102 protein-coding genes, 1 tRNA gene and 2 riboswitches (2 of these 105 running past the window's edge) are annotated in these 114,334 nt (G+C 66.2%); of the genes, 45 read left to right on the top strand and 58 right to left on the bottom strand.

All coding sequences use genetic code 11. The features are described 5' to 3' along the window. Nucleotides 1-202 carry the start of a bifunctional UDP-N-acetylglucosamine diphosphorylase/glucosamine-1-phosphate N-acetyltransferase GlmU gene (gene glmU, locus QP552_RS18120; protein WP_106550950.1) on the bottom strand. 1,166 nt of this gene lie to the left of the window's left edge, so only the first 202 of its 1,368 coding nucleotides appear in the window; the start codon lies at nt 200-202; its stop codon lies beyond the left edge, outside the window. Nucleotides 203-285: 83 nt separating this feature from the next. Between glmU and QP552_RS18125 the strand changes: the two genes are divergently transcribed. After that, the gene (locus QP552_RS18125; protein ID WP_106550951.1) at nt 286-669 is read left to right on the top strand and encodes a GtrA family protein; all 384 of its coding nucleotides are present in this window, start codon (nt 286-288) and stop codon (nt 667-669) included. 241 nt (nt 670-910) lie between these two features. Here the strand turns inward: QP552_RS18125 and QP552_RS18130 are convergent, their stop codons facing one another. The 9 genes from QP552_RS18130 to QP552_RS18170 form a co-directional block, all read right to left on the bottom strand. Continuing rightward, complete coding sequence (locus QP552_RS18130) at nt 911-1,333, bottom strand: F0F1 ATP synthase subunit epsilon (protein WP_005411127.1); 423 nt, start codon at nt 1,331-1,333, stop codon at nt 911-913. A gap of 113 nt (nt 1,334-1,446) precedes the next feature. Then, on the bottom strand, nt 1,447-2,853 hold the full coding sequence (atpD, locus tag QP552_RS18135; protein WP_106551344.1) for a F0F1 ATP synthase subunit beta: 1,407 nt from the start codon (nt 2,851-2,853) through the stop codon (nt 1,447-1,449). 38 nt (nt 2,854-2,891) lie between these two features. Beyond that, complete coding sequence (gene atpG / locus QP552_RS18140) at nt 2,892-3,755, bottom strand: F0F1 ATP synthase subunit gamma (RefSeq protein ID WP_006471334.1); 864 nt, start codon at nt 3,753-3,755, stop codon at nt 2,892-2,894. 97 nt (nt 3,756-3,852) lie between these two features. Then, a complete protein-coding gene (atpA, locus tag QP552_RS18145; RefSeq protein WP_106551345.1) occupies nt 3,853-5,400 on the bottom strand; it encodes a F0F1 ATP synthase subunit alpha in 1,548 nt (515 codons plus the stop codon). A 44-nt stretch (nt 5,401-5,444) separates the two neighbouring features. After that, nucleotides 5,445-5,972 (bottom strand): F0F1 ATP synthase subunit delta, encoded by a 528-nt coding sequence (locus QP552_RS18150; RefSeq protein ID WP_005411131.1) that lies wholly within the window; start codon nt 5,970-5,972, stop codon nt 5,445-5,447. 2 nt (nt 5,973-5,974) lie between these two features. Further along, nucleotides 5,975-6,445, bottom strand: coding sequence for a F0F1 ATP synthase subunit B (locus QP552_RS18155; protein WP_005419512.1), 471 nt, complete (start codon nt 6,443-6,445; stop codon nt 5,975-5,977). Between the two features lie 106 nt (nt 6,446-6,551). Continuing rightward, nucleotides 6,552-6,857, bottom strand: coding sequence for a F0F1 ATP synthase subunit C (gene atpE, locus QP552_RS18160; RefSeq protein ID WP_005411133.1), 306 nt, complete (start codon nt 6,855-6,857; stop codon nt 6,552-6,554). Nucleotides 6,858-6,930: 73 nt separating this feature from the next. Then, complete coding sequence (gene atpB, locus QP552_RS18165; protein ID WP_010481316.1) at nt 6,931-7,731, bottom strand: F0F1 ATP synthase subunit A; 801 nt, start codon at nt 7,729-7,731, stop codon at nt 6,931-6,933. A 31-nt stretch (nt 7,732-7,762) separates the two neighbouring features. Then, the gene (locus tag QP552_RS18170; protein WP_006394654.1) at nt 7,763-8,128 is read right to left on the bottom strand and encodes a hypothetical protein; all 366 of its coding nucleotides are present in this window, start codon (nt 8,126-8,128) and stop codon (nt 7,763-7,765) included. 459 nt (nt 8,129-8,587) lie between these two features. Here QP552_RS18170 and QP552_RS18175 point away from each other — a divergent pair, with 459 nt between their 5' ends. Further along, nucleotides 8,588-9,406: a hypothetical protein gene (locus tag QP552_RS18175; RefSeq protein WP_111113597.1), complete on the top strand. Its 819-nt coding sequence runs from the start codon at nt 8,588-8,590 to the stop codon at nt 9,404-9,406. Nucleotides 9,407-9,907: 501 nt separating this feature from the next. Here QP552_RS18175 and lpdA read toward each other — a convergent pair. The 3 genes from lpdA to QP552_RS18190 form a co-directional block, all read right to left on the bottom strand. Further along, entirely contained in the window at nt 9,908-11,716 is a 1,809-nt protein-coding gene (gene lpdA, locus QP552_RS18180; RefSeq protein ID WP_286074239.1) for a dihydrolipoyl dehydrogenase, read from the bottom strand. A gap of 107 nt (nt 11,717-11,823) precedes the next feature. Continuing rightward, nucleotides 11,824-13,524 (bottom strand): dihydrolipoyllysine-residue acetyltransferase, encoded by a 1,701-nt coding sequence (aceF, locus tag QP552_RS18185; protein ID WP_286074240.1) that lies wholly within the window; start codon nt 13,522-13,524, stop codon nt 11,824-11,826. 167 nt (nt 13,525-13,691) lie between these two features. Beyond that, a complete protein-coding gene (locus QP552_RS18190; protein WP_286074242.1) occupies nt 13,692-14,207 on the bottom strand; it encodes a DNA-deoxyinosine glycosylase in 516 nt (171 codons plus the stop codon). A gap of 186 nt (nt 14,208-14,393) precedes the next feature. Here QP552_RS18190 and QP552_RS18195 point away from each other — a divergent pair, with 186 nt between their 5' ends. The 3 genes from QP552_RS18195 to glpK all read left to right on the top strand — a co-directional run bounded on the left by QP552_RS18195 (nt 14,394) and on the right by glpK (nt 18,249). Then, complete coding sequence (locus tag QP552_RS18195; RefSeq protein WP_005411140.1) at nt 14,394-15,029, top strand: OmpW family outer membrane protein; 636 nt, start codon at nt 14,394-14,396, stop codon at nt 15,027-15,029. 130 nt (nt 15,030-15,159) lie between these two features. Next, a complete protein-coding gene (gene glpD / locus QP552_RS18200) occupies nt 15,160-16,647 on the top strand; it encodes a glycerol-3-phosphate dehydrogenase (protein WP_286074244.1) in 1,488 nt (495 codons plus the stop codon). A 102-nt stretch (nt 16,648-16,749) separates the two neighbouring features. Continuing rightward, nucleotides 16,750-18,249, top strand: a complete 1,500-nt coding sequence (gene glpK / locus QP552_RS18205; RefSeq protein ID WP_286074246.1) for a glycerol kinase GlpK — start codon at nt 16,750-16,752, stop codon at nt 18,247-18,249. A gap of 178 nt (nt 18,250-18,427) precedes the next feature. Here glpK and QP552_RS18210 read toward each other — a convergent pair whose 3' ends face one another. Next, on the bottom strand, nt 18,428-19,222 hold the full coding sequence (locus tag QP552_RS18210; RefSeq protein WP_286074248.1) for a MetQ/NlpA family ABC transporter substrate-binding protein: 795 nt from the start codon (nt 19,220-19,222) through the stop codon (nt 18,428-18,430). Between the two features lie 26 nt (nt 19,223-19,248). After that, a complete protein-coding gene (locus tag QP552_RS18215; RefSeq protein WP_005411144.1) occupies nt 19,249-20,220 on the bottom strand; it encodes a YafY family protein in 972 nt (323 codons plus the stop codon). 81 nt (nt 20,221-20,301) lie between these two features. Here QP552_RS18215 and QP552_RS18220 point away from each other — a divergent pair, with 81 nt between their 5' ends. Beyond that, on the top strand, nt 20,302-20,904 hold the full coding sequence (locus tag QP552_RS18220) for a hypothetical protein (protein ID WP_106551382.1): 603 nt from the start codon (nt 20,302-20,304) through the stop codon (nt 20,902-20,904). Between the two features lie 106 nt (nt 20,905-21,010). Further along, the gene (locus QP552_RS18225) at nt 21,011-21,787 is read left to right on the top strand and encodes a DUF481 domain-containing protein (RefSeq protein ID WP_046987542.1); all 777 of its coding nucleotides are present in this window, start codon (nt 21,011-21,013) and stop codon (nt 21,785-21,787) included. Between the two features lie 115 nt (nt 21,788-21,902). Here the strand turns inward: QP552_RS18225 and hemC are convergent, their stop codons facing one another. From hemC to mdoH, 5 genes are all read right to left on the bottom strand, one after another. Next, nucleotides 21,903-22,814 carry a hydroxymethylbilane synthase gene (hemC, locus tag QP552_RS18230; protein WP_286074251.1) on the bottom strand — a complete coding sequence of 304 codons (912 nt, stop codon included), beginning with the start codon at nt 22,812-22,814 and terminating at the stop codon, nt 21,903-21,905. A 561-nt stretch (nt 22,815-23,375) separates the two neighbouring features. Beyond that, nucleotides 23,376-24,107, bottom strand: a complete 732-nt coding sequence (locus QP552_RS18235) for a LytTR family DNA-binding domain-containing protein (protein WP_012481330.1) — start codon at nt 24,105-24,107, stop codon at nt 23,376-23,378. A gap of 10 nt (nt 24,108-24,117) precedes the next feature. Then, a complete protein-coding gene (locus tag QP552_RS18240; RefSeq protein WP_286074254.1) occupies nt 24,118-25,161 on the bottom strand; it encodes a sensor histidine kinase in 1,044 nt (347 codons plus the stop codon). Nucleotides 25,162-25,164: 3 nt separating this feature from the next. Continuing rightward, nucleotides 25,165-25,824, bottom strand: coding sequence for an alpha/beta hydrolase (locus QP552_RS18245; protein WP_286074256.1), 660 nt, complete (start codon nt 25,822-25,824; stop codon nt 25,165-25,167). 50 nt (nt 25,825-25,874) lie between these two features. Next, on the bottom strand, nt 25,875-27,800 hold the full coding sequence (mdoH, locus tag QP552_RS18250) for a glucans biosynthesis glucosyltransferase MdoH (protein ID WP_106548859.1): 1,926 nt from the start codon (nt 27,798-27,800) through the stop codon (nt 25,875-25,877). A gap of 494 nt (nt 27,801-28,294) precedes the next feature. Between mdoH and QP552_RS18255 the strand changes: the two genes are divergently transcribed. After that, complete coding sequence (locus tag QP552_RS18255) at nt 28,295-30,340, top strand: TonB-dependent receptor (protein ID WP_106548861.1); 2,046 nt, start codon at nt 28,295-28,297, stop codon at nt 30,338-30,340. A gap of 60 nt (nt 30,341-30,400) precedes the next feature. On the opposite strand, the gene QP552_RS18260 is transcribed toward QP552_RS18255, so the two are convergent. Beyond that, nucleotides 30,401-30,574: a hypothetical protein gene (locus QP552_RS18260; RefSeq protein ID WP_181358189.1), complete on the bottom strand. Its 174-nt coding sequence runs from the start codon at nt 30,572-30,574 to the stop codon at nt 30,401-30,403. Nucleotides 30,575-30,790: 216 nt separating this feature from the next. Here QP552_RS18260 and QP552_RS18265 point away from each other — a divergent pair, with 216 nt between their 5' ends. Next, nucleotides 30,791-31,177, top strand: a complete 387-nt coding sequence (locus QP552_RS18265; RefSeq protein ID WP_286074259.1) for a DUF2628 domain-containing protein — start codon at nt 30,791-30,793, stop codon at nt 31,175-31,177. A 96-nt stretch (nt 31,178-31,273) separates the two neighbouring features. Here QP552_RS18265 and QP552_RS18270 read toward each other — a convergent pair whose 3' ends face one another. From QP552_RS18270 to QP552_RS18280, 3 genes are all read right to left on the bottom strand, one after another. After that, nucleotides 31,274-33,805: a methyl-accepting chemotaxis protein gene (locus QP552_RS18270; RefSeq protein ID WP_286074260.1), complete on the bottom strand. Its 2,532-nt coding sequence runs from the start codon at nt 33,803-33,805 to the stop codon at nt 31,274-31,276. A gap of 209 nt (nt 33,806-34,014) precedes the next feature. Beyond that, on the bottom strand, nt 34,015-34,908 hold the full coding sequence (locus QP552_RS18275; protein ID WP_111113069.1) for an NAD(P)-dependent oxidoreductase: 894 nt from the start codon (nt 34,906-34,908) through the stop codon (nt 34,015-34,017). A gap of 98 nt (nt 34,909-35,006) precedes the next feature. Then, nucleotides 35,007-35,918, bottom strand: coding sequence for a S41 family peptidase (locus tag QP552_RS18280; RefSeq protein ID WP_286074262.1), 912 nt, complete (start codon nt 35,916-35,918; stop codon nt 35,007-35,009). Between the two features lie 49 nt (nt 35,919-35,967). Between QP552_RS18280 and QP552_RS18285 the strand changes: the two genes are divergently transcribed. Next, complete coding sequence (locus tag QP552_RS18285; RefSeq protein ID WP_049429458.1) at nt 35,968-36,432, top strand: MarR family transcriptional regulator; 465 nt, start codon at nt 35,968-35,970, stop codon at nt 36,430-36,432. A gap of 196 nt (nt 36,433-36,628) precedes the next feature. Next, nucleotides 36,629-36,922: a KGG domain-containing protein gene (locus QP552_RS18290; protein ID WP_106548866.1), complete on the top strand. Its 294-nt coding sequence runs from the start codon at nt 36,629-36,631 to the stop codon at nt 36,920-36,922. A gap of 11 nt (nt 36,923-36,933) precedes the next feature. Here QP552_RS18290 and QP552_RS18295 read toward each other — a convergent pair whose 3' ends face one another. Beyond that, nucleotides 36,934-38,406 carry an MFS transporter gene (locus QP552_RS18295; protein ID WP_286074264.1) on the bottom strand — a complete coding sequence of 491 codons (1,473 nt, stop codon included), beginning with the start codon at nt 38,404-38,406 and terminating at the stop codon, nt 36,934-36,936. A gap of 126 nt (nt 38,407-38,532) precedes the next feature. On the opposite strand from QP552_RS18295, the gene QP552_RS18300 reads away from it, so the two are divergent. Then, nucleotides 38,533-39,162 (top strand): TetR/AcrR family transcriptional regulator, encoded by a 630-nt coding sequence (locus QP552_RS18300; RefSeq protein ID WP_286074265.1) that lies wholly within the window; start codon nt 38,533-38,535, stop codon nt 39,160-39,162. Nucleotides 39,163-39,177: 15 nt separating this feature from the next. Here QP552_RS18300 and QP552_RS18305 read toward each other — a convergent pair whose 3' ends face one another. After that, nucleotides 39,178-39,528: a VOC family protein gene (locus tag QP552_RS18305; RefSeq protein WP_286074266.1), complete on the bottom strand. Its 351-nt coding sequence runs from the start codon at nt 39,526-39,528 to the stop codon at nt 39,178-39,180. Nucleotides 39,529-39,684: 156 nt separating this feature from the next. After that, on the bottom strand, nt 39,685-39,885 hold the full coding sequence (locus QP552_RS18310) for a hypothetical protein (protein ID WP_005411162.1): 201 nt from the start codon (nt 39,883-39,885) through the stop codon (nt 39,685-39,687). 188 nt (nt 39,886-40,073) lie between these two features. Here QP552_RS18310 and QP552_RS18315 point away from each other — a divergent pair, with 188 nt between their 5' ends. Next, nucleotides 40,074-43,430: an autotransporter domain-containing protein gene (locus QP552_RS18315; RefSeq protein WP_286074267.1), complete on the top strand. Its 3,357-nt coding sequence runs from the start codon at nt 40,074-40,076 to the stop codon at nt 43,428-43,430. 116 nt (nt 43,431-43,546) lie between these two features. Here QP552_RS18315 and QP552_RS18320 read toward each other — a convergent pair whose 3' ends face one another. The 4 genes from QP552_RS18320 to QP552_RS18335 all read right to left on the bottom strand — a co-directional run bounded on the left by QP552_RS18320 (nt 43,547) and on the right by QP552_RS18335 (nt 47,672). After that, nucleotides 43,547-43,909 carry a hypothetical protein gene (locus QP552_RS18320; RefSeq protein ID WP_286074268.1) on the bottom strand — a complete coding sequence of 121 codons (363 nt, stop codon included), beginning with the start codon at nt 43,907-43,909 and terminating at the stop codon, nt 43,547-43,549. 17 nt (nt 43,910-43,926) lie between these two features. Further along, a complete protein-coding gene (locus QP552_RS18325; RefSeq protein ID WP_286074269.1) occupies nt 43,927-44,307 on the bottom strand; it encodes a hypothetical protein in 381 nt (126 codons plus the stop codon). A 66-nt stretch (nt 44,308-44,373) separates the two neighbouring features. Further along, nucleotides 44,374-46,875 (bottom strand): RHS repeat protein, encoded by a 2,502-nt coding sequence (locus QP552_RS18330; RefSeq protein ID WP_286074270.1) that lies wholly within the window; start codon nt 46,873-46,875, stop codon nt 44,374-44,376. 344 nt (nt 46,876-47,219) lie between these two features. Then, a complete protein-coding gene (locus QP552_RS18335) occupies nt 47,220-47,672 on the bottom strand; it encodes a PA2169 family four-helix-bundle protein (RefSeq protein ID WP_005411167.1) in 453 nt (150 codons plus the stop codon). A 540-nt stretch (nt 47,673-48,212) separates the two neighbouring features. On the opposite strand from QP552_RS18335, the gene QP552_RS18340 reads away from it, so the two are divergent. Both QP552_RS18340 and QP552_RS18345 read left to right on the top strand, forming a co-directional pair. Further along, complete coding sequence (locus QP552_RS18340; protein ID WP_286074272.1) at nt 48,213-51,047, top strand: TonB-dependent receptor; 2,835 nt, start codon at nt 48,213-48,215, stop codon at nt 51,045-51,047. A gap of 260 nt (nt 51,048-51,307) precedes the next feature. Then, the gene (locus QP552_RS18345; RefSeq protein WP_286074274.1) at nt 51,308-52,336 is read left to right on the top strand and encodes a hypothetical protein; all 1,029 of its coding nucleotides are present in this window, start codon (nt 51,308-51,310) and stop codon (nt 52,334-52,336) included. Between the two features lie 27 nt (nt 52,337-52,363). Here the strand turns inward: QP552_RS18345 and QP552_RS18350 are convergent, their stop codons facing one another. Further along, nucleotides 52,364-53,257 carry a DMT family transporter gene (locus tag QP552_RS18350; RefSeq protein ID WP_286074276.1) on the bottom strand — a complete coding sequence of 298 codons (894 nt, stop codon included), beginning with the start codon at nt 53,255-53,257 and terminating at the stop codon, nt 52,364-52,366. A gap of 64 nt (nt 53,258-53,321) precedes the next feature. Between QP552_RS18350 and QP552_RS18355 the strand changes: the two genes are divergently transcribed. Then, nucleotides 53,322-54,125, top strand: a complete 804-nt coding sequence (locus tag QP552_RS18355) for a helix-turn-helix transcriptional regulator (protein WP_111113077.1) — start codon at nt 53,322-53,324, stop codon at nt 54,123-54,125. Nucleotides 54,126-54,134: 9 nt separating this feature from the next. Here the strand turns inward: QP552_RS18355 and QP552_RS18360 are convergent, their stop codons facing one another. Next, a complete protein-coding gene (locus QP552_RS18360; protein ID WP_286075947.1) occupies nt 54,135-54,392 on the bottom strand; it encodes a hypothetical protein in 258 nt (85 codons plus the stop codon). A gap of 166 nt (nt 54,393-54,558) precedes the next feature. Between QP552_RS18360 and QP552_RS18365 the strand changes: the two genes are divergently transcribed. Then, nucleotides 54,559-55,200: a glutathione S-transferase family protein gene (locus QP552_RS18365; protein WP_286074278.1), complete on the top strand. Its 642-nt coding sequence runs from the start codon at nt 54,559-54,561 to the stop codon at nt 55,198-55,200. A 23-nt stretch (nt 55,201-55,223) separates the two neighbouring features. On the opposite strand, the gene QP552_RS18370 is transcribed toward QP552_RS18365, so the two are convergent. Together QP552_RS18370 and QP552_RS18375 are read right to left on the bottom strand one after the other, a co-directional pair. Continuing rightward, nucleotides 55,224-55,631, bottom strand: coding sequence for a hypothetical protein (locus tag QP552_RS18370; protein WP_106548877.1), 408 nt, complete (start codon nt 55,629-55,631; stop codon nt 55,224-55,226). Between the two features lie 49 nt (nt 55,632-55,680). Next, entirely contained in the window at nt 55,681-56,100 is a 420-nt protein-coding gene (locus QP552_RS18375; RefSeq protein WP_111113055.1) for an H-NS histone family protein, read from the bottom strand. A gap of 118 nt (nt 56,101-56,218) precedes the next feature. On the opposite strand from QP552_RS18375, the gene QP552_RS18380 reads away from it, so the two are divergent. Then, nucleotides 56,219-56,611, top strand: a complete 393-nt coding sequence (locus QP552_RS18380) for a DoxX family protein (RefSeq protein ID WP_111113054.1) — start codon at nt 56,219-56,221, stop codon at nt 56,609-56,611. Between the two features lie 6 nt (nt 56,612-56,617). Here QP552_RS18380 and QP552_RS18385 read toward each other — a convergent pair whose 3' ends face one another. After that, complete coding sequence (locus tag QP552_RS18385; RefSeq protein WP_220084392.1) at nt 56,618-57,613, bottom strand: helix-turn-helix domain-containing protein; 996 nt, start codon at nt 57,611-57,613, stop codon at nt 56,618-56,620. A gap of 201 nt (nt 57,614-57,814) precedes the next feature. Here QP552_RS18385 and QP552_RS18390 point away from each other — a divergent pair, with 201 nt between their 5' ends. Further along, nucleotides 57,815-58,645, top strand: coding sequence for an alpha/beta hydrolase (locus QP552_RS18390; protein WP_111113052.1), 831 nt, complete (start codon nt 57,815-57,817; stop codon nt 58,643-58,645). A gap of 23 nt (nt 58,646-58,668) precedes the next feature. Here the strand turns inward: QP552_RS18390 and QP552_RS18395 are convergent, their stop codons facing one another. Continuing rightward, nucleotides 58,669-59,316 (bottom strand): hypothetical protein, encoded by a 648-nt coding sequence (locus QP552_RS18395; protein ID WP_111113051.1) that lies wholly within the window; start codon nt 59,314-59,316, stop codon nt 58,669-58,671. A gap of 284 nt (nt 59,317-59,600) precedes the next feature. Here QP552_RS18395 and QP552_RS18400 point away from each other — a divergent pair, with 284 nt between their 5' ends. The 3 genes from QP552_RS18400 to QP552_RS18410 all read left to right on the top strand — a co-directional run bounded on the left by QP552_RS18400 (nt 59,601) and on the right by QP552_RS18410 (nt 67,688). Further along, nucleotides 59,601-61,514: an FG-GAP-like repeat-containing protein gene (locus tag QP552_RS18400; RefSeq protein WP_286074282.1), complete on the top strand. Its 1,914-nt coding sequence runs from the start codon at nt 59,601-59,603 to the stop codon at nt 61,512-61,514. 494 nt (nt 61,515-62,008) lie between these two features. After that, nucleotides 62,009-66,703, top strand: a complete 4,695-nt coding sequence (locus QP552_RS18405; protein ID WP_286074284.1) for an RHS repeat protein — start codon at nt 62,009-62,011, stop codon at nt 66,701-66,703. Between the two features lies 1 nt (nt 66,704). After that, nucleotides 66,705-67,688, top strand: coding sequence for an RHS repeat-associated core domain-containing protein (locus QP552_RS18410; RefSeq protein WP_258394059.1), 984 nt, complete (start codon nt 66,705-66,707; stop codon nt 67,686-67,688). A 587-nt stretch (nt 67,689-68,275) separates the two neighbouring features. Here the strand turns inward: QP552_RS18410 and QP552_RS18415 are convergent. The 4 genes from QP552_RS18415 to dtd all read right to left on the bottom strand — a co-directional run bounded on the left by QP552_RS18415 (nt 68,276) and on the right by dtd (nt 71,353). Then, nucleotides 68,276-68,351: transfer RNA gene (locus QP552_RS18415), tRNA-Ile, on the bottom strand. A gap of 40 nt (nt 68,352-68,391) precedes the next feature. Then, nucleotides 68,392-68,703, bottom strand: coding sequence for a hypothetical protein (locus QP552_RS18420; RefSeq protein WP_111113046.1), 312 nt, complete (start codon nt 68,701-68,703; stop codon nt 68,392-68,394). Nucleotides 68,704-68,968: 265 nt separating this feature from the next. Beyond that, complete coding sequence (rpoD, locus tag QP552_RS18425; protein WP_111113045.1) at nt 68,969-70,822, bottom strand: RNA polymerase sigma factor RpoD; 1,854 nt, start codon at nt 70,820-70,822, stop codon at nt 68,969-68,971. Between the two features lie 90 nt (nt 70,823-70,912). After that, nucleotides 70,913-71,353 (bottom strand): D-aminoacyl-tRNA deacylase, encoded by a 441-nt coding sequence (gene dtd, locus QP552_RS18430; protein ID WP_111113044.1) that lies wholly within the window; start codon nt 71,351-71,353, stop codon nt 70,913-70,915. A gap of 61 nt (nt 71,354-71,414) precedes the next feature. On the opposite strand from dtd, the gene QP552_RS18435 reads away from it, so the two are divergent. The 4 genes from QP552_RS18435 (at nt 71,415) to QP552_RS18450 (ending at nt 75,669) form a co-directional block, all read left to right on the top strand. After that, nucleotides 71,415-72,335, top strand: a complete 921-nt coding sequence (locus QP552_RS18435) for a lauroyl acyltransferase (RefSeq protein WP_099554591.1) — start codon at nt 71,415-71,417, stop codon at nt 72,333-72,335. 86 nt (nt 72,336-72,421) lie between these two features. Next, nucleotides 72,422-73,558, top strand: coding sequence for a GTP cyclohydrolase II RibA (gene ribA / locus QP552_RS18440; protein WP_111113043.1), 1,137 nt, complete (start codon nt 72,422-72,424; stop codon nt 73,556-73,558). 75 nt (nt 73,559-73,633) lie between these two features. Then, nucleotides 73,634-74,134: a PH domain-containing protein gene (locus QP552_RS18445; protein ID WP_111113042.1), complete on the top strand. Its 501-nt coding sequence runs from the start codon at nt 73,634-73,636 to the stop codon at nt 74,132-74,134. Further along, nucleotides 74,131-75,669 carry a PH domain-containing protein gene (locus tag QP552_RS18450; protein ID WP_286074290.1) on the top strand — a complete coding sequence of 513 codons (1,539 nt, stop codon included), beginning with the start codon at nt 74,131-74,133 and terminating at the stop codon, nt 75,667-75,669. Before QP552_RS18445 ends, QP552_RS18450 begins: the two co-directional genes overlap by 4 nt. A 69-nt stretch (nt 75,670-75,738) precedes the next feature. Here QP552_RS18450 and QP552_RS18455 read toward each other — a convergent pair whose 3' ends face one another. Then, a complete protein-coding gene (locus QP552_RS18455; RefSeq protein WP_286074292.1) occupies nt 75,739-76,797 on the bottom strand; it encodes a CDP-glycerol glycerophosphotransferase family protein in 1,059 nt (352 codons plus the stop codon). Here QP552_RS18455 and QP552_RS18460 point away from each other — a divergent pair. Then, a complete protein-coding gene (locus QP552_RS18460; RefSeq protein WP_106548887.1) occupies nt 76,796-77,614 on the top strand; it encodes a glycosyltransferase family 2 protein in 819 nt (272 codons plus the stop codon). The two genes, QP552_RS18455 and QP552_RS18460, sit on opposite strands and share 2 nt — an antisense overlap. A gap of 43 nt (nt 77,615-77,657) precedes the next feature. Next, nucleotides 77,658-78,779, top strand: a complete 1,122-nt coding sequence (locus QP552_RS18465; RefSeq protein WP_111113039.1) for a glycosyltransferase family 4 protein — start codon at nt 77,658-77,660, stop codon at nt 78,777-78,779. Here QP552_RS18465 and QP552_RS18470 read toward each other — a convergent pair. The 5 genes from QP552_RS18470 to def form a co-directional block, all read right to left on the bottom strand. Beyond that, complete coding sequence (locus QP552_RS18470; protein ID WP_286074294.1) at nt 78,752-80,041, bottom strand: O-antigen ligase family protein; 1,290 nt, start codon at nt 80,039-80,041, stop codon at nt 78,752-78,754. The genes QP552_RS18465 and QP552_RS18470 overlap by 28 nt on opposite strands. Before the next feature lie 117 nt (nt 80,042-80,158). After that, a complete protein-coding gene (locus QP552_RS18475) occupies nt 80,159-81,880 on the bottom strand; it encodes a glycosyltransferase family 39 protein (protein WP_286074296.1) in 1,722 nt (573 codons plus the stop codon). Between the two features lie 23 nt (nt 81,881-81,903). Next, nucleotides 81,904-83,235 carry a 16S rRNA (cytosine(967)-C(5))-methyltransferase RsmB gene (gene rsmB / locus QP552_RS18480; RefSeq protein WP_286074298.1) on the bottom strand — a complete coding sequence of 444 codons (1,332 nt, stop codon included), beginning with the start codon at nt 83,233-83,235 and terminating at the stop codon, nt 81,904-81,906. A 3-nt stretch (nt 83,236-83,238) separates the two neighbouring features. Further along, nucleotides 83,239-84,162, bottom strand: coding sequence for a methionyl-tRNA formyltransferase (gene fmt / locus QP552_RS18485; RefSeq protein ID WP_286074300.1), 924 nt, complete (start codon nt 84,160-84,162; stop codon nt 83,239-83,241). A gap of 120 nt (nt 84,163-84,282) precedes the next feature. After that, nucleotides 84,283-84,795 (bottom strand): peptide deformylase, encoded by a 513-nt coding sequence (gene def, locus QP552_RS18490; RefSeq protein WP_010481177.1) that lies wholly within the window; start codon nt 84,793-84,795, stop codon nt 84,283-84,285. Nucleotides 84,796-84,921: 126 nt separating this feature from the next. On the opposite strand from def, the gene QP552_RS18495 reads away from it, so the two are divergent. The 9 genes from QP552_RS18495 (at nt 84,922) to QP552_RS18535 (ending at nt 94,539) form a co-directional block, all read left to right on the top strand. After that, a complete protein-coding gene (locus QP552_RS18495; protein WP_106548893.1) occupies nt 84,922-86,055 on the top strand; it encodes a LysM peptidoglycan-binding domain-containing protein in 1,134 nt (377 codons plus the stop codon). A 181-nt stretch (nt 86,056-86,236) separates the two neighbouring features. Continuing rightward, nucleotides 86,237-87,364 (top strand): DNA-processing protein DprA, encoded by a 1,128-nt coding sequence (gene dprA / locus QP552_RS18500; RefSeq protein WP_286074304.1) that lies wholly within the window; start codon nt 86,237-86,239, stop codon nt 87,362-87,364. Between the two features lie 43 nt (nt 87,365-87,407). Further along, nucleotides 87,408-87,881, top strand: a complete 474-nt coding sequence (locus tag QP552_RS18505) for a DUF494 family protein (RefSeq protein ID WP_005411195.1) — start codon at nt 87,408-87,410, stop codon at nt 87,879-87,881. Nucleotides 87,882-87,920: 39 nt separating this feature from the next. Continuing rightward, a complete protein-coding gene (locus QP552_RS18510) occupies nt 87,921-88,679 on the top strand; it encodes a pilin (protein ID WP_106548895.1) in 759 nt (252 codons plus the stop codon). A 49-nt stretch (nt 88,680-88,728) separates the two neighbouring features. Further along, nucleotides 88,729-89,661, top strand: coding sequence for an RDD family protein (locus tag QP552_RS18515; RefSeq protein ID WP_286074306.1), 933 nt, complete (start codon nt 88,729-88,731; stop codon nt 89,659-89,661). A 192-nt stretch (nt 89,662-89,853) separates the two neighbouring features. Continuing rightward, nucleotides 89,854-92,334: a DNA topoisomerase I gene (locus QP552_RS18520; RefSeq protein WP_111113032.1), complete on the top strand. Its 2,481-nt coding sequence runs from the start codon at nt 89,854-89,856 to the stop codon at nt 92,332-92,334. A 99-nt stretch (nt 92,335-92,433) separates the two neighbouring features. Further along, nucleotides 92,434-93,024 (top strand): Sua5/YciO/YrdC/YwlC family protein, encoded by a 591-nt coding sequence (locus QP552_RS18525; RefSeq protein WP_111113031.1) that lies wholly within the window; start codon nt 92,434-92,436, stop codon nt 93,022-93,024. Nucleotides 93,025-93,067: 43 nt separating this feature from the next. Beyond that, a complete protein-coding gene (locus tag QP552_RS18530) occupies nt 93,068-93,760 on the top strand; it encodes a DUF4124 domain-containing protein (protein WP_286074310.1) in 693 nt (230 codons plus the stop codon). 35 nt (nt 93,761-93,795) lie between these two features. Continuing rightward, nucleotides 93,796-94,539, top strand: a complete 744-nt coding sequence (locus tag QP552_RS18535) for a hypothetical protein (protein ID WP_111113029.1) — start codon at nt 93,796-93,798, stop codon at nt 94,537-94,539. Between the two features lie 95 nt (nt 94,540-94,634). Here the strand turns inward: QP552_RS18535 and QP552_RS18540 are convergent, their stop codons facing one another. Further along, complete coding sequence (locus tag QP552_RS18540; RefSeq protein WP_019660789.1) at nt 94,635-95,411, bottom strand: SDR family oxidoreductase; 777 nt, start codon at nt 95,409-95,411, stop codon at nt 94,635-94,637. Nucleotides 95,412-95,522: 111 nt separating this feature from the next. Here QP552_RS18540 and QP552_RS18545 point away from each other — a divergent pair, with 111 nt between their 5' ends. Continuing rightward, complete coding sequence (locus tag QP552_RS18545) at nt 95,523-95,735, top strand: hypothetical protein (RefSeq protein ID WP_111113028.1); 213 nt, start codon at nt 95,523-95,525, stop codon at nt 95,733-95,735. A gap of 152 nt (nt 95,736-95,887) precedes the next feature. On the opposite strand, the gene sppA is transcribed toward QP552_RS18545, so the two are convergent. The 4 genes from sppA to QP552_RS18565 form a co-directional block, all read right to left on the bottom strand. Next, on the bottom strand, nt 95,888-97,810 hold the full coding sequence (sppA, locus tag QP552_RS18550) for a signal peptide peptidase SppA (protein ID WP_049427515.1): 1,923 nt from the start codon (nt 97,808-97,810) through the stop codon (nt 95,888-95,890). A 113-nt stretch (nt 97,811-97,923) separates the two neighbouring features. Beyond that, the gene (locus QP552_RS18555; RefSeq protein WP_286074312.1) at nt 97,924-99,288 is read right to left on the bottom strand and encodes an MATE family efflux transporter; all 1,365 of its coding nucleotides are present in this window, start codon (nt 99,286-99,288) and stop codon (nt 97,924-97,926) included. A gap of 295 nt (nt 99,289-99,583) precedes the next feature. Next, a complete protein-coding gene (locus tag QP552_RS18560) occupies nt 99,584-100,159 on the bottom strand; it encodes a DUF3106 domain-containing protein (RefSeq protein ID WP_286074314.1) in 576 nt (191 codons plus the stop codon). Next, nucleotides 100,152-101,156: a hypothetical protein gene (locus tag QP552_RS18565; protein WP_111113025.1), complete on the bottom strand. Its 1,005-nt coding sequence runs from the start codon at nt 101,154-101,156 to the stop codon at nt 100,152-100,154. Before QP552_RS18565 ends, QP552_RS18560 begins: the two co-directional genes overlap by 8 nt. Before the next feature lie 413 nt (nt 101,157-101,569). Here QP552_RS18565 and QP552_RS18570 point away from each other — a divergent pair, with 413 nt between their 5' ends. Beyond that, on the top strand, nt 101,570-103,747 hold the full coding sequence (locus QP552_RS18570) for a primosomal protein N' (protein ID WP_111113076.1): 2,178 nt from the start codon (nt 101,570-101,572) through the stop codon (nt 103,745-103,747). Between the two features lie 111 nt (nt 103,748-103,858). On the opposite strand, the gene QP552_RS18575 is transcribed toward QP552_RS18570, so the two are convergent. Both QP552_RS18575 and QP552_RS18580 read right to left on the bottom strand, forming a co-directional pair. Then, on the bottom strand, nt 103,859-104,479 hold the full coding sequence (locus QP552_RS18575) for a glutathione S-transferase (RefSeq protein WP_099554526.1): 621 nt from the start codon (nt 104,477-104,479) through the stop codon (nt 103,859-103,861). A gap of 105 nt (nt 104,480-104,584) precedes the next feature. Next, the gene (locus QP552_RS18580; RefSeq protein ID WP_005411210.1) at nt 104,585-105,364 is read right to left on the bottom strand and encodes an NYN domain-containing protein; all 780 of its coding nucleotides are present in this window, start codon (nt 105,362-105,364) and stop codon (nt 104,585-104,587) included. 123 nt (nt 105,365-105,487) lie between these two features. Between QP552_RS18580 and QP552_RS18585 the strand changes: the two genes are divergently transcribed. The 3 genes from QP552_RS18585 (at nt 105,488) to QP552_RS18595 (ending at nt 109,256) form a co-directional block, all read left to right on the top strand. Further along, nucleotides 105,488-106,768 (top strand): NAD(P)/FAD-dependent oxidoreductase, encoded by a 1,281-nt coding sequence (locus QP552_RS18585; protein ID WP_106548906.1) that lies wholly within the window; start codon nt 105,488-105,490, stop codon nt 106,766-106,768. A gap of 62 nt (nt 106,769-106,830) precedes the next feature. Beyond that, nucleotides 106,831-107,619, top strand: a complete 789-nt coding sequence (locus QP552_RS18590) for a hypothetical protein (RefSeq protein ID WP_111113022.1) — start codon at nt 106,831-106,833, stop codon at nt 107,617-107,619. Next, entirely contained in the window at nt 107,616-109,256 is a 1,641-nt protein-coding gene (locus tag QP552_RS18595; protein ID WP_286074318.1) for an XVIPCD domain-containing protein, read from the top strand. Before QP552_RS18590 ends, QP552_RS18595 begins: the two co-directional genes overlap by 4 nt. Here QP552_RS18595 and QP552_RS18600 read toward each other — a convergent pair. From QP552_RS18600 to QP552_RS18615, 4 genes are all read right to left on the bottom strand, one after another. Next, the gene (locus QP552_RS18600; protein WP_111113020.1) at nt 109,248-109,685 is read right to left on the bottom strand and encodes a hypothetical protein; all 438 of its coding nucleotides are present in this window, start codon (nt 109,683-109,685) and stop codon (nt 109,248-109,250) included. The genes QP552_RS18595 and QP552_RS18600 overlap by 9 nt on opposite strands. 3 nt (nt 109,686-109,688) lie before the next feature. Then, nucleotides 109,689-110,120 carry a nuclear transport factor 2 family protein gene (locus tag QP552_RS18605; protein ID WP_106548910.1) on the bottom strand — a complete coding sequence of 144 codons (432 nt, stop codon included), beginning with the start codon at nt 110,118-110,120 and terminating at the stop codon, nt 109,689-109,691. Between the two features lie 68 nt (nt 110,121-110,188). Beyond that, a complete protein-coding gene (locus QP552_RS18610; protein WP_286074320.1) occupies nt 110,189-110,605 on the bottom strand; it encodes a hypothetical protein in 417 nt (138 codons plus the stop codon). A 144-nt stretch (nt 110,606-110,749) separates the two neighbouring features. After that, on the bottom strand, nt 110,750-111,025 hold the full coding sequence (locus QP552_RS18615; protein WP_286074322.1) for a GIY-YIG nuclease family protein: 276 nt from the start codon (nt 111,023-111,025) through the stop codon (nt 110,750-110,752). 40 nt (nt 111,026-111,065) lie between these two features. Beyond that, nucleotides 111,066-111,155: riboswitch (glycine riboswitch) on the top strand. A gap of 13 nt (nt 111,156-111,168) precedes the next feature. Then, nucleotides 111,169-111,272, top strand: a riboswitch (glycine riboswitch). Nucleotides 111,273-111,356: 84 nt separating this feature from the next. On the opposite strand from QP552_RS18615, the gene QP552_RS18620 reads away from it, so the two are divergent. The 3 genes from QP552_RS18620 to QP552_RS18630 form a co-directional block, all read left to right on the top strand. Beyond that, nucleotides 111,357-111,974 carry a trimeric intracellular cation channel family protein gene (locus tag QP552_RS18620; protein WP_099554504.1) on the top strand — a complete coding sequence of 206 codons (618 nt, stop codon included), beginning with the start codon at nt 111,357-111,359 and terminating at the stop codon, nt 111,972-111,974. A 284-nt stretch (nt 111,975-112,258) separates the two neighbouring features. Then, the gene (locus QP552_RS18625; RefSeq protein ID WP_286074325.1) at nt 112,259-113,425 is read left to right on the top strand and encodes an MdtA/MuxA family multidrug efflux RND transporter periplasmic adaptor subunit; all 1,167 of its coding nucleotides are present in this window, start codon (nt 112,259-112,261) and stop codon (nt 113,423-113,425) included. Next, nucleotides 113,422-114,334, top strand: the 5' portion of a protein-coding gene (locus tag QP552_RS18630; RefSeq protein WP_286074327.1) for a multidrug efflux RND transporter permease subunit. Its footprint extends 2,186 nt past the window's final position; 913 of the gene's 3,099 nt are visible here — the first part of the coding sequence; it begins with the start codon at nt 113,422-113,424; its stop codon lies off the right edge, out of view. Before QP552_RS18625 ends, QP552_RS18630 begins: the two co-directional genes overlap by 4 nt.

Here is a 114,334-nt window from a genome sequence, read left to right on the forward strand (position 1 = left end):
GGCCGGCGAAGTACTGGCGCACGGCTTCGCCGCCGTGGCCATGGACCACATGGATCGCCGCCGGCTGAAGCTCACGGGCCGCATCGATCACGTGCGCCAGCATCGGCTGGCCCGCGATCGGCTGCAGCACCTTCGGCAGCACCGACTTCATGCGCTTGCCAGCGCCGGCGGCGAGGATGATGACGTGCAGGGGTTGGGTCATGGGAACGGCAGTCCGTGGTTCGTTGCCGGTGATTCTAGAGCGTGCGCCGTTAACATGGGCATCCCTCCCCCTTCGCCATGCCGATGAGCCTCATCCGCCAGGGAAGCGCCTACCTCGTCATCGGGCTCGTGCAGCTGCTGCTCGACTGGCTCGTGTTCGTGGTCACCACCGCGCTGGGCATGCCAGTGGCGCCGGCCAACGTCGCCGGGCGCCTGGCCGGCATGCTGCTGGGCTTCTGGCTCAACGGCCGCTACACCTTTGCCGAGGCGGGCGCACAGAGACTGGGCTGGAAGCGCTTTGCACGCTTCTTCGGACTATGGCTGCTGCTCACCGTGGCGAGCACGTTGCTGGTGAGCCTGGTGGACCACGCGCTGGGCCTGCAGTACACCTGGCTGGCCAAGCCACTGGTGGAAGGCGGGCTGGCCTGCGTCTCGTTCCTGTTGATGCGGTATGTGGTGTATCGCTGATGCAGGGTGGGATTCGGGATGCCGGAACCGAAACGGGATCGGGATCGGGATCGGGATCGGGATCGGGATCGGGAACGGTAGAGTCGACTGTTAGTCGACTGCTCTTCCGTAAGGTCGCGAAAATCCCGCGCTGCGCGCGATAGTCGTCTAACAGTCGACTCTACCCGGTCGACTCTACACAGCCACCCAAACAAAAACGCCGGCACAGGGCCGGCGTTTTCGTGGATGCAGCGCGTGAACCTCAGTGCTTGAGGGTCTTGCGCAGGCGTTCCAGGGCCTGCAGCTGGACAACGGCTTCGGCCAGCTTCTGCTGGGCTTCGGCCACTTCCATCGCTTCGCCGCGGTTGGCCAGGATGCGCTCGGCTTCTTCCTTGGCCTTGCGGACCGAGGCTTCGTCGATGTCCTGCGCGCGGATCGCGGTGTCGGCCAGCACGGTCACCACCTGCGGCTGCACTTCCAGGATGCCGCCGGAAATGGCGAAATCCAGCTGCTCGCCGTTCGGCGTGGTCACTACCACCTTGCCCGGCTTCAGGCGGGTGATCAGCGGCGCGTGCTTGGGCGCGATGCCCAGTTCGCCCAGCTCACCGGTGGCCACGACCAGGGTCGCTTCGCCACGGAAGATTTCCTGCTCGGCGCTGACGATGTCGCAACGGATCGTGCTCATGCAAATCTCTTCGCTGTTCGCGGCGGCGCAATGCCACCGTGGGAGTCCACCGGCGCGGGCGGTTGCCCGGCGCCGGCGTCAGGTCGGGCAGGATCGCTCCCGCCCGTCCCGGATCAGGCCTTCTCGGCCATCTTCTTGGCCTTCTCGACCGCTTCTTCGATGCCGCCGACCATGTAGAACGCCTGCTCCGGCAGGTGGTCGTACTCGCCATCGACGATGGCCTTGAAGCCACGGATGGTGTCCTTCAGCGGCACGTACTTGCCCGGCGAACCGGTGAACACTTCGGCCACGTGGAACGGCTGGCTGAAGAAGCGCTCGATCTTACGGGCGCGCGACACGGCCTGCTTGTCCTCTTCGGACAGTTCGTCCATGCCCAGGATCGCGATGATGTCCTTCAGTTCCTTGTACTTCTGCAGGGTCTGCTGGACGCGCTGGGCGGTGTCGTAGTGCTCGTGGCCGATGACCAGCGGGTCCATCTGGCGGCTGGTGGAGTCCAGCGGATCGACGGCCGGGTAGATACCCAGCGAGGCGATCGAACGCGACAGGGTGACGGTCGAGTCCAGGTGGGCGAAGGTGGTCGCCGGCGACGGGTCGGTCAGGTCGTCCGCGGGAACGTAGACGGCCTGGATCGAGGTGATCGAACCGTTCTTGGTCGAGGTGATGCGCTCCTGCAGGACGCCCATTTCCTCGGCCAGGGTCGGCTGGTAACCCACGGCGGACGGCATACGGCCCAGCAGTGCCGACACTTCGGTACCGGCCAGGGTGTAGCGGTAGATGTTGTCGACGAACAGCAGGACGTCCTTACCCTTGCCGTTTTCGTCCTTCTCGTCGCGGAAGTACTCGGCCATGGTCAGGCCGGTCAGGGCGACGCGCAGACGGTTGCCCGGCGGCTCGTTCATCTGGCCGTACACCATCGCCACCTTGTCGAGGACGTTGGAGTCCTTCATTTCGTGGTAGAAGTCGTTGCCCTCACGGGTACGCTCACCCACGCCGGCGAACACGGACAGACCGCTGTGCGCCTTGGCGATGTTGTTGATCAGTTCCATCATGTTGACGGTCTTGCCGACGCCGGCGCCGCCGAACAGGCCGACCTTGCCGCCCTTGGCGAACGGGCACATCAGGTCGATGACCTTGATGCCGGTTTCCAGCAGTTCGGTGGCCGGGGACTGGTCTTCATACGACGGGGCCGCGCGGTGGATTTCCCAGCTGTCGCTGGCGGCCACCGGGCCGGCTTCGTCGATCGGACGGCCGAGCACGTCCATGATGCGGCCCAGGGTGCCAGCGCCGACCGGCACGGAGATGCCGCGGCCGGTGTTGGTGGCGACCAGGTTGCGCTTCAGGCCGTCGGTGGAACCGAGGGCGATGGTACGCACCACGCCGTCGCCCAGCTGCTGCTGGACTTCAAGGGTGATTTCGGTGTTGTCGACCTTCAGTGCGTCGTACACCTTCGGCACCGACTCACGCGGGAATTCGACGTCGACGACCGCGCCGATGATCTGAACGATCTTGCCCTGACTCATTGCTGCATCCTCTAAATGTGTGCTTTGAACGAACGCGGTCAGACTGCTGCCGCGCCGCCGACGATTTCGGAGATTTCCTGGGTGATCGCTGCCTGGCGCGCCTTGTTGTAGACGAGCTGCAGGGTGCCGATCAGCTTGTTGGCGTTGTCGCTCGCCGCCTTCATCGCAACCATGCGTGCTGCATGCTCGGAGGCGACGTTTTCCAGCAGTGCCTGGTACACCAGCGACTCGATGTAACGCGTCATCACGTGCTCGAGCACGGTCGCGGCATCGGGTTCGTACAGGTAATCCCAGTCGTGGTGAGCGACCTGCTTTTCAGCCGGCGGCAGCGGCAGCAGCTGATCGAAGCTGGCCTTCTGCGTCATGGTGTTCACGAAGCGGTTGTAGACCAGGTACACGCGGTCGACCTTGCCTTCGGTGAAGGCGTCGAGCATGACCTTGATCACACCGATCAGCGATTCCAGCTTCGGCACGTCGCCGATGTGGGTCACGCTGCCGACCATGTTGACCTTCACGCGGCGGAAGAAGGTCGATGCCTTCTGGCCGATGGTCACCAGGTCCACTTCGGCACCCTTGTCCTGCCATGCCTTGGCTTCGCCCAGCATCTTGCGGAACAGGTTGTTGTTCAGACCGCCGGCCAGGCCGCGATCGGAGGAGATCACGATGAAACCGACCCGCTTGACCTGCTCACGCTCGACCAGGAACGGATGCTGGTAGTCGGTGCTGGCCTGGGCCAGATGACCGATCACCTGCTTCATCGCCTGCGCGTACGGACGCGAGGTCTTCATCCGATCCTGCGCCTTGCGGATCTTGGAGGCCGAGACCATTTCCAGGGCGCGCGTCACCTTGCGGGTGTTCTGCACGCTCTTGATCTTGGTTTTGATTTCGCGTCCGCTTGCCATCTCTTGTTTCCCGTGGCGCGGGGCTGATGCCCCGCGTTGTTCAACCGTTTGTCATCTGGTCCAGCGGAGCCAGCGGCTCCGCTCTACAGGACCGCGATTACCAGCTGCCGGTGGTCTTGAACTCGGCGATGCCCTTCTTGAAGGCACCTTCGATGTCGTTGTCCCAACCGCCGGTGGCGTTGACCTTGCTGACCAGTTCGCCCTGGGTGTTGGCGAAGTGGGCGTGCAGGCCTTCTTCGAACGCCAGCAGCTTGTTGACCGGCACGTCGTCGAGGTAACCCTCGTTGACGGCGTAGATCGACAGCGCCTGGTTGGCGATCGACATCGGCGCGTACTGCTTCTGCTTCATCAGCTCGGTGACGCGCTGGCCACGCTCCAGCTGCTTGCGGGTCGCTTCGTCCAGGTCCGAGGCGAACTGCGCGAACGCAGCCAGCTCACGGTACTGGGCCAGCGAGATACGGATGCCGCCCGACAGCTTCTTGATGATCTTGGTCTGGGCCGAGCCACCGACGCGCGACACCGAGATACCGGCGTTCACGGCCGGGCGGATGCCGGCGTTGAACAGGTCGGTTTCCAGGAAGATCTGGCCGTCGGTGATCGAGATCACGTTGGTCGGAACGAAGGCGGACACGTCGCCGGCCTGGGTTTCGATGATCGGCAGCGCGGTCAGCGAACCGGTCTTGCCGGTGACCTTGCCTTCGGTGAACTTCTCGACGTACTCCTCGGACACGCGGGCAGCGCGCTCGAGCAGACGGGAGTGCAGGTAGAACACGTCACCCGGGTAGGCTTCACGGCCCGGCGGGCGCTTCAGCAGCAGCGAGATCTGGCGGTAGGCGACAGCCTGCTTGGACAGATCGTCGTACACGATCAGCGCGTCTTCGCCGCGGTCCATGAAGTACTCACCCATGGTGCAGCCCGAGTAGGCGCTGATGTACTGCATGGCAGCCGATTCGGAAGCGGTCGCGGCCACCACGATGGTGTGGGCCAGCGCGCCGTTCTCTTCCAGCTTGCGCACGATGTTGGCGATGGTCGAAGCCTTCTGGCCGATCGCAACGTACACGCACTTGATGCCGGTGCCCTTCTGGTTGATCACCGCATCGATCGCCATCGCGGTCTTGCCGGTCTGGCGGTCACCGATGATCAGCTCGCGCTGGCCACGGCCGATCGGGATCATCGCGTCGACCGACTTGTAACCGGTCTGCACCGGCTGGTCGACCGACTTGCGCCAGATCACGCCCGGAGCAACGCGCTCCACCGGAGCGGTCAGGTCGGTGCCCAGCGGGCCCTTGCCGTCGATCGGCTCGCCCAGCGCGTTCACGACGCGGCCCAGCAGTTCCGGACCGACCGGCACTTCCAGGATGCGGCCGGTGGTCTTGGCGACGTCGCCTTCGCGCAGGTTCTCGTAGTCACCCAGGACCACGGCGCCGACCGAGTCGCGCTCCAGGTTCAGGGCCAGGGCGAAGGTGTTGTTCGGCAGTTCGATCATTTCGCCCTGCATCACGTCGGCCAGACCGAAGATGCGCACGATGCCGTCGGACACGCTGGTCACGGTGCCTTCGTTGCGCGATTCCGCGGCCAGCTTGACCTTCTCGATGCGGTTCTTGATCAGTTCGCTGATTTCGGAGGGGTTGAGCGTGGTTGCCATCGTCAAGTCCTAGTGCCGGCAGCGGGGCCGGACGTTAAATGAATTCAGTTAGCGAGCGCGGTCTGCAGACGGGCCAGCTTGCCCTTCAGCGAACCATCGATGACCACGTCGCCGGCGTCGATCACGGCGCCGCCGATCAGCGAGGCATCGACCGCGGTGGTCACATCGACCTCGCGGTTGAAGCGCTTGCGCAGCGCGACCTTGATCGCGTCCAGCTCACCGGCCGACAGTTCGGCGGCCGAAGTGACGGTGGCCTTGACCACGTGCTCGGCTTCGGCGCGCAGGGCGTCGAACATGCCGGAGATTTCCGGCAGCAGCGGCAGACGATGCGATTCGGCCAGGATGGCCAGGAAGCGCGAGTAGGTCTCGCCGTGCGACACCGGCGCCAGCAGGGCGACGGCGTCGTCACGACCCAGCTCCGGGTTGGCGAGCAGGGCCGCCACGCGCGGGTCGGCGGCGACGTGGGCGGAGAACGCCAGGGCGTCCGACCACGGCGCGAACGCGCCTTCGTCGCGCGCGGTCGCGAACGCGGCGCGGGCGTACGGGCGGGCAAGCGTGAGGGCCTGGCTCATCCTTAGATCTCCGAGGCCAGCTCGTCGAGCAGCGCCTTGTGGGCGTTGGCGTCGATTTCGCGCTTGAGCAGCTTTTCGGCACCGGTCACGGCCAGCGCGGACACCTGCTTGCGCAGATCTTCACGGGCACGGTTGGCGGCGGCGTCGATTTCAGCCTGGGCCAGTTCCTTCTGACGGGTGGCTTCGGTGATCGCTTCGTTACGGGCAGCATCAACGATCTGGTTGGCACGTGCGTGGGCCTGATCGATGATCTCGTTGGCCTTGGTGCGTGCTTCCTTCAGCGCTTCGTTGACCTTCTCCTGCGCCTGGGCCAGATCTTTCTGGCTGCGGTCGGCAGCAGCGAGGCCTTCAGCAATCTTCTGCTGGCGCTCTTCGATCGCGTTCATCAGCGGCGGCCAGATCTTGGTCGCGATGATCCAGATCAGACCAGCGAAGGCCAGCGCCTGCGCAAGAAGGGTGAAATTGATATTCATGGTTAGCTCGATCGCTGGTTTCGGGGTGGACGCGCCGCCGTAGCGGCGCATCCGGCCTTCATCCGAAACCGGGTGCATCAGCACCCGGTCGTCTCAAACCGCTGTATCAGCCGGCCAGAGCCTTGGTGACGGCGCCAGCGAAGGCAGCCGACAGCGGGTTGGCGAAGGCCAGCAGCAGGCCGACGGCGACCGAGATGATGAACGCGGCGTCGATCAGGCCGGCGGTGATGAACATGCGGACCTGCAGGACCGGGATCAGTTCCGGCTGGCGGGCGGCCGACTCCAGGAACTTACCAGCCATGATGGCCAGACCCAGACCGGCGCCCAGCGCGGCCAGGCCGATCATGATGCCGACGGCAAGGGCGGTGGAGCTCTGAATCTGCGCGAAGTTGGTCAGGACGGCGAAGTACATGGTTATCTCCAGGAACTTAAGTTGCTAAGGGTGATGAAACGGATGAAGGTTGAAACGCGTTGAAGCTTGAAACTCAGTGAGCGTCTTCCGACAGGCTCAGGTACACGATCGACAGCATCATGAAGATGAAGGCCTGCAGCGGGATCACCAGCAGGTGGAACAGCATCCAGCCGAGGCCGAACACACCACCGGCAATGGCACCGAAGAAACCGGCACCACCCAGCACCCAGATCAGCAGGAACACGATTTCGCCGCCGAACATGTTGCCGAACAGTCGCATCGCCAGCGAGATCGGCTTGCTCAGCCACTCGACGATGTTGAGGATCAGGTTGAACGGCATCATCCACTTGCCGAACGGCGCCGTCAGGAATTCCTTGATGAAGCCGCCCAGGCCCTTCGACTTCAGTGCAAAGAACAGCATCAGGAAGAACACGCTGATGGCCATGCCCAGGGTGGCATTGACGTCAGCGGTCGGGACCGGCTTCCAGTAGTGCACGCCCACCCATTCCAGCGGCTTGGCGATGAAATCGGCCGGGATCATCTTCAGCAGATTCATCAGCAGAATCCAGAAGAAGATGGTGATGGCGATCGGCGTGACCAGCTTGCTCTTGCCGTGGTAGGTGTCCTTGGCCTGGCGGTCGACGAACTCCAGGCAGATTTCCACGAAGGCCTGCCACTTGCCCGGCACGCCGGCAGTGGCCTTGCGGGTGCCCAGCCAGAACGCGACAACGATCACCAGGCCCATCAGGACCGCGGTGAGGAAGGTATCGACGTGGATATGCCAGAACATACCCTCACCCTTGCCGACCGGCGCGGTCAGGTTGTGCAGGTGATGCTGGATGTAGCTGGTAGGGGTTAGAGCCTCGCCCGCCATGTGTCCGGAACCTTCAGTTAATTGAATTCTGTCAACGCCTGGCCATCGCCAGGACCTGGAACATCAAGCCGACGGCGATACCGGCCAACAGCGCCAACGCAGGCAGCTTGAAGACCAGGAACCCCACCAGCAGGACGCCGAAAACCACGACCCACTTGGCCACGATCGCAATGATCAGGCGAGCCATCGCCGATCCTGCGGCCAGTGCCCCGCCGCCCAGTGCCATCCGTGCCGCCACCCAGCCACCGGCCGAAATGGCCACACCGGACGCCAGCGCGCCGAGGGCGTATTTCGGACCTACCAGCAGGAAGGCCAGGGCCAGGACAGCGACCGCGGCCAGCGGGTAGACCGCGGCGCGCAGCATCAGTCGCCGACCCGCATCAACGGAGTTCAGCACAGGACGTCCCGCGTGGTTGCAAGTGGAGGACTGAGGCGGCTACAGCAGGGGGGCCTCATCGAGCCGCCAAATTATAGCAATGGGACAATTTGCGAGACAACCGCTCCCTGTTCATCCCGGGAAGCCGCAAGTTGCGGTAACGGTTACATTTTTGCGTGCCACCCGGGGGACAATGACGTCCGTATGATGCTGCGGCGCAATATTGAACTTTGGTCGCATCCGGCGGAACTTTCGCCCAACGCACCGGTCCGATCTTTCGACCTGCCTGCAGCAACCTCGTCGACGCTCCGCCCCGCAGGTCCCACGATGGCCCCGAAGCCCGGCTCCGGGGCCATCTTTTTGCATCGTGGCGACAGCGCTGAACCGTGCACATCGCGTGGACCATACGTTCACGGATGGTGGACGGCGATGTCCGGCACAGTGGCTTTCATTCTGATGAACCACTGCAAGGACTCTTCGATGCGCTCCGTTCCCACCCTGCTCGCCCTCTCCCTGCTCGCCGCCGGCGCCTCGTTCGCCAATGCCGCCCACGCCGCCGAAGGCGACGACCGCTTCGCCATCCGCCTCGGTGCGATGAACATCGACTCGGACAACACGATCCGCGGCAAGACCAATGTGGCAGGCCAGGACATCGCGCTGAATCAGGACTTCAAGCTGGGCGGCAAGGAATGGGAGCCGCGCATCGACGGCATGTTCCGCATCAGCAACCGCCAGCGCCTGCTGTTCAACTACTTCAAGTATGACAAGGACCGCCGCGAGACCCTGGACCAGGGCATTTCCTTCGGTGGTGAGAACGTGCCGGCCGGCAGCTTCGTGAAGGGCGAACTGAAGTACCAGGTGGCCAGCCTGGTCTACGACTACTCGGTCGTTGATACCGACACCTTCGACCTCGGCCTGCAGATCGGTGGCGAGTACGCCAAGGTCAGCACCAAGGGCTACGCCGATCTGGGCACCGTCTACGAAGGCCAGTTCCTCAACGAGAAGGCCGACGGCATCGCACCGGTGGTGGGTGCGCGCATGACCTTCACCCCGGGCGAGCGCTGGATGATCACGCTGCAGGGCCAGTACCTGAACACGCGTTGGGGCAGCTTCGATGACTACAAGGGCGACCTGAGCCGCGCCAATGCCATCGTCGATTACCGCTTCACCAAGAACTTCGGCGTGTTCGCTGGCTACGACTGGTTCAAGCTGGACGTGGACAAGAAGGGCAGCGACGGCACTGTCGGCCTGAAGCAGGAATTCAAGGGCCCAGTGGCCGGCGTCAGCTTCGTGTTCTGATCCCCCGCTCCTTCCACACGCTCTCTCCTGGCGCGGCCTCCGGAAAATCGGGGCCGCGTTTTTTGTTTGCGACGCGGAGCTCTGGGTAGAGTCTGCTGGGTAGAGTCGACTGTTAGTCGACTATCGCGCGCAGCGCGGGGTTTTCGCGATCTGAAGGGAGAGCAGTCGACTGACAGTCGACTCTACCCAGTCGACTATCGCGCGCAGCGCGGGGTCTTCGCGATCTGAAGGGAGAGCAGTCGACTGACAGTCGACTCTACCCCGTGGACTATCGCGCGCAGCGCGGGGTTGTCGCGACCTGATGGGAGAGCAGTCGACTGACGGTCGACTCTACCCCGTCGACTATCGCGCGCAGCGCGGGGTTTTCGCGACCTGATGGGAGAGCAGTCGACTAACAGTCGACTCTACCCAGTCGACGCTACCCAGTCGGCTCTACCCCGCCGAGGCCACGCACAAAAAACCCGGCTTTCGCCGGGTTTTTGTTTACAGCGCGCGAGCGCCTTACTTCTTCTTCGGCATGTACAGATCGGTGATCGTGCCGTCGTAGATTTCCGAGGCCATCGCCACCGATTCGCTCAGCGTCGGGTGCGCGTGGATGGTGTGGCCGATGTCTTCGGCTTCCGCACCCATCTCGATCGCCAGGCCGATCTCGGCCAGCAGGTCACCCGCGTGCACGCCAACGATGGCACCACCGATGATGCGGTGGGTCTCTTCGTCGAAGATCAGCTTGGTGAAGCCCTCGGTGCGGCCGATGCCGATCGCGCGGCCACTGGCGGCCCACGGGAACTTGGCCACGCCGACCTTCAGGCCCTTGGCCTTGGCTTCGGTCTCGGTGACGCCGACCCAAGCGATTTCCGGGTTGGTGTAGGCCACCGACGGAATCACCCGCGCCACCCACTCCTTCTTGTGGCCAGCTGCCACTTCAGCCGCCAGCTTGCCCTCGTGCGTGGCCTTGTGGGCCAGCATCGGGTTGCCGACGATGTCGCCGATGGCAAAGATGTGCGGCACGTTGGTGCGCATCTGGCGATCGACCGGGATGAAGCCACGGTCGGTGACCTGCACGCCGGCCTTCTCGGCATCGATCTTCTTGCCGTTCGGCGAGCGGCCCACGGCCACCAGCACGCGGTCGAAGGTGCCCTGGGCCAGCGCAGGCGCCTGGCCTTCCTCGGCGGCTTCGAAGGTGACGGTGATGCCCTTGGCATCGGCGGTGACGCCGGACGCCTTGGTCTTCAGGTGCACTTCAATGCCCTGCTTCTTCAGGCGGTCGGCCAGCGGCTTGACCAGGTCCTTGTCGGCGCCCGGCATCAGCTGGTCCATGAACTCGACCACGGTGACCTTGCTGCCCAGCGCGCCATACACGGTGGCCATTTCCAGGCCGATGATGCCGCCGCCGACGACCAGCAGCGAAGCCGGCACTTCGGCCAGCTCCAGCGCATCGGTGGAATCCATCACGCGCTTGTCGTCCCACGGGAAGTTCGGCAGCTTCACCGCCTGCGAACCGGCGGCGATGATGCACTTCTGGAAGCGCAGCAGCTGGGTGCTGCCGTCAGCAGCAGTGATTTCCAGCTCGTTGGCCGAAACAAACTTGCCGACACCCTGCACGTTGCGGACCTTGCGCTGCTTGGCCATGCCGGCCAGGCCCTTGGTCAGCTGGTTGACGACCTTTTCCTTGTACTGGCGCAGCTTGTCCAGGGTGATGGTCGGCTTGCCGAACTCGACGCCGAAATCACCGGCGTGGGCGACTTCGTCGATCACCGCCGCGGCATGCAGCAGCGCCTTGGACGGGATGCAGCCGACGTTGAGGCAGACGCCGCCGAGGCTGGCGTAACGCTCGACCAGCACCGTATCCAGGCCGACGTCGGCGGCGCGGAAGGCGGCCGTGTAGCCGCCCGGGCCCGAGCCCAGCACGACCATTTCGCATTCGATGTCGGCCGGCTTGCCGCTGGACAGTGCCGGCTTCGGTGCCGCCGGCTCGGCCGGGGCGCGGTGCGACGGAGTCACCGGCGGCTTGCTGGCCGGGGCGGCAGCTGCCGGGGCCGGCGCGGCGGCCTTGGCCGGGGCTTCGGCGGCGCCTTCAGCGTCCAGCAGCACGACCACGGCACCCTCGGACAGGGTGTCGCCCAGCTTGACCTTGATTTCCTTGACCACACCGGCGGCCGAGGACGGCACTTCCAGGGTGGCCTTGTCCGACTCCAGGGTCACCAGGCCCTGGTCCTTCTTCACCGTGTCGCCGACGGCGACCAACACTTCAATCACCGGCACATCGCTGTAATCGCCGATGTCGGGAACCTTGACTTCAATCGTGGCCATGGTGGGTTTTCCTCGTGCCCGGCCGGCATGGCCGGCGGGCTGTCACTGCATCTGTTCACGCGGCCGCGCCAGGGGCAGCGGCCGCACGGTGGGGGCGAAGCGGTGCCTTACAGCAGCACGCGGCGCATGTCGGCCAGTACCTGCGACAGGTACGTGGTGAAGCGTGCGGCCAGGGCGCCATCGATGACGCGGTGGTCGTAGCTCAGCGACAGCGGCAGCATCAGCTTCGGCGCGAATTCCTTGCCATTCCAGACCGGCTGGATGGAGGACTTGGACACGCCCAGGATGGCCACTTCCGGTGCATTGACGATCGGGGTGAACGCGGTGCCGCCGATGCCGCCCAGCGAGCTGATCGAGAAGCAGCCGCCGCTCATGTCGGCCGGGCCCAGCTTGCCGTCGCGGGCCTTCTTGGCCAGTTCGCCGGTTTCCTGCGCGATCTGGACCACGCCCTTCTTGTCCACGTCGCGGATGACCGGCACGACCAGGCCGTTCGGCGTATCGGCGGCAAAGCCGATGTGGAAGTACTTCTTCAGGGTCAGGTTTTCACCGCTGGCATCGAGCGAAGCGTTGAATTCCGGGAACTTCTTCAGTGCCGCGGCGCTGGCCTTGATCAGGAAGGCAAGCATGGTCAGCTTGATGCCGGCCTTCTCGTTCTCCTTGTTCAGCGCCACGCGCAGGCCTTCCAGGTCGGTGATGTCGGCCTGTTCGAACTGGGTGACGTGCGGGATCATCGCCCAGTTGCGGGCCAGGTTGGCACCCGAGATCTTCTTGATGCGCGACAGCGGCTGCACTTCGGTCTCGCCGAACTTGCTGAAGTCGACCTTCGGCCACGGCAGCAGGTTCAGGCCACCGCCAGCAGCAACGGCGCCACCGGCAGCCGCCGGCACGCCACCGCTGAGCGCGGCCTTGACGAACTTCTGCACGTCACCCTTGGTGATGCGGCCGCCCTTCTCGGTGCCGCTGATCTGCAGCAGGTCCACGCCCAGTTCGCGGGCGAACACGCGCACGGCCGGGGTGGCGTACGGCACCTTGGCCGGCAGCACGCCATCGGCGTTGAACTGCACCGGCGGGCTGGACGGAGCGCCGGCCGACGGCGCGGCAGCGACCGGAGCAGCTGCGGCAACCGGCGCGGCAGCCTGCGGAGCGGCCGGTGCAGCCGCCGGGGCCGGAGCGGCCGCCTTGGCCGGTGCCGGCGCCGGCGCTGCAGCGCCTTCGGCTTCGATGATGGCGACCACATTGCCCTGCGACAGATTGTCGCCAACCTTGACCTTGATCTCCTTGACCACGCCGGCCACCGAAGACGGCACTTCCATGGTGGCCTTGTCGCTTTCCAGCGTGACCAGACCCTGGTCCTTCTTGACCGTGTCGCCCACGGCGACCAGCACTTCGATGACCGGGATACCGGAGTAATCGCCGATATCCGGCACCAGCGCTTCCACCGCACCGCCGCTGGCGGCCGGGGCAGCCGGAGCGGCCGGGGCAGCGGCGGCCGGGGCCGGTGCGCTCTGGGTGGCGGCAGCCGGGGCAGCGGCCTTGGCCGGTGCGGGAGCGGCAGCGGCCTCGCCTTCGGCCACTTCGATCAGCGCCACGACCTTGCCCTCGGACAGGCTGTCGCCAACCTTGACCTTCAGTTCCTTGACCACACCGGCAACCGAGGACGGCACTTCCATCGTGGCCTTGTCGCTTTCCAGCGTCACCAGGCCCTGGTCCTTCTTGACCGTGTCGCCGACGGCGACAAGCACCTCGATTACCGGGATATCGCTGTAGTCACCGATATCGGGGACAAGTGCTTCCTTGATTTCGGCCATGGGGATAACTCCGGCAATCTGGTGTAGGGAAACGTCTATTGTGCGGCCAGCGGGGGCCAGCGCCAACCGTTACAGGTGTTTTCAGTACGCACGCAGCCGGGACAGGCTGTTGCCCATGGGGTGCGGCCACGACCAGTCGGTAGCGTATTGTCCGGACGATGTCCGCTTCATGTCGCCAGTGCGTCGGCCACCGGCTGCCAGACCACACGCAGGCGCGGCAACGACCAGGCCGCATTGGCCGGGCTGGTGGAAGGCAGCGCCAGCACCCGGGGTGGGGCCTCCAGCCGTGGCAGCACCCAGCGCTGGAACGCCAGCATCGATGCACCGCCGTTGCAACCGATCAGCTCCAGCTCAGGAAGGGAGGCGATCAATGCCGGCAGCGCATTGGGCACTTCCGTGCCGCGCACGATGTGCGCATCCAGGCTGCCGCGACGTTCGCATTGGCCGATGACATCCCACAGGCCGACACCTGCCGCCTGCACTGCCTGCAACCGCTGTGCATACGGCAGGCCCGCATCAAACCCGCAGATATCAGCCATCAGCGACCAGAAACGATTGCGTGGATGGGCGTAGTAGCGCTGCTCCTGCAATGACGCCGCGCCCGGCATCGAGCCCAGCAACAGCACCCGGCACTCCACGTTCACCTGCGCTTGCAGGCCGATGCACAACGTTGCTTCGCTCACATCCTCTCCAACTGCATGAATGTCGGCGCGCGCGGAAAACCCCATGGAAACAGGCTTTTCGCACTGATCGCTGAACAAGGAAAACTATTTTTTAACGCGCGTCGGATTCGATTCATGTTGAGGCGACTACGGTGTGCTCGCCCCGCAACCGGGGGCCCAAAACAAGAAACACTAGGAGATACCCCCATGCGCTCCATCCGTATCCTGAGTCTCGCCCTGCTGACCTCCGCCGCGTTCGCGCCGGCCGCTTTCGCCCAGGACAGCAGCTCCACCGATACCGCTTCGGGCAAGCATTTTGCCGTGGTTGGCGGCGTCGCGCTGCTGCAGCCGAAGAATGATCCGATCGACGGCATCAAGAAGGTCGATGGCGGCCCGGCGCCGACCGTCAGCTTCAGCTACTACATCAACGACAACTGGGCCGTTGAACTGTGGGGCGCCGCCGACAAGTTCGACCACAAGGTGAAGGGCCCGAACAATGCCCGCCTGGGCAACGTCGAGCAGCAGCCGGTCGCGCTGAGCGGCCAGTATCACTTCGGCCAGGCTGACAACGTGTTCCGTCCGTTCGTGGGCGTGGGCTACTACCAGTCCAGCTTCAGCAATGAAACGCTGGCTGACGGCAGCAGCTCCGACATCCGCCTCAAGGATGCCAAGGGCGTGATCGGCACCGTCGGCGTGGACATGAACATCAACTCCACCTGGTTCGCCCGTGCCGATGCCCGCTACATGCGTTCGCGTCCGGACGTGAAGGTCGGCGGCGAGAAGATCGGCGAAGCGAAGATGGATCCGTGGACCGTCGGCTTCGGCATCGGCGCCCGCTTCTGATCCAGGCAGTACCTGCTTCATTGATGTAACGCGACGGGCCCTTCGGGGCCCATCGTCGTTTCCGTCACCTGCTGTCTGTAGAGTCGACTGCCAGTCGACTCTACGCACACACACAGGACACGGAGGCACGATGCACGAAGTCGACCTGCTGGTGATCGGTGGCGGCATCAACGGCGCCGGCATCGCACGTGATGCGGCCGGCCGCGGCCTGCGGGTGCTGTTGTGCGAGCAGGATGACCTGGCCGCGCACACCTCCAGCGCCAGCAGCAAGCTGATCCACGGCGGTCTGCGCTACCTGGAACAGGGCGAGTTCGGACTGGTGCGCAAGGCACTGGGTGAACGCGAAGTGGTACGCCGGCAGGCACCCCATCTGGTCCGTCCGTTGCGCTTCGTACTGCCATGGGAACCCCACCTGCGACCGCGCTGGATGCTGCGCGCAGGCCTGTGGCTGTACGACCATCTCGGCCGGCGCAGCCCGACGTTTCCCGCCTCGCGCGCACTGGACCTGCAACGCGACCCACTCGGCCCCTGGCTCTCCCCGGATCTGCGGCAGGCCTTCAGCTACGCCGATGCGCAGGTCGATGACGCGCGGCTGGTGCTGCTCAATGCGTTGGACGCCGCCCAGCGTGGCGCACGGGTGCATGTGCGCAGCCGCTGCATCGAACTGCGCCCTGTGCAGGGCCGTTGGCAGGCCACGCTGGAAGCCACCGACGGCCGGCAGCAAACGGTGATCGCCCACGCCGTTGCCAATGCGGCCGGCCCCTGGGCAGGAGGCGTGCTGGAACAGATGCAGGCGCGCGATGGCGGCCCCGCCCTGCGCCTGGTACAGGGCAGCCACATCGTGCTGCGCCGGCCCTGGCCCGACGACAGTGCCTGCCTGCTTCAGCAGCCCGATGGCCGTGTGGTGTTCCTGCTGCCCTTCGCCCACGACCACCTGCTGGTCGGCACCACCGACACCGACTACCGCGACGACCCGGCCCGGTGCAGCGTGCTGCCTGCCGAAGTGCGCTACCTGTGCGACGCAGCCAATCGCTACCTGCGCGAAGCCATCACCCCGGAAGACGTGGTCTGGCAGTTCGCGGGGGTTCGCCCGTTGCTGGCCGATCCGGACCCGCGTGCAGCCAAGCTGAGCCGTGACTACCGCCTGCAGCTGCAGTCCGGCCCGGCGCCCGCGCTGCATGTGCTGGGCGGCAAGCTGACCACCTACCGGGTACTGGCCGAGGAGGCGCTGGAGCTGCTGCGCCCTGCCCTGCCACAGATGGGCCCGGCGTGGACGGCAAGCGGAGACCCGCTGCCGGGCAGCGATTGGGGGGACGCCGCACAGGCGCATTCCCGCCTGCAGGCGCTGGCACCGTGGTTGCCCGCAGGCATCGCGCGACGCTGGGCCGGGGCCTATGGCAGTCGTAGTGAGGAGTTGCTGCAGGGTGTTCAGGGCATGGGCGATCTTGGCGAGGACTTTGGCGGCGGCCTGCATGCCCGCGAAGTGGACTTCCTGCGCGACCACGAATGGGCCTGGAACGCCGAGGACGTGCTGTGGCGGCGGAGCAAGCTGGGGTTGCGGCTGGACGCTGCCCAAGTGGCTCGGCTGCAGGCGTGGATGGAGCAACCCACCCTGTAGAGCCGAGCCATGCTCGGCTGCGTTGTGCAAATGCAGCCGAGCGTGGCTCGGCTCTACAGAGAGAAAGGTAAGTTACCCTGACCGTTCTACCGGAGACGCTGCATGACGCCCCGCTACGTGCTGGCCATCGACCAGGGCACCACCAGTTCGCGCGCGATCCTGTTCGACCGTGCTGGCGACATCGTCGGCAGTGCGCAGCGCGAGTTCGCGCAGATCTTCCCGCAACCGGGCTGGGTCGAGCATGACCCACGCGAGATCCTCACCAGTGTCTATGCCACGCTGACCGAACTGCTCAGCCGCGAACAGATCGACCCGCGCCATATCGCCGCGCTGGGCATCACCAACCAGCGCGAGACCACCGTGGTCTGGGACCGCGCCACCGGCCAGCCAATCCACAATGCCATCGTCTGGCAGTCGCGGCAGAGCCACGCCATCTGCGAGCGGCTGAAGTCCGACGGGCATGAGGCACTGGTCCGCGAACGCACCGGCCTGCTGATCGACGCCTATTTCTCCGCCACCAAGGTGCGCTGGATCCTCGACCACGTGGAGGGTGCGCAGCAACGCGCCGAGCGTGGCGAGCTGCTGTTCGGCACCATCGACAGCTGGCTGGTGTGGAACCTCAGTGGCGGCCAGGCGCACGTGACCGACTACAGCAACGCCGCGCGCACCATGCTGTTCAACATCCACACGCTGGACTGGGATGACGACCTGCTGGCGCTGCTGGACATACCCCGAGCGATGCTGCCGCAGGTGCGCGATTCCAGCGCGGTGTATGCGCACACCCGGCCGCAGTTCTTCTTCGACCACCCGATCCCGATCGCCGGCATCGCCGGAGACCAGCAGGCGGCGCTGTTCGGCCAGGCCTGCTTCCAGCCGGGCATGGTCAAGAACACCTATGGCACCGGCTGCTTCATGCTGATGCACACCGGCACGCAGGCGGTACGATCCCGTAACGGCCTGCTGACCACCATTGCCTGGGGCCTGGATGGCCGCGTGGAATATGCGCTGGAAGGCTCGATCTTCATCGCCGGCTCGGTGGTGCAGTGGCTGCGCGACGGCCTGCGCATGATCGAGCGTGCCAGTGACAGCCAGGCGTTGGCCGCGCAGGTGCCTGACAGTGGTGGCGCCTACCTGGTGCCGGCGTTCGTCGGCCTGGGTGCCCCCTATTGGCGCAGCGATGTGCGCGGCGCGATGTTCGGCTTGACCCGCGGCACCCGCAAGGCGCACTTCGTGCGTGCGGCACTGGAGGCGATGGCCTACCAGACCCGCGACGTGCTCGACGCGATGCAGTCCGATGCGGGCATCGCGCTGACCGAACTGCGTGCCGACGGCGGTGCAATCGGTAATGACTTCCTGGCCGGCTTCCAGGCCGACATCCTCGGCGTGCCGCTGCTGCGGCCACGGCTGACCGAGACCACCGCGCTGGGCGCGGCCTACCTGGCCGGCCTGGCAGTGGGGTTCTGGTCCAGCCGCGAGCAGATCGCCGCGCAGTGGGGCCTGGACCGGCGCTTCGAGCCACAGATGGACGTGGCCCGGCGCGAGAAGCTGTATGCCGGGTGGCAGCAGGCCGTGGCGGCCACCCTCGCCTTCCACGTCGATTGAAACTGCAATGCCGTGCCCGGCTACGGTACGTGGGTTGCCCCTGTAGAGCCGAGCCATGCTCGGCTGCCGTTGGTGGGGCGCCGCAAAAAAGCAGAGCCGAGCATGGGCTCGGCTCTGCAGGGAAGGCAGTGTCGACCAAGGTCGACACCCACCATTCAAATCAACAGATCAGCCGCAATCAGAACGCCGGCAGCACCGCGCCCTTGTACTTGGTCTCGATGAAGGCCTTCACCTGCGGGCTGGTCAGGGCCTTGGCCAGCTTCTGCACGCGGGCGTCGTCCCTGTTGTCCGGCCGCGCGACCAGGAAGTTCACGTACGGCGAATCCTTGCTCTCGATCGCCAGTGCGTCCTGGGTCGGGTTGAGGCCGGCGTCCAGCGCGTAGTTGGTGTTGATCAGGGCCAGGTCGACCTGGTCCAGCACGCGCGGCAGCATCGCCGAGTCCAGCTCGCGGAACTTCAGGTTCTTCGGGTTGGCGATGATGTCGCGCTGGGTCGACAGGGCGTTGGTCGGGTCCTTCAGCGCGATCACGCCGGCCTTGTGCAGCAGGATCAGCGCACGGCTGTTGTTGCTCGGGTCGTTCGGGATCACCACATCGGCGCCTTCGCGCAGCTCGGCCAGCGACTTGATCTTGCGCGAGTACGCACCGAACGGTTCGATGTGCACGCCGATCACCTTCACCAGGTCGGTCTTGCGGTCGCGGTTGTAGGCATCCAGGTACGGCTCGGTCTGGAAGTAGTTGGCGTCCACCTGCTTCTGCACCAGCTGGTCGTTGGGCTGCACGTAGTCGTTGAACACGCGCACGTCCAGGTCCACGCCTTCCTGCTTGAGGATCGGCTTGACCACCTCGAGGATCTCGGCGTGCGGCACGGCCGTGGCAGCCACCACCAGCTTCTGCGAGGGTTCGCCGGACTTGCCACAGGCGGTCAGGGCCAGCGCAGCGGCAAGCAGGGGCAGCAACAGGGTCTTCTTCATGGGCGGTGGGGTTCTCGGGGGGAGTGTCAGGATTTTTCGTAGTTGCTCAGGGCCAGCTCGAGCAGCGCCTTGGCCTGCTCGCGCAGCATCACCGGCTCGACGATCTCGGCATCCGAGCCGTAGTGCAGCACGTCCATCAGCAGCTCGCGGGAGACGCTGTACGGCACCTTCAGTTCATAGCGGCCATCCGCCAGGAAGCGGCCCTGCTGCTTGGAGTGCCAGTGCTCGTCGGCCACCCAGCGCGCGGCCTTGGCACTGAACAGGATGGTCGCCCAGCCCTTCGGCGCACCGGAGAAGATGCCGTAGCTGGCACCCAGCTGCTCGTCCAGCTCGCTGTCGGCCACGTCGCGGGCAGTGCTGTCGACGACCCGCGCCTTGTGGATGCGGTCCACGGCGAAGCTGCGCAGGGCTTCGCGGTCGTGGTCCCAGGCATCCAGGTACCAGTTGTCGCGGTAATGGGTCAGGCGCTGCGGCGAGACGGTGCGCTTGGTCGGCTCGTCGGTGGAACGTGCACGGTACTCGAACGCCAGCTGGCGGCGCTCCAGCACCGCCGAGGCCACGCTGCGGAAGCTGCCTTCATCGAACTTGCGTCCGCGGTGCGGGATTACCCGCACACGGTCCACCGGCCAGTTGGAGACACCGGCCTGGGCTGCCAGCAGGCTCTCGATACGCTGCTGCAGCGGCGCCAGCACCGAGGACAGCACGCCGCCGCCGGTCCGCGCCAGCAGGTGCTGCGAGGCCAGCAGGGCATGCAGCTCCTCCGAGCTGAGCCACAGGCCGGGCAGCTCGAAGCGGTCGCTCTCGTCGGCCTGGTAGCGGAAGCCGGCCTCGCCGTCGCCCTCGATCGGTGCCATCAGCGCATCGCGCAGGAAGGCCAGGTCGCGGTAGACGGTGGCACGGGAACAACCGAGCTTGTCCTGCAGGGTCGCCACCGTCACCGGATAGCGCGCGGACTTGAGCAGACGATGCAGGGCGGTGATGCGTTCGTATCGGTCCATACCCCCGATTATGTCCGAGTCGCGGGTCTTGTGTGGGACGTTTGGGCTATCGTGGTCGCCCCCACCCCCATGGAACGCCCGATGCGCCGGTTGCCCGCCCTGTCCCTGCTGGCCTGCCTGCTGCTGGCTGCCTGCGATCGCGCACCGGCGCCGGCCAGCACCGAAGCCCCCGTGCCCGCCGCAGATCCGGCGCAGGCCGTACTGGGCGCCAGCCAGCGCTTTGCGGCCCTGAGCAGTTTCCATGCCGAGCTGGAGGTGCTGGGCGCGCCGCAGCCGGTGCGCAGCGCCATGGACTTCGTCGCGCCCGACCGCTTCCGCGTGCAGACCCCGGGCGGGCCGCAGACGATCATCGGGGACACCATGTTCCTGCAGGCCGACGGCGCGATCCGCCAGGTTCCCACCCCGCCGGGCCTGCTGGAGCAGTGGCGCAATCCATTGCCGGCCGACGCCCTGCCTGCCGACCTGCAGGCCGAGGATCTGGGCAGCCAATCGCTGGATGGGGTCGAGACCCGTCACTACCGCCTGCGCGGCGCGCAGGCCGGCGAACGCCTGGAGTACTGGGTGGACGCCCAGGGCCTGCCGAGGCAGATCGTGCGCAGCGGCAGCAGCAATGGCCGCAGCTTCCAGCTGCGCCTGCGCTATTCGCGCTTCAACGACCCGGCATTGCGTATCGATCTGCCCTGAATAGGCGTTCGCGGCAACGTCTGCTGAAGCGCGCCTTGGATCGATTCGGACCGCCGTCACGCTTCCAGTATCATCACCGGCTGTCAACCGCTTCGGAGAAGCCCCGATGTCCCTGCGCGTGTCCCTGCTGATCCCCCTGCTGCTGTGCGCGCCGCTCGCGTATGCACAGGATGCCTCCGAACTGGCGGCGATGTCTTCGCCGTGGAGCGGCAGTGGCGGCGAGCTCGGCTTCGCCTCGGCACGCGGCAACAGCAGCACCGAGAGCTTCAACGGCCGCCTGCGCCTGCGCTACACCGACGGCGACTGGGTGCACAGCATGGACCTGTTCGGCCTGCGCTCCAGCTCCAAGGTGACCGAGACCAACGACGACGGCACCACCACCCGCCGCAACAACACCACCGCCAACCGCTACACCGGCAGCGCCGGCAGCGCGCTGCAGCTGGGCGAGCACCGCCAGCTGACCGCCACGGTGCGTACCGAGCGCGACGATTTCGCTACCTACGACCGCCAGAGCTCGTTCGGTCTGGGTTACGGTACCCGCCTGTGGAACACCGAGCGCTTCTCGTTCGACGCGCAGATCGGCCCCGGTGTGCGCCGCACCCACAGCACCGAGGACGACCGCACCCGTACCGGCATGATCGGTCGTGGCCTGTTCGACCTGAAGTACTCGCTGACCGACAACACCGACCTGGTGAACACCCTGCTGGTCGAGTCCGGTTCGTACAACACCTTCGGCCAGAACGACTTCGGCGTGTCGGTGAGCATGAACGAGCACCTGGCGCTGAAGGCCGGCTGGCAGGCGCGTTACAACAGTGACGTGGCCGAGGACAAGCGCAAGACCGATACGCTGACCACGATGAACGTGGTCTACAAGTTCAAGTAAGCAGAACGGGCGCCCAGGCGCCCGTTCTTCTTTCGGTAGTGCCGGCCGCTGGCCGGCAACCGCATCCAATCGGGATCATGAGGTTGCCGGCCAGCGGCCGGCACTACCTGATGGCTCAGACGTCGAGCAGTTCGCCGGCGCCGGCATCCAGCAGCAGCTTCGCCACCTGCTGGCCCAGCGCTTCCGGATCGCTGGCCGGTCCGACCGCTTCGGCACGCACCGCACGGCCATCGCTGGCACTGCCGACCAGCCCCTGCAGGTGCAGGTCGTCCCCTTGCCACTGCGCGATCGCCGCCACCGGCACGTGGCAGCTGCCATGCAACGCGCGGTTCATCGCCCGCTCGGCTTCCACGCAGGCACGCGTAGCTGCATCATCCAGGCCGGCGAACAGCGCCATCAGGCGCGCGTTGCCGCCATCACACTCCACCGCCACTGCGCCCTGCGCCGGGGCCGGCAACCACTGCGGCGGCTGCAGGCGCGCGACGATGCGCTCGCCCAGGCCGAGCCGTTCCAGCCCGGCCACCGCCAGCACGATGGCGTCGTAGCCACCGTTGTCGAGCTTGGCCAGGCGGGTGTTGACGTTGCCGCGCAGGTCCAGCAGTTCCAGGTCCGGTCGCAGCGCGCGCAGCTGGGCCTGGCGGCGCAGTGACGACGTGCCGACCCGCGCACCGATCGGCAACGCGTCCAGCGAGGCATACAGGTTGGAAACAAAGCCATCGGCCGGATCGTGGCGGGTCAGCATCGCCGGCAGCGCGAATGGCGCGTCCAGTTCCATCGGCACATCCTTGAGCGAATGCACGGCGCAGTCGGCGTCACCGCGCAGCATCGCCAGCTCCAGTTCCTTCAGGAACAGGCCCTTGCCGCCGATGGCGGCCAGCGAACGGTCCAGCACCTCGTCGCCGCGGGTGCTCATCGGCACCAGTTCCACATGCAGGCCGGGGTGGGCCTGGCGCAGGCGGTCGGCGACGTGTTCGCTCTGCCAGAGGGCGAGCGGGCTCTTGCGGGTGGCGATGCGGACGGTTTCCATCCGGTCATTATCGCGCCTTCGGCGCGGATACGGCCAACGGCGGAGCCCCTCGTGGCTGGAGCGAACTGCTGGATCATTGCACTAGGCCGGGCGGGGTGGGTTCGCGGGGGACGCCGTAAACCCATCCCTGGGGGCTTGGCCGCGGCATCCATGCCGCGGACACCCCCGCGAACCCACCCCGCCCGACCTCTGACAGTCTCCGTGCGCGCCAGCCACGGAAGATCAAAAGAAAAGAGCAGAAGCAAAAGCAACAGCCGGCGGCTTCCGGGGTCAGATCCCTTTTCCGCAGGAAAAGGGATCTGACCCCTCTTTCCAAGCCGATAACACCAATGCTCTTGCCGTCCGTCACCGGGAAGTTCGCGAGGGTGAGGCGGGATGGGCGGGCGGGACCGTTGGCGCCATGGATGGCGCCATCGAGCCCCCATGGATGGGTTTACGGCGTGTCCCGCCCGCCCATCCCGCCTCGCCCAGCACGCAACAACACAGAGCCGACCAGCCGGCTGTTGCTGTTGCTGTTGCTGTTGATTTCGAAGCAGTCGCGGCCGCAGGCCGCGCGGAACCCTACAGATGCCGCAGTTCCTGCTTCAGCGTCGCCACGCAGCGGCGGCTGACTTCCAGCGGCTGCTTGCCATGCCGCAGCACCGCCTGCACCTGCCCGCCAGTACCACGGCGCAGCTCCACCAGCTCGTGGCGCGCCACCAGGCAGTTGCGATGGATGCGGATGAAACGGCTGGCGAACTCCTCCTCCAGCGATTTCAGCGACTCCTCGATCAGGTCTTCGCCGCGCGCATGGTGCACCACCACGTACTTCTCTTCGGCCTGCAGGTAGTGGATGTCGTCCAGCGGGATCAGCCGCAGGCTGCCACGCAGGCGTGCGCACAGCATGCTGCGGGCCTGCTGCCCGCCGCTGTCCTGCGGCTGGCCATCGCGGCCGGCCAGGAACGTGCGTGCACGTGCGATCGCGGCGGCCAGGCGCTCGGCGCGGACCGGCTTCATCAGGTAATCGATCGCCGCCGCTTCAAAGGCCGACAGGGCGTGCGCGTCGTAAGCGGTGCAGAACACCACCGCCGGCCGCGGCTCGAAGCTGGCCAGATGGCGCGCGGCCTCCAGGCCGTCCAGCCCGGGCATCGCGATGTCCAGCAGGACCAGGTCCGGCTGCAGCTCCGCGCACGCATGCAGGGCCTGCTCGCCGTTGCCGGCCTCGGCCACCACATCCACGCCGTCCTGCGCCGCCAGCAGGCTGCGCAGGCGCTCGCGCGCCAGCGGTTCGTCATCGGCGATGACTACCCTCACGATCGTCCCCTCACTGGATCGGCACTGTCACCTGGCAGGCATAGTAGCCCTCGCTCCAGCCAGCCGTCATCCGCGCGGCGCTGCCGAAGCGCCAGGCCAGCCGGTGACCGATGCTGTGCTGGGCATGGCCGGCACCACGCGCCAGCGCCAGGCCCGGTGCCTGCGGATCGGGCGCGGGATTGCGCACGCGGATCTGCAGCTCACTGCCTTCGCGCACCAGCTGCAATTCGATGGTGCCGCCCTCGGGCAGTCGTGAAATGCCATGCAGCACGGCGTTTTCCACCAGCGGCTGCAGTACCAGCCTCGGCAATGGCAGGTCCCACGGCAGCGGCTCGTCGCGCTGCCAGCGCACCTGCAGGCGTTCGCCCAGGCGCAGCGATTCGATCGACAGATAGCGCTCGGCCAGTTCGCATTCGTCGCGCAACGTGGAATCGCCCTCGCCCGCCCCCAGGGCAGCACGGAACAGATCGGACAGATCCAGCACCGCGCGCTCGGCCACGGCCGGGTCGCGATGCAGCAGGCTGGCGATCAGGTTCATGCTGTTGAACAGGAAATGCGGGCGGATGCGCGCCTGCAGCGCGTCGGCCTGGGCACGCGCGTTGGCCTGCACCTGCGCGGCCCAGCGATCGCTCACATAGAAGTAGCGCAGGGCCAGCGCGGCGATCAGTGCCGTGGTTGCCGCACTGCCGAGTGTGAAGCGCCAGAAGCTGATACCGCGGGCGAAGCTGTCGCCCAGTACCGCGTACAGCGCGTGCACGATGCCGGCACAGATCACCGCGATCAGGGTTGCCAGCACGATCGCCGCGACAGCGCCCAGCACCTGCGGCAGCCTCGACAGTGCCTGCCGCAGCAGGCACAGGCTGGCGGTCACCGCCAGCGCCAGCCACAGCGCGAAGCCGCTGGCCGACAGCAGTTCGCCGAAGGTCCAGTGGCGGCTGCCATCGGGCGCCAGCGCCAGCACCACCACCACCAGCTCGGCCAGGCCGAGCATCGCCGCCAGCCGCGGCAGGCGGCACAGTTCCGGCATCCACGGCGGTGTGCTGGCCGGGGTCATGTATCAGGCCGCGCCCAGCCGTTCCTGCAGCCAGTCACCCAGTGCCTGGATCTCTTCGGCGCAGACCTGGTGGGCCATCGGATAGCTGTGCCACTCCACGTCCAGGCCCAGCGCCTGCAGGGCCTGCGCGCTGTGTACGGCCACCGCCTGCGGAATCACCGGGTCGCTGCTGCCGTGGGCCATGAACACCGGCACCTGCACCGCACCGTCGACGCGCTTGGCGCTCTCGGCTTCCGGCAGGTACGTGGACAGTGCGATCAGGCCGGCCAGCGGCGCGGTGCGCGACAGTGCTGCGGTGAGGATGATCGCGCCGCCCTGCGAGAAGCCGGCCACGAAGATCTTCTCCGGCGCAATGCCGCGCTCGATCTCGCGTGCGATCAGCGCATCCAGCTGCTGCACCGATTCCTGTACGCCGGCCATGTCGGCACGCGAGCGGAAGTCCATGCCGACGATGTCGTACCAGCCGCGCATCGGCACGCCGTTGTTGATCGTGATCGGCCGCACCGGTGCGTGCGGGAACACAAAGCGCAGCGCCGGCCAGTGCGGGCGCACCAGTTCCGGCACGATCGGCGCGAAGTCGTGGCCGTCGGCGCCAAGCCCGTGCAGCCAGATCACCGACCACTGCGGCGACGCGCCGGTCTCCTGTTCCACCGTTTGCAGCATGATGCGGCTCCTTCAAGTTCGAGCCGCATTATGCCGCTGGCGCAGGGCCATCAGTACAGCGGCGGTTGCTCGGCTGCTTCCCGGCGCAGCTGCGCGGCACGTACCAGCACCGGCGGCGGAATGTTCTCTTCGGGAATGTCGAGCAGGCCGAGACGATGCAGGAAGGCGCCCGGGCCGCGCGAGGACGTCAGTGCGACTACCGGCACCGCCAGCACCATGCCGATCACCACCGGCGCCATCCACGCCGCCAGCGAGGGCGATACCGCCCAGGCCAGCAGGCCCATGAAGGCACCGAACACGCCCAGCCCGCCGTAGCCACGGATCAGGGCCATCCACGAGATGCCACCATCGTCACGCTGCTGCGCGTCCCAGCCGGAATCGCGGCCGGACAGCACTTCGGCCACGCCGCGCGACTGCACGTACATCACCACCGGCGCCATCAGCGCGGCCAGCACGGTCTCCACCAGCATCGACACGAACGCACGGATCGCGCCGCCGCAGCCGCGGCGGTCGACCGGGTCCAGCAGCATCGCCAGGTAGCCCAGCACCTTGGGCAGCAGCAGCACCGCCATGGTGGCGGCGAACAGGCGTACCACCTGTTCCTCATCCTGGGCACGCCAGTACACGCTGGGCGACAGGTGCAGCAGGGCGTTGAAGTCGATGCCTTCCTGGAACAGCGGAATGGCGATGCCGATCAGCATCAGCATCGCCCACATCGGCGCGGTGAAATAGTGGCCGATGCCGATCAGCATGTGCGTGCGGCTGATCCAGTGCAGGCCGCGGCTGCCGACCACCTTGCCGTGTTGCAGGTTGCCCTGGCACCAGCGGCGGTCGCGCACCAGCAGGTCGGTCAGCGTCGGCGGGCCCTCTTCATAGCTGCCGCCCAGGTACGGCACCATGTGCGCTGCCCAACCGCCACGCCGCATCAGCGCCGCTTCGACGAAATCGTGGCTGAGCACATGGCCGCCGAACGGCTTGCGCCCGGGCAGCGCCGGCAGGCCGGCGTGGTCGGCGAAGGCACGGGTGCGGATGATCGCGTTGTGGCCCCAGTAGTTGCTCTCGGCGCCATGCCACCAGGCCACCCCACGGGCAATCACCGGGCCGTACACGCGACCGCCGAACTGCTGCATGCGGGCGAACAGGGTGCGGCCACCGATCACCGATGGCAGGGTCTGGATCAGGCCGACATCGGCGTTGTGTTCCATGCCGGCCACCAGGCGCACGATGCTGTCGCCGGTCATCAGGCTGTCGGCGTCCAGGATCAGCATCTGCGGGTAGGCGCCACCGAAGCGACGCACCCAGTCGGCGATGTTGCCGGCCTTGCGCCCGCTGTTGTCGCCACGGCGGCGGTAGAACAGCCGCGTCCGGCCGTCCGGCACGCGGTCGCGCAGTTCGGCGAATACCTGCTCCTCGGCGCGTGCGATGTCCTCGCGCCGGGTATCGCTGAGCACGAAGAAGTCGAAGCGTTCGAGCTGGCCGGTGGCGGCCACCGACTCGTAGATCGCCTGCAGGCCCGCCAGCAGCCGGCGCGGATCCTCGTTGTAGGTCGGCATCAGCAGCGCGGTGCGGCTGTGCACGGTCGGCAGCGGTTTGTCCGGGTCGATGCCGAGGCGGTAGCCGCGGTCGAACACGGCGGTCAGGAAGCCGGCCACGGCGCTGGCAAAGGACAGCGCGATCCAGGCGAACAGGCCGACGAACAGCACCAGCAGGCAGGCTTCCAGCACGCTGATGCCATTGGCCGACAGCACCCGCCACATCATGCGGGTGGCGATGGCGGTCATGGCCAGGGTGCCGCCGAAGATGTAGAACCGGCGCAGGCCGATCAGGCGTGGCGAGGTACGGTGCCGACGGACCTTCAGCGCGCCTTCGCGCAGGGTCTGTTCGGGCATCGACAGCGGTGATTCGGCGGGCAGCAGCGCCCAGCCGGCGTCGAGCCGGGGCGTATCCGCTTCCGCGTGGATGGTTTGACCCCCCATCACCGCTTACTCCCCACGGTCGGCATGGCCGGCCGTCCCGGCCGGGCTGCATGCGCGAAGGTTCCCGGCGCGCCTTCCCGGCGCCCGCACTTGTCCTGGCTGTGCCGGCCCTTGGCCGCACAGTCGCTGTCTGTCACTACCGGAACCCACACGATCTCCAACGGGGCGGAATCGAAAATGCGGCCCAGTCTAGGGCGCCGGATGTAAGCCGAGTGCGAAGGCCTACGCCGGGATTTATCCCCATTCAGCAAACAGCAGGCGATGGCGCGCCGAGCAGTGGGATGTCACTTCGTGACACCGGGTACTGGATCGTAACAAACGCGAACGGTTATCATTTCATTAACCAGGCAGGTCACCGTCTTCCGAACGGCCGAGACCCACCCAGCTGCGCCGGCCCGAACCGTGCGCCCTACGACCCATGGAAGGGGGCCTGCCTGCTTGTCTGCGTGCGCCCGTTGCTTCCATCCGGTCCCCCTCATCCGATGGAAGCCGTCATGTCCCAGCTGTTCCGTTCCCGTTCCGCGCGCCTGCCGCGTACCCGCCTGGCCAGTGCCCTGGCCACCGCCTGCCTGCTGGCCCTGCCCGGCCTTGCCGCCGCAGAGGCCAGCGCCGATGCCTCCACCAAGGATCTGGATACCGTGGTGGTCACCGCCTCGGGCAACCAGCAATGGATCAAGGATGCCCCGGCCAGCATCAGCGTGATCAGCCGCGAGGACATCGCGCGCCAGCCGGTGCACGACCTGGCCACCCTGCTCAGCCGCGTGCCCGGCGTGACCGGCGGCCTGAGCGCTGTCGGCGAGCAATCCAAGATCAAGCTGCGCGGCATGCCGTCCAACTACACGCTGGTGCTGGTGGACGGCAAGCGCATGGGCAGCTCGGCATCGACCAACTACCGGCCGGACCTGGGCCGCCAGGATCTGAACTGGATTTCGCCCGACCAGATCGAGCGCATCGAAGTGGTGCGCGGACCAATGTCGTCGCTGTACGGCTCCGACGCCATGGGCGGCGTGATCAACATCATCACCCGGCGCATCGGCGATGAATGGAACGGCAGCGCGACGCACAGCTATACCCGCCCCGGCGACGGCAAGCGTGGTGATACCCAGCAGATCGGCGCCACCTTCTCCGGCCCGCTCGGCGAACGCTTTGGCCTGCGCATCGGTGCCAACAGCATGCGCCGCGACTCGGACCAGTCCAACGGTGGTGTCTACGGCAACGCCTATGCCGGCGAGAAGGACCGCAATGTCGACGCACTGCTGCAGTGGAAGCTCAGCGACGCGCAGGAACTGTCGCTGGAAGCCGGCCATGGCGTGCAGCAGGCCTTCATCGACGCCTCGCTGGAAAAGCAGGACGAAGGCGCCTGGGGTGCCAGCGAACTCAAGCGCAGCTCGCTGGCGCTCAACCACGATGGCAAGTGGAGCTTCGGTAATTCGAAGATCAGTGCGTACTGGACCGAGTACAAGAACGACATCGGTGCTACCGGCCGTTCCGAAGCAACCGATACAATCATCGAGGGCAGCCTGACCACGCCGTTCACCCTCGGCGTTGAACACCAGTTCGCCGTGGGCGGCCAGTGGAAGCGCCAGGAGCTGACCAACACCGACACCATCGGCCGCGCGCCGATCGACTATGCCGGCAATGCCGTCAGCGGCTCCGATCTGGAAGTGGACACCTGGGCCCTGTTCGTCGAAGACGAACTGAAGCTGCACCGCACCCTGGCGCTGACCCTGGGCGCGCGCCTGGACCACCATGAGAAGTTTGGTGGCCACGTCAGCCCGCGCGCCTACCTGGTCTGGCATCCGGCCGAGCAATGGACCATCCGCGGTGGTGTTTCCAAGGGCTTCCGCGCCCCCAGCCTGACCGAGAACTCCGCCACTGCCGCTACCCAGTCCGGTGGTCGTGGCTGCACCTCGCTGATCCCGCTGGGCTATACCCGCGGCGGCTGCTACATGGCCGGCAACCCTGACCTGGATCCGGAAACCAGCACCAACCGCGAGATCGGCATCAGCTTCGACAACGACCTGGTCGATGCCGGCCTGACCTACTTCCATACCGACTTCAGGAACAAGATCGAGTACGCACCGCTGGGCAGGTTCAACGGCATCTGGTGGACGCGCATGAGCAACGTGCAGCGCGCACGCACCAGCGGCATGGAAGGCAATCTGAACTTCCGCTTCGGCGAGCACTGGCGCTGGCGCACCTCGGCGACCTGGATGAAGGAAGCCAAGAACCTGACCACCGGCCGCAACCTGATCGATACCCCGGAATTCTCTGGCTATTCGTCGCTGGACTGGACGCCCAACACAGTGTTTTCCAGCAGCCTGTCGGCGCAGTACACCGGCAAGCAGACCGGCACGGCGACGACCTTCCTCAAGGCCTACACGCTGTATGACCTGACCGCAGCCTGGAACGTCAACGAGGTGCTGACCCTGCGTGGCGGTGTCAGCAACCTGGCCGACAAGAAGCTGTATGCGGAAGGCTCCACCGACTACTTCGTGGCCGGGCGCAGCTACTTCCTCAGCATGACCGCGCGGTTCTGACCAGGAGCGTCCGCCGCGATCGCGCTGGCGACGGGCCAGCGCGATCGGCGGTGTTGCGGATTACTCGCTTTGCAGTGCGGCGGCAGGCGCCGCGCTCTGCGTAGCCGCCGTGCGTGCACGGTCCATCGCTACCGCCAGTTGCTGGCGTGCGAGCAGCTGTTGCGCCTGCACCACTTCAGGTGTCGGCAGGAGCACCGGTCCCGGTGCGTTTTCCGGTGTAGCAGGTGTGGTCATGCAACCTCCATGGACATCCCGCCACCGCACGGATTCAGCTGGTGCGGCAGCGGAACTGCGCACCCTATCCTAAAAACAAGGCGGATGGGTGACGGTGCGCGCCCTGGCCGCAGGGCCATAGCGCACTGGGCGTCACATTTTTGACGCTGCGGGGTGGCTTCCTGAACCGGCCGCCCCGTATGATGTAAACGTTTTCCCACAAGGACGTGTACGTCAATGAACGCAGTCGACCTCTCCCGCTTCAGTCCGAAGTGGCAGTTCCGCTTCAACTTCTTCCAGCAGCACGGCGCGCCCAAGGAACCAGGCTTCAAGCAGGCCTGGAAGGCGCTGTCCTTCGGCGACCGCCTGAAGGTCAACATCAACTTCTTCGCCTTCTTCTTCGGCGCCATCTACCTGTTCATCCTGGGCATGTGGCGCAAGGCGCTGGTGGTGATCGGCATCAACATCGCGCTGGCCGTCGTGACCCTGTTCCTGCCCGACATCGTGGCCCGTGCCGTGTTCGTCGCCATGAACTTCCTGGTCGCCTCCAGCACCAACTACAGCTACTACCTGGAGCAGGTGAAGGGCCGCGCCAGCTGGAACCCCTTCGAAGGCATGTTCTAAAGCGGCGGCAGCGGCCGGCTCCGACCGGCACAGCGACGAGCAGAAACGACGACGCCCGGCCTTGGCCGGGCGTCTTCATGTGCACTCCGGCCAGCGTCAGGCCGCGCGGCGTGCCGCGGCCACCGGCTCGGCCTGCAGGCGGAAGCGCGAGACCGCCACGGCCAGCTGCTCGGCCTGCTCCTCCATCGCCCGCGCCGCGGCGCTGGCTTCCTCCACCAGTGCGGCATTCTGCTGGGTGGTCTCGTCCATCTGCACGACGGTCTGGTTGACCTGCTCGATGCCGGCCGACTGTTCGCGCGAGGCGGCCGAGATCTCGGCCATGATCTCGTTGACCCGTCCCACCTGGCCGACGATGGCCTGCATGGTGCGGCCCGCACCGTGCACCAGCTGCGCACCGGCACCGACCTGCGCCACCGATGCGTCGATCAGCTCCTTGATCTCCTTCGCAGCGCCTGCCGAGCGCTGCGCCAGCGCGCGTACTTCGCTGGCGACCACGGCGAAGCCGCGGCCCTGCTCACCGGCACGCGCCGCTTCCACCGCCGCGTTCAACGCCAGGATGTTGGTCTGGAAGGCGATGCCGTCGATCACCGAAATGATCTCGGCGATGCGCTGCGACGATGCCTCGATCTGCTCCATGGTCTGCACCACCTGGTTGACCACTTCCCCGCCCTCGCTGGCAACGCCAGCGGCGGAACCGGCCAGGGTATTGGCCTGCAGCGCGTGGTCGGCGTTCTGGCGCACGGTGGAGGTCAGCTCCTCCATCGAGGCGGCGGTCTCTTCCAGGTTGGCGGCCTGCTGCTCGGTACGACGCGAGAGATCGCTGTTGCCCGCAGCGATCTCTCCCGCCGCCAGGCGGATGCTGGCTGCCGACTGCTGGATCTGCCCGACGATCTGGGTCAACTGCTGCACGGTGCTGTTGGCATCGTCGCGCATCACCGCGAACACGCCATGGAAATCACCACGCATGCGTGCGCTGAGGTCGCCGGCGGCAATCGCGCGAAGCAGCGTCGACAGCTCAGCCAGATTGTGATCGCTGACCTGCATCATGATGTTGAGGGTCTCCACCATGCGGCGGAAATCGTGATCGAAGCGCTGGGCGTCGCCGCGTACAGCGAAGTCGCCGGCCGCCGCCGCGGCAGCCAGCTGCTGGATCTGCTCGTTGATCGCGGCCAGGTTGCTCTTGGTGGTGGCCATTGCAGCGGTGAACACCGCCTTCTCGCCCGGCAGCGCTTCCATGTCCACGCTGAGGTCACCCACCGCGTAACGCTGCATCACCTCGACCAGGCGCTGGGTGACCGCATTGCTGGAGGCCACCAGCTGGTTGCTGTCGGCCACCATGCGGCCGTACTCGCCGGGGAAGGCAGTGGCGTCCATGCGGTAGCTCAACTCGCCGGCATCGTGGCGGCGCGCCATTTCCGCCTGTGCGGCCATCACCGCCTGCAGCTGTCCGCGCATGCCCTGCATCGCCTCCAGCAGGCGCCCCACTTCATCATTGCTGCGCGCCGGCAAGGTGCTGTCGAGCTTGCCGGCGGCAACGTCACCCGCCACCCGCACCGCTTCGGCCAACGGGCGGATCGCCAGGCGGCGCAGCAGCACGTAGACACCTGCGCTGAGGGTCAGCGCGGCCACCACGCCAACCAGCAACGTCAGCCACAGCAGCTGGCGCGCCTCGGCGACGATCACCGCATGCGGCATCACCACGCCCAGTGCGAAGCGCTGCGGGGCATTGCCCACGCGCAGCGGCACGTACACGCGCACATTGCCGGCCGCGTCCGGGGTGAAGGCCTCAAACCTGCGGTCGGCGGCGATGTCGGCCAGCATGTTGCGGGTCAATGCGTCGCTGCGCGGCTTGCCGATCTCGGCAGCGTTCGCCGACGCCAGCACCACGCCCTTGGGCGAAAGCAGCTCGACGCGACCTGCGCCCATCGGCGTCAGCGTCGCCAGGTGCTTCTGCAGCGCCGCCAGCGAGAAGTCGACGGTGAACACGCCGAGGAAGGTACCGTTCTCGACGATCGGCGAGCTCAGCGTGCTCATCAGCACCTGCTGGCCGGCGATGTCGTAGGCATAGGGTTCACTGACCTTGGGCAGCTTGTCGCGGCTGGGCACCACGTACCAGTCGGCCGAACCGTCGGCGGCTTCGGTGTAGTCGGTCATGGTCGACTGCTGCGGCTTGCCGTCATGCCAGGCCCAGTAGCTCATGTAGCGGCCGCTGGCATCGTGCATCTCGGTATTGGCGAACTCGGCATCCTTGCCATCGAAGGCGTCGGCCTCCCACATGGTGCTCTTGCCCAGCCATTCCGGGTGGGTACGCAGCTGCTCACCGAGCACGGCCGCCAGGCTGGCGCGATCAGGCACGTCACCCCGCGCGCGCTGGGCGAGCACGGCTTCGACCATGGCATCGTTGCTGGCGAACGCCGTGCCCAGGTCGGCGGCGACCTGGCGCGCTTCGGCGTTGGCCTCGCTGGTCATGGTCTGGCGCGAGGCATCGATCAGGCTGGCACTGGCCTGGCGATAGATCAGGAACGCCGTCAGGCCGAAGCACAGCAGCGCGATGACAGCGGTGCCCAGCATCAGCTTGTGGGCGATGCTGCCCGGACGGCGGGCAGCGGCGGAACGGGAAGAAGGCATGGAGGGGTCCGCAAGGCAGTTCAGGACGACCGGCACCGCGAGGGCACCGCGCAGGTGCGCGATCCGTCGCGCAGGCCACCGGCCGCCGGGACCCGCCCGGCGCAGGAAGCGCACCGGGTTAGCGGCCGCCTGCCAACGAGGTTGAGGCGACCGCCCTACACATTCCTGAATGCACTCAGGGACGGGACAGGAACCCGCCCCGGCGTCCCCTATTCGGCCACCCGGTCCTTGATCCACTCCGCGCGTGGCAACACCTCGATGCTGCCTGCGGCGTACTGCTGCAGCACGGCGTCCGGCCCGAAACGCGGCTGCCACCCCAGCTCCCTGCGGATGCGGGCGCTGTCGTAGACGCGGTCGACGCTCAGCGGCAACGGCCAGCCGCGGCGCTCGAACTCGGCCAGCAGCTGCGGCACGCGCCGGGCCAGTACGTTGCGCGGCTGGGTGGCAAGTTCCAGGCAATCCTCGCGCCGGAACGGGGTCGCTGCGCAGGCGATGTAGCGGGCGAAGGCCGGCCCCTCATCCAGCAGCAGCGCGGCATGGGCACTGGCCACGTCACGGGCGTCGATCCCACGATGCAACCGGAACATCGCCATCCGTTCCGGCGGTTCCGGGAAGCAGCGCCCCATCCGCAGCACGCGCACGCCGAAGTCCGGTCCGGCCGCAGCTTCAGCCAGGGCCTCGGCCTGCAGCTTGCTGCGGTGGTAGATCGTTCGCGGCAACGGCTCGGTATCCTCATCGATCCAGCGGCATCCTCCTGCCACCACCGCGTGGCCGTACAGCGCGGTGGTACTGGTCAACACGAACCGCCGCGCGCCTGCCTCGCGCGCCGCCTGCAGCAGGTGCGCAGTCGCGTCCACATTGATCTGCTGGAACACCGCGTCCGGTACCAGGCCAACGTGCGGCGCATGCAGGGCCGCGGTATGGATGACCGCGTCGACGCCCTGCACCGCGCGCACGACGGCTTGATGATCGGTGACATCGGCAATGATGCGCGTGGTGGCGAACGGGCTGCGGTCCAAGCCCACCACTTCATGGGCAGCCGCCAGCGCGCCGAAGATCGCGCGCCCGATCCGCCCGGAACTGCCGGTCAACAGAATCTTCATTGAGTCCATTCACTCGAAGCGCCCGGGAACTACCGGGATGCCTCGATTCTAGGCATGCAACGGCGCATCTGCGATAGGACAAGCGCGCAACTGTGCGTTCATCTTGACGACTTCGGCGGAGCCAGCAGTTGGCGCGCGATGAACAGCGGGTCGTCGCCGCCTGCCACGTCAGGCGCGACACCGTTCCGTTCCCAGTTGCCACCGGTGCGCAGATTGATCGGTTGCCGGTCCGGAATGCTGATCTGATAGCCGTCGGGCAGCAGCACAGCATCATCGAACATATGTGCGGCACCGCCACTGCGGCCGCCGACGATGCGCGCACGCCCCAGCGCCTGCAGCGAATACGCGACGAACTCGGCCGCCGAGGCGGTGCGGCGGTCGATCAGTATCACCAGCGGCTTCAGGTACAGCGGAAGGCTTGCTGGCGGCAGCGGCACCGGGGTACGCCGGCCACGTTGCTCCAGCGCCTGCACTGCGGTGACACCCGGCTCCAGCAGGGTCCGCACCAGCAGGTCGGCGCTGCCATCATCACCGCCTCCGTTCTGGCGCAGATCCAGCACCAGGCCCTCGGTGTCGGCCAGCAGGGTGAACGCTGCCGCGAGCCTGGGCCGTGCCAGATCGAGCGGATAGAAGGTGCTCAGCCGCAGGTAACCGATATTGCCTTCCAGCACCCGTACCTCGCGCACGCCCGCACCATTGCTGCGTGCATCCGCACGCCAGGCCATCAGCCAATCGTCCTGGCCGGCGCCGGCATCCACCCGCTCCACATGGAAGTGGCCGTCGAACACGTCCAGATCCTGGTTCAGGCGCGCACTGAAGCCCTTGGGGTCCGTGCAGCTGTCCACATAGCGCTGCTGCCTCGACCAGTCACGCAGTGCATCGGCGATGCGCGCGCCTCCGGCCACGTCCAGGTACTGCGCCTGCACCGCGGTGGCCGCTGCCTGCAGCACGGCGTCCTGCGCCGGACAGGTGGCCGCCAGCATCGCGCCCAGCATCCAGGAAACCGCCATGACCCCACCCCGCATTGATGATATGTAAGTGCTTATATATCATCCCGACATGGATCTCCAACATGCCTCTCTGGGAACATTGCTGCGCGCCCTGCTGGACCAGCTCGATCCGGCGGTCGAGCAGGCCTATCGCGACCTGCAGCTGGACTACCGCCCGCGCTACACCCCGGTGCTGCGCACGCTGATGGCGCAGGGCCCCTGCCGCATCAAGGATCTGGCGCTCGCCTGCGGGCTCAGCCATTCGGCACTCAGCCAGACGGTGGCTGCGATGGTGCGCGACGGCTGGCTGCACGCCGTCATCGGCGAAGACAGCCGCGAGCGCATTCTGCAGCTGAGCCCACACGCACTGCAGGCACTGCCGGCGCTGCAGGCGCAATGGCAAGCCACCGCGCGCGCCGCACGCAGCCTCGATGCGGATCTCGGCCAGTCGCTGGAGCAGGTGCTGCGCGAAGCACTGCAGGTTCTGGAGCAGCGGCCATTCGCGCAACGCCTGCGCGACGCCCGCCGGCGCTGACACTGCGCCGTCGCCGATGCCTCGCCTCCTCGTGGACGGCGGCTCCCGCTGCATTCGCCTGAATGGCCACGCCATCAACCGCGTGCGCACGTGGCGTGAAGGCCATGGCGAGGATGGCGACCTGGACTTAGCACGCGTTGGCCAAGCATGGGCGCTGCCGTTGACGACGGCGCCGACCCTGCAGCAGGAGAATCCCATGACCGACCAGAATCACCGCTCCAACCGGGGCTTCGCCTCGATGGACCAGGATAAACAGCGCGCGATCGCCGCCAAGGGCGGGCGCGCGGCGCACGCCTCCGGCAACGCGCACGAGTTCAGCCCCGACGAAGCGCGTGCTGCAGGCCGCAAGGGCGGCGAAGCGATCAGCCGCGACCGGCAGCACATGGCCGCGATCGGACGCGAAGGTGGGCACGCACGCCACGCCAATGCACGCCAGCAACAGCAGCAGATCGAGCACGGTGCAGAGGATCCACAGCCCCAGCAGGGGTGAACCCCGCACGGTCAGGCCGGGGCGCGCTGCCGATACAGCCCAAGCGCCACAAGCAGGGCCAGCGCACCCGCAGCCGCCATCGCCCAACCGAACCCGCTGGCCATCGCACTGCGGTACCACGTCAGCACCTGCGGCGTGGTATGCATCGAGCCTGGGTGCAGGATCAGGTCACGCGCCTGCGCAACAAGCCGCTGCTGCCCTGCGGCCTGCGCGGATGCGGCGAACTGCTGTACGGCACGCTGGCCCATCAGGCTGCCCAGCAACGCGATGCCCAGGCTCATGCCGGCCTGGCGCAGCGCGTTCATCGTGGCTGAGGCAATACCTGCGCGTTCGGCCGGTGCGTTGGCCATGATTGCCATGCCGGTCGCCGGCACTGCCAGCCCCATTCCAATGCCAAGCAGCATCAGCACGGCACTGGCATAAGCGCTCGAAGTAGCCGGTGCGAACGTGGCCATCACGCACAGCGCCACCCCGGCCAGAGCGTAGCCCAGCGCCAGCGCAGCATGCAGGCCGAGGTGGGCGACCAGACGACCGAACAGCAGCGAGACAACCCCCATCAACAGGAACTGGGGAGCCAGCTGTGAGCCCGCCAGCGCCGCACCGTGTCCCTGTGCCTGCTGGAAGAACAGCGACAGGAAGAACAGGCTCGCATAGGCGGTGAAGCCCAGTACGAACGAGGCCAGGTTGAGCATGCCGAAGCGACGGTCGGCAAACAGCTCCAGCGGCAGCAGTGGGCGTGCCACCCGCCGCTCGACGATGCCGAACAGGATCAGCCCGGCAGTTGCGGTGCCCAGCGCCAGAAGCGTCACCGGGGCCAGCAGGCCATGCTCGCCGATCGCGATCAGACCATAGCACAGCGCGCCCAGCGCAACGATGCTGAGCAGCTGCCCGGCCGGATCCAGTGCAGCGTGCTGCGGGTGCCGCCGCTCGGCAATGCCCCAGGCGCCAAGCACAAGCGCCAGCAGCCCCAAAGGCAGGTTGATCAGGAAGATGCTGGGCCAGCCGGCGCGCTGCACCAGCGCACCGCCCAGCAACGGGCCGAGCACCAGTGCCAACGCGCTGAAGGCGGACCAGCCACCGATCACGCGAGCACGCTGGCGTGGTTCGGGAAATGCATGACTCAGGATCGGCATCGCACTGGGAATCAACAGCGCACCTGCCACGCCCTGCACCGCGCGCCCGGCGACCAGGGTCGAAAGATCCTTGGCACAGGCGCACAGCAGCGAGCCCAGGGTGAAGGTGGCGACGCTCAGCAGCCACATCCGCCGATGACCGTAGCGATCCCCCAGCGGACCGGCTGACAGCATCAGCGCTGACAGTGCGATCGCGTAGGCGTTGATCACCCACTGCAGGCCTGCCATGTCGGTCTGCAGCGCCTGCTGCAGGGTTGGCAGGGCCACGTTGACGATGCTGATGTCCAGCGAAGCGAGGAACGTACCGAGGTAGGCCGCCATCACCAGGGCGGGCCGTTGCAGGCGTTTCATGCGTGGATCCCGGGGGAGGATGTGCGCGCATCCTAGCGATTGACTGACCGTCGGTCAATGACCGACGGTCAGTCAGTACGCAAAGACCGCTAGAATGGCGGCCGTCACACCCGGATACCGCCCACCATGCAGACCCCAGCTGTCGCCAGGCCTCGCACCAAGCCCGCCGAAACCCGCCAGGAAGAACTGATGGACGCCGCGCAGGCGTTGTTCCTGTCGCAGGGTGTGGACGCAACCACCATCAGCGACATCGTCGCCGCGGCCGACGTGGCCAAGGGCACCTTCTATACCTATTTCGCCTCCCGCACCGAGATCCTGCAGGCGCTGGCGCAACGCTACACGCGGCAGTTCATGGAAGAGGTCGAGCAGGCCGTGCAGCATCACCCTGCCGGTGATGGCGCAGCGCGCCTGCGCGCCTGGATCCGCGCCAACATCGAGATCTACGTGCGCACCCACGCGTTGCATGACGTGGTGTACGCCAACCATCACCACCACCAGCGCGGCAACGCCGAGCGCAACGCGATCCAGCAGCAGCTACTGGATATCCTCGAAACGGGCAACGCAACCGGACTGTGGCAGCTGCCCGCTCCACAGGTCACCGCCTCGTTGATCTATGCCGGCGTACATGGCGCCACCGACGACCTGATCGCCACACCGGCACAGGATGCCGATGCCTTCATTGCCGCCGTGGAAGCGAATTGCCTGCGCATGGTCGGCGTTCCAGCAGCTACGACGCGCGGCGGCAGACGCCGCTGAAGCAACGCTCCCCGCTCAGGTGTGGGCGAGAATGTTCAACAGCCGCCCGAACGGGTCGCGGACGAAAAAGCGACGCACGCCCCAGGGCTCGTCGGCCGGGCCATACTCCAGCGGGATGCCGGCTGCGCGCATGCGCGCCAGCACCTGCTGCAGGTCGTCCACTTCGATCGACAGGTCGGGCACCGAGGTGCCGGAACCCCCTTCGCTGGCAAAGCTCACCTGTGCCAGCGCACTGCCCTGCCCGCCATGGGTGACGATCCACCCATGATCCATCACCACCGGCATGCCCAGCAGCCCGCCATAGAACGCTGCGGCACACGCCGGGTCAGGCGTGGCGATGTTGGCGACAATACGTTTGACGGCCATGTGCAGCGGCTCCGATGCGATTCCCCATCCTCGCCGTTGCGTGCATGGCCCGCAAGCGGGCTCGGGCCAGATGCCCGCATCGCCAACGGAGACGATCGCTGAAACAGAAGAGCCCCGTCGATGACGGGGCTCCACGTACGGCTCAAACGGCGCGACTCACACGCCCATGCACAGATCGACCACGCAGGTGTTGTACGCCTGTTGGCATTCACCGGCATCGGTGCCACTGGCCAGGCACATCTGATAAGCCCGCCAGCAGGGCTGGTCGCAGGGCTCGACCGGCCCAGCCACCGCGACCGAACCGGTACACGCCAACGCGAATACCGCCACTGCGATCACTTTCCTGACAACACGCATCGCCATCACTCCTTGATAAGCCTGGTGAGCCCAGGCCGGCCCACGTTAGCGAGGACATGGGGAGACGAAGTGAAGCCATCTGTCACACACACTTAACCCGTTCACAATTTTCCTTTCATATTCATGGGGGATATCGCCGCAGATTGGCGTTAACGGCCTTGTTGTCCGTCCATCAAGGAAGTTGCCCGATGAATCACCCGCTGCACGGCCGTTCGTCCCACTCCCGCTCCCCGCTGCACAGCCGCCTCGCCCTGGCCGTGTCCAGCGCCCTGTTGCTTGCCGCTGCATCGCCCGCCATGGCCAGCGAAGCGCTCGACGCATGGCAGCAGCAGCGCCAGCTGCAGGCGGCCTGGGCACAGCCCGCCGTCAGCGCGCCTGCAGCACCGACGGCCACCACGCCAGCGGCAACCGGCACCGCCCTGCTCGGCAATCCGGGCGATGCCGCCAGCTGGCGCAGCGATGAATTCAACGCCGACTGGGGACTGGGTGCGATGGGCGCCGACTACGCGTATGCCCGCGGCCTGACCGGCAAGGGCGTGCGCCTGGCGCTGTTCGACACCGGCTCGGCACTGGCTCACCCCGAATTCGCCGGCCGCAACACCTCCAGCATCACCATCGGCCCGAACTGTGCGTCACCTGGAACCGTCGGCGGTACCGGCGCGTGCAGCCAGACACAGGGTGACCAACCGGGAATCAACTACTACACGCTCGGCACTGGCGTGCCTGCTTCCCTGCAGGCCACCATCATTGCCGCAGGCCGTGAATGGGGCTTCCGCTATGCCGATCACGGTACGCATGTGCTGGGAACCATTGGTGCAAACCGCAACGGCACAGGGATGCATGGCGTCGCCTTCGGTGCCGATCTGACGACCGCTCGCGTGTTTGGTGACACTTACTACGAGTGGAAGCCTCAGACGGGCGGAGGCTACCTGCCTGAAGCTGTGGAACGCACGGACCCCGATGGTGCTGCAAGGCTGGACATGTACGCGCAGCTGCAGGCACAGGGCGTGCGTGCCATCAATCACAGCTGGGGCATCTCCACCCGGAACATGACCGTCGCCGCGCTGGATGCACAGTACGCACGCATCGGCGCCGGTTACGACGTATACGGAAGCATCTACAAGGACAGTGCGAACGCCCCTGCTTCGCAGTTGATCCAGGTCTGGTCGGCCGGCAATGGCAGCGGCGCCGTCGCGGGTATCACCGCGGCCTTGCCGCGCTGGAAGCCGGAGATCGAGCCTTACTGGCTGGCCGTCGCCAACGTCCGCCAGCCCAATGCAGCCAATGGCGAAACCGACTACGTGATCAACGCAGGCTCGAGCATCTGCGGCGCTGCCGCCAACTGGTGCATTTCCGCACCGGGAACGGCAATCCTGAGCACCATCGTTTCCGGTGACATCCAGGGACGGCTGGAGAAGACCGCAGACTACGTACGCCTTCTCATCGACAGCCAGAATCCCACGTACGACTACGGCCGGAAGACCGGTACTTCCATGGCCGCCCCCCATATCACCGGCGCACTCGGCCTGTTGATCGAGCGCTTCCCCTATCTGGACAACGCCCAGGTGCGCGACGTCCTGTTGACTACCGCGCGCGATCTCGGTGCCGCTGGCGTCGACCCGATCTATGGCTGGGGCATGGTTGACCTGCGCAGGGCCATCGAGGGCTATGGCTCGCTGCGCGTGGATACCAACGTGGTGATGAACCAGAAGGCCGGCGGCCTGAAGGTGTGGGAAGGCGATGCCTGGGACGACTGGACCAATGACATCGGCGGCCCCGGCAAGCTGACCAAATCCGGTATCGGCTGGCTGCGCCTGAGCGGCAACAACAGCTTCAACGGCATGGTGCTGCGCGAGGGCACGCTGGAGTTGAACGGCACCAACACCCTCACCTCCGCGGTCGAGGTGCAGGCCGGGCAGTTCCTGCTCAACGGCAGCCTCGTCTCCACCGCACTCACCACCACCGGTGGCGTCAGCACAGTCAGCGCCAGCGGCGTGCTGAAGGACGGCAACCTGACCGTCAACGGCGGCGTGGTGTCCTTCAATGGCATGCAGAGCGGCGGCACCACCACGGTCGGCAGCAACGGCCTGCTGAAGGGTGTCGGCACGTTGGGCAGCACCCGGGTGGACGGTACCATCGCCCCCGGCAACTCGATCGGCACGCTGACCATCAACGGCAACTACGTGCAGGGCCCGACCGCCGTCTACGCCGCCGAACTCGCGCCTGGCGGGCGCAGCGACCAGTTGCACGTGACCGGTACCGCCACCCTCGGCGGCACGCTGGTCGCCTTGCCGGAACCGGGCATCTATTATCTCGGCGAGCAGTTCAACTTCATCCGCGCCGACGGTGGCATCAACGGCCAGTTCGCGAAAACCGACTTCAGCGCGTTCTCGCCGTTCCTGAAGTTCAGCCTCGCCTACGGTACCAATGGCACCCGCATCGACGTGGCGCGTGGCGCCACGCTGGCCAGTGCGGCCACCACGCCGAACCAGCTCGCGGCAGCGACGGCCGCCGATCTCCTGGCAATCAGCCAGGGCCTGCCCAAGCCGCTGACCCAGCTGTTCCCACAGCAGGTTGGCGGCGTGCTCGACGGCCTCAGCGGCGAACTGCACGCAGCCACGCCGCTCGCACTGGTGGAGGGCAGCCGCTACGTACGCGATGCCGCGCTGTCGCGCCGTGCAGGTGCGGTCGCGCCGGGCGCCGATGCGGGTGACGCCACCGGCGCCTGGGTGCAGGCTCTGGGCGGCAACAGCAAGCTGGACGGCAACAGCAACACCGCCCGCACCGAAGCCAACAGCAACGGCCTGCTGGTCGGTATCGACCGCGAGTTCTCCGGCTGGCAGGTCGGCGTGCTGGCTGGCACCGGCCGAACCGACGTCAAACAGCAGGCGCGTCGTGCCAAGTCGAAGATCGACAACACCCACTTCGGTGCATATGCCAGTCACAACTGGGGCGGCTTCGGCCTCCGTGGCGGCGTCGCCTGGAGCAAGCACAAGGTGAAGAGCACCCGCGATGTCGACTTCGCAGGGTTCAGCGACAGCCTGAGTGCACGCTACAACGCGCATACCCGCCAGGCCTTCATCGAAGCCGGCTACCGCTTTGGTGGCCCGGAAGCCGGCCTGGAACCCTACCTGCAGGTCGCGCGCGTGGAGGTGGACCTGAAGCAGATCAACGAGCGCGGTGGTGCAGCCGCCCTGCACGGCAAGGTGGACGACACCGGCACCACGATCGCCACCGCTGGCCTGCGCTTCGACAAGGGCCTGAAGGCATCGTTCCAGCAGGACAGCTGGCTGCATCTGCGTGGTGGCGTGGGCTATCGCCGTGCCTCGGGCGACCGCAGCCAAGTGGGCAACCTTGCCTTCGCCAACAGCAGCACCACGTTCACGGTCGAAGGCGCGCCGATTGCCGACAGCGCCGTGGTGGCCGAGCTGGGGCTGTCGGCGTGGCTGACCCCGCGCCAGCAGCTGGAGCTGGGTTACAGCGGCCAGTACGGCAGTGAAAGCCGCGACCACAGCGCCAACGTGCGCTGGTCGGTTCGTTTCTAGACGCGTGTTCTCTTGACGGTTTGGGGCGGCCTCAAGGCCGCCCCTTTTTTATCCACGCCCCGGGACCATGCGCGATAGCCCCAGGATCATCGCGTCCTGCATCCATCCGTGGAGCGTCACGCGTGGATGAAGATCGACTGGAGCCGGGTCGCCCAACCATTGCACCCGGTGGAGTTGAAGGCCTCGAGCCGGACATTCTTCCCCGATGTCAGCGCTGCCAACGCCGCCGCGTAGGCTTCCTTTGCACCCGGCCGGGACATGTCGATTGCAAAGGTATCGGTATTGCAGAAAGCCGTACTCGAAACATGCACGTACACAATTCCCGCCGGGCCGTCCATGTACGGCCGCAGCGACAGAATCGTCATCTGATCGCTGGTTGGCTCCGCCTTCAGTGGTGCAGACAGGCACAAGGCCAACGTCAAGGCCAACCCCGCTCCCAATCTCCTGCGAATACCCGGCGTCGCGTCATTCATCATCATGTAGTTCCCCTGTGGATTCAGACATCAGGCAGCGTCACGGCCCTCAACTGCATTGTCCCCGAGATGCAGCCGTCGACACGCAACCCGACACGCAGCTTGTTCTGCCAGGCGATGAGCAGCATCGACACCATCTCCCTCTGCATCGGATGATCATTGAGGAGAATGAAGCGATTGCCGGCACCACAATCCGAGCCCGCGGGAAGCACACCTTGCGTCACGAGGTAGAACCCTTCCCCGCCCCAGCCCGTTGCGACGGATACGATCCGATGGCCTTCCAGATTGTAAGGCTCTGCTTCTGCCGTTGAGGCCAAGCCAGTTCCCAGCACGGCAACCAGCGTCAGCAGGACCTTGCCGCCGATGGCGCCACGCAGGCGCGATACAGCACGTACTCCGTCCATGTTCTTCGTTCCCCTGTCATGAATAACCGGTTGCCGCTGCGCTGCGGCCCACGCAGTCCGCTACGCTCAGCCCAGCAGCAGCTGGTACAGCAGAGGCACGATGTCGCCCTGCGGACGCTGGACATGCGAGACATCGGACACCGGCGTGCAGCTCCCCGTGGCGCCGCAGGCAAGTACGCGATACGCATAGCTGGTGGCAGGGCGTGCTGCAGACGTCCAGTTCGCCGCGTTGCCTTCGTAGACCGTGGTCCAGGTCACCCCGTCCACGCTTTCCTCGACGACGTAGCGGACGGCAGAGGCCACAGGTGACCAGCCAACGAAGTCCTTCGCCGCCGGCGAATGCCGCATCGGCACCGCCGCCTTGGCGACCAGGCTCCCGCCCAGGGTGATGTAATCGGTCCGCTTGTCCTCGCGCTCGCTCGCCTGGTAGCGGAGGACGCCGGCGTGGTCGTACATCGAGGTGATCCGTCCGAGCGACGAATCCGTCTGCGTGCGGCGTCCGTCAGCGTCGTAACGATAGCTCTCGGAACCTGCCGCCGTACGCAGCCGGTTGCCGAAGTCGAAGGCGAACTGCTGTCCGTTCTTCGCCCGCAGGTTGCCCTGCGCATCGTAGGCCAGGCCGACCACGGTCGCCCCACCGCAACCGTTGACCTTCACGTTGGTCAGGCGCCAAGCGTTGTCATAGCAGTAGTGATGGTCACGGCCGAGAATCGTCACGCGCGTGAGGTTGTCCAGCGCGTCATAGCTGTAGCTCGCCGAGCCGAACATGGGCGAGGAAGCCGAAACGAGCCGATCCAGCGCGTCGTAGCCCAGATTGCGGTTGCCACGCTGGTTGCGGCCCGTGGCACCGTCAGTGATTGCCACCACATTGCCGACCGCATCGTAGTCGTAGCCATCGCTGAGGATCCGGGTTGCGCCAAGCGCGTCCTGGCTTACATCCGGCAACTGGCGCGCGTTCTGCACCATCGTGTGGACAATACCGTTGCCATAGGTGAACTGACGGATCGCCCCGTTGGGGTAATAGCCCACGCCAACGGCGTAGGAACCCGCCTGCCCGGCCTGTCCCAGCGCGTTCGGCGCATACGCGACCACGTTGCCGGAGGGGTAGCGATGCGCGGACAGGTTGCCCAGTGCGTCGTAGGCATACCCCATCGCCAGCGCTTCGCCATCGGTGGGGCTCTGCACCTCACCGATGAGCATCCCGCGACGGTTGTACGCATAGCTGTTGTGCGTCTCCACCCCGGCGTTCAGCGTGGTGACCTGCTTGACCAGGCCATCGGGCCAGTAGCTCCAGCGCTGGTTGCCATTGCCGTCGGGGAACTGCAGCGATGCGAGCCGGTTGCGCGCGTCATAGGAACGCACCACCCGGCGGCCGCTCGCCGCGGCAACATCCTGGTTGCAGTTGCCTGCATCGGAAAGGTCCAACCCCTGCGCGCTTCCAACCGGGTTCGATGCGGCGTCGTAATCAAATACGGTGGCGCCGGTTTCCGGCTCGATCGTCTTGCACAGCCGTTGCGCCGCATCGTAGACATAGCGCCGGGTCGACGTCACCGAGCCATTGCCGGCCCTGCGGGTGATCGACGTCGGCTTGCCGAAGACGTCCCGCGGGATGTCCAGCACGGCTCCCTCTGCCAGTTCGATACGTACCGGCCAATCAAGCTTCGCGGCATCTGCACCGGTATAGGTCACGACAGTCGGAATACCCCTGGCATTGGTCGTGCGCACGCGCCGCCCCGGCAGGTATTCGGTTCTGCTGACCAGCGCGCCGATCTCGGAATCCTGGCTGACCTGGACCACCCGCCCCAGCGCATCGTACGTCGTACGGACGCCAGTTCCGGCGTCCTGGACCGCACCGACCCCCGCGACAGGATAGGACTGGAAAGTGACCCGCCCCTCCGTGTCATAGGCGGTCACCGAGGCCCGCTGCGTGCCGGCTTCATTGCCCGCGTCGTACTCGCGCACCAGCAATGGGCGCCACAGCGCATCGTAGTAGGTGACCTTGCGCGCATTGCCGGTGCTGACCGTCTGCCGCCAATGGCCGGCAGGAATGCCGTACTCGGCGCCGCCCACCTGGGCAAACTGTGTCGTGGTGGACGCCCAGTCCACCGTATCACCGTCGGGATAGTCGACCAGCGACATGCGCCCCATCGCGTCGTAGTCGTATCGCGTGGTGTTGCCCCGGCCGTCGGTGATCCAGCGTATCCAGCCATTGTCATCCACGCCGGCAGACTGGGACGAACCATCTGCATACTGGATGTTCCCGGGGATGCCTCGCTTCCAGCCGGACAGGCTCACCGCATTGCCACGCCCATCCACCACGGCGCGAACGGTACCGTCGCCGTTGTAGTGAATGGTCTGCTGGAGCTGGCCGAAGGCATAGATCCGCTGGGGCTTTGCGGTGGCCGGGTCATAATCCACCTGGGACTCGATCCTGCCCGTGTCCTGGTTGACCGACGTCCGGACCTGGCCAAGCACCCATCTCGACAGATCATCGTGATAGGTGATGACGTTCGTCTTGCTGTAGGACTGCGCCCCGGCACTTCCCACAAACGTGCCCAGCAACATCATCGCGGAAAGTGCATTAACTCGACGCATCGTCAGTGGACCTGTTCGCAATGGATGGCGATGGGACAACCAGGACCAGGTACCGGAAAGACCGGCGAGGCACACATCACGGCAAACCACGCACACGCAGAAAACCGGACGCGGCTGCATCCGGTTGGCGGTTGACGTTGATGATGGACGAAGCCCCCTTCGTCATGCCGTGCCTGTTCCCTGGACTCGGCCAAGTATAACCATGAAAACGGGGCGGGACGCCCGGCCCCTCGCAGCCCTTGCGGGCTGCGCAGGTTCCCGGACCATCATGCGCCTCCGGGCATCGACGGCCGCGATGGACCGCCCGGCGCTGGACCTCAGGCGGCCTTCATGGCGTGCTTGCGTGCCCGCATGACGTTGTGGCACTCCTGCACATCCGGCAGCAGCTGGGTCACTTCCTGGCGTACCGCCGGCGGCAGATCGTTGTCCTGCAGCACATCCTTGAACGCGCCCAGCAGGCGGTCTTCGGACTCTTCCAGTTCGGCCACGTAGCCATAGTTGGTATCACCAAACGCGGCGCGCACCTTGCCGTAGAACTGCTGCATCGAACCGACCATGGTGCCGTGCTCGGCCGGCTTGCCGCCGCTGGCGGCAACCGAACCACTCAGCGCCGCGACGATCCGCGCCTTGACCCCGGCGATACGGGTGAACAGTGCCGACAGTTCGGCATCCTTTACCTTCGTTGCGGCTTCCTCATAGAAGGACTTGCCATCGCGGGCGATCTCGATCAGGTCGTTGAGGCGATGTTCGATGGTGGACTGGGTGCTCATGGCGTCGCTCCTGTGTGCTCGAAAGTCAGTGGAGAATGGCAGCGCGATCACGCTGCCTTCGGTCACCACTCTGGACAGCTGCGCGTGCCGGCTGGGTGAGTACGAATTGATGCGTGCATCACCATTCGGAACACGTACTGACTTTTCATTCTTCGCATCAACGGCATTCACGAAACCTGAGCGCACGAAGCAGCTTTCATCACAGCGCAACGACGATGGCAGGGGGTGGCGGACGCGAAACCGCCAGAGTCAGCAAATACTCCCCGCAACACCTTCCGGTGTGTGCAACTGCGTGAGCGGTGTGCCTGCAGGCAGCAGGAAACAGGCCACATACTGAAGTTCCGCCGCGTCCAGGCATATGCATGAACCCTGCACCGGGCATGCATGCGTGCCGCCAACGACGCGCGAAGATAACGCGTCCATAACGCAGTTCAATTGTAAACGGGATGTTAGGTTCCTCTCGATTCCGGGTAACGGAATGCAGACCGGTCGTAGCGCCGCGCGCATTGCGACCACACAACGGATTTGGAGAGAGAAACAATGCACTACAAATACACTCTGCTTTCGGCAGGGATCGGCGCCGTGTTGGCTGCTGTTTTCTCGCCGGCTGCCAATGCACAGGATGACGCTGCGAAGTCACCCAAGAACCTGGACCGCATCCAGGTGACGGGGTCGGCGATCCGCAGCGTGGATGTGGAAACCCAGCAACCGGTGCTAGCCATCTCGCGCAAGATGATCGAGCAGCAGGGCTTCACCACCATTGCCGACGTCCTGCAGAACCTCACGTCGGCCGGCGCACCAGCGCTCTCGCGTTCGCGCACGCTGTCGTCCGGCGAAGATGTCGGCGGCAGCTACGCCAACATCCGCAACCTCGGCGCCACCCGCACCCTGGTGCTGGTGAACGGCAAGCGCCTGGGCGCCAGCACCAGCGGCCTGCAGGACCTGAGCCAGATTCCGATGAGCGCGGTCGAGCGCATCGACGTGCTCAAGGATGGCGCCTCGGTGCTCTACGGATCCGACGCCATCGCCGGCGTCATCAACATCATCACCCGCAAGAGCGTCGAAGGGCTGGAGCTTTCGGTGCAGCATGGCCAGTTCAGCCAGGGTGACGGCAAGGACAGCACGTTCTCGCTCGTTACCGGCGCGCGCGGCGAGCGAGGCGGTTATACGTTGGCCCTGGAGTACCAGAAGGCCGACCCGGTATTCGCCCGCGACCGCTGGTTCTCCAAGCATGGTGGTTCGGGGCCGGACTATCCGCGCGCAGGCTGGAGCGACCTCAGCCAGAACGGCTCCTGGTGTGATCCGGCGCTCTACAACTGCGCCACCGGCAACGCCGTGTTCAAGACACTCAATCGGGGGGGCGATCCGAAGAACCCGAACGACTACCATCCGATCACGCCGCCGGAGTACTCCAACGGCAACGAGCAGATGCATGTGCAGACCGGCATCGAGCGCCGGTCGCTGTTCCTCAGTTCCGACTATGCACTGAGTGACCAGATCACCTTCACCACCGATATCGGCTACAACGAACGCATCTCGGACCAGCAGATTGCCGGCTACCCCTACGAGTCAACCAAATTCGCGACGCCGCTGGCCGGCAACAGCGCGTTCAATCCGGTCGGCCATGACATCGCCTTCAACCGCCGCCTGTGGGAACTTCCGCGCACCACCGAAAGCAAGCTGAAGTCGCTGCGCGTGGCACCGACGCTGTCGGGCTACTTCGAACTTGCCAGCAAGACGTTCGACTGGGAAGTGGGCGCGCTGTTCAACCGCAACGAGGTGACCAAGACCGGCCGTGGTGACATGAGCCTGATCGCCTCGCGCCAGGCGCTTGGCCAGTCCTTCGTTGATGGCAGCGGCGTGGCACGCTGTGGCAGCGCAGGAGTACCGATCACCGGCTGCCTGGCCTGGAATCCGCTGCTGCCGTACGGCGTTGGCGGCGCCGGCTCGCTTGCCGACCCGGAACTGCAGCGCTTCCTGTTCCCCACGTTCACCGATACCGGCATCACCAAGACCCGAAGCTACTTCGCCAATATCTCCGGCCCGGTGCTGGAACTGCCGGCGGGCGAGCTCTCGGTGGCGATGGGCTACCAGTACCGCAAGGAAGAAGGACGCTACGTTCCCGATGCCTTTGCCCAGTCGCGCCAGAGCACCGCACTGGGGGCACAGACCACTGCAGGCGGTTACAGCCTCAATGAAGTCTTCGCCGAAGTGAACGTGCCGGTGCTGCGTGACCTTCCGTTCGCCAAGGAGCTGACCGTCAACGTTGCGGCACGCTATTCCGACTACAGCAACTTCGGCAGCACCACCAATGCCAAGGCCAGCTTCGCCTGGCGCCCGGTCGAGGAACTGATGGTGCGTGGCACCTTCGCCGAGGGCTTCCGCGCTCCCAGCATCTCCGACCTGTATGGCGGCCTTGGCACCAGCTTCGAAACCTATGTGGACCCCTGCGGCATCGGCGCCACCAACAGCGTCAACGGCAACGCGGCCTGCAACGCCGCCGGTGTTCCGCGTGGCTACGAGCAGCTGGCCCAGGGCCTGAAGCCCTGCACCAGCTACCCGTGCGCCACTCCGAACGAGTTCACCACGGGCTCGAACCCGAACCTGCGCCCGGAAGAGTCCAAGAGCAAGACCGTCGGCGTGGTCTGGAGCCCGCGCTGGGTCAACGGTCTGGACATCAACCTGGACTGGTACAGCTACAAGATCACCAACATGATCATCGAGGACAACGTCGATCGCATCCTCCGTGACTGCTACGTGCTGGGCAATGCCTCGCGCTGCGGCAGCGTCAAGCGTGCCGCTGATGGCCACATCACCAGCATGTTCTACGGCCTGACCAACCTCGGCGCGATGAAGACCGAGGGGTGGGACCTGGGCATCCGTTACCGCCTGCCGGAGTACGCGTTCGGTCGCTTCACCCTGGACCTGCAGAACAGCTACGTCTCCAAGTACGACGAGGAGAAGCAGAACTCGGCCGGTGACACCATCATGGACGGTCGTATCGGACGCCCGGGGGTGTTCCGCCTGCGCTCCAATCTCGGCGTCAACTGGCAGCTGGGCAACCTCTCGGCCCAGTACACGGTGCGCTACTACTCCGGGATGATGGAAAGCTGCATGCCAAACCGCCCCTGCACCGCGCCCGAACGCATCGCCAACGGCGAACCGGATGCCGTGCGCAGGGTCGGCTCGAACGCCTTCCACGACATCCAGGTCAGCTACAAGCTGCCCTGGGACGGTACCGTGGCAGTGGGCTCGAACAATGTGTTCGACCATCGTGGCCCGATCATGTTCTCCAAGCCGGAGAGTTCCTTCCCCTACTACGGCGGCTTCGATATCGGCCGCACGGTGTACGTGAAGTACTCGCAGCGCTTCTGACCGCAGCGTCCGTGCACGTGGCCGGCGGAAGGGGAGTTCCGCCGGCCACGCCGCACACAACCTCCACCCAATCTCCACGCTTCTTCGACCCAATCTCCAACATCCCCGGCAACACTGGCGCGACGGCAGCAGATGGAGCAGGCAAGCGAGGATCGCCCGCGTGGCACCCACCTCGCCCGACGTCTCCGGATTCACCACTGAATGCGATGGACCGGCCTCTCCCCGCCCCGGGGAAGCGGCCGGCCCAAGGGAAGCAAGCGATGACGACGGCAGTACACAGTGGCTTGACCGATCTGGTCATGGATGCGCAGCGCTACCTGCGCCGGATCCTGCCTGGCCTGGCCTCGGTGGTCGGCCCCGTGGGTGCGGCACGCTTCATCCCGCAGACCATGGCCTCGCGCTATCACATCGCCGAACTGACCCTCTATGGCGAAACACCGGCAATGCTGGCAGTTCCACGCGTCCCGGGCGAATCCAGCAGCCGCGTCATCCAGGATGTGAAAGTGCTGCGCTCGGCGGCAAAGGCCATGGTGCTGTATGTCTCGCCGTACCTCACCCCCACCCAGCGCAGGTTCCTGGTCGAGAACCATATCGACTTCGTGGTACCGCACAACCAGCTGTACGCCCCCAGCCTGGCGATCGAGTTCCGCGATGCGCCCGACCACGAGAAGAAGGCCATTTCGCTGCTGCCTTCGGCGCAGGCCGTGCTCATCCACGTGCTCCTGTCCGGCCAGGCACGCTGGTGGTCACCGCGAGAGATCAGCCGCGCTGCCGGATACACCTCGATGACCGCGTCGAGGCTCTCCGCTGAACTGGTCGGTCGCGGACTGGCGGAACGCTCCACCGGCGGACGCGAACGCTTCCTGAGACTCGCCGGCAGCCGCGGGGAGGTCTGGGCGAGAGCACAGCCGTTCCTGCGCTCACCCGTGCTGAAGGAAGTGGAGGTCTGCTGGGAACAGGTCGCCGACGTCCTGGCCCGACATGCTCAATCCGCCCCCCAGGCAGGGACGGACGCGATGCTTGCGGTGCCGTCGGAAGACCAGGGCATCACACGCGCTCTGTACATCGATGCCTGGCGGAAGCTGGGGGCACTGCCTGCAGCCGGACCCCACTGCACGCGCAGTGGAACGCTGCAGATCTGGTCGTATCCGCCGGCCTTCACCGGCAGCGGTGACCGCGTGGACCCGCTGTCGCTGTACCTGAGCCTGCAGGGCAAGCGCGGCCACGACGCCGATGCGCTGGAGCTGGAGGTGGAGCGGGCGCTGTGCGGGACGACATGCAGCGGCTGAGGTACGCGCGAGTCCGGCCCGACCGCGTCAGGACACCTCGACGCCACTTCCCATCGTCGCGCGCTTTGCTGCGTACTCGGCGAACACCACACCGGATACCGCCAGCACTCCGCCTGCCAGCACCCAGCCACTGAGCGATTCGCCCAGCAGCAGCACGGCCAGTGCGGCGGTCACGATCGGCACCAGGTTGAAGAAGCCGGAAACACGCGCTGCGCCCAATCGTGACAATCCGGTCATCCAGGTCAGCGGGGCCAGGATCGACGCGCATACTGCCGCAAACCCGATGCAGCCGACCGCAGTGAGATTGTTCACCCCGGTACCGACCAGCAGCTGCACCGGCAACAGGATCAGCGACGCGGCAGTGGCCTGCAGGAACAACGATTCCAGCACCGACAGCGGAATCTTCCAGCGCTGCATCAGCACGTTGTAGGTGGCGAAGGCCAACGCACCGATCAGCATGATCGCATCACCACGGTTCAGGCCCTGGGCGGCCAGTCGCGCCAGGTCGCCCTGCGAGACCACCGCCACCACGCCGATAGTGGAAATCACCGCACCGGCAATGGAGGTACTGCGCACAGGATGACCCATGAACACGCGCGACAACGCCAGTGCGATCAGTGGAATCAACGCCTGGATCACGCCCATGTTGGTGGCCGAGGTGAAGTGCGCCGCATAGTACGCAAGGCACTGGTACATCACCCCACCCAGGCACCCCAGCACCAGGAAGCGGCCAAGGTTGGCGCGCACGGTCTGCAGGTTGTTGCGCAGCCGCGGCAACGCGAAGGGCAACAGGACAATGGCCGCCACCAGCCAGCGGAAGAAACCAATATCGATGGGACCGACCGAGCCCGAGGCCAGCTTGGTCACGATGGTGTTCGCGCCCCACAGCAGGCAGGCAAGTATCGGGAAGAGGTAATTCAAGAGCGTGGGTGTACGTGGAAGAGTGGCAAGCGTACGCTTGGCGCATATCGAGGACATCCTGAAAATGCGTCACTCCGACCCCGGGTTGCGGCAACCCATGGAGCCGATTCCCACCTTCCGCCAGCTGCCTGGCCCGATCTACTTCCGGCAGGGTTCAATGGAGCCCACCGACTGGGGCACCCACAGCCATCCATGGGGCCAGTTCAACTTCGTCGCGCAGGGAGTGATGGAGATGAAGATCGACGGTGAGTGGATGGTGTCACCGCCCCACTACGCGATCTGGATCCCACCGGGAATGCCCCACTATTCGCGCAACCGGTCGCGGCTGGCCTATCGCTCGGCCTACCTGTCGCCGGCGTTGTCACGCCGCCTGCCCGAGCGTTGCAGTGCGCTGGAAGTCAGCCCGTTGCTGCGCGAGCTGCTGCACGAGCTGGCGCGGCAGGGCGTGACCGATCCCCGGACGCCCGCCCATCGCCGCATGGCCGCGGTGGTGATCGACCAGATCGTCAGCGCTGCGGTACTGCCCAGCTTCCTGCCGATCGCCAGCAGCGATGCGTTGAAGCAGGTGATGGCGTACATCGAGAAGCACCTGTCCGCAGCCGAGTCGGTCGCCGATATCGCGCAGCGGCACCACATGAGCGTGCGCAAGCTGGAACGCCTGGCGCGCAGTGAACTGGGCATGTCGCTCGGTGACTGGCGCGGGCGGGTAAAGTTCGTGCGCGCCACCGAGGCGCTGTGTACACGCCGGCCGATCAGCCGGATTGCCGAAGAGCTGGGCTACTCCGGCGTCAGCGCCTTCGCCGAGATGTTCAAGCGGCACGCGCAATGCACACCGGACCAGTACCGGAAGCTGCATCGGGCGGGGTGAGGGGCGACGTCAGCTGCCACTGCGCTTGGTAGCAGCTTTCTGGCGCGCGTACCGTGGCGCCAACGCCAACCGTTCGATGCCCAGCAGGATGCCCATGAAAAGAAGCAACGCGGGCAGCCAGTAGAACAGGAACGCGACAATCTGGAACCCCCAGTTGTTCGCATATAGATCGGGGCTGGGCGGACCCGCCAGGAACGCCTTCGCACTCACGTAGAACCACACGGAGGACAGGAGCAGCGCAACCAGCAGCTGGGCCACGGCCAGCATCCAGAAGGGGGGTAAGCGGAAACGAGCCCGCATGGCATCCTGCCAGTGAAGAAAGCCAGCAATTGTAGGCCTGGCCTGCGCACAGGCCAACCACGGGTGTCGATTTCCCGCCCCGTCGTTCGTCGGAACAGAAGAAACAGGCCTTCCCGCCTGCAGGAGCGCCCCGATGTCCCCCATCCTCACCGCCTTCGCCACCTCCCCCGACCGCGGCCAGGGCCTGGCCCGTGACATGCGCGTGCGCTGGGCACTGGAGGAGCTGGACGTGCCCTATGACGTGCAGCTGCTCACCTTCGCCGAAATGAAGCAACCCGCGCACCTGGCGCGGAATCCCTTCGGACAGATTCCGACCTGGCAGGACGGCGACCAGGTCCTGTTCGAGTCCGGCGCAATCGTCCTGCACCTGGCCGAGCTGCACCCTGGCCTGCTGCCGCGCGCTCCGGACGCGCGCATGCGCGCGATCATGTGGGTGTTCGCTGCGTTGAATACGGTGGAGCCGCCCATCGTCGAGCGTTCCATGGCGTGGGTGCTGGAGCGCGAACAGCCCTGGTATGCACAGCGGTTGGTGATGCTGGACGAGCGCGTGCGGATGCGTCTCTCACAGCTGTCCGCGTGGTTGGGCGCGGCAGCGTGGCTGGACGGCGAGTTCAGCGTGGGCGACCTGCTGATGGTCTCGGTGCTGCTGCGCCTGAAGAGCAGTGGCCTGCTCGACGAGTACCCGCTGCTGGTTGCCTATGTGGCACGGGCGACGCAGCGTCCCGCCTATCAGCGCGCGTTCGCGGCGCAGCTGGCGGTATTCCAGAACGGGTAGTTCCACGCCACGCGTGGAAACACTCAGCGCAACCTGCGCCGGCAGGCGGCCTGCACCAGCATCAGCTGCGCCACCAGGATCAGCATCGCGCAGCCTGACAGCAGCCACGGGTCGATGTACCACTGCGCGTTGAAACTGAAATCACCGGCGGAAATGCGCTTCCAGCCGTTGAAGTGCTGCATCGCCGCGACCACGAACGCGAAGCCGCCACTGGCGAATGCAAGCCAGGGCACGACGATGCCGCCCGGCCGCGCGAACAATGTCAGCACGCCCAGCACACCGATCACCGTGCGTTGTACGCGGCAGTACGGGCAGACATAGGCCATCCCGCTCCACTCCACCGCCCACGCCAACAGGCTGACCAGCACGGCCGCGCCTGCGGCGGTGTACAGGACTTTCGGCGTGATCGTCATGCCACCCTCGTGTGCCATCCCGTGCTCCTTGATTGAAAGACCCGGGCAGCGTAGCAGTGCCGCAGCCTCATCCCTTCTTGATGACGGTCCGCTTGCCGATGGTGCTGGTCTTGCCGGCGGTCGGCTTGGCCAGGCCAGGAATCAGGAAATCGGTGGCCTTGTGGCCCATCGACACCTTGGACGCCAACCAGCGCGGCATGCGCCCGCGACCGGTCCAGGTCAGGCGCTTGTATTCCGGGTCGCGATACTTGGGCGCGACTTTGCCGGATTTCCGGCGGGCGGGCTTGCGGGCGGGCGCAGGTGTTTCCGAGGCTTCGCCACCGAAGAGTTCTTCGAGGGTGTAACCGGCCTCCGCCGCGGCGGCCTTCAACATCCGCCGCACCGCGCTGGCCGGGCGGCGGCTGGAAATGAGCTGTTTCCGCTGTTCAGCGGCAACCACCAAGGCGCCCAGCTCCCGAAGGCTGAGCGATTCAATATCGATCGTCATGGTGGAAAGGTCTCCTGCGGGCGGCCAGCTGTCAAGGCGCCTTGCCCGGTACGTAGACACGGGCTTCACTGCCGGTGGGCTCCGATCGCCTTCGCCAGCCATCTCCGAGGAACCCGACGTGAGCAACTCACCGCATTCGCTCGCCTACCTGCTTGCGCGCATCCTGCTGATGGCGCTGTTCCTGGTATCCGGCATCGGCAAGCTCGGCGACCTCAACGGTACCCAGGGCTACATGGAAGCCATGGGGGTACCCGGCATCCTGCTGTGGCCCACCATCGCCTTCGAGATCGGCAGCGGCCTGTGCATCCTGCTGGGCTTTCAGACCCGGCTGGTGTCGGTCGTGCTGGCAGGCTTCAGCCTGGTCACCGCCTTCATCTTCCACCACAACGTTGCCGACCCGACCCAGCAGATCATGTTCCTGAAGAATCTGGGATTGGCCGGTGGGTTCCTGCTGCTGGCCTGCACCGGGGCCGGGCGGTACAGCATTGATGGGCGCAGGCGGCGTGGGTGATGTTCATCACTGTGCGCGCCGCCTGATCCGGAAATGATCCCGGTAGGCCGAAGGGGACATGCCAACGACGCTCTGGAATGCCTTGCGGAATGCGCTCACATCGTCGTATCCCAATGTCGAGGCCAGTTGTGCAACAGGGATATCGCCGAGCTGCAGCGCGTCCCTGGCCTTGGCCATCCTGACCTGCCGGATGTAGTCAGCCGGATTGAGTCCCGTGGCCTTCTGGAATCGCCGGATGAATGTTCTTTCGGTCAGGTGGGCACGCTCAGCCAGGGTACTGACCGTGTGGCGCAATCCGGGTTCGGCAAGGATGGATCGCTGGACAGCCAGCAGCGCTGCGTCATCGTGATCCAGCTTTGGCAGGAATCCCTGCAGTGGCCGCTGGTCCTGCCGGATTCCGTCACTGAGCATGAAGCGTGCCGTTGCCAACATCACGCTGGAGCCCATCGTGCGATCGACGATCAACAGGCCCAGATCATTCCACGCAAGGATCGCGCCTGACGTAATGACGTCGCCATCATCGATGACGACGTTCTCGGTGGTCACCTGGACGTCGGTGTAGGTGCCGGCAAGCAGGCCCGCGAACGCCCAGTGCGTCGTGACCCGTCGCCGTGCAAGCAGGCCGGTCTGGGCAAGCACGAAAGCACCCGCGCAGACGGAGCACATGATCGTGCCGCCTGAATGGAGCGTTTTTAGCCACTGCGCCTCGTTTGGCATCGCGGACATGCGCTCAGGCATCGCCACGCTCGGCGGCGAGATCACGAAGCCAGGGGCGTTCACATCGCCGGGATCGCTGTCCCAGCAACATTCCATGCGGCCCGATTGCGGGTTCCATTGCCAATGCGTCACCCGGATGAAGCACCGCCGGTCATCGTCGTGAGGATACGCAGCCCATTCATTCGCGATCCGGAACAGATCGGTCAGGCCGTGGATGGCCGCCATCTGGCAATCCGGGTAGATCAGCAGAGCGACTTCGATCCGCTTGTCAGTTTCGATACCCATGAATGTCACCTCCGCCAATTTCAATTGATACAGCGCTACCCAAGAATGGATTCGGACGGAGTGATGGCCGCCTCAGCATAGAAGGAATCGCGTGCCTGGGGCCAGTCCCGCGACACGCACCGTCAGCGTCCCTGCTCCTGCACCGATGCAGGTCGCCGCGACGCAGGACGTTCTCCAAACCCAACAGCGAGGAACCTTGAAATGGCTACGGTTACCACCAAAGACGGCGTCGAGATCTTCTACAAGGACTGGGGTCCGCGCGACGCCAAGGTCATCCATTTCCATCATGGCTGGCCGCTCACCGCCGACGATTGGGACGCGCAGATGCTGTTCTTCGTCAACAAGGGCTACCGCGTGGTCGCGCATGATCGCCGCGGTCACGGCCGCTCCAGCCAGGTCTGGGACGGGCATGACATGGACCACTATGCCGACGATGTTGCCGCCGTGGTCGAGAAGCTGGGCACCCAGGGTGCCATGCATGTGGGCCATTCCACCGGCGGCGGCCAGGTGGTGCGCTACATCGCGCGCCATGGCGAGAAGAACGTGTCCAAGGCGGTATTGATCAGCTCGGTGCCGCCGTTGATGGTCAAGACCGCAGCCAACCCACAGGGCACGCCCAAGGAGGTCTTCGACGATTTCCAGGCACAGCTGGCCGCCAATCGTGCGCAGTTCTACCACGACGTACCGGCCGGACCGTTCTACGGCTACAACCGCCCCGGCGCGAAGCCGTCGGACGCGGTGATGTGGAACTGGTGGCGGCAGGGCATGCAAGGCTCGGCCAAGGCGCACTACGACGGCATCGTTGCCTTCTCGCAGACCGATTTCACCGAAGACCTGAAGGGCATTTCCATTCCGGTGCTGGTGATCCACGGCGATGACGACCAGGTGGTGCCGTATGCCGACTCCGGCGTCCTTTCCGCGAAGCTGGTAAAGAACGGCACGCTGATCACCTACGAGGGTGCACCGCACGGCATTCCGACCACGCACGCCGACCGGATCAACGCCGACCTGCTGGCGTTCCTGGAGAGCTGATCGTGAAGGATCCGGGAAGTGCTTCAGGCACTTCCCGGACCATCCGGCAGGCGGATTCCATTCGCGGCAACGAATGCGCGCGACGCATGCCAATAGGCCTGTGGTGGCGTGTGCAGCTCCGGCTGCGACCAGTAGTCATCGAGGTGCAGCGCACCCATCACGCCGCCCCATGCAGCACGCGCATCGTGGACGCGCATCCGCCAACGATGATGCGGCGGAAAGTAGGCGTAGTGTTCGAGCGCCTGTTGCTGCACCTGCTCTTCGGCAATGCCTGCCTGATGGATCAGCGTCCACGCATGCATATGGCGGGCGTGGGCAAGCGCACCGAGATACTCGTCCTCATCCAGCAAGGGAACCGACTCACCGCGAGCCAGGCACAACGCATCCGACTCGGTGTCGTACGCCAGCGAAGGCTGCGCCAGTTCCGGGTTCTGGTGCCAGTACCCTTCACCCAACACGTGCAGCATCGCCCAGTGCCAGGGCTCGTCGTGGAAGATCAGTGCGTGCTCGTACTCGCAGCCGGGGGCCTGGTCGGGATAGCGTTGGCGTGCGTGTTCGATTGCCAGTTCTTCGGCAACCTGACCGTAGCGCATCAGGCACCAGGCAAACAGGTGCCGGCTGTCTTCGATCTCGGTGGTGAAGTCTTCCACCTCTGTGTTGGTGTCAGGCATGTTCGATCCTTGTCTGCGGATCAACTATAGTCGGAGCGGCGGGATGCGCAGGCAGGCAACAATCCGCAGTCGGTCGTGCGGGGTCGAGCCCATCAGCAACCGCAAAAACAAAGTAAACAGTGATTTGATTGATATCCAATCCATTTCAATCCACTTTTGACTCACTAATCGACTCACTTCCCGAGCATCTAGGCCGTGGGATTCACCAGCCACTGAGAAGCCGCAGCCAAACTGGCAAACTCACACGCGGCCGCATCTCGCGGCCCCACACAAGGGAATTGGCAATGTTAAGGAAGCTTTTGCTCGCCGCATCGATTGCGATCATGGTCGTGCCAGCTGCGCAGGCCCAGACCGCCCACCACGAGTGGATCACCGTGATGGAAGAACATTTCGACGAGCTGGGATTGACGAACTGGATTCCCTGGGAAGGGGACATTCTCCATCAGAATGGAGGCCAGCCCTACAGCTACACGCCTGGCAACGCGTTCGTATCGCAAGGCAATGTCATTCTTCGTGCAGAGCGGCTCACAAACGGAGAATTGCAGACCGGAGGTATCTACTATCCGCGCTATTTTGCCTACGGACGGTTCTCAGCCCGCGTGAAGATGACCAATACGCCCGGCGTCATTCCCGCATTCTGGTTGCAGTCGCACGCTCCCCGCTGCGCGGAGATCGACATTTTCGAGGCAACTGGCCTGAAAAAGTCCAATCCACGGGCGATCAATTCGCAGCACTACTGGTTCCTGGACCCAACCAACTGCGGTAATCCCAGTTCCACGACCATTTACGGAGAGACAGCGCTGGAATGGTATGGAGATGACTATTCTGCCGGATTCCACGTTTTCTCAGCGGAATGGACGCCCGAGCACGTCGCCTACTTCGTCGACGGTGTAGAGGCTTTCCGCGCAACCCGCAACATTCCCAGCCTGCCGATGCTGGTGAACGTGAATGCCAATATGGGAACACCACCGGTCGACAGCTACGTCGAGAACCGCATCAATGCGGCCACCGTGTTCCCTGCCGATTTCGTCGTGGATTGGGTCAAGGTCGAGCAGTTCGCTCCTCGCGCATGCCCCGCCCGTGGCGATCATGCAGGAAGTCTCCGCCGCGCCAACGGCAGTTGCGCCGCGGTGCGCTCGGTGGACTACAACGGTGATGGTGGCGGCGACGTCATCCTGTACAACCCATCCTCTGGTAGCGCTTCGGTGGCGACCGGACAGCTGGCCCCCCATGCGGGCCTGGTGACCCATTCCCTGACGGATGCCCCCTCGGCGCCATGGGCAACCTCGGCCAAACTGGTCAGTGGCGACTTCGACGCCGATGGCTTCTCCGATCTGCTGGTGCACGGCGGCGACGGTAGCGTACGGCTCCACTATGGACGTCCTGACGCTCGATTCACCGAACATCTTCCATCACGCACTGCATGGAATGTGGGCAGTCAATTGATGGCAGGAGATTTCAACGGTGATGGACGGAGCGACGTACTCATCCTGCAGGATAGCGGCGCTCTCGAGATCCGCTATGGAGGCAATGATCGCGGGTTGCGCTTCGCCCCACAATCACAACGGCAGGTCGCCCTGGGCAGCCGCCCACATGTTGGCGACTTCAATGGCGACGGCCTTGATGACCTGTTGCTGTATGGACCCAACGGTGAGGTCGACTTTTTTTACGGGCAGGCCACCGACGGACTGCGCGCGGAACCCGGCCAGCATGATCAATGGCGGGCGGGCCATACATTGAAGATTGCGGATTTCAACGGCGATGGATACAGCGATGTGCTGATCTATGCCGCCGACGGAGCCACTGAGATCCGCTATGGGCAGATGAACGCCGGTTTGCGCTTTGCACCGAGCACGGCCGATCTATGGTCCACCGGGCACACGCTGTTGACGGGTGATTTCAATGGCGACGGCAGAGACGACGTCCTGATCTACGCGACGAACGGACACTCGGAGATCCGCTACGGCCAAGCCAGTGATGGTCTTCGGTTCTCCGCGCAGAGCGTCTCCAACTGGAGCCCCGGGCATCACTTGCTGACCAACGACTTCGATGGCGACGGGCGGACCGACGTGGTCATCCAGTCGGCGAATGATGATGTGGAAATCCGGTACGGGCAGGCAGCCGATGGCTTGCTGTTCTCACCAGCTTCCGCAACCCGCTACAACCCTGGCTGGCGCTTGCATACAGGAACCCGCTGAACCATGTGCCCCGATTGCGAGGAGTCGCGATCGGGGCCTTTGTCCATGAACACCCACTCAAGGTCGTGACACTCAGCGTGCTGCATGGACGGCTCCAAGCCAGCGACCTCAAAGAGAAGAAGGGTCGGAGGGCGGTCGGTGGCCGTCTGCTGATCGGGATTCACCAACAGGGACTGGGGGTGTTTGCCTCCCGGGTCCGTTAGCTGCGGTCGAATGCGAAGAACACATGAGTCCGAGTCGCCCAATCTTCGAGGCTTCTGCTCAGGCCTTTCTGCTTGCTTCGATCATGACGGGCCCAGAGTGGCAGGCTGATCATTCCCGGAGCCGCCTAAGCGTGGTTGCCCATCTTGAACTGAGCTCTGCCGTGAGGTGATCTTTGCTTGGTACTTACCTCGTGCAGAGATCCGTCAAGTGTTTCTGAGATGAAACAACTTAGAAATTGACGGATCCCAGCTCGCCGTGGAAGAGTCTCACATAACAACCAGGGGGCAGGGATGCGAATTGATACCACGGAAGTTGCGATCAACTCATGCTGGCGCGCAGTCGCAACGATTGCGCTCGCGACAGGGATCATCTGCACCGCGCAGGCACAGCAGGCCGTGCAGCAGCCCTATCAGGAATATGACAAGAAGCTTCGCTCGGCAGAGCAGGTTGCTGCACTGACATCAGAGCTGTTCGGCGACGCGGTCAATGTATATGACCAGAGCGGATACTTCAGGCAGACCGATATCGACCTGGCAGGTAACAACGCACTGCCGGTCCGTCTTGAACGCCGATTGAATGTTAGGCCCATTCCCGAGTACGGCTTGTCACCGTTGATCTATGGTGGCGCGGGTGACTGGAACATCGATGTTCCCTTCATCTCCGGCGTGTTCGATTCCCAGTATGGGTGGACCTATCGAGGTTCTCGGAAAGTTCCTCGCTGCAGCGCCAACTTCATTCCCTATACGCCGCCGCCATTCCGGATTGAAGACATCTGGTCTGGCTATACGGTCAATCTTCCCGGGGAGGGGGCCCGGTCGCTGATGGGTGATCCACCTGCCAGCCTGAAGCCAGCCAGTCGTCAAAGCGAGAACTGGAGTTGGACTACCAGTGCAATGGATACCGTCAGCTGCACACCGATGATTGCCGGATTGGAGGGAGAAGGCTTCATCCTGCAGACCACATCGGGCATCAAGTACACCTTTAACGTTGGCACCGAGCGCGTTGTGGGTCTGATGGGATCTATCGGCGCCAACGCTGCCCAGGCACGCTTGGAGATCTATCTGCTGGCCAGTCGTATCGAGGATCGTTTCGGCAACAGCGTCAGCATCAGTTACAACGGGAACGGCCATCCGACCAGCATCACGTCCAGTGATGGGCGTTCGATCACGTTGAACTATGCAGGGAATCGCCTGCAAAGCGCCTCGGCAAATGGCCGCACTTGGACTTACGGGTATGCAGGCAACTCGCTGCAGCGGGTTACCCAGCCGGACGCCGCCTGGTGGGAGATCAACCATCTCTCCGACATGCGTATCGTCTATGAGAACTGGCCGGAAGACCCCTCTCAGGGATGTGGAAGTCCGCCTCTCCGGGATAAGATCTATACACTTCAGATGAAGCATCCATCTGGCGCGATCGGCACATTCTCCTTCCGGAACGGGCGAGGCTATCGGGCAGGAGTTCCTGCGAGTTACTGCATCAACGAGGCGCGCGATGGCCAGATGATTCAGTATCTCGCCATTGCCAATTACTTTGATAATTTTGGCCTGGTGGAGAAGACCATTGAGGGTCCGGGCGTTGCTCCCATGCGCTGGACATATACGGACAAGGGGGATTACCAGGATTATTGGGCGGGGAACGGCTCCTACTGCAGCACCTGCACCCAATCCAAGGCGGTGAGAATCACGCAGCCTGACGGAAGCTGGATCGAAGAGATCTACGGAATTGTCTTCCGGTTCAATGAAGGGAAGCTTCTTGGTCGGCGTGTCGGCAACGCAGCAGGAACGGTACTCGAGTCTGAAGACCTGACGTATGTTTCAGATGCACAGATGCCTTCGATGCCCTTCCCCGATCGCTATGGCTGGACGTGGGGAGGTAACGACGGCAGCTCGGCACTGCTTAGGCCGCTGCAGCGACGTCAGGTCACGCGCGATGGTGTGACGATGACCTGGCAGGCCAACTCCTTCGACAACTATGGCCACCCAGCGAACGTCACCCGCAGCAGCTCACAAGGTGCCAGTCGTACCGATATCACCGGTTACTACAACGATACCAATGCGTGGCTCCTTGGCCAGGTGTCCAGTCAGACCAACAACAACACTGGCCTGATCGAACTGCAGACCACCTACAACGCCAAGGCGATGCCGACCGAGCAGCGGCGCTTCGGCAAGCTTCTGCAGACCCTGAATTACCATGCAGACGGCAACGTCGCCAGCTTTGCCGATGGCCGCGGCAACAGTACGACACTTAACAACTGGAAACGGGGCATTCCGCAGTCGATTGGCTTTGCCGATGGTTCATCGATGTCGGCCAGCGTGGACGACAATGGCTGGATCCGCTCGGTGACCAATGAGCTGGGTTACCAGACAAGTTTTGACTATGACGCGATGGGTCGGCAGACCCGCAAGGCCTTCGCACAGGGCGATACGGTGGCGTGGAACCCGACCATACAGATCTTCGAGCGTGTAGATGCCGTGGAGCATGGGCTGGGTGCAGGTCATTGGCGGCTGACGACCAATACCGGCAATCGGAATAAGGTGACCTGGTTCGACGCGATGTGGCGGCCGGCATTGACCCGTGAGCAGGATGCCAGCAACCCGGCAGCAACCCAGCGCTACCAGCGATTTACCTACGATCATGCCGGCCGTACAACGTTCCAGTCGTACCCAGATTCGGCCAGTAATCCGAGCACAGGACAGTGGTCAGAGTTTGACGCACTGGGCCGTACCACTTCCAGTTCCTCCGACAGCGAGTTGGGCCTACTGACGACAGTCACCGCCTATCTTCCCGGCATGCGCGTGAGGACAACTGACGCCCGCGGACAATCGAGTACGACACTACATCGGGTGTATGACACGCCGGGCTACGATATGCCTGTTGCCATCGAACATCCGGGCGGTGCATTCACGGACATTGGCCGTGATGTGTTCGGCAAGATCACCTCAATCAAGCGGCGCGACGCCAGTGGCAGTATCGCCCTCACGCGATCCTATGTGTACAGCCCGCAGCAGGAACTGTGCAAAAGCATCGAACCGGAAACCGGGGCCATGGCCATGGGCTACGATGCTGCCGGCAATCTTTCCTGGTCGGCGGCAGGGCTTCCGCAGGGAGCGGTCGACAACTGCGACGCTTCTGCGGCACACGCATCAGGGCGCCGGATCGATCGGACGTATGATGCCAGGAACCGCCTGAAGCAATTGGTATTTGCTGATGCCAGTGGCGATCAGGCGTGGCAGTACAATGGCTCAGGGCTGCCCACCCAGGTGACCACCAGCAATCCGTCTGGCAAAGCTGTCACCAACACCTATGCCTACAGCAAGCGGGGCCTGATCATCGGGGAGACTCTGCAGCAGCCGGGCGGCGTCAGCTGGTCCATGGGATATGGATACGACGCCAATGGAGCACTCGCCGTTCTGCAGTATCCCAGCGACTTGCAACTCGCGCTGGCCCCCAACGCATTGGGTCAGCCCACTCGCATCGGATCCTATGCCACGGGCGTCGGCTACTACCCGAATGGCGCTCTGCGTGCATTCAATTACGGCAACGGTATTGCGCACAGCACGGCCCAGAATGGCCGGGGCCTGCCGGCAAGGGCAGTTGATGCTGGAGTCCTCGATAACAGCATTGTCTACGACAAGAACGGCAACGTAGCCAGTATTACCGATGCGATTATTCCGGCCAAGTCAAAGCAGATGCAGTATGACGCGCTGGATCGCCTGACACAGGCAACGTCAGCATCCTTTGGCGGCGACACGATCTACCGCTATACCTACGACGTGCTGGACAACCTGCGCAGTGCCAAGCTGGGCGGTGTGAAGCAGCATAACTACTGGTATAACGCCCGTAATCGGATGACCAACGTAAACCGCGATGATGGCAGTGCAATCGTTGGCCTGGACTACGACGTTCAGGGAAATCTGGCCAAGAAAAATGGTGAGGCATTCCGGTTTGATCTGGGCAACCGTCTGCGCGATGCGGCCGGGCGGGAGACCTACGCCTATGACGCGCACGGTCGTCGTGTGGGCAGCTACAGCAGCCAGGAGGGCGACATTCTCTCGTTCTACGGGAATGATGGAGTGCTGCGAAGGCAGGACAACAAGCGCACGATGAAGGAGATCGAGTACATCAGCTTGGGAACTCACTTGATAGCCCAGATTGAGAAGAGCACCGGTCTTGCCGTGCCGCGCCTCTCGGGACCGGCGACCGTGGAAACCGGCAGCTACACGCTGTCATGGAGTACTGTTGGGCAGGCCTCACGCTATGAACTTCGTATGACGGCCAATGGCGGGCTGAGTTGGAGCACCCTGTATACGGGCAGTGTTCTGTCCTATGCGCTCACGGGTGTCCCCAAGGGCGCGAGGCAGTACCAGGTTCGTGCCTGTGATGCGAAGGGGTGCAGTGCTTGGAGCGTCTCCACATTCGTGCGGAATCTCCCTATTCCTGTTCCAAGTGTTGCTCCAACGATGTCTGGGCCTGCGGTATCGACGGGAAGCTACCTTTTGAGCTGGAATGAAGTGCCGGATGCAACGTTCTATCGCCTGCAGGAGCAGGCTCAAGGTAGCAGCTGGTCGGTGATCAGCGACGGTGCAACGGCCTCTCATTCGTTTGGCAGGCGTCTACCCAATCGTTATCAGTACCGTGTCGCGGGTTGCAGCGAAGGTGGGTGCGGTCCGTGGAGCGAAACAATTACCCATGATGTGCGGCTGCCTCCGCCACCTGTTCCGACTAATGTAAAAATACGTACGGTAAATCTGGACTGGAATTCAGGATCTGAGGCCTCCTGGCTTCCATCGGTTGGTGCAAAGTACTATGAGATAAGGGAGTACGAACCCGCTTGGGAGAACATCCCGGAGTGGAACAATGTCTACAGCGTTGGACTGGTGCTGGAGAAAGTGTGGGATGGACTCTTCCTGGGAGACATCTATGTCAGGGCTTGCAACGAATCCACTTGTTCGGATTGGGCGATTGCAGTCTGGGAGAAGCGCTAGGATGTGCAATGAACCATTTGCTGTGGCAGCCCGAAAACTGGTGCTGTTCGCATCCATGCTTGTTGTCGGGCCGGCAATTGCCCAAACGGTTACCTACATCCACACCGATGCCTTGGGCTCGGTTGTGGCCGAGACCGATGCCAATGGCACTGTGGTCAAACGCTATGACTACGAACCCTATGGGGCGGTGGTGGGGGAGCAAGTCACGGATGGGCCGGGCTACACCGGACACGTCAGCGATTCGGCAACTGGCCTGAGCTACATGCAACAGCGGTACATGGATCCGCAGCTGGGCGTATTCCTCTCAAGCGACCCAGTCTCTGCGTATGGCAGTCCAGTGGGCCAGTTCAACCGATACAGGTACGCGAATAGCAACCCCTATCGATTCATAGACCCTGATGGACGTGAGAGCGGTGCTGCGTTTCGAGTAGTCAACAACATCACCAATGGTGGAGCCGTTCTGCCCCCGCCTCGCAACTCCAGCGATTGGATGGGGCCTGCCATCGGATACTCCTTAGCAGGCGTGCTTGCACTTCCCGCAGCTGGATTCGCTGGCTCTTGGGCACTAGCCAATCCAAGCACCGCGAGCTCAATTGGGTCTGCTGTTGCGGATATTGGAATGGGCGATGCTCTAGGTGGCGCATCTCTCTCTGCCGGATCAGTAGCCTTGTATCGGGCAGTCGACGCAGCAGAACTCGCTAGTTTGAACAAGTTGGGGCATTTTGCTGCAGCGCCGAATGGGGATAGCGTCAAGCGATTCGTCAACAACAGGCCAGACGCGGAAGCGCTCGCCAAAGCCTACACGAGGGGGTTTGGCTCCACTCATACCGTCGTCGAAGGGCGTGCACCCGCCAGCCTCGTCAAGTCGGCCGAACGCACCGAATTCAACGACACGGGCAAAGCTATGGAGAGCATTGCAATTCCCAGCTCGCAGGTGAACAAGGTGATCTGCACTGGATCTCATATCAAACAAACAAGTTGCTGAAGATGACTATCCCCTACCCCAACCTCCCCCCATTTCGCGCAGAACTCCACCTTGATCTAGTGGACTCCCGAGGACGTCCCGTGGTCGCTATGGAGGCTTCAACTGCTCGGCCCATGGCGCTATCGCTGGACCGAAAACCGACTTGGTACACCTTTGTTATCAACGACAGAATCGTAAAGAAGATATCGCCAGGACAGACCGTAAGCTGCGCAATTTCATTTGTTAACCATGAAGACGCCGGAGTGATCTTTCACCAATCCGCATCGATTCTGTTTGGCGATGGAGTCTGCACCAGAGGCGTCATTCGGATAGTCGCCTTCGGCTAGAGCACGTACATCCCGCCGCAGCGGGAGCGAGCACGATAGCGCCGCGCTACACCCTTGGGATGGCGCCCTTCGCACCGGATGGCTCACCTTTGCCTGTCCAGGCAAAGGTGAGATTGTTGTGAGTCGTCCGGGGCCTCTCGCCCGCCGGCACACAGCCTGACTCACTTTCCTGTGGATGCAAGTGGACGCCGCTGAATACCGCTGGATGCGGCCATGAATCAAGCACCACGATGGCTTCAGGGACGCCATTGGACGTCAATATGGTGGGCCCACCAGGATTCGAACCTGGAACCAAGGGATTATGAGTCCCCTGCTCTAACCGTTGAGCTATAGGCCCGGCGCAGCGCCACAGTGTAGTGGAGGCCGTGCTCGATCGGCTACCCGGCAGCAGCAAGAGCCTCAGCAACACGCCCCAACCGCTTCTCCGCCACCTCCGCAAACCACACCTGCCGCCGCAGGTGTGCCTGGAACAGCGCCACCGTCCTCCTGGCCTCTTCCAGCGCCTTCTGATCGCTGCCGCCAAGGCCCCAAACCAGTTCCGCACCAGACAGCGTCAGCAGCGCATAAGTCGTGCGGCTGGCAAATCCCAGCCGATCCTCACGCTCTTCCTGCGTCACCTCATCCCAATCAAGCAGCGACGGAAAATCAGTCTGCAGGAAATCAGACAGATCGTGCTCCACATCATTCATGGCGTTACTCCAGATGCATGACGAATCTGTGCAGCACGCCATATGTGATGTACGAGACCTGCTGCGCGCTTGCATCAGCGCCGGTGATGACCGGACCGCCTACGTGATGTGTTGAGCATCTGCACGGCCAGCGTGCAGTCGCCGCAGGAAGAATTCAAACGGCATAGGCGACATCGGAAAGATTCGCCGGGCATGGCCCGGCGCTACCAAAGAAAAACCCCGCACCAGGCGGGGTTTCTCTCAACGCTTCAACAACCGCCGGATATCAATCGATATCCAGGAAGCTGCGCAGCTGCTCCGAACGGCTCGGGTGACGCAGCTTGCGCAGGGCCTTCGCTTCGATCTGGCGGATGCGCTCGCGGGTCACGTCGAACTGCTTGCCGACCTCTTCCAGCGTGTGGTCGGTGTTCATGTCGATGCCGAAGCGCATGCGCAGCACCTTGGCTTCCCTCGGGGTGAGGCCGGCCAGCACGTCGCGCACGGTTTCAGACAGGTTGATGTTGGTGGTGTTCTCGATCGGGGACTCCACGTTGGTGTCCTCGATGAAGTCGCCCAGATGGGAATCCTCGTCGTCGCCGATCGGGGTTTCCATCGAGATCGGCTCCTTGGCGATCTTCATCACCTTGCGGATCTTGTCTTCCGGCATGTCCATTTCCTTGGCCAGCTCCTCCGGCGTAGCCTCGCGGCCGTACTGCTGGAGCATCTGGCGGGAAATGCGGTTCAACTTGTTGATCGTCTCGATCATGTGCACCGGAATACGGATGGTGCGTGCCTGGTCGGCGATCGAGCGGGTGATCGCCTGGCGGATCCACCAGGTGGCGTAGGTCGAGAACTTGTAACCGCGGCGGTATTCGAACTTGTCCACGGCCTTCATCAGGCCGATGTTGCCTTCCTGGATCAGGTCGAGGAACTGCAGGCCGCGGTTGGTGTACTTCTTGGCGATCGAGATCACCAGGCGCAGGTTGGCCTCGACCATTTCCTTCTTGGCCTTGCGCGCCTTGGCTTCACCATAGGCCATGGCACGGCTGATTTCCTTCAGCTCTTCCAGGTCCAGCTGGGTCAGCGTCTCGATGTCGATCGTCGCCTGCTGTTCGGCAATGATCTGGTCCTTCACTTCGCGCAGGGCCGAGGACCACTTCTGCTTGCGCTTCAGTGCGTCTTCCACCCACTCCAGGTTGGTCTGGTTGCCTTCCCAGGAACGGATGAAGTCCTTGCGCGGCATGCGGGCAGTGACGGTGGCCAGGTTCAGCACGCGGCGCTCGTGGGCCTTGATCGACGCCATGGTGTCGCGCAGCTGCTTGGTCAGCACATCGGTCAGCGGCAGCGGCAGCTTCAGGGTGACGAACACCGCCGACATTTCTTCGCGCAGGCGCGGCAAGTTCTTCTTGTCGCCCTTGGTCGCGGCCTTCTTGAAGGCGTTGAAGGCATCGCTCAGCGCCTGCATGCGCGCAGCGACTTCCTCCGGATCCGGACCGGTCGGTGCGGCTTCTTCATCGCCGCCGTCGACATCATCGTCCTCGTCCTCGTCGCCCTCGGCGTCGGCATCGTCGCTGTCATCAGCGGCGGCCGCGGCCGGTGCCGGCGCTTCGTCCGTCAGGTCGTTGAAGCCGACGATCACTTCGGCCAGGCGCTTCTTGCCTTCCTTGTGGGCTTCGTAGTCGGTCAGCAGCGACTCGACCGACACCGGGAACTGGCCCAGGGCAGCCTGGACCTGCGAAAGGCCTTCCTCGATGCGCTTGGCGATGGCGATTTCGCCTTCGCGGGTCAGCAGCTCGACGGTGCCCATTTCGCGCATGTACATGCGCACCGGGTCGGTGGTACGGCCACCTTCGGTGTCGAGCGCGCTCAGCGCGGCGGCAGCTTCTTCGGCCGCGGTGTCATCGACTTCGCGGTTGCCGGTGTTGCCGTCGTTGAGAAGCAGGGTTTCCACATCCGGCGCAACTTCATGGACATCGATGCCCATGCCGTTGATCATGCCGATGATGTCTTCGATCTGTTCCGGGTCGACCATGTCGTCCGGCAGATGGTCATTGACTTCGGCGTAGGTCAGGTAGCCCTGTTCCAGGCCCTTGCTGATCAGTTGCTTGATTTCGGATTGGGCAGGACGTTCGTTGGCCATGTAGTGCTCGCGCCACCGGCTAGGGAGAAATAGGGAACGTAGCATTATACCAGCCCGGGGCCCCGCCTGCCGGGCGGTGGTCCCGCAGGCTCAGGGCCGGAGAAGGAAGGTCACGGGACCGTCATTGACCAGGCTGACGACCATATGGGCACCAAATCGGCCCGTTTCCACCCCTGGCGCGTGATTTTCACGACAGATCTCGACAAAACGATTGAACCCGCGTTCAGCCTCGTCCGGCGGCGCGGCCGTGGTGAAGCTCGGCCGCATGCCCGAACGGGTGTCGGCGGCCAGGGTGAACTGGCTGACCAGCAGCAGGCCGCCGCCGGTATCGCGCAGCGAACGGTTCATCTTCCCGGCCTCGTCGGCGAACACCCGGTAGCCCAGCAGGCGCTCGGCCATCCGCCGCAGCTGGGCCTCGGTATCGCCCGGCTCCATGCCGACCAGGGCCAGCAGGCCGGGCCCGATCTGCCCCACGGCTTCCTCATCGACATGGACGGCGGCCTGGCTGACACGCTGGATCAGGACGAGCATCGTGGGCTTCCAATGAACAGGGCCGGCCACGATAGCAGCGCCCTTGGCTAAACTGGCGCCGATGAATCCGCAACGCAAAGCCCGGCTGGTCTACCGCGCCACCACCCTGTTCGCCCGCCTGCCCTGGCCGCTGCTGCGGGCGTTCGCGCGCGCCCTGGCGTGGGCGTGGATCGCCCTCAATGCCCGCGAGAGCCGTGTCACCCGGCGCAACCTGGAGCTGGCCTACCCCGAGCTGGACGGCGCTGCCCGCGACCGGCTGCACCGGGAGCTGCTGCGCTCCACCGCCCTGCAGGCCATCGAAACCCTGCGGCTGTGGAGCCAGACGCCGGCCGACAACCTGCGCCTGCACCTGAAGCAGCGCCATGGCGAGGCCCTGTACGACGCGGCGCTGGCCAGCGGCAAGGGCGTGATCGTGGCCGCCCCGCACTTCGGCAACTGGGAGCTGCTGAACCAGTGGCTGGCCTCGCGCGGGCAGATCGCCATCGTCTACAAGCCACCGGAGGACGAAGCCAGCGATGCCTTCCTGCAGCTGGTGCGCGGCGGGCAGAACGTGCAGCAGGTGCGCGCCGAAGGCCCGGCCGTGCGCCAGCTGTTCAAGGTGCTCAAGGACGGCGGCGCCACCGGCATCCTGCCCGACCAGCAGCCCAAGGCCGGCGATGGCGTGTTCGTGCCGTTCTTCGGCGTGCAGGCGCTGACCATGACCCTGGTCAACCGGCTGGCCGAACGCACCGGCGCCACCGTGCTCTATGGCTGGTGCGAGCGCATCGGGCCGGACATGGAATTCGCCCTGCACATCGAGCCGACCGACCCGGCCGTGGCCGATCCGGACCCGCAGGTGGCGGCCACCGCACTCAATGCCGGCATCGAACGCATCGCCCGCCGCGACCCGGCGCAGTACCAGTGGACCTACAAGCGCTATACGCTGCGGCCACCGGGCAGCGACGAGGAAGACCCCTACGCGACCGAAGAGCATCCCCACTGACGGCGACCCGCCCAGGGCCTCCCGGTCCCTGCGACCGGCGGCCGCACCGCGTTGAATTCGATGCCGTCGCCCCCATAGAGACTGCGATGTCCGCCTCCCCCGGTCCTGCCATGTCTGCTGCTTCTTCCCTGTTCGGCGATCCGGCCGCGATCCGCTGCGAGCGCGCGGTTGCCGAACTGCGTGCCGGTCGCCCGGTGCTGCTCCACGATGGCCAGGGCCAGCGCCTGGCGGTGATCGCGCTGGACAGCGCCACGGCCAGCAGCTTCGCCGCCTTCGCCACTGCCGCCCGCGAGCGCCACTACCTGTTCCTGACCGCCACCCGTGCCCGCGTGCTCGGCGTGGAGGCACCGCAGGGCGCGCGCCTGCCGCTGAGCGGTGTGGCCTTTGATGCCCTGCCCTCGCTGGGCTACCTGCGCGAACCCGGTCCGATGCCGGAAGGCTGGAGTGCCGGCGACGCCTTCGATGCCGGGGCGGTCGAGCTGGCCCGCCTGGGCCTGCTGCTGCCAGCGATGGTCGCGGTGCGCCTGGACGTCGATGACCATACTTTCGACGGTGCGGCCGAGGTGGCCCTGTGCGACCTGGCCGAAGGCGCTGCACATGCGGCCCATGACTACGAACTGGTAGCTCGTTCGCCGGTGCCGCTGCGCGACGTCGGCATGACCACCTTCGCAGTCTTCCGCGGCGGCGTGGCGCAGCGCGACCAGGTCGCGATCATCGTCGGCGAGCCGGACCTGTCTGCAGTGGTGCCGGTGCGCGTGCATTCTTCGTGCCTGACCGGCGACCTGTTCGGCTCCCTCAAGTGCGACTGCGGCGACCAGCTGCGGCGCGGCCTGCGCAAGCTGAAGGAGCTGGGCGGTGGCGTGCTGCTGTACCTGGACCAGGAAGGCCGCGGCACCGGCATCGCCGCCAAGATGCGCGCCTATGGCTACCAGCACGACGGCCTGGACACCATCGACGCCGATGCGCAGCTGGGCTTCGGTGCCGACGAGCGCCGCTACGGCAGCGCCGTGGCCATGCTGCGTGGCCTGGGTATTTCGCGCGTGGCGCTGCTCAGCAACAACCCGACCAAGGCGCAGCGCCTGCGCAATGCCGGCATCGAAGTGCTGGACTGCATTCCGGTCACCGGCGAGATCACTGCCGAGAACGAGAACTACCTGCGCACCAAGGCCGACCGTGCCGGCCACCTGCTGGATGTCGATGCGCTGATCCAGGCTGCCCAGTAACGCAGCCGACCTGCTACCGTCTGCGCGGTGCGGCCATGGCCGCTACCGCCCGCCCTGCTGCCTGACGGAGCCCGCGTGACCGACGCCTCGATTCCTGCACCACCTGCCACCGATTGGCAGTCACTGCCGCAACGTGCAGCCCGCCTGGCCGCACTGGAAGGCGCCTTCGGTGGCCTGTTCGTGCCGGGCCTGCCACTGGCGGCGGCGGCGTGGTTCTTCGATCTGCCCGGTGGCCTGTGGACCGCTGCAGCCGGGCTGCTGATGGGTGTGGCCTTTGGTGCATGGCTGGGCCGTCGACGCCTGGTCCGCACCCGTTGGCGGCTGGACGCACAGGGCCTGGGCCTGCGCCGCGACCTCATGTGGCAGCTGGAAACGCGAATCCCGCTCTCGCGAGTGCAGCATCTCGATCTGCGGCGGGGCCCGCTGGAGCGCCGTGCCGGGCTGGCCACGCTGATCGTGCACACCGCCGGCACCCGCATGAGCGCGGTGACCGTGAGCGGCCTGGACGAGGCCGACGCCGAACGCCTGCGTGACACCCTGTCCCACCAGCTCGACCAGGACGCCGACGCCCTGTGAGCCTGCCGCCCCCCCTGCCTGCACCGCTGCCCGCCGGTACCGAGGACCACCGGCTGCACCCGTGGTCGTGGCTGTTCGTGCTGCTGATGCAGCTGCGCCACTACTTCCTGCCGCTGGTCGCGCTGCTGGTGTTCGGCCAGCGCGGCGACCGCGATCCGATGTGGGCGCAGCTGATTCCGCTGACGGCAATTGCCGCGCTGGTCCTGGTGTCGGTGCTGCAGTACCTCAGCTACCGCTACCGCATCGGCAGCGACGCGATCACCGTGCGCAGTGGCCTGTTGGCGCGCAACCGCCGCGAGATCCCGTTCGCCCGCATCCACAACGTGGAAGTGCGGCAGAACCCGCTGCACCGCCTGTTCGGCGTGGCCGAGCTGCGCCTGGAATCGGCCGGCGGTGTGCGCCCGGAAGCGGAGATGCGGGTACTGAAGCTGGACCAGGCACTGGCGCTGGAACGGCTGGTCCGCCAGCGCGGGCAGGCGCCGCAGGCCGACGACGCCGTGGATGCGCCGCCCATTGCCGACGTCGACAGCGAACACGTGCTGCTGCGACTGTCCAGCTGGGACGTGGTGCGCATGGGACTGCTCTCCAACCGCGGCTGGGCACTGGCGGTGGCCGCGTTCGGCGTGCTGTTCCAGACGGTGCCGCGGCCAGTGATGGACGATGCCATCCAGCGCGGCGGCCGTGAGGCCTTCGGCTATGCCAGCCACCTGCATCCCGGCGTGACCGGCGCCTTCCTGCTGGTGGCGGCAGCGCTGCTGCTGGGCTGGCTGGCGCTGCGCATGCTGTCAGTGGTGCTGACCCTGTTGCGTTACCACGGCTTCACCCTCGTCGAGCAGGACCGCCGCCTGACGGTGTCGGCCGGGATGTTCAGCCGCACCCGCAGCAGCGTGGCACGTCGCCGCATACAGGCCTGGACCCTGCGCGAAGGCACCCTGCAGCGCTGGTTCGGGCTGCGCCAGCTGCGCATCGACAGTGCCGCCGGTGGCCCTTCGCGTGATGAGGACCGCGCCCTGCGCGAACTGGCACCGCTGGCAACCCGCGAACACTGCACACAGCTGGTGCAGCACCTGCTGCCCCAGCTGCACTGGCCGCCGGCGCAATGGCAGTCCATTCCGCAGCGCGGCTGGTGGCGGCTGTGCCTGGGCGCGCTGCTGCTGGTGCCGCTGCTGGGCGTCGCCGCGTATTGGCGTTGGGGCCCCTGGGGCCTGGTCGTGCTGGCCTGGCTGCCGGTCGCACTGCTGGTCGCACACCGGCAGATGGCACGCATGGGCTGGTATCTGGACGAGCACTATGTGGCCGTGCGCGGCGGCTGGTGGAAACGCTGGTGGCGCTGGGCCGAGCTGGACAAGGTGCAGGGCCTGCGCCTGCAGCGTTCACCGCTGGACAAGCTGCTGGGCACCAGCAGCCTGCAACTGGATACCGCCGGTGCACATGGCGACGTGGCACTCACCCTGCATCATCTGCCGCAGGCACAGGCACAGCAGGCTATGGATCAACTGGCGGCCGCGCTGGCGCGGCGCAAGCTGCGCTGGTGATGCGGGCATCCACGCATGGCGTGGATCTACTGTAGAGCCCAGCGTGGGCTCGGCTCTACATCCCCCCGATCACCGCTGCGAGGGGCCCCAGTAGCCCAGATCCTTGCGGATCTGCAGGTCGCGCATCCAGCTGCCGAACGGCTTGCGGCGCAGCGCTCCCATCTCACCGGACAGGAAATCCTCGGTGGCCGCGATCACCCGCTCGCTGGAAAGGCCATCGCGGTACGGGTGGATGGCACCGGCGTAGCGCACGATCTCCGCCTGCAGCGCGGCATCCGGGTGCAGCGCGCGCTGCAGCATCGCCGGCAGCTGCGCCGGGTCGTCGAAATCAATCATGTGCGGCTTCGGCACGCGGTTGCGGAAGGTCACCACCGGCTTGTGCTGGACGATGAACTCCGAAACGATCGACGAGGTGTCCGACACCAGCACATCGGCGGCACGCTGCGCGGCCATCACCTGCTCCGGCTCGATGAAGCGGGCATTGCCATCGGCCAGCGCGCGGTAGCGCTCGAACAGTTCCGGCGGACATTTGGGATGCAGGGTCAACAGCCAGTAACGCCCACCGGCCGCGATATCGGCGGCGATCTGCGCATGCAGGTGCGGGGCCGCACTCAGCCGCTCGGTGAAAGTCGAGCCGAACAGGATCACCGGGCGATCGCCGGCCGGCGCGCGCAGTGCGGCGCTCTCGCCACCGTCATCGCGGAACAGCGGGTCCAGCTTCGGCCAGCCGGTCTCGGCCACCGCGAAGTGGCCCTGCTGGGCCGCGATCTCGCGGAACGGCGTCGTGGTGGCCGGCCCCTGCGTGCAGTACAGGTCGAACATGCCGCGCACCCGGAAGTGGCCGCGCGCACTGTCGCGCTTTTCCACATTGAAGCCATGGAACAGCTGTACCTTGGCCCCCGAAAGGAAGGTCGGCACCCAGTTGGCCGCGCTGAATACCGCCCGCGGGCGCATTGCCAGGGCCTGCTTCAGGCCGACGTTGGGCACCCCCGGCAGGCTGCTGCCGGCCGCGCCGCCTTCGAACCAGGCCGCAACCTCCTGCCCAGACGCGTGCAACGCCTGCGCCAACGGGGCGAGAATAGGCAGCGCATAGCGCTCCGTCGCAAACAACAGGTACCCGGCCATCATGTCCTCCACGACCGCTCCCATCGAACGGCCTCGCATCTCGGCGTGCATTATCGCGTTCAACGAGGCCGGGCGCATCGGCGACTGCCTGGCCTCGCTGGCCTTCTGCGATGAGATCGTGGTGGTGGACTCGCAGTCCACCGATGCCACCGTGGCCATCGCCGAGGCGGCCGGTGCCCGCGTGCTGCAGCGCGTGTTCGAGGGCTTCCGCAGCCAGAAGGCGTTCTGCGTCGAGCAGGCCAGCCACGACTGGGTACTGTGCCTGGATGCCGACGAGCGCATCAGCCCCGAGCTGCGTACGGCCATCGAACAGGCCCGTGACGGCGGCTTCGCCGGCCACGCCGGCTACCGTTTCGCCCGCCTGTCCGAATACTTTGGCAGGTTCCTGCGCCACGGCAACGCCTACCCGGACCGGGTGATGCGCCTGTTCGACCGCCGCCAGGGCGGCTGGCGCGGCAAGCGCGAGATCCACGAGGCGGCCAGCGTCGACGGCAGCGTCGGCACCCTGCGCGGCGATCTCATCCACTACCCCTATCGATCATTGCAGCAGCAGCTGGCCAAGACCGAGAAGTACGCGCGGATGATGGCCGAGCACGAGTTCGCGCGTGGCAAGCGCGCCACGCTGGGCAAGCTGGTGCTGGCCCCGGCCTGGCGGTTCTGGCGCGGCTTCCTGTTCCGGGGCGGCTTCCGCGACGGCTGGCACGGCCTGGTCTATGCCTATGTGCGTGCCAACTACGTACGGCAGAAGACCATCATGCTGTGGATGCTGGGCAACGGCCAGGCGGTCGCCGACCCTCCGGCCCCCGTGGAACGGCCCTGAGCCGGCTGTGTCACACTTGCCGCGCGTTGCCTGAAGATCCCCCATGAAAATCCTGTACACCAACTTCCACTACGGCGACGGTGGCGGCCACACCACGTACATCGTGTCCCTGGCGCGAGCCCTGCATGGCCAGCACACGCTCCATGTCGCAGCCCCCGCCGACAGCCGCCTGCTGCGCACGGTGGCCGAGGAAGGAATCGCCACCCCGCTGCCGATGGCCTTTGGCAGCGGCCTGCCGACCCTGCCACAGCAACTGGCCGAGCAACACGCGCTGCGCCGGCTGGTGCGTGACGAGGGCATCGACCTGGTCCACGTCAACGGTGCTCGTGATCACCGCTTCGTGATGCAGGGACTGCTCGGCATGCGCCGCCCGCCGATCATCCTGACCAAGCACAACAGCAAGCCCACCCGTACGCTGGGCAATGCCTTCAGGGCACGCTGGGCCACCGACCGCGTGATTGCGGTTTCGGCACACACCGGGCGCCTGCTGGAGCAGGGCCCCTACCGGCGCTGCCCGATCGATGTGGTCCGCAACGGCGTCGACCTGGACCGCTTCGCACCGCTGCCGGCCGATGCCGGCCAGGCGATGCGACAGCAATGGACGCAGGACCCGGATGCGCTGCTGCTGGTCAGCAACGCCGGCACCGATGACTACAAGGGCTGGATCGACCTGGCGCAGGCCATTGCCCTGCTCCCCGACGCGATCCGCCCGCATGTGCACATGGCGGTCGCCGGTCACCTGCCCAGCGCGCAGCAACGCGCGCAGGTGCAGGCCCTCGGTGACGTCGCCGCGCAGGTCCACTTCACCGGCCTGCTGGCCGATACACGCCCACTGATCGCCGCCGGCGACGTCGGCTTCGTGCTGTCCAACGACATCGAAACGATCTCCTTCGCCTGCCGCGAAATGATGGCCAGCGCCAGGCCGATGCTGGTCAGCGACTACGCAGGGCTGCCGGAAAACATCGAGCAGGGTGTCGACGGCTGGGTCGTGCCCACCCGCGACGTGGCCGCCATCGCCGCGCAGGTGCAGGCGATGTATGAACAACGCCAGGCGCTGCCGGCGATGGGCATGGCCGCACGCCACCATGCGGAGCGCGAGTTCGGCCTGCAGACCTTCGCCGGGGCGACCCTGGCCAGTTACGAAGCGGTGCTGGCCTCGGCCTGATCTGCCCGGCGCGGCTCGGACAGGGCCAGCAGCAGGGCAACCCAGGCGGCATAGAACGAGGCGGTTCGCATGTCACGCAGCATCATTTCGGTGACCCCGAAGACGGCGAATGCCACGCAGATGCTCAACCCTGCCGCGGCATGCAACCGCGACCGTTCGTCGCCACGCCACAGGCGTGGCACGAACACCAGCGCAGGGGCCACGTAGACCAGCACCAGGCCAAGCCCTCCCAGCACGCCGTAGGTGGCCAGGAAATACAGCAGGTCGTTGTGGGTCTCGCCGAAGTCACGCGCGACCATCGCCGACACCTTTCCCTCTCCGGCAAGTCGTTCCAGTTCCTGGCGGAAGCGGTCGCCACCACCAACACCGAACACCGGCTGCTCGCGGATCATGTAGCCCGCCGCGGTCCACAACTGAAGGCGGATGCAGACCGAGGTATCGGCCAGGTGGTCGGCACTGCAATCGCCATACTCGCTCACGCCAGCGTCGATGCGATCGCGCAACGCACCATCATGGGTGGCGACAATGCCGACGCCGGCCGCCAGCACCAGACCCAGCAGGATCTTCATGCGGCCAAGCCGGCGCCCCATCACCAGCAGGCCGATCAGCAGGAAGCAGGGAATCGCCAGCAGGCCACCGCGGGTCTGCGTCCACAGGAATGCGACCAGGCCAAGGATGCCGGTCAGCAGCTTCAGCGTGGCTTCGAGGCGGGTGAAACGAGTCACCGGCAGGCCCAGCGACATCAGGCTCAGCACACCGAACAACAGGGTCAGGTCGCCGTAGGTCACCGCATTGAACTGCTGGGTGGCAGGCCGCACGCCGGTCTCCAGCGCCAACCAGCCAATGATGGCTGCTGCCGACCACACCGCGGGCAGGGTGCCAAGCATCGCCCGCGCAAGGATCCTGCGTGGCACCCGCAGCGCGGCGAACAGGATCAGCAGCATCGACAACAGGCGCGCGGCCTTTTCGACCTCCGATCCCTTCCAGATGCCGTGCACGCCCAGGCTGATCAGCACGCCGGCCAGCATCACGCCCATGCCGATGCCCATCCACGCATAGCGCCGGGCGGAACCGGGCAGCAGGCGCGGAGCGGCCGAGGGCAGCACCAGCAGGACGATCGACAGCAGGATCGCCAGGTAGAACCCCGCGCTGCCGCCCTCCATGGTGATCATCAGCAGCGTCGGCAACGCCCCCAGCACCACGGCGTAGGCGCCGGCCAGGAGGCCCGTCGTGCGGGAGGTAGGCGGGGAAAGCGGAGTCACGTGGTGCGGTCGGCAGGTCGGTAGCGATAGACCGGCACGGTGCCGGGAGCGGCCCTCATTCTAGGACAGAGCAGGCCGCTGGTTGACGCAGACTGGCCATGTTTGTCGCTCATTCGTTCAGTCCGCATCCGGCGGCCCCTGCAGCCGGTACTCGCGCTCCAGTTCCTTCAGGTCAGGCACGCAGGCTCCGGACACCGCCCCGGCGGGAACCAGCCACCAGCGACGGCGGTTGGATATGCCGGCCATCTCCGCCTGCGAACGATCAATGCACCCCTGCATGGCATCGTCATTCACCAGCAACCAGCGATGCCGGGGGGACAAGCGCTGCCAGCGCACGGCCGCCTGCAGCTGTTCATGCCAGCGGTTCTCGAATCCAAAGGTTGCCGCGCGGCGGTCCGCCATCAGCAGATTCTGTTCCTTCCAGGCCACCAGCCCCAGCTCCGCGTCTGGCCCGAGACGCGTGCCGACGTCACGCATCAGACCACGCGCGGAGCTTGAATCATTCAGCAACGGGTAGCCGAGCAGGCCGTAGAGCACCCAGGCCACGGCCAGGGTCGATACCAGCGCCAGATGGCTTCGACGCCAGCCAGCCACCACCAGGCTCAAGCCACCCCAGAGCCCCATCGCAAGGATCGTCCACGCCAATGCATCGGTGGCGCCGGGCGCCAATCCGCGTCCACGGGCAAGGCTCACCTCGAAGCGCGGATCACCCAGCAACGCGAGCGCCCCGACCAGGCTCAATCCCAGTGCCAGCAACGCGGCAAACCCTCCCAGTACCGCCTGCACATCCCGTCGCTTCAGCAACCCGGGCAGCAGCGGTGCCAGCGCCAGGCAGAACATCGGCAGCGCCGGCAGGATGTAGACATCACGCTTGCCCTGGGGAATCGAGAAGAACAGCACGACCAGCACCCACCAGGCCAGCGGCAGCAGGTAGCGTGGATCGCGGCGGCACAGGCGCCGGCGCCACGCCGGGATCGCCCATGGCAGCGCCAGAAACGCCGGTATCCACATCGCTGGCATGACACCGAAGAAGTACCACCACGGCTGGTGATGGTCCCAGGACTGCGTGTAGCGGCGGGCCGTCTGCCGCACCAGGATGTCGTTGATGTAGGCGCGGTACTCGTCCGACCCGGTGCCCAGCGCGGCCAGCAGCATCGGCGCCAGCCACAGCGATACCGCCAGCAGGAAGGCCAGCGGTGCCAGCCAGAAGCGGACATCGCGCGCGTGCAGGGAAACACGGGGCCACTGCAGGGCTGCAGCGATGGCCGCCGGCACGATCATCAGCAGCGCCAGCATGCCCACGCCCTTGGTGATCACCCCGATACCGGCAAAGAACCAGCCCAGCCACCACCAGCGCCAGGCCGGGCCCAGCAGCAGGTGGCGCAGCAGGCCATAGTTGGCCAGGGTGATGAACAGCACCAGCAGCGGATCGATCTGCGCCTTCTTCGCCTGGAAGGTGAACTGCAGCGCGAACAGCAGTGCCCACCCGGCGCAGAGCCCGACCTGACGCGTCCACAGCCGGCGCCCCAGATCGACCACGCACCACAGCGTGCCCAGTGCGGCCAGCAGCGAGGGCAGCAGGAAGGCCACGCGCCAGTGGCCAACCAGGCCGTACAGCGAGGCCTGCCACCACATCAGCATCGGCGGCTTGTCCGAATACAGCTCGGTTCCGCGATGCGGGAACAACCAGTAACCGCTGTCGACCATCTGCCTGGCCACCAGCGCGAAGCGTGGTTCATCAGAGGGCCACGGATCGCGGAGACCGAGACCGGCCCCCAGCACCAGCAGGGCCACCACCACGAACAACCACGTCTGGCGCGACGCGTGGGTTTTCAGCATGGGACTCGAAACGGCAGCGGGGGTCAGGCTGCTTTTATCAGACGCGCGTAGAAGAAACCGTCAGCATCGTTGTCACCGGGCAGTCGCTGGCGTGCCACGCCTTCGCAATCCACGCCGAATGCATCGCCCAGCGGCTGCGCCACGGCGTCCGGATGCCACTTCAGGAACGCACGCACCTGATCGATGTTCTCCGCGCGCAGGATCGAGCAGGTGGCATACAGCAGCACGCCGCCCGGGCGCAGCATCGACCAGCAGGCTTCCAGCAGGCGCGCCTGCACGCCCACCAGTGCATCGATGTCTTCGGCGCGACGGTGGAACATCACATCCGGCTGGCGGCGGATCACGCCCGTGGCCGAACACGGCGCATCCAGCAGGATCGCGTCGAACGGCACGCCGTCCCACCACGAGCCGGGATCGCTGGCATCGGCGACCAGGGTCTGTGCATGTTCGCCCACACCGGTGCGGGTGTAGGTGTCGCGCGCACGCGCGAGCCGGCGCGCGTCGATATCCAGCGCCAGCAGGCGCAGGCTCGGGTCACGCTCCAGCAGATGCGCCGACTTGCCGCCGGGTGCCGCGCAGGCATCCAGCACGCGGGCACCGGTCGCGGGCGCCAGCGCATCGGCGGCACACTGCGCCGACAGGTCCTGCACCGACAGTGCACCGTCGCCGAAGCCCGGCAGCTGGTTCACGGCAACGGGGGCCGCCAGGCGCAACGCATCGGCACACAGTGCAGTGGCTTCAGCGGCAATGCCGGCCTCGGCCAGCGTCGCCAGGGCCTTGTCGCGACCACCGTGCTGGCGGTTGGCACGCAGCCACAACGGCGCGGGTTGCAGGCTGGCGCTGAAGATCGCTTCGGCCTGCGCCGGCCAATCGCGTTCGATCGCATCAGCCAGCCATTCCGGGAAGGCGTCGCGCGCAGGCTGTTCGGGGAACCCCTCGCGCTGGGCGCGGCGCAGGATCGCGTTGACCAGGCCAGCCTGGCGCTCACGGCCCAGCGCGCGCGCCGCATCGACCGTAGCCGAAAGTGCTGCGTGCGCAGGCAGTTCGAGCACGTCCAACTGGGCGAAGCCGACCATCAGCAGCGTGCGCAGGTCGGCATCGCGCGCCGACAGCGGCTTCTGCATCCAGGCCTGCAAGGCCGCGTCATAGGTGCTGCGACGGCGCAGCACGGCGAAACACAGGGCTTCCAGCAGCGCGCGGTCGCGGCTGTCGGCCAGCTTCGGCAGTGCCCAGGCCAGTTCGGCCTTCAGCGAACGGCCACGGGTGAACACCTGTGCCAGCACGCGTGCGGCCAGCATGCGCGTGGCCGCGCCCGGTGCCGCCTTGGCGACGGAGAAATCGTTCTGCTTGGACACCGCTTATGCCCCCACGCGCAGATCGCGGCGAGCGTTGAGGTAGTCGGCAGCGGTGATCGCCTTGCCGCCTTCACGCTGCAGCACGCGCAGGCGCAGCGCGCCCTGGCCACAGGCAATGTCGATGCCGTCGCGGCCGGCGGCCAGCACGGTGCCCGGTGCCTGGCCGTGGTCCGCCTCCAGCGCCACCGCGCCGTGGATGCGCACCCGTTCACCGGCCAGCGTCGCCTCGGCGATCGGCCACGGATTGAACGCGCGCACGGTACGCGCCAGCGCGCCGGCGTCCTGCGCCCAGTCCAGCCTGGCTTCGGCCTTGTCCAGCTTGTGCGCGTAGGTCACGCCCTGTTCCGGCTGCGGCCGCGCGATCGGCTTGATGCCGGCGCGCAGCAGGCCCAGACCGTCGGACAGCACCTGGGCACCCAGCTCGGCCAGCTTGTCGTGCAGCTGGCCGCCGGTATCGGTGGCGGCGATCGGAAGCTCCTGGTGCAGCAGCACCGGGCCGGTATCGAGGCCAGCTTCCATCTGCATCAGGCACACCCCGGTCTTCGCGTCACCGGCCTGGATCGCACGCTGGATCGGCGCGGCGCCGCGCCAGCGCGGCAGCAGCGAGGCATGCACGTTCCAGCAAGCATGGGTCGGGATGGCCAGCACCGCCTTGGGCAGGATCAGGCCATAGGCCACCACCACCATCAGGTCCGGCTGCAGGTCGCGCAGCTGCTGCTGGGCGGCCGCGTCCTTCAGCGACTCCGGCTGGTAGACAGGAATACCACGGGCCACGGCTTCGAGCTTGACCGGCGAAGGCGCCAGGCCACGGCCACGGCCGGCCGGGCGATCAGGCTGGGTATAGACGGCCACGACCTCATGGTGGCGCGCAGCCGCGCGCAGCGACGACACCGCGAATTCCGGCGTACCGGCAAAGACAATCCTCATGGCTACCCCACTTGCAGGATGGATTCGTGCAGGAAAGAAAACGGCGCCGTCGGCCGGCGCCGTACAGCCCGCGCGAGCCGCGCAGGCACGGGCCACCCGAAGGGTGGCCCGGATTGGCGATCACGCCACGTGCTTGCGCTGCTTGGCCAGCTTCTTGCGCACCATCTCGCGCTTGAGCGGCGACAGATAGTCGATGAACAGCTTGCCGTCCAGGTGATCCATCTCGTGCTGGATGCAGGTTGCCAGCACTTCGCCGGCTTCCATCTGCTGTTCCTGGCCGTTGCGGTCCAGGTACTTCACGGTGATGGTGTCGGCACGGGTGACGTCGGCGAAGATGCCCGGAACCGACAGGCAGCCTTCCTGGTACACCCGGCCCCCGTCCTTGGCGACGATTTCCGGGTTGATGAACACATGCGGTTCATTCTTTTCTTCGCTGACGTCGATGACCATGAAGCGCTTGTGCACGTCCACCTGGGTGGCGGCCAGGCCGATGCCCGGGGCGTCGTACATGGTCAGGAACATGTTGTCGATCAGTTCCTGGAAGGCCGGCGTGGTGACTTCGGCAGCTTCGATCAACGCGGCCTTGGTACGCAGGCGCGGATCGGGGAACTCGAGAATGGGGAGAAGGGCCATGGCTGTTTCCGGATAGGGGGCCGGCACGCCGGCATACGTCGCAGATTCTAGCTCCAACGCTTGCCTTGCGCCCCGGTTTCTGGACTATAGTGCGCGGACCTGTTGGGGAATCAGGGCTTCACACCTATGTTGCTTCGTTTTCGTACGGTCGTCGCCGCGGCGATGCTGACCGTGGCTGCCTATGCTACCGCCGTGGAAGTGAATGGCGGGCACCCGGACACCTATGTGGTCCGAAAAGGGGATACGTTGTGGGATATCGCCGCACGTTTCCTGCAGAAGCCGTGGCTGTGGCCGGAGATCTGGCAGGCCAATCCGCAGATCGCCAACCCGCACCTGATCTATCCCGGTGACGTCCTGAGCCTGGCCTACCTGGACCGGGTGACCGTGGCGGCCCAGCCCGGCCCGCGCCAGGAGGCCCCGATCGACGCCATTCCGCTGGCCCAGGTCGAGCCGTTCCTGAAGCAGCTGAGCGTGGTCGACAGCATCGAGCAGCTGCCCTACGTGGCCGGCCTGGAGGAAGAACGCCTGCGCGCCACCAGCGGCCACGCCGTCTATGTGCGCCTGGCCGACGCTCAGGTGGGCCAGCGCTGGGCGGTCGTCCGCCCGACTGTGCGCTACGCCCAGCCCAAGCCGACCGAGGACCTGACCGCCAACGGCGACGTCACCCCGGGCAGCGGCAACCTGTGGCGCGCCTACAGCGCGCCCAACCACCGCCGCGGCGTGCTCGGCTATGAGCTGGCCCAGGTCGCCACCGGCACCATCACCCATGTCGCCGGCGGCAAGGTCGAGGCGTCCACCCTGGTGCTGGACAAGAACGAAGGCGGCCGCGAGGTGCGTGCCGGCGACCGCCTGGTGCCGATCGAGGCCAGGCCGTACGACCTGCAGTTCGTGCCCCATGTCCCCGCCGCCGGTGTCGAGGGCGTCGACGTACGCGTGCTGGCCGTCACCGACATGTTCACCGCCGGCGGCCCCCGCGACGTGATCGCGATCTCGGCGGGTCGCACGCAGGGCGTGGACAATGGAACCGTGTTCTCGCTGTGGCGCCCGGGCCGCCATGTGGCGCACCGCATGAAGTACCCGAACTCGTCGCGCACGGACGATTCGCTCAGCACCGGCGCCGGCCGGGTCTCGCTGCCGGACGAGTACGCGGCGCATGCCATGGTGTTCCGCACCTTCGACAACGTCAGCTACGCGCTGGTGATGCAGGGCGTGAAGCCGGTGCGCGTGGGGTACAACGCCCTCCACCCGGACGCGCGATAGAGTCGACTGTGTAGAGTCGACTGTTAGTCGACTGCTTTTCGTCCAGATGCTCGAAAACGCCCGCGCTACGCGCGATGGTCGACTGACAGTCGACTCTACAGGGGCAGTCTCCGGCAAACCCTGACGATCACATGCGAAGGCGCCCTAGGGCGCCTTCGTTGTGTGCAGCCGATAGTGGGGAATGACCACAAATGCACATGAGGCGCTGCTGCGCCTGGTGATGGCAGGCGGCGCGCTGGCGCCACGGCGGGCCCTGCTGCAGGCCGCAGGCAGCGCGGAGATTGCGATCGCGCAGGGCGCCGCGAACTGGCGCGCGCACGGTTGCACGCCAGAGCAGTGCGCTGCACTGGAACGCCCCGACGCCCGCGGCTGGAGCGCGGTAAGGCACTGGCTGGAAGACGACGACCACCATCTGCTGTCCTTCGCCGACGCAGCCTTTCCGCCGCCCCTGCTGGACGTCCCGAATCCGCCGCTGGCGCTGTTCGTGGCGGGCGATCCGAGCCTGGCCTGGCGCCCCTCCGTGGCACTGGTCGGCAGCCGCTCGCCAACCCCGGGAGGACGCGCGCTGGCCGCGCGCTTTGCCAGCTGCTTCGTCGAGGCCGGACTGGCCGTAACCAGTGGCCTGGCGGCCGGCATCGACGCGGCCGCCCACCTGGCCACACTGGAGGCAGGCGGCTGCACCGTAGCGGTGATCGGGACCGGCCCTGATCGGGCCTATCCGGACAGCCACCAACGGTTGCAGGGGCGGATCGCCGCCGAGGGCGCGGTGCTCAGCGAGTACCTGCCGGGCACACCGGCACGCCCGGGCCACTTCCCCGCGCGCAACCGGCTGGTGGCCGGGCTGGCGCTGGCGACGGTGGTGGTCGAGGCCGCGCAACGCTCCGGCGCCCTGATCACCGCACGGCTGGCTGCCGAGGCGGGCCGCGAAGTCTGTGCCCTGCCCGGCTCGGTACTCAATCCACGTGCTGCGGGCTGCCATCGGCTGATCCGCGAGGGTGCCGCGCTGGTCGAGCGCCCCGAGGAAGTGCTGGAGCTGCTGGCCCCTGCCCTTCGCCAGCAGCTGCCGGGCTTGCAATCACGGCTGGCCACCCCCACTGAACAGGCACCGCCGGCACTCCTGCCGGCGCGCTGGGCCGACGACCCTGACTACCAGTGCTTGTGGCGGGCCCTGGACCACAACCCAAGCAGTATGGATTCACTGATCACGCGCTGTGGATTGACGGCGCCCCAGGTGTCCTCCATGCTGCTGGCCATGGAACTGGCGGGAATCGTGGTGTGCGTACACGGCCGCTACTGTCGAACTCCCTAGTTTCTTCACCTCCACAGCGTCGCGCGACGCAGGCCGAGGGGCAATGAAAGAGAGCATCCTGGACGTACTGCTGTACCTGTTTGAACACTATTTCAGCGAAGACGCGGACCTGATCCGTGACCGCGATTCGCTCCAGAACGGCCTGATCCAGGCCGGTTTCAGCCCAACCGAGATCAACAAGGCGTTCGACTGGCTCGACGCCCTGGCCGCGCAGCGGCCGAGCGTGGCCCAGGCACGGGTCGATGGCCCCGTGCGCGTCTACCACGGCCCCGAGCTGGACAAGCTGGACGTGGAATGCCGCGGCTTCCTGCTGTACCTGGAACAGCACGGCATCCTCGACGCCGACCAGCGCGAGCTGGTGCTGGACCGGGCGATGGCCCTGGACCAGGACGAACTGGACCTGGACGACCTGAAATGGGTCGTGCTGATGGTGCTGTTCAACCAGCCTGGCTCCGAAGCGGCCTATGCCTGGATGGAGACGCAGATGTTCATGGACGAGCCAGAACCCCTGCACTGACCGTACACTTGGGGGCATAGCGCATTCAGGAGCGTCCCCGTGAGCGAGTGGTTCCATGCAGAAGGCAACCGGCAGCAAGGCCCGCTGCCGGCGGAACAGTTGGTCGAGTTGTTCCGCAACAACCAGATCACCCTGGACACCCTGGTCTGGCGCGACGGCCTGCCGCAATGGCAGCCGTTGCGCACCGTCGTGGACGAACTCGGCCTGATCGTGCCGGCGCTGGACGCCGCCGCACCGCCGGTCGAACCCGAGCCGGAACCGGAACCCGTCGCACCGCCTCCGCCGCAGCCGCCGGTACTGCCGGCGTCCACGCCCTACGCCACCAGTGCATCGGCCACCGTTCTGCCGGCACCGAAAAAGAAACTGTCCGGCTGTGCGCTGACCGCCATCATCGGTGGTGGCCTGTTGCTGGTGTTGGTGCCGATCCTGGCCATCCTCGCCGCGATCGCGCTGCCGGCCTACAAGGATTACACCGTGCGCAGCAAAGTCGCCGGCGCCGTGACTGCGCTGCAGCCGCTGAAGGACCAGGTGCAGCATTTCGCCGATGACGAAGGCCGCTGCCCGGGTGCCAATGACGCCGGCTTCCCGGCCCCGGGCGACTTCGCCCACGCGGGCCTGTCTGCCGTGAACATCGGCCGCTTCAACAACGGCCACTGCGGCATCGAAGCAACGCTGGCGGTACCGGGCAAGGGCATCGACGGCGACCTGCTGTGGCTGGAATACGACCGTGACAGTGGCCGCTGGGAATGCAGCGGCGAAAGCGACGACAAGTACCTGCCGCAGTCGTGCCGCGGCTGAGCCGCGCGCATGCCAGCACCTCCATGGACGATCCAACAGGGAACATGCAATGACTGAGTGGTATTACGCCGAAGGACAGCAGCGCCAGGGCCCGCTGCCGGTGCAGGAGATCCGCCAGCGCTTCCAGCGCGGCCAGTTGAACCTGGACACCCTGGTCTGGCGCGAAGGCATGGACCAGTGGGCGGCGCTGCGCCAGGTGGTCGACGAGCTCGGGCTGCAGACCCTGGCCGATGCAAGTACCGCCACAGGCAGTGGCGGTTTCGATCTGCGCAACGACTATGCGGCCATCGACAACGGTACCGCGCCACTGCCCGGCACCGGCGCCCTCAGCAGCTCGCCCTACAGTGCCCCGGCAGCGCTCGGTGCCGGCGCCCATGCACAGCCGGTGGTCGGCGGCGAAGTCGTCTATGCGGGCTTCTGGAAGCGCGTGGCAGCCTACGTGATCGACTACTTCGTGCTGGTCATCCCCGGCAGCATCATCGGTGTCATCCTCGGGGTGATCCTCGGCGCCGGCATGGGTGCGGTGGGCAGTGACGAGTCGGCCATCGAGATCGTGGCGCAGCTGGCCAGTGCACTGATCAACTTCGCCATCGGCATGGCGTACTACACCTGGTTCCATGCCTCGAAGGGCGGCGCCACGCTGGGCAAGATGGCGGTGGGCATCAAGGTCGTGCGCGGCAACGGCGAGCGCCTGACCAAGGCCCGCGCGTTCGGTCGTTACTGGGCCATGCTGCTGAGCAGCTTCACCCTCGGCATCGGTTTCCTGATGGCGGCCTTCACCGAGCGCAAGCAGGGCCTGCACGACATGATCTGCGACACCCTGGTGGTCGACCGCTGGGCCTACACCGACCAGCCCCACCTGCAGCGCCGCGAGCTGGGCACCGTCACCGTGCTGGTGCTGGTGTTGACCGGCCTGCTGTCGCTGGTGGGCCTGGCGCTGCTGGTATTCGCGGTCGGCTTCATCGCCAAGATGGCCTCCTGAACGGCCATCCTCACGCCTGGCTGCTTGACACGGGCTGGCCGGGCGTGATTCCTCTAATAAGGTGAACCTGAACGCCCGGCACATTACCGGGCGTTCAGTTTATGGATTTGCGCGTGGCCGCTTCACTAATGCGGCCATTTGCTCCACCCTAGCGGCCCCTTCCCCACGGTTCGCCCCACAGACCCTGCTGCCATGCCCAAGCACCTGCTCATCGTCGAATCGCCGGCCAAGGCCAAGACGATCAACAAATACCTCGGCAAGGATTACACCGTCCTGGCCTCGTATGGGCATGTGCGTGACCTGATTCCGAAGGAAGGCGCGGTCGACCCGGACAACGGGTTCGCCATGCACTACGACGTGATCGACAAGAACGAGAAGCACGTCGATGCGATCGCCAAGGCCGCCAAGGGCGCCGACGACATCCTGCTGGCGACCGACCCGGATCGCGAGGGTGAGGCGATCAGCTGGCATATCGCCGAGATCCTGAAGGAACGTGGGCTGGTCAAGGACAAGCCGATGCAGCGCGTGGTGTTCACCGAGATCACCCCGCGCGCCATCAAGGAAGCCATCAGCCAGCCGCGCGCGATCGCCAGCGACCTGGTCGATGCCCAGCAGGCGCGCCGCGCGCTGGACTACCTGGTCGGCTTCAACCTGTCGCCGGTGCTGTGGCGCAAGGTCCAGCGCGGCCTGTCCGCCGGCCGCGTGCAGAGCCCGGCGCTGCGCATGATCGTCGAGCGCGAGGAAGAGATCGAAGCCTTCATCGCCCGCGAATACTGGTCCATCGCCGCCGAGTGCGCGCACCCCAGCCAGCACTTCAACGCCAAGCTGATCAAGCTGGACGGGCAGAAGTTCGAGCAGTTCACCATCACCGATGGCGACACCGCTGAAGCGGCGCGCATGCGCATCCAGCAGGCCGCGCAGGGTTCGCTGCACGTCACCGACGTGGCCAGCAAGGAGCGCAAGCGCCGCCCGGCGCCGCCGTTCACCACCTCCACCCTGCAGCAGGAAGCCTCGCGCAAGCTCGGCTTCACCACCCGCAAGACCATGCAGGTGGCGCAGAAGCTGTATGAAGGCGTGGCGATCGGCGACGAGGGCACCGTCGGCCTGATCTCGTACATGCGTACCGACTCGGTGAACCTGTCGCAGGATGCGCTGGCCGAGATCCGCGATGTGATCGCCCGTGATTACGGCATCGCCTCGCTGCCGGACCAGCCCAACACCTACCAGACCAAGTCCAAGAACGCCCAGGAAGCGCACGAAGCGGTACGCCCGACCTCGGCCCTGCGCACCCCGGCCCAGGTCGCGCGCTTCCTCACCGACGACGAGCGCCGCCTGTACGAACTGATCTGGAAGCGTGCAGTGGCCTGCCAGATGATCCCGGCCACGCTCAACACCGTCAGCGTCGACCTGTCGGCCGGCAGCGAGCACGTGTTCCGTGCCAGCGGCACCACCGTGGTCGTGCCCGGCTTCCTGGCCGTGTACGAGGAAGGCAAGGACAACAAGAGCGCCGAGGACGAGGACGAAGGCCGCAAGCTGCCGGCGATGAAGCCCGGCGACCGCGTGCCGCTGGAACGCATCCAGGCCGAACAGCATTTCACCCAGCCGCCGCCGCGCTACACCGAAGCGGCGCTGGTGAAGGCGCTGGAAGAGTACGGCATCGGCCGTCCCTCGACCTACGCCTCGATCATCCAGACCCTGTTGTTCCGCAAGTACGTGGAAATGGAAGGTCGCAGCTTCCGCCCGTCCGACGTCGGCCGTGCGGTGTCCAAGTTCCTGTCCAGCCACTTCACCCAGTACGTGGATTACGACTTCACCGCCAAGCTTGAAGACGAGCTCGATGCCGTCTCGCGTGGCGAAGAAGAGTGGATCCCGCTGATGTCGCGCTTCTGGGAACCGTTCAAGGAACTGGTCGAAGACAAGAAGGAATCGGTCGACCGTGCCGAGGCCAGTGGCGCGCGCGAGCTGGGCACCGACCCCAAGACCGGCAAGCCGGTCAGCGTGCGGCTGGGCCGCTTCGGGCCGTATGCCGCCATCGGCAGCACCGCCGAGGATGCCGAGGAGAAGCCGAAGTTCGCTTCGCTGCGCCCCGGCCAGTCGATGCACACCATCTCGCTGGAAGACGCGCTGGAACTGTTCCTGATGCCGCGCGCGCTGGGCGAGGACAAGGGCGAGCCGGTCAGCGTCGGCATTGGCCGCTTCGGACCGTTCGCCAAGCGTGGCAGCACCTACGCCTCGCTGAAGAAGGAAGACGACCCGTACACCATCGACCTGGCCCGCGCCGTGTTCCTGATCGAAGAGAAGGAAGAGATCGCGCGCAACCGGATCATCAAGGAATTCGACGGCAGCGACATCCAGGTGCTGAACGGCCGCTTCGGCCCGTACATCAGCGACGGCAGGATGAACGGCAAGATCCCCAAGGATCGCGAGCCGGCATCGCTGACCCTGGCTGAAGTGCAGCAGCTGATGGAAGAAACCGGCAAGCCGGTGCGCAAGGGCTTCGGTGCCAAGAAGGCCGCTGCGAAGAAGGCGCCGGCCAAGAAGGCCGCGGTGAAGAAGGAAGCCGCGCCGAAGAAGGCTGCCGCCAAGAAGGCCCCGGCCAAGAAAGCGGTGAAGAAGGCTGCCGCGAAGAAGGCGCCGGCCAAGAAGGCCGTCAAGAAGGCTGCCAAGAAATAGATCCGCGCCATGCGTGGATGAGGGTCAAGGTGTGCGGACCAACGGTCCGCACCCACCCGGGTTGCAGGTTCCACCCCATCTGCACGCTGCAGGGGGATAATGAAGGCCCACGCCGGGCCGGTCGCCGCCATGAAAGAACTCACCCTGGACTCTGCTGTCGCCACGCTCCGCGCGGGCGGCGTGATTGCCTACCCGACCGAAGCGGTCTGGGGCCTGGGCTGTGACCCTTCGCACGAGACGGCGGTGCACATGGTGCTGCGACTGAAACAGCGACCGATCGAGAAGGGCATGATCCTCGTTGCCGCCGAACTGCCTCAGCTGGAAGGCTGGGTGCGCCTGCAGGCGCTGCCGGACGCACGCCAACGCGCGGTGCTGGCCAGCTGGCCCGGCGCCAACACCTGGATCCTGCCCGCCGGACCCCGTGCCCAGCCGTGGGTCACCGGGGAGCACAGCGGCATCGCCGTGCGCATCAGCGCCCACCCGCTGGTGGCCGAACTCTGCCGTGCCTGGGGAGGCCCACTGGTTTCCACCAGCGCCAACCTGGCCGGCGAGCCCCCAGCGCGCCGCCGCGAAGAACTGGATCCACGCCTGCTGCGCCTGCTCGACGGCATCCTGGATGGCGAAACCGGTGGCCTGGCCCAGCCCACCCCGATCCGCGACGCGCTCAGCGGCAACGTGCTGCGCTCCTGAGCGGCCGATTGCGCTGCCCCTGACAATCGCGCACCCTGCCGTCATGAACCTGCTGCGCACCGCCTTGGGCCTGTGCCTGCTGCTGCTGCCATCGATGGCACCGGCGGCCGAGGATGTGCGGGTCTACCGCTGCGTCGCCAGCAACGGCGCGGTGGCCCTGCAGGACACGCCCTGCAACAGCGGCCGCCAGGAAGTCCGCGACCTGCAGCGCCCGCGCGATCCAGCGCCGCGGGTGGTACGCAGCGATGCGACGCCCGCACCGCCGGACGAAGCTCCGGTGATGCGTGACCGCGAGGTCCGCCACGTCTACATCCAACCGCCGCAGCCGCTGTACGAATGCGTGCGCGACGACGGCCAGCGCTATACCAGCGACAGCAACGAGGGCAATCCGCGTTGGGTGCCGTTGTGGACCAGCGTCTGGCTGCCACACGGGCATCGGGGCCCGGCCTACCCGGGTCCGCGCCCGGCCATCGGCACACCGATCGGTTCTCCCGTCGGCGAGGGTGCAGGTTACCGGCCGCCCGCAGTCGGCGTAGGCGTGCAGGTCCCGGCCGGCAGCGTCCTGGTGCGCGACAGCTGCCACGCGCTGCCACCCCAGGAGGTCTGCGCGCGCCTGCGCGACCGTCGCTGGGAACTGGATCGTCGCTACAACAGCGCATTGCAGAGCGAGCGCACCGCCATCAGCAACGAACAGCGTGGCATCGACGCGCGCCTGTCACGCGACTGCCAGCGCTGAGCGCAGCCCTGCATCGCAGCCTGTACGCTGTGCGCATGAACAGACTGATCTGGCTGGCCCTGGCGTTGTTGCCCGGCACGGCACTGGCCGAAGCCGGCGTGGTGTACCGCTGCACGTCCAGCAACAGCGACATACCGACCCTGCAACGTACGCCCTGCCCGTCCGGAACCAAGCAGCAGGTGCTGCGCGTGCCCGAGCCGGCCAGTGCACAGCCGGCGGTGGTCGCCGCGCCCCAGGCGCCAGCACCTGTTGCCACCGGGACGCCCGCCGCGGCTCCGGCCAGGCCCGAAGCAGTGCCTGCGGCCGCAGCGGCACCAAGGCGCGCGGACGAAGGGCGCACCATCATGGAAGCGGGAATGGTTGAACGCGAAGGTGGCAACCAGATTCTCGACAGTGCGACCCTGCGCCGTGATGCCGACGCTCGTGCCGAAGCAGGCAACGGACCACCGAAGCCACCACTTCCCCCGATCTTCCAGTGCACCGACGGACAGGGTGGTGGCTATCTGCACGAGTACGAGGCATCACCCGGCCGCTGCGAACCGATGACGGTGCAGGGCCTGGGCGGGGTCACGCCGATGAACGCGGCCGGCTGCGAAGTCGTGCGCGACCGTTGCGAGGAACTGCCCGAAGCACAGCGATGCGGCAGCTGGCAGCAGCGCTTCCGCGATGCACGCGGCCGCGAACGATTCGCCACGCCGGAGAACCGCGACGCTGCACGGGGCGAGCGGGAACGGCTGCAGGGTGTGCTGGAGGCCAGCAACTGCCCGGTACCGGGGTGACCGCATCCACGCATGGCGTGGATCTACCGGTACCGGGGTGATCGGGCGCCGTCGCGGTAGCGCCGGGCCATGCCCGGCGAAAAGACGACCTGCGCTCAGAACCCGTAACGCAGGAAACCGCCGTCCACCGCGATGCACTCGCCGGTGACATAGCTGGCCGCCGGCAGGCACAGGAAGCCCACGGCCGCGGCCACTTCCTCCGGCTCGCCAATGCGGCGCATCGGCGTGCGGTTGATCACTTCCTCGTAGTAATCCGGGTCCGACAACGGACCGGAGGTCCGCCGCGTGCGGATGTACCACGGCGCCACCGCGTTGACCCGGATGCCATCCTCGGCCCACTCGACGGCCAGGTTGCGGGTCATCTGGTGCATCGCCGCCTTGGTCATGCCGTAGACCACGCCGCTGCGCACATGGGTCAGACCGGACACGCTGCCGACGTTGACGATCGACGACGATGCGTGGCGTGCCAGCAACGGATGCGCGTAGCGCGACAGCTCGAATGCCGAGAACAGGTTGGTCTCGAAGATCTTCCGCCATTCGTCCTCGGAATACTCCGTGGCCGCCTTGGTGACGTTGCCGCCGGCGTTGTTGACCAGGATGTGCAGGCCATCGCTGTGGTCTTCCACCCAGTCCAGGATCTGGCGGCGGTCCTCGTCGTCGGAGACATCGGCGGCCAGCGCGTGCACCTGCATCTGCGGATACACGTCCAGCAGCTCGTCGCGCGCGGTCTCCAGCATGTCGATATCGCGCCCGACGATCATCAGGTCCGCCCCGAAGCCGGCCAGTTCGTGCGCGATGGCCAGGCCGATACCGGCGCTGGCGCCGGTGATCAGGGCGGTCTGCCCGTCCAGGCGCCACCGTTGCTGGGTCATGTGTCCTCCGGGGCCGCGCCCGCTGTATTTCGATGCGGCAAGGATACGCGCTCACGGCTGCCCCCTGCCGGGGATGCGACACTGCACGTACGCCCACCGCGGAGAGCCGCCATGCGCACCCTGATCCTGTCCTCGTCCCTGCTGGCCAGCGTGCTGCTGGTGGCCTGCCAGCGGCCGCCGACGCCGAACCCGGAGAAGCCACCGGTGCCCAAGGCGATGTCGCGCGCGATGCAGGAGCCCCTGGACCGTGCGAAGGACGCACGGAAGGCCGTGGAAGAGGCCGCTGCACGCGAGCGCAAGGCCGAAGCCGACGCGACGCAATGACAGGTGGCTTGTGGGGTCAGAGCCCTTTGCGAAGCAAAGGGATCCGACCCCATGAACGAGAACGCCCGGCCGAAGCCGGGCGTTTCCAGTAGATCCACGCCATGCGTGGCCATACCCAGTAGATCCACGCCATGCGTGGATAGGTGCTCCGATCAGAACCCGCAGAAGCAATACGCCAGCGCCTTCACCGGCGCGCCGTTGCCCTTCTCGCGGGCCGCGTTCTCGACGAAGCGCAACTGGGTGTCCACTTCCGGCATCGTGCGCGCCAGCATCATCCGCGCCATGCCCGAGTCGGACAGCATCCAGGCACCGGCGCGGCTGCCGGCGAAACCGCTGACGAACTGCGCGAACGGCGTCGCCGCCTTCTCGATGTAGCGCACGCGGTAGGCATCGGCCTTGCCCAGCTTGGCACGGCTGGCGGCGTCGGCCACGGCGTCCTTCAGGCCACCGAAGGCGTCGACCAGGCCACGTTCCTTGGCCTGCGCACCGCTCCACACGCGGCCACGGGCCACTTCATCGACCGCCTCGACCGGCTTCTTGCGGGCATCGGCGACGCGACCGGTGAAGTCGGCATAGCCCTTGTTGATCACCGTCTGGATGACCTGGCCCACGGCCGGGTCCATCGGGCGGGTGACGTCGAAGGCACCGGCGAAGCGGGTGGTGCCCACGCCGTCGGTATGCACGCCGATCTTGTCCAGCGCGCGGCTGAAGTTCGGCACCATGCCGAAGATGCCGATCGAACCGGTGATGGTCGACGGATCGGCGTAGATGCGATCGGCGTTCATGCTGATCCAGTAGCCACCGGAAGCGGCCAGATCACCCATCGACACCACCACCGGCTTGCCGGCGGCCTGCAGCGCCACCACTTCACGGCGGATCTGCTCGGAGGCGAACACTTCACCGCCCGGCGAATCCACGCGCAGCACCACCGCCTTCACGTTTTCGTCGTCACGCGCGGCACGCAGCAGCGCCGAGGTCGACTCGCCGCCGATGCGGCCGGCCGGCAGGTCGCCACCGCTGATCTCGCCCTCGGCCACCACCACCGCCACCTGCGGACGCGAGTCCACCGGGTTGCGGCGCGCGTCGAGCAGGGCCAGGTAACGACCGAAGTCGACGTTGCGGAAACCGCCGTCTGCATCGTCGTCGGCCACGCCGCGCTCGATCATCAGATCCTCGAACTCCTCGCGGGTCTTCAGCGCGGTCACCAGCTTCTGCTGCAGGGCGAACTTGGCCAGGTCGCCACCGGCGGCGGCGATGCCTTCCGGCAGCGTGTCGATGCCGGCGGCCAGCTGTGCCGGATCCAGGCGGCGTGCCTTGGCGATGTCGGCCAGGTAGCGCTGCCACACATCATTCATCCAGAACAGGTCCGCTTCCTTGGAGGCCGGCGACGCCGCATCAAGCACGTACGGCTCGGCCGCGGACTTGTACTCGCCCACCTTGAACAGGTGCACGTCCACGCCCAGCTTGTCCTGCAGGCCGGTGCGGAAGTACTGGCGGTAGCGGCCCAGGCCCTCGAGCACCACCGACCCCATCGGGTCCAGGTAGACCTCGTCGGCCTGTGCGGCCAGCAGGTACTGCGACTGGCCCATGCTCTCGCTGTAGGCCACCAGCTGCTTGCCGGACGCGCGCAGGTCCTGCAACGCGGCGGCGACTTCACGCAGCGAGGCGAAGCCCGACGGCTGCAGCTTGTCCAGCTCCAGCACCACGCGCTCGATCTTCTTGTCTTCCTTGGCCGACTCGATCACCCGCAGCAGGTCGCGCAGCTGGATCTCTTCGGCGCCGTTGTCGCCCACCGCCTTGGCCAGCGCGCGGCTGACCGGATCGGCGCTGAACTGCTCGACCAGGCGGCCTTCCGGCGCGATCACCAGGGTGGTGCGGTCCTGCAGCGACTTGCTGGCACCGGCGCCCATGCCGGCGGCGATGACGAACATCACCAGCAGCAGGAACAGCAGGCCGAAGAACACCAGGTTGAGGATCAACCGGCGGGTGAAGTTCATGACGTCCCACAGCCCGATGAAGAAACTGGCGACGGGGTTGCGACGCGCCGGGGGCAGCGGGGGCACGGGTTGATTCATGGAGCGCTCCGGATGGCTTCTTGCCGTGGTACCAGCATAGCCGGTGCCGCGTGATGCGGCATCGGACACAAGTCAGGGGATCGCCCGCCACGGAGGGTGGCGGGAACGGGAGGTCAGGACAGCATCGACTGGCCGATGCGCAGGCTGCTGCGGCGCAGGCGCCAGCCCATCAGGATGGCGGCGGCGGTCAGGCCGACGATCAGGCCGATCCACATGCCCTGCGGGCCCATGCCCAGGCCCAGGCCGAGCCCGGCGCCGAGCGGCATGCCCAGGCCCCAGTACGCGAACATGGCGATGAACATCGGCACGCGGGTGTCCTTCAGGCCGCGCAGCGCGCCGGCCGACAGCACCTGGATGCCATCCGGGAACTGGAAGGTGGCCGCGTACAGCAGCAGCGTCGAGGCCAGGCCGGCCACCGCCAGGTCGTTGGTGTAAACACCGACGATGGCATCGTGGCCGAACAGCAGCACCGCCGCCGACAGCGTCTGCGTGCCCATGATGATCGCGTAGCCGGCCCACGCCGCACGGCGCACGCCGAAACCATCGCCCCGGCCAACCGCATGGCCGACGCGCACGGTGGTGGCTTCGGCCACGCCCATCGGGATCATGAAGCACAGCTGCGCCACGTTGATCGCGATCTGGTGCGCGGCCGCTTCATTGGCACCGAGGCGGCCGATCAGCAGCGCGGTGACGATGAACAGACCGCCTTCCATCAGCACGGTGATGCCGATCGGCAGGCCGGTGCGCAGCAGCTCCCAGATCGCCTTCCAGCGCGGCCCCTCGACGTGCGAGAACAGCTGCAGGTGGGCGAAGCGCTTGGTGAACCACAGGTAGGTGGCGAACGCGATGGCCTGCAGCCACATCATCACCGCCGAGGCGATGCCGAGGCCCTCGGCGCCCATTTCCGGGAAGCCGAGCTTGCCGTTGGCCAGCACGTAGCCCATCGGTGCCAGCACCAGCAGGCCGCCGAAGCCGAGCAGCATGGTCGGCAGCGTCCAGTGCATGCCCTCGCTGAGGTAGCGCATGCAGAAGTACAGGGTCAACGCAGGGCCACCCCAGCGCACCGCATGCAGGAACGCGGTGGCACCCGGCACGATGTCCGGCGCGATGCCGAAGGCCGGCAGCAGCGGTGGCACCACGGTGAGGAAGGTGAACATGATCAGGCCCAGGCCCAGCGCCAGCCACAGTGCCTGGCGGAACAGCGGGCCGATCTCGCGCTCGCGGCCGGCGCCATGCAGCTGCGACACCGATGCGGTAAGCGAGATCAGGGTGCCGATCGGGATCAGCATCGGCAGCCACAGCAGCGCCGTGCCGATGGTCACCGCAGCCAGGGTCGCGGTGGCGTGGTGGCCGGCAATCACGTTGTCGACGAAGGAGATCAGACCGGTGGACACATGCCCGAGCACAAGCGGCAGGGCGAGCAGACCGGTGGCGCCGACTTCCTTGCTGAAGCGCGGCGTGGAGGTTGCAGTAGACATAAGGTGCTTGACGCGAACTACGGTTGCGCGCGAAGGGCACAGGCACCGGGTTGCGGCCGGTCATCTTACGCGCGCAGCGCGCGCATTCCCATGACATGGCGTGAATGCTGGGTTCCGGCAGGCCTCGGCATCACGCGTTGCGATCGCGTTACCGGAAAAGACGCCCCCCTGTAGAGTCGACTGTCAGTCGACTGCTCTTCATACAGGACCGCGAAAACCCCGCGCTGCGCGCGGAAGTCGACTGACAGTCGACTCTACCCTGTCGAGGTTACCCGTCGACGCTACGCCTTCGGGTTTACTGGCCAGCCTGGCGCTTGAGCCAGGTGTCGCGCTCGGCGGCCGGCACCGCGAGGAACGCGCCACGCACCGTGTCACGTTCCTGCGGTGGCGTGCGCTGCGCGACCAGGGTCAGCTGGGCCAGCTGCGCCGGGCTGAGCTGGCGCAGCACGGCCAGCGCGGCCTCGCGCTGTTCCGGTGGCACGAAGCCGAACAGGCCGTGCAGCTTGGGGAACTCCAGTCCCAGCTGCGGGCCCAGCCGCCAGCCTTCACGGAACGCCTGGTCCTGCGCCTGGAACTGCTGGCGCAGACGCTGCTGCTGGTCCGCCGGCAGCGCGTTGAACCGCGCCGCAGCCTGCCGGATGCGCTCCCGCTCGCTCTCCGGCAGGGCGCGCCAGGCCGCGTAGTCGGCTCGGCGCTGACGCTGCTGCGGAGCATCGAGCTGGGCAAACGATGCGGGCGCGGCCGGCGGGGCTGGCGCGGCGAATGAGGTGGCCGGCACCGGCGGCGGCAATGGCACGTTCAAGGTCTGCGGCGCAGCGGACAGCGACAGCGGCAGGGCCAGCAGCAGGCTGGCGAACAGCGTCTTATTCATCGGCGGCAGCCGTTTCCAGCGTAGCGCTGGCCGGCTCCGGCCGGCTCGGTTTGGATTGCGATTCATCCACCGGCAACGGGCCGCCGGCGGCGGTCCAGGCATACAGATCGGCATCAGCCACCAGCGGATAGTCGCGGTCAGCCAGCATCGTGGCGTCGTCGGAGGCCTGGGCCGGGGTCGCATCCGGCGTAGCGTTGACCTTGCTCGGCGGAAGCGCTTCCACCGTGACCGGGCCAGCTTCACCCACGACACCTTCCGGCAGTGGAGCATCGCTACCGGATGAATGTCCTTGCCAGTAGCGCCAGCCCAGCGCCGCGGCCAACAGCACCGCCACCGTCACCAGCAGGATCGCCGGACCGCGCCAGCGCGGCCTGGCATTGGGACGCCGCCGCTTGCCCTGGGCGGCCGCACGATCATCGCGCTGCGGTGCGCGCCAACTGGTCGAGGGAGCTTCATTGCTGGCGGCTGGTGCAGCCGGCTGCTGCAGCTGCTGCAGGCGCTTGGCCGGCAGGTCGCGGATGCGCAGCTGCACCTGTTCGGCCAGCTGGCGCCAGGCCGACGCATCGGGCTGGCCGTGTGCATCGCGGGGGCAGGCATCGGCCAGCAGGTGCTGGTAGCCCGCTTCGTCCTGGTCGAGCACGCGCATGGCGATGCCCTCGTCCAGACTGCCGCCCACCCGCAGAAGGAGTGCCAAGCGTGGCAGCGGCCCCATCTCGCCCAGCACAGCCAACGGCGGCAGCCACTGGCCGCCCACCGGCTCGCGCAGCGCCTGGCGCTGGCCCAGCAGGGTCCAGAAGCGGGTCGGCCACTGCGCCATCGGCAGGTCGCTGGCGACCGCGGCAAAGGCGCGCATCACCGCCACCAGGGTCTGCTCGGCACGCGCGGCGTCGCCGCACTGCAGCTCAGCCACCACCAGGGCGCGGCGCTCGACGCCGCGCAGGAACGCCGACAGCGCGCCGGCCGCGGTCGAGGAAACAGGGGCGGGCACAGCCGTCATCGGTCACTCCAAAGGTCTGCCAGCATGATAGCGGCAGCCCATCGGCACCCGTAGGACTTGCGCCCAAAGGCACTTCGTGCTGCAGGTTGTGCACAGCACCACGCCCGCCCCGGGGAAAACTGCGGCATCCAGCTGAATTCACTCTGTTTCAGCAATGTTTCACACTCAAGTTGTTGATTTTGAATGACTTTGAAGTGTGGCGATTTTTTGACCAACCCAAGCGTGAGCTCGTCGCCATCGGCCTCCTGCGTTCCCGTCGACCGGTAACGCACAACGTTATCCACAGAACATGTGGATAAGACTGAATCTCCAATGGACACCGATATTTAGGTGACATTTATGATTCAACGGGGGCTCCCCGGCCGCCTCTGCCCCCTGCCATTCGCGCGCGCATGGCCCGTTACACTGGCCCGATGCTTTCACCCATTCCGACCCTGCAGGTCGCCCTGCCCGTCCCGCTGCCACGCCTGTTCGACTACCTGTCGCCGGAGGGCGATGGCCCCACGGTCGCGGTCGGCTGCCGCCTGAAGGTGCCGTTCGGCAACCGCGAGCTGGTCGGCGTGGTGGCCGGCCACGGCCAGACCGATGACGGCCAGGGATTGCGCCAGGCCCTGGCCTGGTGCGACCCGCAACCGCTGCTGCAGGGCGAGCTGTGGCAGAGCCTGCAATGGCTGGCGCGCTACACCCATGCACCGCTGGGCGAGGTGCTGAGCACCGCCCTGCCGGGCCCGCTGCGCCATGGCGACGCCCTGCCCGACACCCATCACTGGGGCTGGCAGCTGACCGCCGAAGGGCGCGCCCAGCGCGAAAAACTGCGTGCCGGCAGCCGCCCCCGGCAGCTGGCCGAACTGCTGGCCGACGCCATCGTCGATGAAGACGTGCTGGGCGAACGCATGGACGACTGGCGCACCGCCGCGCGCAGCCTCGCCAAGCGGGAACTGGCCGAGCGCGTGGCGCTGAGCGTGGCGCCGCAGCACGCGCAGCCACTGCCCGGCCCCACCCTCAACCCGGACCAGGCCGAGGCCGTGGCGGCGATCAACGCAGTCGAGGGCTTCCAACCGTTCCTTCTGGATGGCGTAACCGGCAGCGGCAAGACCGAGGTCTACCTGCAGGCCATCATCCACTGCCTGGCGCAAGGCAAGCAGGCGCTGGTGCTGGTGCCGGAAATCGGCCTCACCCCGCAGACCCTGGCACGCTTCCGCGGCCGCCTCGGCATCGCCGTGCATGCCCTGCACTCGGGATTGAACGACAACGAGCGCGCGCGCGTCTGGGCAGCGGCCTCCCGCGGCGAAGCGCGGGTCATCGTCGGCACCCGCTCGGCGGTGTTCACGCCGCTGCCGCAGGCCGGCCTGCTGATCGTCGACGAGGAACATGACGGCAGCTACAAGCAGCAGGATGGCATCCGCTACCACGCACGCGATTTCGCCCTGGTGCGGGCCAAGACGCTGGGCATCCCGGTGCTGCTGGGCAGCGCTACGCCTTCATTGGAAACGCTGCACAACGCCTATGCCGGGCGCTACACCCACCTGCGCCTGAAGCAGCGTGCCGGTGATGCGCGGCCACCGCGCGTGCGCATCCTTGATGTACGCAAGCGGCCATTGCATGACGGCCTCTCGGCCGATGTGCTGGCCGGTATCGGCGAGCACCTGCAGCGCGGCCAGCAGGTGCTGGTGTTCAAGAACCGCCGTGGCTACGCACCGGTGCTGCTGTGCCACGACTGCGGCTGGACCGCACCGTGCAACCGCTGCGATGCGCCGATGACCGTGCATGGCGGTGGCCGTCGCCTGCAATGCCATCACTGCGGCGCGCGGCAGCCAGCGCCGCTGGCATGCCCCGCGTGCGGGAGCCTGGCGCTGCAACCGCAGGGCATCGGCACCGAGCGCCTGGAAGAACATCTCACCGCCGCCTTCGCCGATTTCCCGGTGGTGCGCATCGACCGCGGCACCACGTCACGCCGCGATGCACTGGAACAACAGCTGGCGAAACTGGGCGACCAGCCCGGCATCCTGGTCGGCACGCAGATCCTGGCCAAGGGCCACGACCTGCCCAAGCTGACCCTGGTGGTGGTGGTCGGCATCGACGAGGGCCTGTTCTCGGCCGACTTCCGCGCCAGCGAGAAGCTGGCGCAGCAGCTGATCCAGGTCGCCGGTCGCGCCGGACGCGCACGCGACCCGGGCGAGGTCTGGCTGCAGACACATCACCCGGGGCACCCGCTGCTGGAAACCCTGGTCAGCGGTGGCTACCACCCCTTCGCGCAGGCCGAACTGAACCAGCGCCAGGCCGCCGGATTCCCTCCCTTCGCGCACCTGGCGCTGATGCGCGCCGAGGCGCAGCAGGTGGAGCATGCCAACGCGTTCCTGCTGGCAGCGCGGCACCTGCTGGGCGAACAGAACGTGGTCGAGGCCTACGGGCCGATGCCGGCGCCAATGCCGCGGCGGGCCGGCTACCAGCGCACGCAGCTGCTGCTGTCTGCCGTGCAGCGGCCGCCATTGCACGGCGTGCTCGGGCAGCTGGTGCCACAGCTGTACGCGCTGCCGGAAGCACGCAAGGTGCGCTGGTCGCTGGATGTGGATCCGACGGATCTGTATTGAGGCCCATCGCACGGTAGCGCCGGGCCGTGCCCGGCGGGCCTTCGTACACCGCGTTCGCCGGGCATGGCCCGGCGCTACCCGCGGGGTCACCGCTATCCGGAACGCCAGCGCTTACGTCAGCGGCGACATCACGCCGCGCTGGTAGGCGGGACGCTCGCGAAGGCGGGCGTACCATTCGGCCAGGTGCGGCAGCTCCGGGCGCTGGATCGGCAATTCGAACCACGCGTAGATCTGCGAGCCCAGCGGGATGTCACCCATCGCGAACGTATCGCCCGACAGCCACGGCTGCCTGGCCAGGGTTGCATCAGCCATCGCAAGATAGTCCCCGGCACGCACGATGGCCGCATTGATCCGCGATTCGTCGCGGTCGGCCGGTGCGGTGCGCATGATGCCCCAGACCAGGTCGCTGTACAGCGGCGCCATCCGCGAGGTGCTCCAGTCCATCCACTTCTCGGCCTGGGCGCGTTCCATCGGGTCTTCAGCGTACAGCGTGCCCAGCGCGTAGCGCGCGCTCAGGTAGCGCACGATGGCATTGGACTCCCACAGCGGCAGGCCGTGGTCTTCGATCACCGGCACCAGGCTGTTGGGATTCATCGCCTGGTATTCCGGCGTCTGCGTGCCGCCGTGGCTGCCACCGACTTCGATGGACTCGTACGGCAGGCCGATCTCCTCGGCACACCACAGCACCTTGCGGACGTTGCTGGAATTGCGACGGCCCCAGATCTTCAACATGCGGGTTTTCCTTGCTGGCAATGCGAGCGGCAACGATACGCCTGATCGGGTGGAGATATGCGTGCGGAATGACCGTGTTGGCCGTCCGCCGGGCATGGCCCGGCGCTACCGGTTCTTTTTTGGCAGCGCGCGCACATAGGACGACTTGCCATCCTTCTTCAGTTCGAACAGGCCGATCGCCGCCAGCAGATCGCTGAGCTTGCCGTAGCCGTAGTTGCGCGGGTCGAACGACGCCTGGTTGCCGATCTGGCTGCCGACCGGGCCGAGGTGCGACCAGCCATCCTCGCCCTCGGCCGCGGACACCGCGCGGCGCAGCATCTTCACCAGCCGCGTGTCGCTGCGCATTTCCGCACCGCTCTTGCGCGGGCGCGCATCGTCGTTGGCCACCGGCTCGTTCGATGCCTGTTCGCTCGATGCCTGTTCGGTATCCGGCACGCTGGCATGGGTCTGGCCCAGCGCCTCCAGATAGGTGAACTTCGAGCACGCATTGACGAAGGGTTCCGGCGTCTTCTTCTCGCCGAAGCCATACACCTTCACGCCATCGGTCAGCAGGCGCATCACCATCGGGGTGAAGTCGGCATCGCTGGAGACGATGGCAAAGCCATCGAGATTGCGCGCGTACAGAAGGTCCATGGCATCGATCACCATCGCCATGTCCGAGGCGTTCTTGCCCTTGCTGTAGGCGAACTGCTGGATCGGGCGGATCGCGTATTCGTGCAGCACGGCTTCCCAGCCCTTCAATCGCGGGCTCTTCCAGTTGCCGTAGGCGCGGCGCACGTTGGCCACGCCGTAGCGGGCCACTTCGGCCAGCACTTCGTCGATCTTCGAGGCCGGCGCATTGTCGGCGTCGATCAACAGGGCGATGCGCTTTTCCGGTTCGCTCATGGACTCCTCGCGGGCGGTTGCCTGAACCCGAGTATCGCCGATCCACGCGGGCGCTGACGTGACAGGCGGTCGCCGTGAGAAGATGCCAGGCGCTTCCCCCAATGCCCCCACTGGAGTGAGTCGATGAGTCGTGAGCGCGTTCCCCACCTGGTCGTTGTCGGCGGCGGTTTTGCCGGTCTCTGGGCCACCCGTGCCCTGGCACGCGAGCGCATACGCATCACCCTGGTCGACCGCCGCAACCATCATCTGTTCCAGCCCCTGTTGTACCAGGTGGCCACCGCAGGCCTGTCCGCGCCGGATATCGCCGCACCGCTGCGCCACATCCTCGGCCACCAGCGCAATGTGGAAGTCCGCCTGGGCGAAGTGGTGGCCATCGACAAGCAGGCCCGGCAGATCCGCATGGCCGATGGCAGCGCGCTGGACTACGACAGCCTGCTGCTGGCCACCGGCGCCACCCACGCCTACTTCGGCAACGACCAATGGGCCGATGATGCGCCCGGCCTGAAGACGCTGGACGATGCCATCGCGCTTCGCCGCAAGCTGCTGCTGGCCTTCGAACGCGCCGAGGCCGAACCGGACCCGGCAAAGAAAGCGGCGTGGCTGAGTTTCGCCATCGTCGGCGGCGGCCCTACCGGCGTCGAGCTGGCCGGCACCCTGGCCGAAATCGCGCGGCATACGCTGCGCAATGAATTCCGCCACATCGACCCGGCCAGCGCCAAGGTGCGGCTGGTCGAGGCGGGCCCGCGCGTACTGTCCTCGTTCCCGGAAGTGCTTTCGCTGAAGGCGCGCCGGCAGCTGGAAAAGCTCGGCGTGGAAGTGCTGACGGGTACCCCGGTGAGCGACATCGGCAGCCAGGGTTTCAAGCTCGGCGATCAGTTCGTGCCGGCACGCACCGTGGTGTGGGCCGCCGGCGTGGCCGCTTCACCGCTGGCGCGCACGCTGGACGTGCCGCTGGACCGCGCAGGACGCGTGCAGGTGCAACCGGACCTGACCCTGCCGGGTCACCCGGAGCTGTTCGTGGCCGGCGACCTGGCCGCGCTGGACCAGGCCAACGGCAAGCCGGTACCCGGTGTGGCGCCCGCGGCCAAGCAGATGGGCAAGTACGTGGCCGAGGTCATCCGCGCGCGCCTGCACGGCAAGCCCGAACCCGGTCCGTTCAAGTACGCCGACTACGGCAATCTGGCCACCATCGGCCGCATGGCCGCCATTGTGCACCTGGGCCGACTGCAGCTGTCGGGCATCCTGGCCTGGTGGTTCTGGCTGGCCGCGCACGTGTTCTTCCTGATCGGCTTCCGCAACCGCATCGTGGTGCTGCTGAACTGGGCGGTGGCGTACTGGAGCTACCAGCGCAGCGCGCGCATCATCTTCGGCGATGACCAGGACGACCGGCGGCCCAGGCGCTAGGCCCCGGAGGTCTTCACGCACGGGCTGCTAGCGTAAGCCGGTCGCTCATGGAATGAAGCCGCATGGACCTGCTGAAATGGTTGCCCGCCCTGATCGCGGCCGCCCTGCTCTCCGGCTGTCCTGCGGGGCAGTCGCAGGCGGAAGTCTCCGCCCCTTCGCCAGCACCCTCTCCACGCCTGTCACCCGGTACCTACTCGACCGAACGAGGATGGGGACAGCTGCTGCTGCAGGCACGCCCTGGCAGCACATCGCTGCAGTTCCATCTGGAGACTGAATCCTCCGGCGCCGGATGCAGCCTGGCGGGCACGCTCGGCGACGATCTGCAGTCCGTCGCGGTGGATCCCGCACCCGGCGCAGCGCAATGCCTGCTCACGATGCAACCTACCGCCCAGGGAATCGAGATCGGTACGCGCACGGCCGATGCCTGCGCCGCTTACTGCGGCAGCAACGGGGGATTCAAGGGACACTACCTTGCGGTGAGCGACCGTTGCATGACGGACAACGTTGCCGCCGCGCTGCGCAAGGCCGCTGAAAAGACCGCGCCGTATTCCGCCGCCGGCACCGCCGGCACGCTGGAAGCGCTCCAGGCGTCCTGCGCGGGCACGCTTCCATTGAGCACGATCGCCGACATCAGGCTGGCGATCGCTTCGGCCCAGCATGAGGCAGGAAACAACGCGGCCTGCCAGGCCGCACTGTCGCCCTATGCCGAGGACGCCGCGCGCAGCGATGACGAACTCACGGACGGGATGTCACCGGTTGCAGCGGATGAGTACGTCGCCCTCATCGCATCCGTGCGCGAAGCCCTGAAGATGTGTGGGCGCACCGCCAACGGCAGGGAGAACAGCCCATGAGCACGGCACCGCAGGATCGCCCGCAGCTCAGTGATGCGCAACTGCGCACACTGGCCTACTTCGCCATCGGCGTGGCGTCCGAGGGCAGCAACGCCGGCCGCAATGTGGCCTATCAGCTGTCCTTCGCCGGCAACATCAATGGCAATGTCATGACGCCGGTGGGCAACAGTGGTTTCTCCATCGGCACACTGCAGACCGATCTGGGCCAGCACCCGGAGGTGGCGACCCAGCTGGTGGACGCCTATCAGCGCTGGGCACGCCAGCAGCAGCCCTCGCTGGAGCTTGATGCACGCCAGCGGCAGCAGACGGTTTCCGACCTGCAGCGCGATGGCGACGGCATCAGGGCGCAGAACGGGCGTGCCCTGGATGGGACCATCCGCGGCCATCTGAACACCTTTCTCGCGTCCAGCGACGGCGTTGCGTTCGTGCATGCACACGATGTCAGCCAGGTCGACCGCCTGCTCCGCCACGGCGATGGCCGCCGGGATCCTGGCGGCGCGATGCAGCAGCTACGCGGCACCGACCTGTACCAGCATGCATCGCTGGATGACCAGGCCAAGCTCGCCACCATGCTGATGAAGCTGGAGAACCAGGCAGGGTTGAGCCGCTATCCTGGCGTTCTGCGATCGATTGCCAGCGGCGACCTGGCCAGCGTGGATGACGTCAAGACACGGATCGACGGCATGCTTCCCAACCGCGTCGTACGCGGCAGGGAACAGCCCGACTATCTGGAAAGCGGCGTTGAGCATGCCCTGAAGGGCACCGAGGTCTTCAACCGGTTGCGGGCCGCAGGGCCAGGCAACCCGATGCGCGACGTGTTCGCCGGTGTCTCCGCCGACCCGCTGGCCAGCCCGGTGGCGCTGGCCGCCGATCGTGCACATCCCGAGGCCCTGCATCGCTACGAGGTGATCAAGACCCTGTTCCTGCAGAACACCGAGGCACCGGCCTACCTCGATGCCCTGCAGCACGGGCGCTCACATGCCTGGGGCCGCCCGCAGGCGGCAGGCAACTCGCCGGCCACCGCCGGCCTGTACGCCTCCGGCGATGATCTGGTGATCTGGAACCGGGACGGTCGCGGCCACGCCTTCATCGATGGCCAGTGGTCCACCGTACCGCGTGCGGAACTGCATCGCCAGCAGAATGCCGACGGCTCCATCGACCTCAACCGCGCCCCGCGCAACGGGATGCCCGAACAGCTGCTGCACGTCGAACCCGCACAACCGGAGCGACGGCGTGCCGCGCTTTCCGATCCGCTGCTGCAACAGGCCGAGGAGGCGGTACGACACCTGGAAGACAGCCGGGCCCAGCCTTTCGGCGAGAACACGCAACGCCTTGCAGCCAGTTCGACCTGCCTGGCCCGCGAGGCCGGGCTGACACGCATCGACCATGTCGTGCTGGGCGCCTCGCCTTCGCAGGACGGCAGGGCAGAAACGCTCTTCGTTGTGCAGGGCGATCTGTCCGACCCGGCCCATCTCAGGGCACAGATGCCGGCCGCGCAGGCATTTGCCACCCCCGTGGACACGTCATTGGCGCAGCTGCAGTCGCTGAATGACGCACATCGACAGACCGATGCGCGGTCCAGGCAGGAGGAGCAGGATCACCAGAGCACCCTGTCCCAGCAGGCGCGGTCAGTCTGATCCGCGCCCATGCGACGGTCGGGGCGGGCAGTACCCTTGGGCCCGAGCCGTGCCCGCGATCTGCCGTGACGACCAGTGCCGGGTGATCCAGATGGTCAATGCTGCCGAGCTCAGGTGCCAGCGCAGCATGCTGTGGCGTGGATGGTGCCCGAGGTGGACGCGTGCGATCCAGGAAGCTTCGAGTTCGACATCAGGCACGTTCACCTTCGCATTCACTCCCACGTGGCGCGCCATGAATCGCCATGGATCCATCGGTACGTGGTGGGCGTAGCTCGCAGCACCACACGCGCCGCCGCTCCGCGCGGAATCGACAGGTTGCGGCCGGCCCTCGGTCGCGACCAATCCCAGCAGATACACCAGGCCCGGCAGCAGGGCCAGGAAGGTCAACAGCAGAAGCAGCGCGATCCACGCCCGGCCCACGGCACGCATCAGTCACTGCGCCTTCGGCTTCGGGTACCACAATGCGTTGACGATGACCCAGCGCTGCCCGAAGCGGCCCATGTGGAAGTAATCGACGAACCACGGTGTTTCCAGCCGCACCGAGGCGGCGTTGCCGGTCACGTCCAGCACCGTGCAGCGGCGGTCCCATTGCTCCTTCGGGGTCTTCAGCGCACCCTGCTTCGTCAACGAGACCAGTTCTTCCTTCGACATCCGGCGCAGGCCAAGGCGCTCATCGGGTGTATCACCGAGGACCGCGCGCTTGGCCAGGTCCGGGTGCAGGGACCGGGCGACGCGCTGTGGGTCGGCCTCCAGCTGGCCGTCGACGTAGTCATGGCAGGTGGCTTCGATGGCCGCGAGGGTGGCCGGGTCGGCGGCGGGGCTTGTGGCTGCGGAAAGGGCGAACAGCAGGGCGATCGTGGACATCCGGGTCTCCAGCGCTGAGGGCTGGATGATCATGGCATGTGCAAGCCGCATCCACGCATGGCGTGGATCTACGGCATCAGGCGCATTTCGTCGGTGCCCAGCTGCATGTACATGAACGCAGCGGCTTCTTCAGACATGGGCTGCCCCTGCGGGAAGCTGTCCAACCAGGCGGTGATACGCGCATGGCGCCCCGCCAGCGCATCCGCCAATGCCTGCTTTTCCGCGTCAGTGGCACGCTCCTGCATTTCGTTGCGAAGCACGTCATCGCCGATCCCCCACTTTTCCGCGAACGGGATCAGATCGACCAGATCGGGAGGGACCCGGTCACGACGCAGGTGGATCGGTTCGGGTGTGCTCGGGCCGTAAGCTGCCAGCTCAGCGGCGGTGCCGATCTGCCCATGCTGCAGTGGCGGCGGCGACGGTGCCTGGGTGCAGGCCAGAAGGGCCACGCAGGCAGTCAACAGCAACATCCCGCGGTTCTTCATCGGACGGATCCATGTGTCGATGGGTGTGGCGATCATGGCATGGACAAGGCCTATCCACGCAGGGCGTGGATCTACCGTAGGGCCGAGCCCCTGCCCGGGTCCTGCAACGGGCAGACGGAACAGCAGCCGAGCGCGGGCTCGGCTCTACAGAAGCCGGGCGTCCGAGGCCTGCAGCCAGGCCAGCTTGCGTTCGCGCGGCTGCTGCTTGAGTTGCCATTCGGCGCGCGAGGCGGCGGAACGATCCGGGTATTCGCGCACGGCCAGCACGCGCAGTGGCGGCCGGGCCCGGGTGTAGCGCGCGCCCTTGCCCGCCTGGTGGGCGGCGAAGCGTGCGTCCACGTCGGTGCTGATACCCGCGTAGTAGCTGCCATCACGGCATTCGAGCAGGTACAGGAACCACGGGCGGGGGGACGGGGCCATGCCGGGATTATGCCGTGCTGCACTGCAGCGGATATACTGGCGGCCGAATGCAGGAGAGAGGCGCCGCGCTGGCGCCCGCCGAAGGCGCAGGCTCCCATGATCGCTCAGGCCGGTGGGCTGGAATCCCACCAACCATGCATTCGACTCGCCGAGCTGGAGAGAGGTCACCGGGCATGCCCGGGACGATCCGCCGAAGGGGCACGCGGCCCACGCCGCTGAACTCTCAGGCAAAAGGACAGCGGGAGCGGCACCGGTCATCGTCATCCCGTCATTGCGCAGGCAATGGCGGTATACGCGCATGGCCGGCCCCACCGCGCCCGGAGCCTGCCCCATGCTGCTGTCCATCATCTACCTGATCGCCATTTCCGCCGAAGCCATGACCGGCGCGCTGTCCGCCGGCCGCCGCCGCATGGACCTGTTCGGCGTGGTCATGATCGCCTGCGTCACCGCCCTCGGTGGTGGTTCGCTGCGCGACATCCTGCTCGGCCACTACCCGCTGGGCTGGGTGAAGCATCCCGAATACCTGGGCTTCACCGTGTGCGCGGCGCTGATCGCTACCTGGGTGGCGCGCTGGATGCACCACTTCCGCCGCACCTTCCTTGTGCTGGACGGGCTGGGCCTGATCGCCTTCACCCTGATCGGCTGCTCGATCGCACGCGAGGCCGGCCATGCCACCCCCATCGTGCTGATCGCCGGCATGCTGACCGGTGCGTTCGGCGGCGTGCTGCGCGACATCCTCTGCAACGAAGTACCGCTGATCTTCCAGAAGGAGCTGTACGCGATCATCGCGCTGCTGACCGGCGCCGCCTACCTGTTGCTGCTGCACTGGGGCGTTGCCGACGCCACCGCGATCCTGTGCTGCCTCGGCGGCGGCTTCGCACTGCGCCTGCTGGCGATCCACTACCGCTGGGAAATGCCGAAGTTCGTCTATCACGACGAAGTGCATTGATTGTTTGACGGTAGTGCCGGCCGCTGGCCGGCAACACGGCACACGCCCGCAGATTCCAGCAGGTTGCCGGCCAGCGGTCGGCACTACCGAGTGCGTTGCATGACCATGGTCATGCGGCATTGGCCGGGGTGATTGGCTACCATTGTCACCCCGTCGCACGCGCGACGGCATCCAGCCACGCCGCGCCCGCGGCCCCGCCAGACACTCCCTCCCCGCTGCCCGTGGTGCCGTGAACGCGCCGACGGGCCCGCATGTCCCTGCGCGCGCAGGGCACAGGATGCCTCATGTCTGTCGCCGAAAATTCCCGCTTCCGCCGTGCCCGCTCGTTGCGGGTGGTGCTGGCCCTTGCCCTCTTCGGCCTTCTGGCGTGGTGGCTGTGGCCCCGGAACGGCGCCGGCAGCAGCGACGATGCGACGGGCAGGACGGTGCCGGTACGCGTGGCGCGCGCCAGTGCCGAGCCGCTGGTGCTGCGCCTGAAGGCTGTCGGTACGGTCACCCCGCTGCACAGCGTGGTGGTGCGCAGCCGCGTGGATGGCGAACTGCTGCGCCTGCACTTCCAGGAAGGGCAGCAGGTGAACGCCGGCGACCTGCTGGCGCAGATCGACCCACGCCCGTATGAGGTGAAGCTGGCACAGGCCCAGGGCACCCAGCAGCAGAACCTGGCCGAGCTGGAAAACGCCGAACGCCAGCTGCAGCGCTACCGCGAACTGCAGAAGCAGAACTACGTGTCCGGGCAGGAACTGAGCGACCAGCAGAGCAAGGTGCGCCAGCTGCAGGGCCGCCGGCTCAGCGACCAGGCGTCTGTTGATGAAGCACGCCTGCAGCTGCAGTACACCCGCATCACCGCGCCGGTCAGTGGCCGCGTCGGGCTGCGGCGGTTGGACGTGGGCAACCTGGTACGTACCAGCGATGCCGAAGGCCTGGTGACGCTGGCGCAGACCGCGCCGATCAGCGTGCTGTTCACCGTGCCCGAACCCGAGCTGCCTGCGCTGCTCGACGCCGTGCAGGCGCAACCGTCGCTGGCGGTGGAAACCTGGGACCGCGAAGAACGCCGGCAGCTGGCCCGCGGCTCCCTGTCCAGCCTGGACAACCGCATCGATACCACCACCGGCACACTGAAGCTGCGTGCGCACTTCGACAACCACGATCTGGCACTGTTCCCCAACCAGTTCGTCAACGTACGCCTGCAGCTGGGCGAGCAGCCGGCGCTGCTGATTCCCGATGCCGCCGTACAGTTCGGCAGCCAGGGCAACTACGTCCATGTCATCGGCAAGGACAACAAGGCGCAGCGGCGCGTCGTGGTGCTCGGCCCCGCCGATGACGGCCGCGTGGCCGTGCGTTCGGGCTTGGCCGCGGGCGACCAGGTGGTGATCGAAGGCATCGACGGACTGGAAGACGGCACGGCGGTGGAGATCATCGCCGGGGAGGCTGCGAGCAAGGCCGGCGCATGAACCTCTCGCGCCCGTTCATCCTCAGGCCCGTCGCCACCACGCTGCTGATGGTGGCGCTGCTGCTGTCCGGCGTGCTCGCCTATCGCCTGCTGCCGGTGGCCGCCCTGCCACAGGTCGACTACCCGATCATCCAGATCACCACGCTGTACCCCGGTGCCAGCCCGGAACTGACCACGCGCACGATCACTGCGCCGCTGGAGCGCCAGCTCGGGCAGATTCCCGGCCTGAAGCAGTTGTCGTCCACCAGTTCCGGCGGCGCGTCGGTGATCACCCTGCAGTTCGGACTGGACGTCCCGCTGGGCGTGGCCGAACAGGACGTGCAGGCTGCGATCAACGCCGCCGGTACCTTCCTGCCCGGCGACCTGCCGGTGCCGCCGGTCTACCGCAAGGTCAATCCGGCCGATACGCCGATCCTGACCCTGGCGGTGACCTCGCAGGGCCTGTCGCTGCCACAGGTGCATGACCTGGTGGATACGCGCATCGCGCAGCGCCTGGCGCAGCTGCCCGGCGTCGGCCTGGTCAGCCTGGCCGGTGGCCAGCGCCCTGCAGTGCGCATCCAGGTCAATCCCGCGGCACTGGCCGCCAACGGCCTGGGCATGGACCACATCCGCACCGCCATCGCCGCCGCCAACGTCAACCTGCCCAAAGGCAGTTTCGATGGCCCGATCCGCGCGGTGATGCTCGATGCCAACGACCAGATGCGCAGCGTGGATGAGTACCGTGCCCTGGTACTGGCCTGGCGCGATGGTGCGCCACTGCGGCTGGGTGACGTGGCCACCATCACCGATGGCGCGGAGAACCGCCAGCTGGCGGCCTGGAGCGGCACCACGCCGGCGGTGCTGGTGAACATCCAGCGCCAGCCCGGCGCGAATGTGATTGCCGTGGTCGAACAGGTTCGCGCGTTGCTGC

The organism is Stenotrophomonas sp. 59, from assembly GCF_030291095.1.
In the GTDB taxonomy this organism is placed as follows: domain Bacteria; phylum Pseudomonadota; class Gammaproteobacteria; order Xanthomonadales; family Xanthomonadaceae; genus Stenotrophomonas; species Stenotrophomonas maltophilia_Q.

What these genes read in the sequence shown, in the direction of transcription:
- QP552_RS18125 (WP_106550951.1), top strand. Translation starts at nt 286, where the DNA reads ATGAGCCTCATCCGCCAGGGAAGCGCCTACCTCGTCATCGGGCTCGTG.
- QP552_RS18130 (WP_005411127.1), bottom strand. Translation starts at nt 1,333, where the DNA reads ATGAGCACGATCCGTTGCGACATCGTCAGCGCCGAGCAGGAAATCTTC.
- atpD (WP_106551344.1), bottom strand. Translation starts at nt 2,853, where the DNA reads ATGAGTCAGGGCAAGATCGTTCAGATCATCGGCGCGGTCGTCGACGTC.
- atpG (WP_006471334.1), bottom strand. Translation starts at nt 3,755, where the DNA reads ATGGCAAGCGGACGCGAAATCAAAACCAAGATCAAGAGCGTGCAGAAC.
- atpA (WP_106551345.1), bottom strand. Translation starts at nt 5,400, where the DNA reads ATGGCAACCACGCTCAACCCCTCCGAAATCAGCGAACTGATCAAGAAC.
- QP552_RS18150 (WP_005411131.1), bottom strand. Translation starts at nt 5,972, where the DNA reads ATGAGCCAGGCCCTCACGCTTGCCCGCCCGTACGCCCGCGCCGCGTTC.
- QP552_RS18155 (WP_005419512.1), bottom strand. Translation starts at nt 6,445, where the DNA reads ATGAATATCAATTTCACCCTTCTTGCGCAGGCGCTGGCCTTCGCTGGT.
- atpE (WP_005411133.1), bottom strand. Translation starts at nt 6,857, where the DNA reads ATGTACTTCGCCGTCCTGACCAACTTCGCGCAGATTCAGAGCTCCACC.
- atpB (WP_010481316.1), bottom strand. Translation starts at nt 7,731, where the DNA reads ATGGCGGGCGAGGCTCTAACCCCTACCAGCTACATCCAGCATCACCTG.
- QP552_RS18175 (WP_111113597.1), top strand. Translation starts at nt 8,588, where the DNA reads ATGCGCTCCGTTCCCACCCTGCTCGCCCTCTCCCTGCTCGCCGCCGGC.
- lpdA (WP_286074239.1), bottom strand. Translation starts at nt 11,716, where the DNA reads ATGGCCACGATTGAAGTCAAGGTTCCCGACATCGGCGATTACAGCGAT.
- aceF (WP_286074240.1), bottom strand. Translation starts at nt 13,524, where the DNA reads ATGGCCGAAATCAAGGAAGCACTTGTCCCCGATATCGGTGACTACAGC.
- QP552_RS18195 (WP_005411140.1), top strand. Translation starts at nt 14,394, where the DNA reads ATGCGCTCCATCCGTATCCTGAGTCTCGCCCTGCTGACCTCCGCCGCG.
- glpD (WP_286074244.1), top strand. Translation starts at nt 15,160, where the DNA reads ATGCACGAAGTCGACCTGCTGGTGATCGGTGGCGGCATCAACGGCGCC.
- glpK (WP_286074246.1), top strand. Translation starts at nt 16,750, where the DNA reads ATGACGCCCCGCTACGTGCTGGCCATCGACCAGGGCACCACCAGTTCG.
- QP552_RS18210 (WP_286074248.1), bottom strand. Translation starts at nt 19,222, where the DNA reads ATGAAGAAGACCCTGTTGCTGCCCCTGCTTGCCGCTGCGCTGGCCCTG.
- QP552_RS18215 (WP_005411144.1), bottom strand. Translation starts at nt 20,220, where the DNA reads ATGGACCGATACGAACGCATCACCGCCCTGCATCGTCTGCTCAAGTCC.
- QP552_RS18220 (WP_106551382.1), top strand. Translation starts at nt 20,302, where the DNA reads ATGCGCCGGTTGCCCGCCCTGTCCCTGCTGGCCTGCCTGCTGCTGGCT.
- QP552_RS18225 (WP_046987542.1), top strand. Translation starts at nt 21,011, where the DNA reads ATGTCCCTGCGCGTGTCCCTGCTGATCCCCCTGCTGCTGTGCGCGCCG.
- hemC (WP_286074251.1), bottom strand. Translation starts at nt 22,814, where the DNA reads ATGGAAACCGTCCGCATCGCCACCCGCAAGAGCCCGCTCGCCCTCTGG.
- QP552_RS18240 (WP_286074254.1), bottom strand. Translation starts at nt 25,161, where the DNA reads ATGACCCCGGCCAGCACACCGCCGTGGATGCCGGAACTGTGCCGCCTG.
- QP552_RS18245 (WP_286074256.1), bottom strand. Translation starts at nt 25,824, where the DNA reads ATGCTGCAAACGGTGGAACAGGAGACCGGCGCGTCGCCGCAGTGGTCG.
- mdoH (WP_106548859.1), bottom strand. Translation starts at nt 27,800, where the DNA reads ATGGGGGGTCAAACCATCCACGCGGAAGCGGATACGCCCCGGCTCGAC.
- QP552_RS18255 (WP_106548861.1), top strand. Translation starts at nt 28,295, where the DNA reads ATGTCCCAGCTGTTCCGTTCCCGTTCCGCGCGCCTGCCGCGTACCCGC.
- QP552_RS18260 (WP_181358189.1), bottom strand. Translation starts at nt 30,574, where the DNA reads ATGACCACACCTGCTACACCGGAAAACGCACCGGGACCGGTGCTCCTG.
- QP552_RS18265 (WP_286074259.1), top strand. Translation starts at nt 30,791, where the DNA reads ATGAACGCAGTCGACCTCTCCCGCTTCAGTCCGAAGTGGCAGTTCCGC.
- QP552_RS18270 (WP_286074260.1), bottom strand. Translation starts at nt 33,805, where the DNA reads ATGCCTTCTTCCCGTTCCGCCGCTGCCCGCCGTCCGGGCAGCATCGCC.
- QP552_RS18275 (WP_111113069.1), bottom strand. Translation starts at nt 34,908, where the DNA reads ATGAAGATTCTGTTGACCGGCAGTTCCGGGCGGATCGGGCGCGCGATC.
- QP552_RS18280 (WP_286074262.1), bottom strand. Translation starts at nt 35,918, where the DNA reads ATGGCGGTTTCCTGGATGCTGGGCGCGATGCTGGCGGCCACCTGTCCG.
- QP552_RS18285 (WP_049429458.1), top strand. Translation starts at nt 35,968, where the DNA reads ATGGATCTCCAACATGCCTCTCTGGGAACATTGCTGCGCGCCCTGCTG.
- QP552_RS18290 (WP_106548866.1), top strand. Translation starts at nt 36,629, where the DNA reads ATGACCGACCAGAATCACCGCTCCAACCGGGGCTTCGCCTCGATGGAC.
- QP552_RS18295 (WP_286074264.1), bottom strand. Translation starts at nt 38,406, where the DNA reads ATGAAACGCCTGCAACGGCCCGCCCTGGTGATGGCGGCCTACCTCGGT.
- QP552_RS18300 (WP_286074265.1), top strand. Translation starts at nt 38,533, where the DNA reads ATGCAGACCCCAGCTGTCGCCAGGCCTCGCACCAAGCCCGCCGAAACC.
- QP552_RS18305 (WP_286074266.1), bottom strand. Translation starts at nt 39,528, where the DNA reads ATGGCCGTCAAACGTATTGTCGCCAACATCGCCACGCCTGACCCGGCG.
- QP552_RS18310 (WP_005411162.1), bottom strand. Translation starts at nt 39,885, where the DNA reads ATGCGTGTTGTCAGGAAAGTGATCGCAGTGGCGGTATTCGCGTTGGCG.
- QP552_RS18315 (WP_286074267.1), top strand. Translation starts at nt 40,074, where the DNA reads ATGAATCACCCGCTGCACGGCCGTTCGTCCCACTCCCGCTCCCCGCTG.
- QP552_RS18320 (WP_286074268.1), bottom strand. Translation starts at nt 43,909, where the DNA reads ATGATGATGAATGACGCGACGCCGGGTATTCGCAGGAGATTGGGAGCG.
- QP552_RS18325 (WP_286074269.1), bottom strand. Translation starts at nt 44,307, where the DNA reads ATGGACGGAGTACGTGCTGTATCGCGCCTGCGTGGCGCCATCGGCGGC.
- QP552_RS18330 (WP_286074270.1), bottom strand. Translation starts at nt 46,875, where the DNA reads ATGATGTTGCTGGGCACGTTTGTGGGAAGTGCCGGGGCGCAGTCCTAC.
- QP552_RS18335 (WP_005411167.1), bottom strand. Translation starts at nt 47,672, where the DNA reads ATGAGCACCCAGTCCACCATCGAACATCGCCTCAACGACCTGATCGAG.
- QP552_RS18340 (WP_286074272.1), top strand. Translation starts at nt 48,213, where the DNA reads ATGCACTACAAATACACTCTGCTTTCGGCAGGGATCGGCGCCGTGTTG.
- QP552_RS18345 (WP_286074274.1), top strand. Translation starts at nt 51,308, where the DNA reads ATGACGACGGCAGTACACAGTGGCTTGACCGATCTGGTCATGGATGCG.
- QP552_RS18355 (WP_111113077.1), top strand. Translation starts at nt 53,322, where the DNA reads ATGCGTCACTCCGACCCCGGGTTGCGGCAACCCATGGAGCCGATTCCC.
- QP552_RS18360 (WP_286075947.1), bottom strand. Translation starts at nt 54,392, where the DNA reads ATGCTGGCCGTGGCCCAGCTGCTGGTTGCGCTGCTCCTGTCCTCCGTG.
- QP552_RS18365 (WP_286074278.1), top strand. Translation starts at nt 54,559, where the DNA reads ATGTCCCCCATCCTCACCGCCTTCGCCACCTCCCCCGACCGCGGCCAG.
- QP552_RS18370 (WP_106548877.1), bottom strand. Translation starts at nt 55,631, where the DNA reads ATGGCACACGAGGGTGGCATGACGATCACGCCGAAAGTCCTGTACACC.
- QP552_RS18375 (WP_111113055.1), bottom strand. Translation starts at nt 56,100, where the DNA reads ATGACGATCGATATTGAATCGCTCAGCCTTCGGGAGCTGGGCGCCTTG.
- QP552_RS18385 (WP_220084392.1), bottom strand. Translation starts at nt 57,613, where the DNA reads ATGGGTATCGAAACTGACAAGCGGATCGAAGTCGCTCTGCTGATCTAC.
- QP552_RS18390 (WP_111113052.1), top strand. Translation starts at nt 57,815, where the DNA reads ATGGCTACGGTTACCACCAAAGACGGCGTCGAGATCTTCTACAAGGAC.
- QP552_RS18395 (WP_111113051.1), bottom strand. Translation starts at nt 59,316, where the DNA reads ATGCCTGACACCAACACAGAGGTGGAAGACTTCACCACCGAGATCGAA.
- QP552_RS18400 (WP_286074282.1), top strand. Translation starts at nt 59,601, where the DNA reads ATGTTAAGGAAGCTTTTGCTCGCCGCATCGATTGCGATCATGGTCGTG.
- QP552_RS18405 (WP_286074284.1), top strand. Translation starts at nt 62,009, where the DNA reads ATGCGAATTGATACCACGGAAGTTGCGATCAACTCATGCTGGCGCGCA.
- QP552_RS18410 (WP_258394059.1), top strand. Translation starts at nt 66,705, where the DNA reads ATGTGCAATGAACCATTTGCTGTGGCAGCCCGAAAACTGGTGCTGTTC.
- QP552_RS18420 (WP_111113046.1), bottom strand. Translation starts at nt 68,703, where the DNA reads ATGAATGATGTGGAGCACGATCTGTCTGATTTCCTGCAGACTGATTTT.
- rpoD (WP_111113045.1), bottom strand. Translation starts at nt 70,822, where the DNA reads ATGGCCAACGAACGTCCTGCCCAATCCGAAATCAAGCAACTGATCAGC.
- dtd (WP_111113044.1), bottom strand. Translation starts at nt 71,353, where the DNA reads ATGCTCGTCCTGATCCAGCGTGTCAGCCAGGCCGCCGTCCATGTCGAT.
- QP552_RS18435 (WP_099554591.1), top strand. Translation starts at nt 71,415, where the DNA reads ATGAATCCGCAACGCAAAGCCCGGCTGGTCTACCGCGCCACCACCCTG.
- ribA (WP_111113043.1), top strand. Translation starts at nt 72,422, where the DNA reads ATGTCCGCCTCCCCCGGTCCTGCCATGTCTGCTGCTTCTTCCCTGTTC.
- QP552_RS18460 (WP_106548887.1), top strand. Translation starts at nt 76,796, where the DNA reads ATGTCCTCCACGACCGCTCCCATCGAACGGCCTCGCATCTCGGCGTGC.
- QP552_RS18455 (WP_286074292.1), bottom strand. Translation starts at nt 76,797, where the DNA reads ATGATGGCCGGGTACCTGTTGTTTGCGACGGAGCGCTATGCGCTGCCT.
- QP552_RS18465 (WP_111113039.1), top strand. Translation starts at nt 77,658, where the DNA reads ATGAAAATCCTGTACACCAACTTCCACTACGGCGACGGTGGCGGCCAC.
- QP552_RS18475 (WP_286074296.1), bottom strand. Translation starts at nt 81,880, where the DNA reads ATGCTGAAAACCCACGCGTCGCGCCAGACGTGGTTGTTCGTGGTGGTG.
- fmt (WP_286074300.1), bottom strand. Translation starts at nt 84,162, where the DNA reads ATGAGGATTGTCTTTGCCGGTACGCCGGAATTCGCGGTGTCGTCGCTG.
- def (WP_010481177.1), bottom strand. Translation starts at nt 84,795, where the DNA reads ATGGCCCTTCTCCCCATTCTCGAGTTCCCCGATCCGCGCCTGCGTACC.
- QP552_RS18495 (WP_106548893.1), top strand. Translation starts at nt 84,922, where the DNA reads ATGTTGCTTCGTTTTCGTACGGTCGTCGCCGCGGCGATGCTGACCGTG.
- dprA (WP_286074304.1), top strand. Translation starts at nt 86,237, where the DNA reads ATGACCACAAATGCACATGAGGCGCTGCTGCGCCTGGTGATGGCAGGC.
- QP552_RS18505 (WP_005411195.1), top strand. Translation starts at nt 87,408, where the DNA reads ATGAAAGAGAGCATCCTGGACGTACTGCTGTACCTGTTTGAACACTAT.
- QP552_RS18515 (WP_286074306.1), top strand. Translation starts at nt 88,729, where the DNA reads ATGACTGAGTGGTATTACGCCGAAGGACAGCAGCGCCAGGGCCCGCTG.
- QP552_RS18520 (WP_111113032.1), top strand. Translation starts at nt 89,854, where the DNA reads ATGCCCAAGCACCTGCTCATCGTCGAATCGCCGGCCAAGGCCAAGACG.
- QP552_RS18525 (WP_111113031.1), top strand. Translation starts at nt 92,434, where the DNA reads ATGAAGGCCCACGCCGGGCCGGTCGCCGCCATGAAAGAACTCACCCTG.
- QP552_RS18530 (WP_286074310.1), top strand. Translation starts at nt 93,068, where the DNA reads ATGAACCTGCTGCGCACCGCCTTGGGCCTGTGCCTGCTGCTGCTGCCA.
- QP552_RS18535 (WP_111113029.1), top strand. Translation starts at nt 93,796, where the DNA reads ATGAACAGACTGATCTGGCTGGCCCTGGCGTTGTTGCCCGGCACGGCA.
- QP552_RS18540 (WP_019660789.1), bottom strand. Translation starts at nt 95,411, where the DNA reads ATGACCCAGCAACGGTGGCGCCTGGACGGGCAGACCGCCCTGATCACC.
- QP552_RS18545 (WP_111113028.1), top strand. Translation starts at nt 95,523, where the DNA reads ATGCGCACCCTGATCCTGTCCTCGTCCCTGCTGGCCAGCGTGCTGCTG.
- sppA (WP_049427515.1), bottom strand. Translation starts at nt 97,810, where the DNA reads ATGAATCAACCCGTGCCCCCGCTGCCCCCGGCGCGTCGCAACCCCGTC.
- QP552_RS18555 (WP_286074312.1), bottom strand. Translation starts at nt 99,288, where the DNA reads ATGTCTACTGCAACCTCCACGCCGCGCTTCAGCAAGGAAGTCGGCGCC.
- QP552_RS18560 (WP_286074314.1), bottom strand. Translation starts at nt 100,159, where the DNA reads ATGAATAAGACGCTGTTCGCCAGCCTGCTGCTGGCCCTGCCGCTGTCG.
- QP552_RS18565 (WP_111113025.1), bottom strand. Translation starts at nt 101,156, where the DNA reads ATGACGGCTGTGCCCGCCCCTGTTTCCTCGACCGCGGCCGGCGCGCTG.
- QP552_RS18570 (WP_111113076.1), top strand. Translation starts at nt 101,570, where the DNA reads ATGCTTTCACCCATTCCGACCCTGCAGGTCGCCCTGCCCGTCCCGCTG.
- QP552_RS18575 (WP_099554526.1), bottom strand. Translation starts at nt 104,479, where the DNA reads ATGTTGAAGATCTGGGGCCGTCGCAATTCCAGCAACGTCCGCAAGGTG.
- QP552_RS18580 (WP_005411210.1), bottom strand. Translation starts at nt 105,364, where the DNA reads ATGAGCGAACCGGAAAAGCGCATCGCCCTGTTGATCGACGCCGACAAT.
- QP552_RS18585 (WP_106548906.1), top strand. Translation starts at nt 105,488, where the DNA reads ATGAGTCGTGAGCGCGTTCCCCACCTGGTCGTTGTCGGCGGCGGTTTT.
- QP552_RS18590 (WP_111113022.1), top strand. Translation starts at nt 106,831, where the DNA reads ATGGACCTGCTGAAATGGTTGCCCGCCCTGATCGCGGCCGCCCTGCTC.
- QP552_RS18595 (WP_286074318.1), top strand. Translation starts at nt 107,616, where the DNA reads ATGAGCACGGCACCGCAGGATCGCCCGCAGCTCAGTGATGCGCAACTG.
- QP552_RS18600 (WP_111113020.1), bottom strand. Translation starts at nt 109,685, where the DNA reads ATGCGTGCCGTGGGCCGGGCGTGGATCGCGCTGCTTCTGCTGTTGACC.
- QP552_RS18605 (WP_106548910.1), bottom strand. Translation starts at nt 110,120, where the DNA reads ATGTCCACGATCGCCCTGCTGTTCGCCCTTTCCGCAGCCACAAGCCCC.
- QP552_RS18610 (WP_286074320.1), bottom strand. Translation starts at nt 110,605, where the DNA reads ATGAAGAACCGCGGGATGTTGCTGTTGACTGCCTGCGTGGCCCTTCTG.
- QP552_RS18615 (WP_286074322.1), bottom strand. Translation starts at nt 111,025, where the DNA reads ATGGCCCCGTCCCCCCGCCCGTGGTTCCTGTACCTGCTCGAATGCCGT.
- QP552_RS18620 (WP_099554504.1), top strand. Translation starts at nt 111,357, where the DNA reads ATGCTGCTGTCCATCATCTACCTGATCGCCATTTCCGCCGAAGCCATG.
- QP552_RS18625 (WP_286074325.1), top strand. Translation starts at nt 112,259, where the DNA reads ATGTCTGTCGCCGAAAATTCCCGCTTCCGCCGTGCCCGCTCGTTGCGG.